The organism is Streptomyces sp. NPDC007971, from assembly GCF_042958635.1.
GTDB lineage: Bacteria > Actinomycetota > Actinomycetes > Streptomycetales > Streptomycetaceae > Streptomyces.
In genome coordinates this window covers 225,808-339,405 of the sequence record NZ_JBIBJK010000007.1, presented here as the reverse complement: position 1 = coordinate 339,405, position 113,598 = coordinate 225,808, and the positions used below count along the sequence as shown (strand labels likewise).

Here is a 113,598-nt window from a genome sequence, read left to right as displayed (position 1 = left end):
ATGCGCCCGCTCCCCCACAGGTCGGCGGCGCGCAGGCCGAGGCCGACCAGGACGGCGGCGTCGGTCAGGTAGGCGCCGACGCGGTCGAGGTAGACGCCGCCGAGCGAGTACTGCTGCTTCCAGCGGGCGATCTCGCCGTCGACGCAGTCCAGGAGCAGGTACAGCTGGGTGGCGACGACGCCGAGCACGGCGCCCGCGATCCCCGGCACGAGCAGAGCCGGGGCCGCGAGCACGCCGCAGACGGTCATCAGGTACGTGAGCTGGTTGGGCGTGACCCTGGTGTTCACCAGGTAGCGGTCGACGCGCAGGGACACCTCGCGCATGTAGAGGCGTCCCGCCCAGTGCTCACCGCTGCGCCGGTCCTTCACCCCTGCGGGGTGGACGACCGGACGGAGTTCAGCTACCGATGGCCTTGACATAGTCGGCGTAGATGTCCTTGATCTGGTTCGTCTTGAGGTCGAGGTGTTCGAGGATCGTGTAGCGGCCGGGTCTGGTCTCCGGGGCGAACTCCACGGCGCGGACGAACTCGTCCACCGTGAAGCCGATCTCCTCCGGAAGCACCGGAAGCCCGTGCCGGCGCAGTACCTCCGCCTGGTACGCCGCTTCCTCGTGCGCGCCGCGCAGGTACATCGCGAAGGCGGCACCGAGCCCGCACTGCTCGCCATGGCTGGCGGCACGCTTGGGGAAGAGCAGGTCGAAGGCGTGGTTGATCTCGTGACAGGAGCCCGAGGCGGGCCGCGAGTCACCCGAGATCGACATCGCGATACCGGTGAGGACCAGCGCCTCGGCGAGCACCTGGAGGAACTCGTTCTCGCCGATGCCGCCGGGGTGCCGGAGCACCGCTTCGCCGGCCTGGCGGGCCATGGCGGCGGCGAGGCCGTCGATCTTCTCACCGTTGACGCGGTGGGACAGCTCCCAGTCCGCGATCGAGTTGATGTTGGAGATCGCGTCGCCGATGCCGGCCCGCACGAAGCGCGCCGGTGCCTCGCGGATCACGTCCAGGTCGATGACGACCGCGATCGGGTTCGGCACACCGTAGGAGCCGCGCCCGGCGTCGTTGTCGAGGGTGGCGACCGGCGAGCACAGGCCGTCGTGCGCGAGATTCGTCGGCACGGCGACCAGGGGCAGACCGACCCGGGCCGCGGCGAACTTCGCGCAGTCGATGATCTTGCCGCCGCCGAGGCCGACGACCGCGTCGTAGTGGCCGGCCTTTATGTCGCCGGCCAGCCGCACGGCGTCGTCGAGGGTGCCGCCGCCCACCTCGTACCAGGTGGCGCCGGGCAGCGAAGGGGCGACGCGCTCGCGCAGCTTCGCGCCGGAGCCGCCGCTGACGGCGACGGCGAGCCGGCCGGACTGGGAGATGCGCTCGTCGGCGAGCACGCCCGCCAGGTCGTCGAGGGCACCCGGGCGGATGTCCACGACGACCGGCGACGGGATGAGCCGGGTCAGTACTGGCACGCGATCTCCCGGCCCTTGGCGAGGTCGTCGTGGTTGTCGATCTCGACCCACTTGACGTCGCCGATCGGGGCCACGTCGATCCGGAAGCCGCGGTTGACCAGCTCCTGGTAGCCGTGCTCGTAGAACTGCTGCGGGTCGGTCTCCCAGACCGCCTTGAGCGCGTCGGCGAGCTCGGGGGCCGCATCGCCCTCGATGAGGGTGACGCCGATGTACTCACCGGTCGCCTCGGCGGGGTCCATCAGCTTGGTGATCTTCGTCATGCCCTTGCCGGGGTCGACGACGACCTTCATCTCCTCGTCCGCGAGGGACTTCACGGTGTCGAGGGCGAGAATGATCTTCTTGCCCTCGCCACGGGCGGCCAGCAGCGTCTTCTCGACGGACACCGGGTGGACGGTGTCGCCGTTGGCGAGGATCACGCCGTCCTTGAGGGCGTCACGGCCGCACCACAGGGAGTAGGCGTTGTTCCACTCCTCGGCCTTGTCGTTGTCGATGAGGGTGATCTTGAGGCCGTACTTGGCCTCCAGGGCCGCCTTGCGCTCGTACACGGCCTCCTTGCGGTAGCCGACGATGACCGCGACCTCCGTCAGGCCGATCTCGGCGAAATTGCCGAGTGTGAGGTCGAGCACCGTGATCGAGTCCTCTATGCCGGCAGGGCCCACCGGCACCAGAGCCTTCGGAAGGCTGTCGGTGTAGGGGCGCAGACGCCGTCCGGCGCCGGCCGCCAGCACGAGGCCGATCATGCGGGTTCTCCTTCGTCGTGTACGGCGGGCGCCCCAGCGGACACCCAGAAGCGGATGCTCTCGACGAGCACCACCAGGGCGACGGCCACGGCGACAACCGTGAGCGCGACCTTGAACTGCGATGCGGAGAGCAGCGCGGCCAGCACGGTGACCAGCAGCGTCCGCCCTTCCTGTCCCCCGATGGCACGCACCAGCCAGGCCGGCGGCGCTCCGGCGTTGCCGCGGATGCGGTACACCGTGTCGTAGTGATGGTAGGCGACGGCGGCCACCAGGCCGAAAGCCGCAGGAAGTGCACCGTTTACCCCGGCTTTACTGGCGAGGGCCAGGACGGTGCCGTACTCGGCGGCCCGGAACAGCGGCGGCACCAGCCAGTCGAGGGCGCCCTTGAGGGGGCGGGCGACGGCAAAGGCCGAGGTGACGACGTACACGACGGCGCCGATGACCGGCAGCACCCCGCCGGGGGCGGAGAGCGCGGAGCAGCCCACGACCACGGCACCGCCCAGCAGCGCGACGGCGGGGACGGCAAGGCCCGGCAGGCCCCGCTTGACCACACGCGTCAGGTTCTCGGCGAGCGGGCCCGAGTCGGCGAGGTCCGCCAGCGCCCGCGCCGCCCGGTCGGTCCGCTTCGCCCTGCGGGTCAGCGACCGCAGCACCCGGCCCGCCGTGGTGTAGGTGGCGGCGACGGCGCAGCCGGCGAGCAGCACGATGAGGGTGATGCGCGGGGTGGTGGCCGCGGTGAGGACGGCGATCATCGCCCACCGCTCGCCGATGGGCAGGACTATCATCCGGCGCACCCAGACCGTCCAGCCGACGCTGTCCAGCTTGTCGGACAGGGCCGCGGTGGGGCTGGTGTTCGCGGTGGCGTCGTGGTTGGCCTCGTTGAAGGAGAAGTCGACCACATGCCGGCAGGTCTGCAGGATCATCGCGCCGAGGGCGAGGGCCCACACGTCGTCGCCGCCGCGGGCCGCGCCGAGGGCGAGCCCCGCGTAGTAGGCGTACTCCTTGGCCCGGTCGAAGGTGGCGTCGAGCCAGGCGCCGAGCGTGGAGTACTTCAGGGCGTAGCGGGCGAGCTGGCCGTCGGTGCAGTCCAGGACGAAGGAGGCGATCAGCAGCACGCCTGCGGCGATGAAGCCGCCCCGGGTGCCCGTCGCCGCGCAGCCCGCCGCGATCAGGGCGGTGAGCAGGGAGGCGGTGGTGACCTGGTTGGGGGTCAGGCCCCGGCGGGCGCACCAGCGGGCGATGTAGCGCGAGTACGGGCTGATGAAGAAGGTGGTGAAGAAGCCGTCGCGGGACTTCACGGCGGACTTCAGGCGTATGGCCTCCTCGTCGACGGCGGCGACGGCCTGCCGGGCCTCGTTGCGGGCCTGCGGGTCGGCCGGGACGGCGGCGACCAGGCTGCCCAGCTCGGGCCGGTGGATCGCGCTGCCGTCGGTGTCGAGGGTGGTGACGACGCGGTCGGCGAGGCTGTCGACGGCGAGGGCCGCGCCCGGGCCGGCGGAGGCCTCGCGGGCCAGGGTGCGGGTCAGCGCCTGGCGGGCGGCCGGCTGGGCGGTGACGGCGCCGGGCACGGCGGCGAGGTCGAAACGCGGGTCGGTGAGGCCGAGCCGCAGTGCGTGCAGGTGGCCGACGAAGCGGGCGTCGACCAGGGCCACACGGCGGTCGGCGGGGACGGCCGCGAGCAGGGTCTCCGCGTCGGTGGCGTCGGTGGCCGCGTGCACGTCGAAGCCGAGGGACCGCAGATCGCTCTCAAGGGACGATCCGGGGACCGGCTGACCGGTGACGATGGCGGTCGGCAACCGAACTCACTCCCTGGGTACCGGCGCGTCGGCGCCGGTCATTAGCGTGGTGGGGCGCCCCTGACCTGCGGCACCCGGGCGGCATGTCGGCAGAGGGTATCCGATGGGCACGAGCCCGCGTTCACCGGGCGTTCACGGCCCGGACCACGGGGGCTGCCCCGGCCTTTGCCGCGATCATCATCGGTGATCCGGGGGCCGCCCCACAAACTTTGGGCGCAGACCCGGGCATCCCCCGGCATCACGGACACGCCGCCGGTCGGCATAGGGTGGGCGCCCATGACGTGGCTGATCACCGGCGGAGCCGGATACATCGGGGCACATGTGGCACGGGCCATGACCGGCGCAGGAGAGAGCGTCGTGGCGCTGGACGACCTGTCGGCCGCCGTGCCCGAGCGGCTGCCGGCCGAGGTTCCGCTCGTCGCGGGCTCGACCCTGGACGGGGACCTGCTCAAGCGGGTCTTCGTGGAGTACGGAGTGACGGGTGTCGTGCACCTGGCGGCCCGCAAGCAGGTCGCGGAGTCGGTGGCCGAGCCCACCCGCTACTACCGGGAGAACGTGGGCGGCCTGGCCACCCTGCTGGACGCGGTCGCGGAGGCGGGGATCGGCCGCCTGCTGTTCTCCTCGTCGGCCGCGGTGTACGGCAACCCGGACGTGGAGCTGATCACCGAGGACACCCCCTGCGCGCCGGTGAATCCGTACGGCGAGACCAAGCTGGCCGGTGAGTGGCTGGTGCGGGCGGCGGGCCACACGCACGGGATCTCGACGGCGTGCCTGCGCTACTTCAACGTGGCGGGCGCGGCGGCGCCGGAACTCGCGGACACGGGTGTGTTCAACATCGTGCCGATGGTCTTCGACCGGCTCACCCGCGGCGAGGCCCCGCGGATCTTCGGCGACGACTATCCGACCCCGGACGGCACCGCTGTCCGCGACTACATCCATGTGGCCGACCTCGCCGAGGCGCATCTGGCGGCCGCGCGCCGGCTCGCCGAAGGCGACTCCGCTGCCGGAACCGGCGGCGGAGTCCGGGGCGACCTCACGCTGAACATCGGCCGCGGCGAGGGCGTCTCCGTGCGCGAGCTGATCACGGTCATCGGGGACGTCACCGGCGACCGGCGGACACCGGTGGTAGAGGGGCGCCGGCCGGGGGACGCGCCACGTGCGGTGGCCTCGGCCGAGCGGGCCGCCGAAGCCCTCGGCTGGCGGGCCCGGCGCGGGGTGCGAGAGATGGTCGGCTCGGCCTGGCAGGGCTGGCAGCTGCACCACGGGAAGTAGGTCGTGCGATGCCCTGACCAGCGCTTCGTTTCCGCAGGTCAGGGCACATGACAACGGTGTTCAGTGCCGCGTTGCCCGATACCCCCCACCCGTAGTTGACTGTGAGCCCGGACAGAACGCAGACAGAACGCAGACAGAACACGGAAAGGGCGGTTTCCATGGGGGCAGGGCACGACCACGGGCATGCGCACACCCATGCGCCCCCCACGGGAACGGCAGCAGCCGCGTACCGCGGCAGGCTGCGGGTCGCGCTGGGCATCACGCTCACGGTCATGGTGGTCGAGATCATCGGTGGTCTCGTCGCGGACTCGCTCGCCCTGATCGCCGACGCGGCGCACATGGCCACCGACGCGGTGGGCCTCGGTATGGCGCTGCTCGCCATCCACTTCGCCAACCGCCCGCCGAGCACCAACCGCACCTTCGGCTACGCGCGCGCCGAGATCCTCGCCGCACTGGCCAACTGTCTGCTGCTGCTCTGCGTCGGCGGCTACGTGGTCTACGAGGCCGTTCAGCGGTTCGTCACGCCCGCGGACACCCGGGGCGGCCTGATGATCGTCTTCGGTCTGATCGGTCTGGTCGCCAACAGCATCTCGCTCTTCCTGCTGATGCGCGGGCAGAAGGAGAGCCTGAACGTGCGCGGCGCCTTCCTGGAGGTGGCGGCGGACGCGCTGGGCTCGGTGGCGGTGCTGATCTCGGCCACGGTGATCCTGACCACGGGCTGGCAGGCCGCCGACCCCGTCGCCTCGCTGGTCATCGGCGTGATGATCGTCCCGAGGACGCTGAAGCTCCTGCGCGAGACGCTGGACGTGCTGCTGGAGGCGGCGCCGAAGAACGTCGACATGGGGGAGGTACGGGCGCACATCCTGGCCCTGGACGGCGTGGAGGACGTGCACGACCTGCACGCCTGGACCATCACCTCGGGCATGCCCGTGCTGTCCGCGCACGTGGTGGTCACCACGGAGGTGCTGAACGCCATCGGCCACGAGAAGATGCTGCACGAGCTGCAGGGCTGCCTGGGCGACCACTTCGACGTGGAGCACTGCACCTTCCAGCTGGAGCCGGGCGGGCACGCGGAGCACGAAGCACGTCTGTGTCATTAACCGTACGCACGTTTGTCCGAAGCTTTGGGGCGGTTCCCGGCCAGGGGCGCCGGGCACGATGATCTACCGGGTCCCATTCCAGCTCCACCCCGGGCAGGACATGCCAAACGTGCCGGGAAGTGCCGGGAGTGCCGGATTCGTACGGCAGACTTGGGGTGCGAAGAACGAGGCTAAGGATGGGTATGCCGATCACACCTGCCACCGAGACGCACAGCTCGTCGAACGGCGCCGCAGAGGCGATTTTGCTGGAACTGGTCGACGAGAAGGGCGTGACGATCGGCACCGCGGAGAAGCTCGCCGCGCATCAGGCGCCGGGACAGCTGCACCGGGCGTTCTCGGTCTTCCTCTTCGACGAGCAGGGCCGGCTCCTGCTCCAGCAGCGGGCGCTCGGCAAGTACCACTCCCCCGGCGTGTGGTCCAACACCTGCTGCGGCCACCCCTACCCCGGCGAGGCACCCTTCGCGGCGGCCGCCCGGCGGACGTACGAGGAGCTGGGCGTGTCGCCGTCGCTGCTGGCGGAGGCGGGCACGGTCCGCTACAACCATCCGGACCCGGCCTCGGGCCTGGTCGAGCAGGAGTACAACCACCTGTTCGTCGGCCTGGTGCAGGCCCCGCTCGCGCCGGACCCGGGGGAGGTCGAATCGACCGCGTACGTGACGGCGGCCGAGTTGGCGCAGCGGCACGCCCGGGACCCGTTCTCGGCGTGGTTCATGACCGTGCTGGACGCGGCACGTCCGGCGATCAGGGAGCTGACCGGCGAGTCCGCGGGCTGGTAGGCCCGGGGTGCGCCCTCTGCCTGCTCCCTACCTGCTCTCTGCGAGAGGCGCACGAGCCGCCGACTCCCCGCGAGAGGAGCACGAACCGCCGGCTCCTGGCGAGTGGAGCACGGGCTCCCCGCGAGAGGAGCACGAACCGCCGGCTCCCTGCGACGGGGGCGCGGGCTGCCTGCGCTCTACGACAGGAACATGGGCTTGAGGGGCAGGGCGGCCCAGATCACCTTGCCTCCACCGGCCGTGTGTTCCACGTCGACCGCCCCGCCCGCCTCCCTGGCCACCTCACGGACCAGGAGCAGGCCCCGGCCGCCGGTCTGGCCGTGGTCGGCCTCCAGAGCAGTCGGGCGGTAGGGGTGGTTGTCCTCCACCGACACACGCACCCACTCGGCACCGACGGCCACCTCCACGGCGAGCATCGGCGACAGCAGCGCCGCGTGCCTGACCGCGTTCGTGACCAGCTCGGAGACGATCAGCAGCAGGCCGTGGACCAGCTCGTCGGAGACCGGTACCCCCTGGCGCAGCAGCAGGTCCCGCACCGCGTGCCGGGCCTGCGGGACCGAGGCGTCCACGGCAGGCGCCGTGAACCGCCAGACTCCCTCGTAGGGCAGTGGATCGGGCAGCCGCTCGGCGCCCCCCGCTGGGCGCGGGCCGTCCCCGCGCCCGTGGTTGTCCATCGTCCGGTCGCCACCCTCGCGCTCGATTGTCACCACACGTCGAGTGTTGGTAACGATGCGCTCCGCACCGCGAGACTGAACACAAGTCAGCGCTTATCGAGCGCTTCTGACCGCGTGCGTATGACAAGGGCAGTTGTAGGACCGCTCCTGCCCCTCTGACGCCGCTTCACGAACTATTCGTGTTGTGGGAAAACCCCTGGGGCACCCGGCGGTTTCGATGTGTGACGCCGCCGCGCAGGCGTGACCTGCCGTCGGAGGGCTCATCCGGCCGCCGGGGGCGCGACCGGCAGCCGACGGTGGCGCGTCCGGCTGTCACAGGGCGCGACCGGCAGCCAACAGTGGCACGTCCGGCTGCCACACCGCAGGAACGCGTCCCGCCGCCTCGGGGCGCGACCAGCCGCCACGGGGGGGGCGACCTGCTCCCGCGGGGCCGCAGTTGCCGGACCCGACGGCCCGCCTGCCCCGGCAGGGCCGCCCCGATAGCATCCAGCGCATGGACCCCCAGCTCTCCCACCACGTCGCCGACTCCGTCGCCACGGTCGTCATCCGCCATCCGGCCAAGCGCAACGCCATGACGGCCGCCATGTGGCGGGCCCTGCCACCGCTGCTGGACGAGCTGGCGGGCGACCCCCGGGTACGGGCGCTCGTCCTGACCGGCGAGGGCACGACCTTCTGTGCGGGGGCGGACATCTCCACCCTCCGGGGGTCGTCCGCCGAGGCGCAGGGGCTGGCCGTCGCGGCGGAGGAGGCCCTCGCCGCGTTCCCGAAGCCGACGCTCGCCGCGGTACGCGGCCACTGTGTCGGCGGCGGGTCCCAGCTCGCGGCGGCCTGCGATCTGCGGCTGGCGGAGGAGGGCGCGCTGTTCGGGGTCACACCGGCGAAGCTCGGGATCGTGTATCCGGCCTCCTCCACGCGGCGGCTGGTGTCGCTGGTGGGGCCGGCGAGCGCCAAGTACCTGCTGTTCACGGCCGAGTTGATCGATGCCGGCCGGGCCCTGCGCACCGGGCTGGTGGACGAGGTGCTGCCCGAGGGCGAGCTGGACAAGCGGGTCGCCGAGCTGGCCCGGATCCTGGTGTCCCGTTCCCAGCTGACCCAGGCCGCCGCGAAGGAGTTCGCGAACGGCCGCACCGACCGGGACGCCCACTGGACCAAGCAGGCGCGCGGCAGCGGCGACACCGCCGAGGGGGTCGCCGCCTTCCTGGAGCGCAGGCAGCCGCGCTTCACCTGGAACGTGACTACGTCAGACTGAAGCGGCTCTTCCCGCGCAACTCCTCGACCAGGTGTGCGGGCGCCTTCTGCGGGGAGCCGGCGTCGTACGGCGGCTGCGGGTCGTACTCGGTCAGCAGCTGGACGGCCTGGGCGTGTTCGTCGCCCGCGATCCTGCCGACCAGGGTGAGAGCCATGTCGATGCCGGAGGAGACACCGGCGGCGGTGACGTACTTGCCGTCGGTGACGACCCGCTCGCCCGTCGGTTCGGCGCCGAACTGCTCCAGCACGTGCAGGGCGGCCCAGTGGCTGGTGGCCCGCCGGCCCTCCAGCAGGCCGGCGGCGGCGAGCAGCAGGGAGCCCGAGCAGACCGAGGTCGTCCAGGTGGTCGTCGTGTCGACGGCGCGCAGCCAGTCGAGCAGGGCCGGGTTCTCCAGCTGCTCGGTGGTGCCGGGGCCGCCGGCGACCACGACGATGTCGGGGCTCGTCACCTCGTCGAGTGCCTTGTCCGCGGTGACGGCCAGGAAGCCCGTGTCGGCGCGGACGGGGCCGGGCCGCTCGGCGACGAAGTCCATCCGGACGTCCGGGAGCCTGCTGAGGATCTCGTAGGGCCCCACGGCGTCCAGGGCGGTGAAGCGGTCGTAGACAACCATGGCGATGTACATGCGGATCCCTTTCGGTGGTTCGGATGCCGTTGCGGAGTGCGGCTCGGGGGGCGGGTGGTGTTGCGGGGTGCGGCTCGGGGGGCAGGGACCGTCCCGGGGTGCGGGCCGTTCAGTGGGCAGGGACGGTCCCGGGGTACGGGCGGTTCAGTTGGCGGGGGCCGGGTGGAAGCGTCTGCGGTACTCCGCGGGCGGGGTGCCCAGCGCCTTGAGGAAGGCCCGCCGCATGGCCTCGGAGGTGCCGTAGCCGCTCACGCGGGAGATCTCCTCGATGCCGTCGGACGTCTCCTCCAGGAGCCGGCGGGCGTGTTCCAGGCGGACCCGGTCGACGTAGCGGCCGGGCGTCATGCCCGTCTCCTCGCGGAAGGCGCGGGCGAAGTGGCGCGGCGAGAGCCGGGCGCGGCCGGCGAGCGACTCCACGCTCAGGTCGCCCTCGGGGTGCTCGGTGATCCACTGCTGTACCTCCCGCAGGGGCTCGCGCTGCGCGGTCTGGGCGGCCAGCTGGGCGCTGAACTGCGCCTGGTTGCCGGGGCGGCGCAGGAAGACCACCAGGTGCCGGGCGACGTCGAGCGCGACGCCCCGGTCCAGGTCCTCCTCGACCAGGGCCAGGGCCAGGTCGATACCGGACGTCACGCCCGCCGAGGTGGAGACCTCGCCGTCGCGTACGTAGATCGGCTCGGGGTCCACCTCCACCGCCGGGTGGTCGCGGGCGAGCTTGTCGCAGTAGGACCAGTGGGTCGTCGCCCGGCGGCCGTCGAGCAGCCCCGCGGCGGCCAGCAGGACCGCTCCGGTGCACACGGAGACGAGGCGCCGCGCCCGCGGTCCGTGCGTACGCAGCCATGCGGTCAGCCCCGGATCGGGGCTACGGGTGCCCAGGCCGCCGGGGACCAGCAGGGTGTGCGGGTCGGACGCCTGCGTGAGCGCCTCGTCCGGTACGAGGGTCAGCCCGCTGGAGGTGCGCACAGGGCCGCCGTCCAGGGAGGCCGTGCGGATGCGGTACGTCCCGGGGGTGTGCTGCTCGGCACCGGCGAACACCTCCAGGGGCCCGGTGACGTCGAGGCTCTGGACGCCGTCGAAGAGGACGAAGAGGAGCGTTCGCTGCGGCATGTCTTCGATTCTTCGGCGGTCGGGGCATGGCCGCAATGACGAGTTTCCCACCTTTTCTGCCATGGGCCGTGGCCGCACCGGACGGACCTGCGGCCGCGCGGCGTGCCGTGCGGTGTGCGACGCCGTGTGCCGCCGCTCCGTGTGCCGCTTGGTGTGCAACGCCGTGTGCGGTGCCGTGTGCGGTGCCGCATCCGGTACGGTGTGCGCGCTTCGTGCGGCACGGCGGATTGCCGGGGCGCCCTGATCCCCCGTTGTCGGTGTCACCTGCCACAATTGCCGCGCAACCTCAGTGGAGAAGGCGGTACGGGATCGTGACGACACCCCTCGTAGGGTCCATCGAAGGCAGGATCGCCGAGGAACTCGGCGTACGGGAGCGGCAGGTGAAGGCCGCGGTGGAGCTGCTCGACGGCGGTTCGACGGTGCCCTTCATCGCCCGCTACCGCAAGGAAGCGACCGAGATGCTCGACGACGCGCAGCTGCGCACGCTCGAGGAGCGGCTGCGCTATCTGCGGGAGCTGGAAGAGCGGCGGACCGCGATCCTGGAGTCGGTGCGCGAGCAGGGCAAGCTCACCGAGGAGCTGGAGGCGCAGATCCGGGGCGCCGAGACCAAGGCCCGGCTGGAGGACATCTATCTGCCCTACAAGCCCAAGCGGCGGACCAAGGCGCAGATCGCGCGCGAGGCCGGGCTGGAGCCGCTGGCCGAGGGCCTGCTGGGCGACCCGGCCGTGGAACCGATCGCCGCCGCCGCCGCGTTCGTCGACGCCGACAAGGGTGTCGCCGACCCGCAGGCCGCGCTGGAGGGCGCCCGCGCCATCCTCACCGAGCGGTTCTCGGAGGACGCCGACCTGATCGGCGAGGTGCGCGAGCGGATGTGGGTGCGCGGGCGGCTGGCCGCCAAGGTGCGGGACGGCAAGGAGGAGGCGGGCGCCAAGTTCGCCGACTACTTCGACTTCGCCGAGCCGTTCACCGAGCTGCCCTCGCACCGGATCCTCGCGATGCTGCGCGGCGAGAAGGAGGAGGTCCTGGACCTCGTCCTGGAGCCGGAGGAGCCCACGGAGGGCCCCTCCTCGTACGAAGGAATCATCGCCGGGAAGTTCGGCATCGCCGATCGCGGCCGCCCCGCCGACAAGTGGCTCAAGGACACGGTCCGCTGGGCCTGGCGCACCCGGATCCTGGTGCACCTCGGCATCGACCTGCGCCTTCGCCTGCGCACGGCCGCCGAGGACGAGGCGGTCGACGTGTTCGCGGCGAACCTGCGGGACCTGCTGCTGGCCGCCCCGGCCGGCACGCGCGCCACCCTGGGCCTGGACCCCGGCTTCCGTACGGGTGTGAAGGTCGCGGTGGTCGACGCCACCGGCAAGGCCGTCGCCACGGACGTGATCTACCCGCACGTCCCGGCCAACAAGTGGGACGAGGCGATCGCCAAGCTCGCCCGGCTCGCGAAGGAGCACGCCGTCGACCTGGTCGCCATCGGCAACGGCACGGCCTCCCGCGAGACCGACAAGCTCGCCGGTGAACTCATCGCCAAGCACCCGGAGTTGAAGCTCACCAAGGTGATGGTGTCCGAGGCGGGCGCCTCCGTGTACTCGGCGTCGCAGTACGCCTCGCAGGAGCTGCCCGGCATGGACGTGTCGCTGCGCGGCGCGGTCTCCATCGCCCGTCGGCTGCAGGACCCGCTGGCCGAGCTGGTGAAGATCGACCCGAAGTCGATCGGTGTCGGTCAGTACCAGCACGACCTGTCCGAGGTGAAGCTGTCCCGCTCGCTGGACGCGGTCGTCGAGGACTGTGTGAACGGCGTCGGCGTGGACGTCAACACCGCCTCCGTGCCGCTGCTGTCGCGAGTGTCGGGCATCTCGTCCGGTCTCGCCGAGAACATCGTGGCGCACCGCGACGCGAACGGGCCGTTCAGCTCGCGCTCCGAGCTGAAGAAGGTGGCGCGGCTCGGCCCGAAGGCGTACGAGCAGTGCGCGGGCTTCCTGCGGATCCGGGGCGGTGACGACCCGCTGGACGCCTCCAGCGTGCACCCGGAGGCGTACCCGGTGGTGCGGCGCATGGTGAAGACGACGGGGCAGGAGGTCGCCTCCCTGGTCGGCAACACCGGGGTGCTGCGCTCGCTGCGGCCGGCGGACTTCGTGGACGACACGTTCGGACTGCCGACGGTCACGGACATCCTGAAGGAGCTGGAGAAGCCGGGGCGTGACCCGCGTCCGGCTTTCAAGACGGCCACCTTCAAGGAGGGCGTGGAGAAGATCTCCGACCTGTCGTCCGGGATGGTCCTGGAGGGTGTCGTCACGAACGTGGCGGCCTTCGGCGCGTTCGTGGACGTCGGCGTCCACCAGGACGGCCTCGTCCACGTCTCCGCCATGTCGAAGACGTTCGTGAAGGACCCGCGGGACGTGGTGAAGCCGGGTGACATCGTCAAGGTGAAGGTCCTCGACGTGGACATCCCGCGCAAGCGGATCGCGCTGACGCTGCGGCTGGACGACGAGGCCGCGCCGCAGGGGCAGGGGCAGGGCGGCAGGCAGCAGCGCGGTGGCGGCGGCCGGCCGCCGCAGCAGCGGCAGGGCGGTCAGGGTCAGCGGCAGGGCCAGGCCCAGGGCCAGCGGCAGCAACGCGCTGGGGATCGTGGCGGCCGTCAGTCGCCGGCCCCCGCCAACAGCGCGATGGCGGACGCTCTGCGCCGGGCGGGTCTGCTGAATCCGAAGAACGGGCGAGGCTGAGCCAGTGGGGGGCGGGCGAGGCACGCAACACGCCTCGCCCGCCCCCCACAGCCCCACCCCTACAGCCCCGCCCTACGACTCATCACAAGGTGTCGTCAGGCGGAGGCGGTCCCTGGGTGTTCGGCGAGGATGCGGTCCAGGTCCCGCAGGTGTCCCGCAGGTCCTTGCCGATGGACGAGCGGACCTTTCTGACCATGACGGGAGCGGCCGGCCGGCAGAGGGGGCCCGAATCGCCCCGGACCCGGATGGGGGCCAGGGTTCCTCGTGGGTGCGCGTCGAACGAGTAGGTGACGTGCATCGGCATCGGCCCCGCCACGGACACCGTGTCCAGCACCCTCGGCGGGTCGTACGCGGTGACACGCAGGACGTGGTCGATGCGCGGGACCCTCAGCCGTTCCAGCCAGGATTGCGTCCGCTGGCGCCGAGCGCCCGGTGCAGGGCCGGGGCGTCGTCCGGCACGGGCACGGGAGCCCCGTACGACCCGTTGCTCCGGGCCCGCTCGGCGACCTGCTCGACCACACCGAGCGCAACCTGTCCGGCGTCCTCGCTGACCCCGAAGGACTGACCGGTGGCGCGGGCCAGGTCCCAGCCGTGCAGGACCAGTTCCTGGAGCGTGATCGAGGCGGCGAAGTCGGCCGGCATCTCCCCCGGGCCGAACTCGGTGGTCCCTTCGTACGCGGCGCCCTCGGACCACGCCACCGCGGCGAGGCTCGCGCAGTCGGCCAGATCCTGCGGCGACACGGCCGAGCCGGCACCGGCAGCCGGCTGGGCCTCCTTGCGGGCGGCTCGCGCCGCCGACTGCAGCGTGAGGCCGAGGTGGTCGACGAGTTCGGCGACGGTGAACTTCTCGCAGGGGGTGCGGCCCTGGAGCTGTTCGTCCTGGATGTGGGCGGCGATCAGGGCGACGGCGTCGGCGCACTCGCGGATGGCGGGCTGGAGCGTGCTGTGCGCTGTGTTCATGGTTTCTCTCCCTGGTGATCGGGCCGGCGCGGTTGCGCTCAGGCGGTGAAGAGGAGGGCGGGTTCGCCGGTCTCGGCGTAGCTCTTGAGCCGGACGAACGTCGTCGCCCCGCCGTAGGTGAAGTCGCGGTGCACGTCGTCGACGGCCGGGAAGCCGCTGCGCGGGAAGCGCAGGGTGATGCCGCCCTCGGGGCGGGCCGGCAGTTCGTGGGTCTGCTCGGTGCCGGTCCACGGTCCGTTCGGACCGGCGAGGACGAGCCGCCTTTCCGGCCCCGCCTCGGTGACCCGCAGGCGCCACGGCTCCGGGACGCCGGGGAACGCCGGCTCGTGCAGACCGTCGACGCCCTCGGCCGCGGTGGCCGTCGTGGTGGTGAACCAGCCGCGCATCCCCTCGGTCGTCGAGATCGCCGTGTAGACGGTGTCCGGTTCGGCCTCCACGGCCAGGTGCATCGCGGTCTCGGGCATGTGTGCTCCTTCCGCCCTTCTCATTTTAGCCACTACTAAAATGACTCAGAAGGACGGCACATTCAAGTGGCGACTAAAATGACCTCATGGATGCGGTACGGGTGGTCGCCGAGCCCCGGCGGCGCGAGATCCTGCGACTGGTGTGGGACACGGAGCTGTCCGCGGGCGAGATAGCCGAGCGGTTCGACGTCACCTTCGGGGCGGTCTCCCAGCACCTCAAGGTGCTCAGGGACTCCGGCCTGGTCACGCTGCGCCAGGACGGCAAGAAGCGCTTCTACCGCGCCGACCGCGAGGCCCTCGGGCCACTGGCCGCGTATCTGCAGTCCATGTGGGCCGCCAAGCTGGACACGCTCGCCGAACTGGCTCAGGCGGCGGAGCGATCCGAAGGGACGGGCTCGTGAGCAACAACGCGGTCACTCTGGAGCGGCGCATCGCGGCGCGCCCCGAGACGGTGTTCTCCTTCTTCACCGACCGGGAGAAGTGGCTGTCCTGGATGGGCCGGGACGGCGAGTTCAGCTTCGAGCCCGGCGGCGCCTACCGGACGAACGTCAACGGGGACCACGTGGCCGAGGGCCGCTTCGTCGAGATCGACCCGCCCAAGCGCATCGTCTTCACCTGGGGCTGGATCGAGGACGACATGCCGGTGCCTCCCGGTTCCTCGACGGTCGAGATCACCCTGGAGCCGGTGCCCGAGGGCACCCTGCTGCGGCTGGTCCACCGGGACCTGCCCTCGCCCGAGGCGGGTGCCGCGCACGAGGAGGGCTGGACGCACTACGTCGAGCGGCTCGCCGTGGTGGCGGCGGGCGGCGATCCCGGGCCCGACGCCTGGATGTGAGCCTGCATCACACGTAGCCCTTCCGCTGGACGACGCCGAGCGCGAAGGCGCCCAGGGGGACGTTGAGCCAGAAGGTGAGCAGCCGGTAGACCAGGACGGCCGAGGTGGCGGGGCCCGCGGGCACACCGAGCGCGGTCAGGCCGGCGATGAGTCCGGCCTCGAGCGCGCCGAGGCCGCCGGGGACGGGAGCGGCGTTGGCGAGCAGCCGGGCCGCCATGTAGGCGGCGCCCACCTGGACGAAGGGAAGGTCGCCGCCGAGCGCGTGGACGCTCAGGGCGAGGCCCACGACCTGGACGAGGGGCAGGCCGAGCGCGCCCACGGTGCCGACGGCGATCTTCACGGGGTCGGTGGCGATGCCCTTGACGGTCGACCCGGCCGAGCCGAGGAACGGCCACACCTTCTCGTGCAGGAAGCGCCTGCCCGGCGGGGTGAGGCCGATGAGTCCCCCGGCGGCGAGCACGAGCGCGACGACGGGAAGCGCGTACCGGCCGACGGGCGCGTCCAGGTGCACTCCGCCGCGGTGCCCTCCGGCCCAGGCGAGGAACACCGCGGCGACCAGGGTGTTGGAGACGGCTCCGGCCAGGCTCTGCAGTCCGACGGAGGCCGTGGCCGCGCCGGTCTCGATACCTCGCCGAGCAGCGGGTCGGTCAGGTCCTCGGCCGGCAGCGCCGACAGCCGGCGGGCGTCCTGCCCGACGGTCACCAGGAGGGCACCCTCCGCGTCCACCGGGTAGGCGATCACGGGCTCGTCGACCCGGGCGCCGGTGCGGGCGGCGAAGACCAGCATGAGCAGTTCGTGTTCGACGGCGCCGAGCGGTGTCTGCGCCCCGGGGTCGTCCGGACGGCGCAGCAGGGTACGCCGGGCCAGCCGGCGGAACAGGTCGCGGCCCTGGTCCTCGGCGGCGACGGCGCGTACGGCCAGCCGCGCGGCGGCGGTGGTCTCGGCGCGGTAGAGGATGCCCTCGCCGGGAAGCTGCTCCTGCGCGGGCAGCTCGTGCAGAGCGGCCAGCGGGATGCCGCAGGCGGCCAGTGCATCGGCGACCGCCCGGCCCGGCGGGCGGTCCGGCGGGCCGCCCGCCGCGAGCAGGACCGCGGAGCCGGCCGCGCCGCCCGCGGCCAGCGCGGCGACGGTCTCCAGGGGCACGAGAGCGGCGGCCACGGCGCTCACCACCGCGCACGCGGCGGTCAGGGACCACAGCGCCCGCCGCCACGGCCGCGCGAGCCAGGGCCCCGCGGCGACCACGGCAGCGGCGCACGCGGCCAGGTACACCGCGGACGGCCAGCCCGCCCGGACCAGTCCGCCCCGACCGGCCAGCACCGCGGGCCACAGCTCCGGTCTGCCGCGGGCCAGCGCCAGCCGGGTGAGCGCCCAGGCGGTCGCCGCGCCCAGCGCCGCCGCGGGCAGGATCCTGAGCAGCACGTCGATCCGCCGGCGCACGACGAGGACGACCACGGCCGCGACGGGCGCCGCCAGGGCGACGGCCTGCACCGTGCCGACCAGGCCGTCGCGCAGGCCGGGCGGCAGCGCGTTCGCCGCGGTGAGCAGCCCCTGCTGCGCCCCGCGGGCGAACTCACGGGTGACGACCGCCACCAGCACCGCCAGCCCGAGCAGTACCAGGGACACCAGCAGCCGTGAGAGATCGGCGGCCCGGCGCACATCGCGCGGCGGGGGCGCGTCGATCACCGGCGCCGCCCGGCCGTCCGCTCTGCCGACGATGTCGGGGGACAGGATCATGTCGCGGTGCCCGGTCACCTCCGGCCACCGGCGGGGAGGCGAGGACGTCCCATGCGCTCACTTCCCTGGGGATGTCGTCCGGCCGGCCCGGACACCCGTCCTCATCGTCCCACCGCGTGGCGGGCCCGGCGTGCGTCGTACGACCGTGCTGCCGGCGACGCGGCGCCGTCACTCGGAGGGCCGGCCGGAGCCGCTCATCCGGGCGCGGTTCTCCTCAAGGAGTTCCTGCACCCTGTGCTCGACCTCCTCGGGGTCGACCCCCAGGGCGCGGCCCATGTGGATCGACCACACCTCCGAGCGCACGTTGGTCTCGAAGTCCAGTCGGCACGTACGTTCTCGCGGGCGGCCTGGCGGTTCTGGCTCACCATCACGAAGGTGGACAGGAAGATCGCCTCCAGGCTGACGATCATGGTGAGCAGTCCGAAAGGGAACGGGTCCCAGACCGCCTCCTGGCCGAACACGCCCTCCTTGCACACGATCCAGACCGTGAACCACAGGCCGTGCAGATAGACGAACAGCATGGTCCCGGCGAAGGCGGTGATCGCGTCCGCGATCTTGTCCTCGGTCCCGTGCAGTTGCGCGAGCACGTCCTGCTCACGCAGCAGCCGCAGAGCCGGACCACCCCGACGGCCCGGACGACCCGGACCGCTCACCGCACCGCTCATGGCCACTCCTCGACCGACCGTCCAGGGGGACAGCCGTGAGCCTACGTGGCGGGCGGGCCGGATCCCGGGTGCGCCACGGCGTCCCGTCAGCGCTCCGTGACCTTGCCCGCCGCGACCTCCAGACGGCGGGTCACCCGGACCGCGTCGAGCATCCGCCGGTCGTGGGTGACCAGGAGCAGTGTGCCCTCGTAGGAGTCCAGGGCGGACTCCAGCTGTTCGATGGCGGGCAGGTCGAGGTGGTTGGTCGGCTCGTCGAGGACGAGGAGGTTGACACCCCGGCCCTGGAGCAGCGCCAGCGCGGCCCGGGTGCGTTCGCCCGGCGAGAGGGTCGCGGCCGGGCGCCGCACGTGGTCCGCCTTCAGGCCGAACTTGGCGAGCAGGGTGCGGACCTCTACCGGCTCCGTGTCCGGGACGGCCGCGCAGAAGGCGTCCAGCAGCCCCTCCGGCCCGTGGAACAGCTTGCGGGCCTGGTCGACCTCGCCGACCAGGACACCCGAACCCAGCGCGGCGTGCCCGGCGTCCAGCGGGACGCGGCCGAGGAGCGCGCCCAGCAGGGTCGACTTGCCCGCGCCGTTGGCTCCGGTCACCGCGACCCGGTCCGCCCAGTCGATCTGCAACGACGCCGGGCCGAGGGTGAAGTCCCCGCGCCGTACCTCCGCGTCGCGCAGCGTCGCGACCACCGCGCCCGAGCGCGGGGCCGCCGCGATCTCCATGCGCAGTTCCCACTCCTTGCGCGGCTCCTCGACCACCTCCAGCCGCTCGATCATGCGCTGGGTCTGGCGGGCCTTGGCGGCCTGCTTCTCGCTGGCCTCGCTGCGGAACTTGCGGCCGATCTTGTCGTTGTCGTTGCCCGACTTGCGCCGGGCGTTCTTCACTCCCTTGTCCATCCAGGAGCGCTGCATCTGCGCACGGTCCTGGAGGGCGGACCTCTTGTCGGCGTACTCCTCGTAGTCCTCGCGGGCGTGCCGGCGGGCGACGTCCCGCTCCTCCAGGTAGGCCTCGTAGCCGCCGCCGTAGAGGTTGATCTGCCGCTGGGCGAGGTCGAGTTCGAGGACCTTGGTGACCGTGCGGGTCAGGAACTCGCGGTCGTGGCTGACGACGACCGTGCCCGCGCGCAGGCCGGCGACGAAGCGTTCGAGGCGCTCCAGGCCGTCCAGGTCCAGGTCGTTGGTGGGCTCGTCCAGGAGAAAGACGTCGTAGCGGGACAGGAGGAGCGAGGCGAGGCCCGCACGCGCCGCCTGGCCGCCGGAGAGGGAGGTCATCGGCTGGTCCAGGTCCACGGCCAGGCCCAGGGAGTCGGCGACCTCCTCCGCGCGCTCGTCCAGGTCGGCGCCGCCGAGGTTCAGCCAGCGTTCCAGGCTCAGTGCGTAGGCGTCGTCGGCGCCGGGCGCGCCGTCGACCAGCGCCTGTGTGGCCTCGTCCATCACGCGCTGCGCCTCGGCGACGCCGGTGCGGCGGGCCAGGAACGCCCGGACGGTCTCCCCCGGACGGCGCTCGGGCTCCTGGGGCAGATGCCCGACGGTCGCGGCCGGCGGGGAGAGCCGCAGCTCGCCCTCGTCGGGCGGGGTCAGCCCGGCGAGCAGGCGCAGCAGCGAGGACTTGCCCGCGCCGTTGGCGCCGACCAGCCCGATCACGTCACCGGGCGCGACGACCAGGTCGAGTCCGGTGAACAGGGAGCGGTCGCCGTGGCCGGCGGCGAGGTTCTTGGCGACGAGGGTGGCAGTCATCAGGACGCCGATCCTAGTGCTCCGCGCACCCGCCGCTCATTCGGGTCCGCCTCGGCGCACCGGCTCCGCCAGCACGCTCCCCGAGGTCCGGGCCACGACGAACGCCTCCCCCTTGACCGCTCTCGGGTCCAGCGGGATGCGGTGCCGGCCGGGTTCCAGGATGCCGTCGAAGACCTCCCGGGTGTGGGTCCGGTAGAGCCGGTCCAGACGGTAGGCGGTGACCTGCACCCGGCACGGCGAGGTCACCTCGATGTCCGCCTCCCCGTCGGCGGCCACCAGCTCGGTCAGCCGGCGCTGCCCGAGCGGGCTGCGGTCCAGGGCGTGCTCGATCTGCGCGACGAGCAGCGGCACTATGGGGGCCAGGCCGTCCACACAGGCGACCTCGACCCCGGCCAGCGCGAACGCCTCCCGTACGGCGGCCCGTTCGCCCTCGCCGATGGCTCGCCCGAAGGCGACGGCGCCGTAACCGCGCAGTTCCTCGGCGGGGACGCCACGGGCGTCCTGGGTGATGTCGGCGCCAATGCCGATGGTGCGCAGCGCGGCGGCGAGCTTGGCGAGGACGGCGACGCGGGCACCGATCAGCAGCACCCGGCGGCGGGGGGCGGGCGGGGCCTCGGTGTCCTCGATCAGGGCGGCGAGGGCGGCGCGGTAGTCGGGGCCGTGGAAGCGGAAGGGGCCTATGCCGTGGTAGCCGTTGAGTTCCAGGTCGGCGTGTTCGCCGGTCTGCCAGGCGAAGTCCCGCCAGATGTAGTCGTCGCCGTCCTGCTCGATGACGGCGGTGACCGCGCCACAGGCCAGGTCCGCGCACTCGGGGCAGCCGTAGATCACGAAGCGGCCGTCCGGGAGCGGCGGCCGCGCCTGCAGGAGCAGGCTGCGCACATGTGCGGTGAAGATGGCGGGCGGGATGTCGGAGGCGAGCGGGGAGACCGCGTCCAGATCGGAGAGCTGGAACAGCAGGGGGCGGCCGTCGACGATGAAGTCCACGAAGTCGCGGTGGACCTGGTAGCCGCCGTCGGCGAGGACACCGCCGGCGCGGGTCGCCGGTGCCAGGCCGAAGGTCGCGTATGCGGCAGACATGTTGTGAGTATCCCCACATCGGGACGGATGTGAGCGCGGCATGACATATTCGGTTAGCGTCCTGGCGTGAAGCATCAGTCGGAAGACGCGGTGATCGTGGTCGGTGGCGGGGTCGTCGGGCTGACGACGGCCGTGGTCCTGGCCGAGTCCGGGCAGCAGGTGCGGGTGTGGGCGCGGGAGGCCGCCGAACACACCACCTCGGCGGTCGCCGGCGGACTGTGGTGGCCGTACCGGATCGAGCCCGAGCCCCTCGTCGGCGCATGGGCGCTGGAATCCCTCGCGGTGTACGAGGAGTTGGCGGCCCGCCCGCAGGAGTCGGGCGTACGCCTGGTCGAGGGTGTACACGAAGGGACCCGGCTGGACGAGCTGGGTGCGTGGGCGGACCGGGTGGCGGGGCTGCGGGAGGTGCCCGCGGGCCTGGAGGCGCGGCTGCCGGTGATCGACATGCCCGTCCATCTGGCGTGGCTGCGGAAGCGGTTCGCGCGGGCCGGGGGCACGATCGAAGAGCGCGAGGTGTCGGATCTGGCCGCCGTCCCGGCCGGTGTGGTCGTCAACTGCACCGGACTGGGGGCGCGTTCGCTGGTGCCGGACCCGGCGGTGCATCCGGTGCGCGGCCAGCTGGTCGTCGTGGAGAATCCCGGGATCACCTCGTGGTACACCTCCGCGAAGCACTCCGACGACACCTCCACCTACTTCATCCCGCAGCCGGACCGACTGCTGCTGGGCGGTACGGCGCAGGACGGCGCCTGGTCGCTGGAGCCGGATCCCGCCACGGCCGTGGCGATCGTCGCGCGGTGCGCGGCCGTCCGGCCGGAGATCGCCGGGGCACGGGTGCTGGGGCACCGGGTGGGACTCAGACCCGCCCGTCCCGCCGTCCGGCTGGAACGGCAGTGCCTGCCGGACGGCCGCGTACTGGTGCACAACTACGGGCACGGCGGGGCCGGGATCACGGTGGCCTGGGGCTGTGCCCGTGAGGCGGCCGGGCTGACCCGCCCGGCCGCCTGAGCGGTCAGCCCGCCGGGAGGTGCAGGACGGTGCGCGGTGCGCGGACGCCGTCCAGGACCTGTGCCGCGGGAGCGGCGGGCGCGCTGCCTGCCGTGGCCCGGGCGAACGCCGCGGCTCCGCCGACCAGCGGGATCCTGGCCGTCGTACGGGACAGGTCCAGGGTGAGAGTCGGCTTGGTGGACGGCGGGTCGATGAGGTCCTTGTCCGTGCCGGCCACGATCAGCGCCAGGCGGTGGCCCTTGGGGACGACGTGGTCGGTCGGCGCCAGGGACAGGGTCATCGTGTACGCCCGGCCCGGGGTGAGCGGGACGCCGTGGTCGAGCGAGGCGTGGTGGCCGAGGTCGGCCCAGCCGCGGCTGAGCACGGTGTCGCCGACGGCGCTGGTCTTCGCCGTGGTCTTCTTGAAGCAGGCACTGTCCCCGGCCGTGCTCTCGCCCCAGCAGCTGCGGTCGGTGAGGGTGGTGATGCCCTCGCCGCTGTCGGCGTAGTCGCGGATGGTGTCCGGTCCGACGTCCACCAGGACGGCGGACAGATGGGCCGAGGTGGTGGTCGGTGTGGCGGTCACGGTCACCGTGGAGGAGCCGGACAGGCGCAGGTCGTGGGTCAGGGGCGCGGTGAGGAATCCGGCCTTCTCCGGGGTGGGGGCGGTGAGGTGGGCCGCCCAGTCGGTCTCGCTCAGTTTCGGGTCGTCGGTGAAGGTCTCGGTGCCGGTGGCCGGGCCGAGGCCGAGGGTGCCGACGCCGGGGGTGGTGCCGGGGGCCGGGCGGAGCGTCGTGGTCTGTGTGCCGTGCGGCGGCCAGAGCGTGGAGGTGACCCACTGGTCGGGGTGGCGTTCGATGTCGGCCATCGGCTCGCGGTCGATGCCGTTGTCGTAGCCGAGGAGTTCGTGGTCGAACCAGCGGTGCAGGGTGTCGACCCAGGCGCCGCGCCGGTAGTCGAAGGGGTCGACGTGCCCGGTCTGGGAGAGCCAGATCTTGCGCTGCACGCCGTGCTTGGCGAGGGCGTCCCACCACTGGCCGAAGTTCTTGGTGCGCACGTTGAGGTCCTGCATGCCGTGGACCAGGAAGACGCTGGCCCGCACCTTGGCCGCGTCCTTGACGTAGTTCCGCTCGGTCCACAGCGGGGTCCAGTCTCCGCTGCGCGGGCTGCCGTCGGCCAGCTTCTTGTGCACGGCCGCGCAGTGGGCCGCGGCGTCGCCGCTCTCGACGTAGCCGGCCAGTTCGTCGGGGCCGCCGTCGTACAGCGGGGCGCCCTGGGCGAAGTAGTAGTCGTACCAGGAGGAGATGCCGCTGATCGGGACGATGGTCTTCAGGCCCTTGACGCCGGTGGCTGCGACGCCGTTGGCGATGGTGGCGTCCCAGCTCTTGCCGATCATTCCGGTACTGCCGTTGGTCCAGGTCGCCTTGACGGTCTTGGTGCCGGTGCGGGTCGAGTACGCCTTGGCGCGGCCGTTCAGCCAGTCGACGACCGCTTTGGCGGACTGGATGTCGGAGCGGCCGCCGACGTCGACGCAGCCGTCTGAGCGGTTGGTACCGGCCAGGTCGACGCCGACGAAGGCGTAGCCGCGGGGCACGAAGTAGTTGTCGTAGAACAACGGCATCTGGACCACGCGGCCGTGTGCGTCGTACGTCTTGAGCTGGCTCTCGTTGCCACGTCCGCAGCACGAGTAGTAGGGGCTGGCGTCCATGACGACCGGCACCTTGCGGCCCTGGCGGGCGGGTTCGGCGGGCCGGACGATGTCGGCGGCGACGCGGTCCGTCTTCCCGTCGCCGTTGCCGTCGAGGCCGGTGTCCACCCAGACCGCCTCGCGGACGGCGTGGGCGTACGAGTAGACCGGCTTGCTCTCGCGGGGCGCGGCCTGCGTGGCCTGCGCGGCGGACGGGACGAGGAAGGCGGCCGTCAGGACGGTGACGGCCACGGTCGCGAGCGCTCTCCAGATCGTGAAGCGCGTGCGCATCGGTGTGCTTTTCGGCATGCGCGGACGGTACTCCGGTCAACTCCCGTGCAGAAGAGGACACAAGGGGTCTCGGGTGGCACGTGACGGCTGAATGGCGATCGTGTGACAGCAGGCGCCATGGACAGGTCAGTGGCCACAGGGACTGAATAGGCTCCGAACAGACTTCCTGTCCCGACGACTTGGAGCTGACGTGCACCGCAGAATCATCGCGCCGGGGGCACTCGCGGCCGCCACCCTCCTGCTGGCGATCCCGGCATCGGCCGCGAGCTACACCCCCGGCGCGCCGGGCATCGGCGACCCCTACTACCCGTCCTACGGCAACGGCGGTTACGACGTCTCGCACTACGACCTGAGGCTGCGGTACCAGCCGAAGACGGACGAGCTGCAGGGCACGGCGACCGTGCTGGCGAGGACCACGCAGGACCTGTCCAGCTTCGACCTGGACTTCCTGCTGGACGTGAGCGAGGTGCGGGTCAACGGCACCAAGGCATCCTTCACCACGTCCGACCAGCACGAACTGGTGATCACACCGAAGACGCCGCTCGCCAAGGGCACGCCGATCACCGTCGTCGTCCGCTACCGCGGTGTGCCGTCGACGAAGAGCGCCTACGGTTTCAACGCCTGGCACCGCACGCCCGACGGCGCGGTGGCCGCCGACGAGCCCGAGGCCGCCTGGTGGTGGTTCCCGAGCAACGACCACCCGAGCGACAAGGCGACCTACGACGTGTCGGTGGCCGTCCCGGACGGCACCCAGGCGATCTCCAACGGCACGCTGCAGTCGAGCGGTTCGAAGCTGGGCTGGACCACCTACAGCTGGCGCCAGAACAAGCCGCAGGCGACCTATCTGGCCACGCTCGCTGTCGGCAAGTTCGACATCACCACCAACACCTCCGAGGGCGGGGTGCCGGTCGTCAACGCCTACAGCCGGGACCTCGGCGACAACGACGGGGCCGCGCGGGCGAGCGTGGAGCGCACCGGCGAGGTCGTGGACTGGCTGAGCGGCTATTTCGGGCCGTATCCGTTCAGCTCGGCGGGCGGCTATGTGCCGAACACCACCACCGGGTACGCGCTGGAGACCCAGGGGCGTGTCTACTACAGCCCGAAGCAGTTCGCGAAGGGCACCAACACCTCGGTGGTCGTGCACGAGCTGGCCCACCAGTGGTACGGCGACGACGTGTCGGTGAAGGGCTGGAAGGACATCTGGCTCAACGAGGGCTTCGCCACGTACGCGCAGTGGCTGTGGTCGGAGCACGAGGGCGAGGGCACGCCGCAGGAGCTCGCCGACTACGTGTACGCCTCGCACCCGGCGGACGACTCGTTCTGGACGGTCAAGCCCGGCGACCCGGGCCCGGACGACCAGTTCGACGGCGCGGTCTACGACCGGGGCGCCGCCGCCATCCAGGCGCTGCGCAACGAGGTCGGCGACGACGCGTTCTTCCGCATCCTGAAGGGCTGGCCGCAGGCGCACGCGTACGGCAACGCCTCCGTGGCCGACTTCGAGAAGTACGCCGAGCAGGTCTCCGGCAAGCCGCTGGCCGCGCTGTTCGACACCTGGCTGTTCCAGCCGTCGAAGCCGGCCCTGTCCGCGGCGCGCTCCCTGGCGAAGCCGGGGACGGCCGTCGCCCGGCCGAAGTCCTGGCAGAAGATCAAGGCCACGCACGCCGCCCACGGGCACTGACCCTCACGGATTCGGCCCGGCCGCCCCTTTCAGGAGGTCGTCCCGGCCCACCGCGTCCGCGCGGTCGGCCGGGACGGTGCACGCGTAGGCCCCGGCGACGGCGCCGAAGCGGGCGCACCGCTGTGGGGGTTCACCGGCCAGGCGGCCGTAGAGGAACGCGGCCGCGAAGGCGTCGCCGGCGCCGTTGGAGTCGACCACCGGCGCGGGCGGGGCCGCGGCCGGTATGCGGGTCGTCTCGCCGTCGGCCAGCAGATACGCGCCCTCGGCTCCGGCGGTCGCGACCACGGTCCTCGCCCGGCCCCGCTCGGCGATGCGCCGCATGGTCCGCTCGGGGTCGGGCAGCGCGGCAGCGGAGAGGAAGACCACGTCGGCCGCGAGGGCGAACGGCTCGTGGTACGGGTTCTCACCGTCCCAGTCGTGCAGGTCCGTGGAGAGGGGCACGCCGGTCGCGGCCAGCATCGGCAGGGCGTGGGCACAGGGCTGGGTGATGGTGACGTGGATGTGCCGGCCGGCCGCGGCCAGCGCGCGCAGGGTCTCCTCTGGGAAGCGGTCGTCGGGGTGGCCGCGGCTGGTGTCGTAGAGGGACAGCCGCCGGCCGTCCGGGGCGACCAGGTTGACCGCGCGCCGGGTCCCGGCGGGCTGCGGGAGTGCGGTCAGGGCGATGCCCCGCTCCCGGTGCAGGGCGCGGACGAGGTCGCCCTCGGGGTCGTCGCCGAGCAGGTCCAGGTGGTGGGTGCGCAGGCCGAGCGCGGCCAGGCCCAGGGCGACGAAGTCGCCGGTCTGCCCGGCGCGGGTGCGGATCCCGGAGTCGATCATGTAGCTGTCGGCGTACGGGAGCGGCAGCTCGGGGACCCGGACGATCGTGTCCACCCCGGCTCCGCCCAGCACCAGGACGTCGATCGGCTCTGCCTGGGGTGTCATCCCCCGCCCTCCCCGTGGTCGTACACCGTCACCGCGATCCCGCGCTCGACCAGCCGCTCGGTGATGAGCGGCTCTATACGGGACCAGGTGCCGCCCGCCAGGCCGCAGCCTATGCGGGGCATGTGCACGGACGCACCGAGTTCGATCACTTGGCCGGCGAGGCGGCCCAGGGCGGCGTCGATCGCCTCGTAGCGGACGGGGACGCCCTTGCTGCCTCTCCGTATGCCGCGCTGGCCGACCATGTTGGCCACCCACACGTACGGATCGACCTTGACGAGCTGGACCGCGCCCAGGCCGAAGTCGTTCTTCGCGCGGCCGCGGTGCCAGGCGCGGTACGCCGCCTCCGGCTCCGGCCAGCGGCGCGAGAGCGCCAGGACGAAGCCCTTCCCCCAGCCCCCGATGTCGTTGCAGACGTGGGCGATCACCTTGGCGCCCTTGACCGACGGAACGGTGGCGTCACCCCGGACATACATGATCCCCGACATGACGCCACCGTAGGCGATGCCACTGACAGTGGCGCTGAGCTGCTGCTTCGTCAGCAGCTGCTTCGTCAGTTGTTACTGCGAGCTGTTACTGCGAGCTGTTACTGCGTCAGCCGCGACAGTTCCTCGTCGGCCGTGCGGGCCACCCGGCGGCGGACGCCGAACCAGCCGGCGACCAGCAGCACGGCGAGCACCGGGATGAGCAGCAGCGTCTTGCGGCCGACGTCCGGGTCGTTCCACATCATGCCGAGGCAGACCAGCAGGAAGGTGATGGTGGCGATCTCCGTGACCGGGCTGCCCTTGAGGCGGAAGTGCGGCCGGGTGGCCAGGCCCGCGCGGGCCCGCCGGACGAAGATCATGTGGCAGAGCATGATGATCACCCAGGTGCTGATGATGCCGAGCGAGGCGATGTTCAGCACGATCTCGAAGGCCTGACTGGGCATCAGGTAGTTCAGGCCGACGCCGAGCACGCAGACGGCGCAGGTCAGCAGGATGCCGCCGTAGGGGACCTGGCTGCGGTTCATGCGCGCGGTGAACTTCGGGGCGGAGCCCGCCATGGCCATCGAGCGCAGGATGCGGCCGGTGGAGTACAGGCCCGAGTTCAGCGAGGACATCGCGGCGGTCAGCACGACCAGGTTCATCACGTCGCCGGCCGCCGGGACGCCGATCTTCGACAGGACCGTCACGAACGGGCTCTGGTCGGCGGAGTACACCGAGCCGGGCAGCAGCAGGGCGAGCAGCACGACCGAGCCGACGTAGAACAGGCCCACGCGCCACATGATCGAGTTCACCGCACGCGGAACGACCTTCTCCGGCTCGGCGGTCTCGCCGGCGGCGACGCCGACCAGCTCCAGGGCGGCGTACGCGAAGATCACGCCCTGCATGACGAGGACGACCGGCATGACGCCGTGCGGGAAGACGCCGCCGTGGTCGCTGATCACGCTCAGACCGGGGGTGTGGCCGCCGACCTTGTGCTGGGTGGCGAGCAGGAAGATGCCGATCAGCATGAAGCCGACGATGGTGGCGACCTTGATGATCGCGAACCAGAACTCCATCTCGCCGAAGATCTTCACCGAGATCAGGTTCACGGCGAGGACCACCGCGAGGGCGATCAGCGCCAGCACCCACTGCGGGATGGTCGTGAACATGCTCCAGTAGTGCGTGTAGAGCGCGATCGCGGTGATGTCGGCGATGCCGGTGGTCGACCAGTTCAGGAAGTACATCCAGCCGGCGACGTAGGCGCCCTTCTCACCGAGGAACTCCCGCGCGTACGACACGAAGGAACCGGAGGACGGCCGGTACAGGACCAGCTCGCCCAAAGCCCGCACGACGAAGAAGGCGAAGACGCCGCAGACCAGGTAGGCCAGGGCGAGCGCCGGGCCGGCGTTGTGCAGCCGGCCACCGGCGCCCAGGAGGAGGCCGGTGCCGATGGCGCCGCCGATGGCGATCATGTTGACGTGGCGGGCCTTGAGGTCCTTGCTGTAACCGGCGTCGCCCGCGTCGGCGGGGGTCCGGGCCTCCTGGGCATGGGCAACGGCCTGTGCCGAATCCACGGTTTCCTTGCTCACGGGTCGTTCCACTTCCTGGTGCGCCCGGACCTCGTGGGCCCAGGATTCCGTACATTTCGGCCCACACCACCCTGGTGGGTTGTGGCACAGACCAAGACAGCAGTTTTCCAGGAAGATCGCGTTCCATGCGATGACCCAGGTCACACAGCGGCGTTTGTCACAAAGTCCCAACGGACGGCAAAGCGTTGACAGAGTGGGCCTTTACTCCTTCACCGGCACTACAGCCGTCCGTTGATTACCGTTCTTTCGGGACCATCGATTCCACCGTTCGAAAATTCAATGTAAATCCGAATATTTTCGGAATTGCGCACGACTGATTCCCCTGGTCAGGGGGCTCCCCAAAGGAGAGGCAAAGGGTTTCCGTACCGACCTCTCAGGTATTCATGCCGCGTACATAAACCGTCGGGACCCGGTCTTTTGCGCAGCCCTAATTTCGCCTTCATGCGCAGACCGAGATTTGCCGGGAAAACGCTGGTCGTGACCGCCGCACTCGCCCTCGCGGCGACGGCTGCGGGGGTCACCTACGCCGAGGGTGGTTTCGGGAACACTCCGCTCGGCGAGAAAGTCGTGGGCAAGCAGGCGGACGGGTCGTACCTGACGCACAACAACCAGTTCGTCACGCCCGCCGGCGATGTCATCAAGGAGAACGGCCGCCCGTTCGGGCTGGCCCTCGCCCCCGACGGGAAGACGGCCGCCAGCCTGAACACGGGCGGCGCCACCACGGGCGTCGTCACCGTCTTCGACCTGGTCGGGCACAAGGTGCTCCAGCAGGTGGGCAGCGGAAAGATCTCCGACGGGGGCATCGTCTACTCCCCCGACGGCAAGCACCTGTGGGCCGCACAGCCCGCCGACCTGATCCGTTACGACGTCGCGGCGGACGGCACCCTGTCCCACCCGGTCACCGTCAAGCTGCCGGGGGCCGGTGGACGCCAGGCCGTGCCGGCGGGCCTCGCCTTCGCCCCGAACGGCACCGATCTGCTGGTGACGCTGAGCGGCAACAACACCCTCGGCGTCGTCGACACGACCACGAACACGGTCGCCCAGCAGATCGCGGTCGGGAACGTGCCCCACAGCGTCGTGGTGATCGACGGCAAGGCGTACGTGAGCAACCAGGGCGGCCGTCCCGCCCGGCCGGGCGACCGGACCGACGACTCCTACGGCACCGCCGTCGTCACCGACAACGACGACGCCGTCCCCTCCACGGGCTCCGTGTCCGAGGTCGACCTGGCCTCCGGGCAGCAGGTCAGGACCTTCGCGGTGGGCCTGGAACCCAGTGCGCTGCTGGCGGTGGGCAGGACGCTCGTCGTCGCCAACACCGACGACGACTCGGTGACCAGCATCGACACCGCCCGGCAGCAGCTGGGCCGCACCTTCGCGGCCAACCCCGCGCCCGGGGGCCCGTTCGGCGCGCAGCCCAACGGCCTGGCCCTGCTGGACGCCACACACCTCGCCGTGAGCCTGGGCCGCGACAACGCTGTCGCCGTCTACCAGTACAAGGACGCCTACACACAGCCCGCCTTCGAGGGCCTGATCCCGACCGGGTCCTTCCCCACCGGTCTGGCCGAGGACGACCGGCTCGGCCGACTGGTGGTGGCCAGCGAGCAGGGCATCGGCTCCGTCGGGGCGAGCGGCACGGTCAATCAGGGCTCCGGCACGAACCCCGCGACCTCGCACCTGGGCTACAACTTCGTCGGCACCGTGCAGACGGTCGCGCCCCCGACCGCACGGGAGATGCGGAAGTACACCCAGCAGGTGTTCAGGAACAACCAGTGGTACGGGCTGCAGCAGCGCAACCGGGCCGGAAGCGGCAGGGCCGCCCCGGTGGCCGTGCCGCTGCACGTCGGCAACCCGTCGAAGATCAAGCACGTGTTCCTGATCGTCAAGGAGAACCGCACCTACGACCAGGTCCTCGGCGACGACCCGCGCGGCAACGGCGACGCAAGCCTGACCCAGTTCGGCAAGAAGGTCACGCCGAACGTCCACGCGCTGGCCGGAGCCTTCCCGCTGATCGACAACCTGTACTCGGACGGAACCAACTCCGCCGAGGGCCACCACTGGCTGAACCAGGCGTTCGTCAACAACTACCTGCAGCAGATGTACGGCAACTACACCCGGTCGTACCAGACCGGTGACCCGCTGAGCGACGTGAAGTCCGGCTGGATCTGGGACAACGCCCTCAAGCACGGCAGGTCCGTCACCAACTGGGGCGAGCAGATGGACCGTTACGTCGACGCGAGCGGCAACGGCACGGCCGCGGGCAGCTGGCCCAAGTGGTACCACGACTCCCAGGTGATGGAGGGGAAGGCGACCGGGCCGCTGAACTACCCGGTCGGCTCCTACCAGCCGAAGACGGACATCCCCTCGCTGGCGAAGATCACCCAGCCGAACTTCCCGAACTTCGACCTGAACATCCCCGACCAGTACCGGGCGGACCTGTTCAAGCCGGTCTTCGACAAGTACGAGAAGGACGGCAACCTCCCCGCCCTCAACATGATGTGGCTGATGGACGACCACACCTCGGGCACCGCGCCGGGCGCCATCACGCCGTCCGCGCAGGTGGCCGACAACGACCTGGCGCTCGGCCGCGTCGTGGACACCATCTCGCACAGCAAGGACTGGAAGAGCACCGCGGTCTTCGTCCTGGAGGACGACTCGCAGAACGGCGTCGACCACGTCGACGGCCACCGCAACCCGACCCTCGTGATCAGCCCGTACGCGGCCCGGGGCAAGGTGGTGCACAGCTACTACAGCCAGCTGAACGTCATGCGGACCATCGAGCAGATCCTCGGCCTGCCGCCGATGAACCAGCAGGACATGGCGGCCGAGCCGATGTTCGACGCGTTCACCGACCGGCCGGACTTCACGCCGTACAGCCATCTGCCCAACGAGATCCCGCTGACCACGACGAACCCGCAGCCCTCGCAGACCACCGGCGCGGTGGCCAGGGCCTGGGCCGAGTGGTCGGCCAAGCAGGACTTCAAGACCGAGGACATGGTGAACATGGCCCAGGAGAACCGGGACATCTGGTACTCCTCGAACAACTTCACCAAGCCCTACCCGGGTGACAAGAAGGTGCTCCTGCCCGGCCAGGTGCCGGGCGGGAACGCGGCGCCGACTCCCGACGAGGACGACTGACGGTCCTCGGCGCCATCCCGCGGGGCCGGTCCGCCCGGGCCGGCCCCGTATGCGTGCGGCTGTTGCCGTGGAGGTGTCACAGCAGTGGTGGGACAGCGATACTGCTGCACATGACGAGGGACGCCACCACCGGCACCGAGGAGCACACGCTCACCACCGGCACCGGGGAGCACACGCTCACCATCGACGAGCTGGCCGCCCGGGCGGGCCTCACGGTCCGCACCGTCCGCTTCTACGGCAGCAAGGGGCTTTTGCCGCCGCCCGCGATCGGTCCGCGCCGGGTGGGTCACTACGGGCCGGGGCACGTGGCGCGGCTGGCTCTCATCGAGGAACTGCAGCAGCAGGGCATGACGCTCGCGGCGATCGAGCGGTACCTGGAGCAGCTGCCGCCGGACCTCAGCCCGCACGACCTGGCCATCCACCGCGCGGTGGTCGCCTCCTGGGCGCCGGACGCGCTGGAGACGGTGTCGCGGCGGGAACTCGAACGTCGGGTGGGACGGGCGACGGCCCCCGAGGACATCGAGCGTCTTGCGGCGATGGGCGTCGTCCTGGAGACGCAGAGCGCCGAGGGCGAAGAGGACACCTTCCGCGTCGACTCCGGGCTGCTGCGGCTCGGTGTCCGGCTCCTGGACGCACCGCTGTCGCAGGAGGCGATCCTCGCGGCGCGCAAGGTGCTCATCGAGCACTCGCGCGCCGCGGCCCACGAGCTGGCTCAGCTCTTCCGCGGCGAGGTGGCCGAGCGTGACGCCCAGGACGTGAAGTCCCTGTCGGCGCACATGCACCCCCTGGTGGTGCAGGCCCTGCTGACGACCTTCCAGCGGTCGCTGCGGGAAGAGCTGAGCGAGTGGCTCAAAGGGTCAGGAACGGGCTGAGTCGCCGAACGGCTCGCCCCGCTCCGCCTTCTCCACCAGCAGTGCGGGCGGGGTGAAGCGGTCGCCGTAGCGCCCGGCGAGTTCACGCGCGCGGGCCACGAATCCGGACAGGCCCCCTTCGTAGCCGTTGATGTACTGGAGCACACCGCCGGTCCAGCCGGGGAAGCCGATGCCGAAGATCGAGCCGATGTTGGCGTCGGCGACGGAGGTCAGGACGCCCTCTTCGAGGAGCCGTACGGTGTCGAGCGCCTCGGAGAAGAGCATCCGCTCCTGCATGTCCCGGAACGGGATCTCGTGCCCCGGCTTCGTGAAGTGCTCGCGCAGGCCTGGCCACAGACCAGCCCGCTTGCCGTCCTCCGTGTACTCGTAGAAGCCCGCGCCGCCGCTGCGGCCGGGGCGGCCGAATTCGTCGACCATGCGGTCGATGACCGCCTCCGCCGGGTGCGCGTTCCAGGTGCCGCCCGCCTCCTCGACGGCCTTCCTGGACTCGTTGCGGATCTTGCGCGGGAGGGTCAGGGTCAGCTCGTCCATCAGGGAGAGCACCTTGGCCGGGTAGCCGGCCTGGGCCGCGGCCTGTTCCACGGAGGCGGGCTCGATGCCCTCGCCGACCATGGCGACGCCCTCGTTGATGAAGTGGCCGATGACCCGGGAGGTGAAGAAGCCGCGCGAGTCGTTGACGACGATCGGCGTCTTGTTGATCTGCCGGACGAGGTCGAAGGCGCGCGCGAGGGCCTCGTCGCCGGTCCGCTCGCCCTTGATGATCTCCACCAGCGGCATCTTGTCGACCGGCGAGAAGAAGTGCAGTCCGATGAAGTCGCCCTGGCGCTGCACGCCCTCGGCGAGGGCGGTGATGGGCAGCGTGGAGGTGTTGGAGCACAGCAGCGCGTCCGGCGCGACGACGGACTCGATCTCCTGGAAGACCTTGTGCTTGAGCGCCGTGTCCTCGAAGACGGCCTCGATCACCGCGTCGCAGCCCGCGAGGTCCGCGGCCTCGGCGGTGGGGGTGATGCGGGCGAGCAGGGCGTCCGCCTTCTCCTGGCTGGTGCGGCCCTTGGCGACGGCCTTGGCGCACAGCTTCTCGGAGTAGCCCTTGCCCTTGGCGGCCGCCTCCGGGGAGACGTCCTTGAGGACGACGTCGATGCCCGCGCGGGCGCACGAGTAGGCGATGCCCGCGCCCATCATGCCGGCGCCGAGGACGGCGACCTTGCGGACCGGGCGGGGTTCGATGCCCTGGGGGCGGTTGGCGCCGGAGTTGACGGCCTGCAGGTCGAAGAAGAACGCCTGGATCATGTTCTTCGAGGTCTGACCGGCGGCCAGTTCCACGAAGTAGCGGGCCTCGATGACCTGGGCGTTCTCGAAGTCGACCTGGGAGCCCTCGACGGCCGCGGCGAGGATGTTGCGCGGCGCCGGGTAGGGCGCGCCGCCCGTCTGCTTGCGCAGGGTGGCCGGGAAGGCGGGCAGGTTGGCGGCGAACTTGGGGTTGGCGGGCGTACCGCCGGGGATCCTGTAGCCCGGCTTGTCCCAGGGCTGCTGCGACTCGGGGTTGGCGTCGATGAACGCGCGCGCCTTGGCCAGCATCTCCTCCGGCGTGGCGGCGACCTCGTGGACGAGGCCGTTCTCCTGGGCCCGTCGTGCGTTGTACTGCTGGCCCTGGAGGAGCACCTTCAGGAGGGCGTCGGCGATGCCCAGCAGGCGTACGGTGCGCACGACGCCGCCTCCGCCGGGGAGCAGACCGAGGGTGACCTCGGGGCAGCCGATCTTGGTGCCGGAGGTGTCGAGGGCGACCCGGTGGTGGCAGGCGAGGGCCAGTTCGAAGCCGCCGCCCAGGGCCGCGCCGTTGATCGCGGCGACGACGGGCTTGCCGAGGGTCTCGATGCGGCGCAGGTTGCGCTTGATGGCGAGGCCGCCGTCGAAGAGGTCCTGGGCGGTCTGCGGGGTGACCCGGATCAGGTCGCGCAGGTCGCCGCCCGCGAAGAAGGTCTTCTTGGCGGAGGTGAAGATGATGCCGCGGACGGAGTCCTGCTCGGCCTCCAGCCGGTCGGTGATCGCGGCGAGGGAGTCGCGGAACGCCTGGTTCATGGTGTTCGCGGACTGGTCTGGGTCGTCCAGGACGAGGGTGACGACACCGGTGTCGTCCTGCTCCCAGCGGATGGTGGTGCTCTCGGTCATGACAGTCGTCTCCGTTGAAGTCACTGAAGTCTCTTGGTTCCGCGGGGAGTTCAGATGCGCTCGACGATGGTGGCGATGCCCATGCCGCCGCCCACGCAGAGGGTGGCCAGGCCGTACCGCTTGTCCTGGCGCTCCAGTTCGTCCACGAGCGAGCCGAGGATCATCGCGCCGGTCGCGCCGAGCGGGTGGCCGAGCGCGATGGCGCCGCCGTTGACGTTGACCTTGTCCAGGCTGAGGCCCATGTCCTTCACGAAGCGCAGCACGACCGCCGCGAACGCCTCGTTGATCTCGACCAGGTCGATGTCGTCGATGGTCAGCCCCGCCTTGGCGAGCGCCTTGCGGGTGGCGGGGGCGGGCCCGGTGAGCATGATGGTGGGCTCGGAGCCGGAGACGGCGGCGGAGACGATCCGCGCGCGGGGGGTCAGGCCGTAGCGCTCGCCGACCTCCTGGGAGCCGATCGCGACCAGCGAGGCGCCGTCCACGATGCCGGAGGAGTTGCCCGCGTGGTGGACGTGGTCGATCTTCTCCACCCAGTGGTACTTCTGCAGCGCGACGGCGTCGAAGCCGCCCAGCTCGCCGATGTCCGCGAACGACGGCTTGAGCTTCGCGAGGGAGTCCGCGGTGGTGCCGGGACGCATGTGCTCGTCGTGGTCCAGGACGACCAGGCCGCTGCGGTCCTTGACCGGGACCACGGAGCGCTCGAAGCGGCCCTCCTTCGCGGCGGTGGCGGCGCGCTCCTGCGACAGGGCCGCGTACTCGTCGACGTCGCGCCGGGAGAAGCCCTCGATGGTGGCGATGAGGTCGGCGCCGATGCCCTGCGGGACGAAGTTGACGGCCAGGTTGGTCATCGGGTCGTTGAACCAGGCGCCGCCGTCCGAGGCCATCGGCACACGCGACATCGACTCCACGCCGCCCGCCAGCACCAGGTCCTCCCAGCCCGAGCGGACCTTCATGGCGGCCAGGTTGACGGCCTCCAGACCCGAGGCACAGAAGCGGTTCTCCTGGACACCCGCGACCGTGTCGGGCAGGCCGGCGGCGATCGCGGCGATCCGGGCGATGTCGGATCCCTGGTCGCCGACCGGGCCGACGACGCCGAGGACGATGTCGTCGATCGCGGCCGGATCCAGACCCGGGAAGCGGCCCTGGATCTCGTGGATCAGGCCGACGACCAGGTCGATGGGCTTCGTGGCGTGCAGGGCGCCGTTCGCCTTGCCGCGGCCGCGCGGGGTGCGGATCGCGTCGTACACGTACGCTTCGGTGCTCACTTCAGTGCCTTTCGGGAGGGTGGGCCGAGCGGAGGTCGGTCGCCGAGGGCGGGGGTCGTCGGCCGGGCGGAGTCAGTCGCCCTCTGTGACGAGGTCGTCGTTCACGAGGTCAGGTATGCCCCAGTCCCGCCCCACCGCCCCGGTGTCGGCGCCGGGCAGGGCCGGGCCGGTGCGGACGGTGGTGGGGGTCGCGGAGAAGCGGGGGGCGGGGGCCGGCTGGGTGATGCCGCCGTGGTCGGTGAAGGTGCCGCGGGCGGCCAGGTGCGGGTGGTGCGGGGCCTCGCGCAGGGAGAGGACGGGGGCCACGCAGGCGTCGGAGCCCTCGAAGACGGCCGTCCACTCGTCCCGGGTGCGGGACTTGAAGCGGGCGGCGACGTGCTCGCGCAGTTCGCCCCAGCGGGTCCAGTCCTTGCGGGCCGGGGCCAGGGCCTCCAGGCCGAGCCGGTGCAGGAACTCCTCGTAGAACCGTGCCTCCAGGGCGCCGACCGCCATGTACCCGCCGTCGGCGGTTTCGTAGGTGCCGTAGTACGGGCAGCCACCGTCCAGGAGGTTGGCGCCGCGCCGGTCCTGCCAGCCGCCGGCGGACAACATGCCGTGGATCATCGCGGACAGGTGCGCGGTGCCGTCCACGATGGCCGCGTCCACGACCTGTCCGGCGCCCGTGTCGCGCGCGTGGTGCAGGGCGGCGAGAACGCCGACGACCAGGTAGAGGGAGCCGCCCGCGTAGTCGCCGAGGAGGTTGGCGGGGACGGCCGGGGGCTCGTCCGGGCGGCCGATCATGCCGAGGGTGCCGGTGAGGGCGATGTACGCCACGTCGTGCCCGGCGCGGTCGGCGAGCGGTCCCTCCTGGCCCCAGCCGGTCATCCGGCCGTAGACCAGCCGGGGGTTGCGGGCGTGGCAGTCGGCGGGGCCGACGCCGAGCCGCTCGGCCACCCCGGGGCGGTAGCCCTCGATGAGGATGTCGGCCCGCTCGGCGAGGTCCAGGACGCGCGCGGGGCCGTCCGGTGCCTTGAGGTCGACGACGACCGAGCGCTTGTTGCGGTTCGTCACGTCGTGCGCGGGATCGATGCCGAGGCCGGGGCCGCCCGGACGGTCCACCCGGACGACGTCGGCGCCCAGGTCGGCCAGGAGCATGGCGGCGAACGGGCCCGGCCCGATGCCGGCCAGCTCCACCACGCGTACGCCGCTGAGCGGGCCGTGCCCCGACGTCCTCGGCGTCCCTGCCGTCGTCATGCGGTCCTGCCCCCAAGCCCATGTGACACAACTGATGTAACACCAGTGATGCTAAGAACACGTTCCACCGGACACAAGACCTGAACGAGCAAGCGCTTAGCCAAGTGCCCGGCAGACCGCCGAGGTCGCGTCGGCGGTCCGCACTGTTCACGCTAGCCTCAGCCACCGACAGCGGCGCGTGCTGCACGACCAAGGGGTGTCATGAGCAGGCTGAAAAGGACGGATCGTCCCTACGACATCGTGCTCTTCGGAGCCACCGGCTTCGTCGGCACACTGACGGCGGAGTACCTGGCGGCACGTGCCCCCGAGGGGCTGCGCTGGGCGATCGCGGGCCGTGACGAACGCAGGCTGGAGCGACTGCGCGAGCGGCTGCCCGGCGGCTCCGGCATCGGAGCGCTGCGGGCCGACGTGCGGGAGCCGGCCACCGTGCGCGCGCTCGCTCACCACGCGCGCGTGGTGGCCACGACGGTGGGACCGTACGTCACCTACGGCGAAGAGCTGGTCGCCGCCTGCGCGGACGCCGGAGCCGACTACCTCGATCTCACCGGTGAGCCGGAGTTCGTCGACCTGATGTACGTACGCCACGACGCACGCGCGCGTGAGACGGGCGCCCGGCTGGTGCACGCCTGCGGCTTCGACTCCGTACCGCACGACTTGGGCGTGTACTTCACGGTCCGGCAGCTGCCCGAGGGGGTCCCGCTGACCGTGGACGGGTTCGTGACCGCCGACGCGACCTTCTCCGGCGGCACGCTGGCGTCGGCGCTGAACCAGATCGCACGCGGCCGGCAGATGGCAGCCGCGGCCCGCGACCGCGGCCGGCACGAACCGCGGCTGCTGGGGCGCCACGTGGCCGCACCGGCGGGCCCGCCGCGGTACGCGCCGGAGGTCGGCGCCTGGGCACTGCCCCTGCCCACCATCGACCCGCAGATCGTGCGCCGCTCGGCGCGAGCCCTTCAGCGCTACGGCCCCGAATTCCGCTACCGGCACTACGCGGCGGTCAGGCATCTTCCGGTCGCCGCAGGCGGTGTCGCCGCGCTCGGCGCTCTCGCTGCCGCCGCCCAGCTGCCGCCCGCCCGGCGCTGGCTGTCGGACCGGCTCAAGCCCGGGGACGGGCCGGGACCGGAGAAGCGGGCGAAGAGCTGGTTCAAGGTGCGCTTCGTCGGCGAGGGCGGCGGACGGCGCGTGTTCACCGAGGTCGCGGGCGGCGACCCGGGCTACGGCGAGACGGCGAAGATGTTCGCCGAGGCGGCCCTCGCCCTGGCCTTCGACGACCTGCCGCCGACCACCGGGCAGGTCACCACGGCCACCGCGATGGGCGACGCGCTGACCGAACGGCTGCGCGCGGCGGGCATCACCTTCCGGGTGGCGGCCGGACGGTAGACCTCGCAAAGAAACGCCGCCGACCCGCCTTCCTCTTCGTGTGCCCCTCGGCCGTTTGAGGCTTTTCGCGCCCACAGTGCCGTACCACCCGCTCCCACGCGTCCAGAAGTTTCACTGGGTTTTTCAATGAGACGCTGGAAGCACAGGCAGAAGGAGGCGGAACAGAAGTGAAGTTCGTGCTGGAAGTGACCGTGGACGAGGGCGCCTCGGCGGCGGACCGAGCCGGCGAGCTGGGGCGGATCCTGCGCTACTGGGGTGGCAATCTCCACCACTACGCCCTCGAACCGGGCGACGGCTCGGCCGTCTACGACTCGTCGTATCAGGAGGTCGGCGCCTGGCGCATCGCGGCCTCCTGAAGCGCCCGCCGGCACAGCGCGTCCGCCCGGCGCGTGGTCTCGGGCAGCCGGTACAGGGGCGTCAGCGCCAGGGTGTGCGCGAGGGCGTTGTCGAGGCTCACCCGGTGACCGACGGAGACGAACACCGGTTTGACGCCGTCCCGGGTGCGCAGCGCGCTGCCGACCTGCTCGGTCCCCGCGACGAGCGCAGCGGCGCTGCCCCGCCGGGGACCCGGGTCGTCGTAGGTGAAGGTGAACGGGTTCTTGGCGACGCCGATGGTCGGCAGGCCGGTGAGTACGCCGAGGTGACTGGCGAGGCCGAAGCGGCGCGGGTGGGCGAGGCCGTAGCCGTCGCAGACCACCACTCCGGGCGGGCAGGGCAGGGCGTCCAGCGCGGCCCGCACGGTCGGGATCTCGCGAAAGGCGAGCAGTCCCGGAACGTAGGGGAACGAGATCCGGCCGACGGCGGTCGTCTGCGCGACCACTTCCAGGGTGGCCGCGTCCAGGACGACGGCCGCCGCGGCGACCAGGTCGCGGTCGTCGTCGTAGGCGACGTCGACCCCCGTCACACGGCCCGTGCCAGGCGGCGGCCCCGGTTCGTCGAGCACCACCTGCCCCCGCAGCCGGTCCTGTTCGGCGCGGGCCTCGTCCTCGGTCGCGGGCCAGCCGGCGGGTACTCCAACGGTCGTCATGGTGTCACCGACTGTACGGCCCGCACCGGGCCCGGCGGGCGCCGGGGGTAGGCTCGTGATCATGTTCGTACTGGAACTGACCTACACCGCCCCGCTCGACGCCGTGGACGCCGTCCTGCCCGCCCATGTGACCTGGCTGGACGAGCAGTACGAGAAGGGCTTCTTCCTTGCCTCCGGGCGCAAGAACCCCCGCGACGGCGGGGTGATCCTGGCCGTCGCGGAGGACCGCGCCCGGATCGAGGAGATCGCCGCGGGCGATCCGTTCGTGGCCGCGGGCGTGTGCGAGTACCGCATCACGGAGTTCGTCGCCACGAAGACCGCCCCCGAGCTGGCACGCCACCGGCAGACGCTGGGCTGAGCCGGACGCCGGCTCTTCTCGGCGGCCGGCTCCTGTCTGCGCTCAGTTCTTCTCGGCTTCAGGTCTGCTCGGCCTTCAGCTGCTCTCGGTGCTCAGCTCCACTGGGCGCTCAGCTCTTCTTGGCGCCCTGCTCCTCTCGGCGCTCAGCTCTTCTTCGCGTTCAGCTCTTCTTCGCGTTCAGCGCGCGTTGCAGCTGTGCCTTGTTCATGTCCGAACGGCCTTCGATGCCGCGCTGCCTGGCCTCGTTGTACAGCTGGTCGTAGGTCGGACCCTGGGATCCCTTGCCGGACCGCCGGCCGCCGCGCCTGCCGGACGACATGTCCTCGGTCGAGCTGCGGCTCGCGGTCCGGGACTCGCCGGAGCGGGCGCGTTCCTTGTTGACCGTCCGCGCGGCGATCTCCTCGGCGCGCTTCGCGCTCTCGCCCCGCTCCAGCGCACTCTCCTTGATGTGCTCGTACTGACGTTCCCGCTTGGGACTGGAACCGCGAGGCATGACCACTCCTCTCCTCGTTCCGCTGGGGCACGGGCCCGAGTACCCGCGATCCGGCCCCTTACGTCAGCGCTCCAGCCGGGCCACCCGGCCCTTCTCCCCGGCCGCCCAGCAGCTCAGGTCGGGGGTGCAGTCCACCGTGTCGTAGGAACCGGTGTCGATGGTGCGCCAGGTGCGGCCGGCGTCGGTGGTCAGGTCGGTGCCGGTGGGGCCGACGGCGAGTGCGGCGCCACGGGTGTACGGGAGCCAGGCGGCGCCGGAGCGGTAGGCGGGCGGTGGGGTGGCGGCCGGGCGCCAGGTGCGGCCCCCGTCGGCGGTGACCGCGGCGGCCTGCGGCGAGGACTGGTCGGGGCGGTAGTCGCCGCCGACCGCGAGGCCATGGGTGCGGTCGCGGAAGGCGAGCGCGAAGACGCCCCTGGCCGCATCGCCCGCCGGGACGGGCGTGTCGGACGCCGTCCAGGTCAGTCCGCGGTCGGCGGAGTGCAGCACGCGCGCGTGGGCGCCGCCGCCGGTGGCCAGCCAGACGTCCTTCGGCCCGGAGGTGACCAGGCACTGACCGCTGGCGGCGAAGCCCGCCTCGCCGTCCAGCGCGGCCGGCATGCCGTCGGCCGGCAGCACCCGCCAGGTGCGGCCGCCGTCGCGGGTGGACAGGATGCGGAACCTGCCGTCCACGGGGTCGCTCATGGCCAGGCCGTGACGGCGGTCGAAGAAGGTGAGGCAGTCGTAGAAGGCCTTCGGATCGGTATTGCGGAAGGACTCGGTCCAGGTCGCACCGCCGTCGTCGGTGCGGTAGACGCGCGACGCCTCGCCCTCGCCGATGGCCAGCACCACCGCGCGCCGCGCGTCGAACGCCTCGACGTCCCGGAACTCCAGGCCGGCCGCACCGGGCGGGGAGACGTTCCGCCAGCTCGCCCCGCCGTCGGTGGTGCGCAGCACGGTGCCCGCCGTGCCGGCCAGCCAGGCGGTGTCCCGGTCGACGGCGGCCAGGCCGCGGAAACGCACCTGCGGGGTACCGGTGTTCTTCTCGGCCCAGTGCACGGCTCCTCGGCCGAGCAGTCCTGCCTCTCCTCGGCCGAGCGGCCGTGCCCCTCCTTGTCCGAGCGGCTCTGCCTCGGCGGCCGGGACCGTCAGCGCGGCCAGCGCCGCCCCGCACGCCACCCCCGCCGCCACCAGCCGGCCCCGTCCCCTGCGTCGCGTGCTCCCCAAACGCTTCATGGCGGGCGAAGCTAGCCCACCGGCCCGCCGCCGTCCAGGGGATCTCTTTGGCCGAAAGTCACGCATGGGCACGGTGACCGAGGTCACTCGTTGCCGGTGTGCACGCATCGGCCGATTCCGTCGTCTCTTCCATTGCCAGGCCTGACACGCCCGGAAGTACGTCCCGCCGTCATGAGGGAGCAAGGCCTTGTCCACCGTCATCGAGCAGCCCGTAGAGGCCCGCCTCGTCGCCGCCGCGCCGCGCATGCCTAGCATTCCCGCCACGCTGCGCTACGACCGCAACGACCCGTTCGCCGTCCGGATGACGTTCCCGGCCCCGGCCACCCTGGAGGGCGTCGAGGTCTGCTGGACCTTCTCCCGCGAACTCCTCGCGGCCGGGCTGCACGGTGCGGAGGGGGTCGGCGACGTCCGGGTGCGGCCGTACGGCTACGACCGCACGGTACTGGAGTTCCACGCGCCCGAGGGCACCGCCATCGTGCACGTGCGTTCCGGCGAGATCCGCCGGTTCCTGGAGGCGACCGGCGACCTGGTGCCCGTCGGCCGCGAGCACCTCCAGCTGGACCTCGACCACGGTCTGGCCGAGCTGATGCGGGACGCCTGCTGACGTACTACCCGCGGGTGAGCAGCGCGTTCAGCTCCCCGTAGTCGAACCCGTCGGCGAGCGCCCCGTACGTCCCCTCCCGCAGCAGCTCCCGCGCGGCGCGGCGGACCAGGGCGTGAGTCGCCTGGGCGAGGCCCGCGCCCGCGCTGATCCGGGCGACACCGAGGGCGGCCAGTTCGGCGACCGACGGCGCCCCGGGGCCGACCATCACGTTGAGCGGCCCGTCGACGCCCGCGACGAGCGCCTTGACCGTCTGCGGGTCGACGGCCCCGGGCACGAAGATCCCGTCGGCGCCCGCGGCCCGGAAGGCGGCGGCCCGCTCCAGGGTGAGGTCCACTCCCCCGGCGCCGCGCAGGAAGGTGTCGATCCGGGCGTTGACGAACAGCGGCACGCCCGCTCTGTCGGCGGCCGCACGGGCCGCGGCGATCCGCTCGGCCTGCTCGGCGACCGGCCGCAGCGGCTCACCGCCCGCCTCGTGGCGGGCATCCTCGATGTTGACGCCGACCGCACCCGCGGCGAGCACCGCGTCGACCGTTTCGGCGACCCCGGCTGCATCGTCGGCGTAGCCGCTCTCGATGTCGGCGGTGACGGGGACCCCCACGGCGGCCACGATGCGGGCGACGGCAGCCAGCGCGCGGTCACGGCCCAGCCGGTCGCCGTCGGCCGCGCCGAGCGCCCAGGCGAGCCCGGCGCTGGTGGTGGCGACGGCGGCAGCCCCCGCCTCGGCGACGACGGCGGCACTCACCGGGTCCCAGGCGTTCGGGAGGACGAGCGGGCGGCCGGGCACGTGCAGTGCGCGCAGGGCGAGGGCGTGCTCGCGGAGCGAGAGCGGGTGTCGAGGCGTCATGCGGGCAAGTCAAACAGCGTCGGCGCGGCGGGGGCTGGCAGAAAAACGACAGGGACGGGGGCGGACGGGGGCGACGCCGTTCCAGCCGATGCGCGGCACCACTCCAACCAACGCACGGCACCACTCCAACCAACGCATGGCACCACTCCGGCCGACGCACGGCACCACTCCGGCCGACGGACACACGTGGATCCGGCCGGCACACACGTGGATCCAGCCGATGGACACGTGGATCCAGCCTCCGCGCACAGGCGGTTCAAGCCGCCGCGCACGGCCAGATCAGGCCGACGGACACCTGCGGTCCAAGCTGCCGCGCAGATGCAGATCGAGCCGACGGACACGCCGGATCAAGCCGACGGACGCACACGGATTTAATCGCGTTGACAGCTCTCCCGGCCCGTTCGTACGGTGTACGAGGTCCTGTTGCCGTCGATTGGAGAAGGACGTTGCTCGTCTGAGGTCCTGAGACACCGCGTTCACACCGGTGAGGTGTGCGTGGCGTTCCGACCTCGGCGTCCGAGCAGCCCTTCGGCACAGGCCTTTTTCGTGCCCCAGGCCCTTCGGTTTCCGCCTCGCGGTGTCTCTGCATGCGCTCACCCAGACCGCACCCAGCCACTGCGAGGCCTTTATGTCTACTTCCCTGACCTGCACGTCCCTGTCCTTCTCCTGGCCCGACGGCACCTCCGTCCTCGACGGCCTCGACACCGCGTTCGGCCCCGGCCGGACCGGGCTCGTCGGCGTCAACGGATCGGGGAAATCAACGCTTCTCAAGCTGCTCGCCGGCGAACTCTCGCCGGCCGACGGCACCGTCAAGGTGACCGGCGAGGTCGGTTACCTCCCGCAGAACGTCACGCTCGACACCGCGCTCCGCGTCGACGAGGCCCTCGGCATCGCCGCCCGGCGGGCAGCCCTGCACGCCATCGAGGCGGGCGACGTCGCCGAGGAGCACTTCGAGACGGTCGGCGACGACTGGGACGTCGAGGAGCGTGCCCTCGTCACCCTCGGCGAACTCGGCCTCGGCCACATCGGCCTGGACCGCACCGTCGGCGAGGTGTCCGGCGGCGAGTCGGTCCTGCTGCGCCTGGCCGCACTGCTGCTGCGCCGCCCGGACGTCCTGCTCCTGGACGAGCCCACCAACAACCTGGACCTGTACGCGCGCCGACGGCTGTACGCGGCCGTCGCCTCCTGGCCGGGTGTGCTGGTGGTCGTCAGCCACGACCGTGAACTCCTCGACCTGGTGGACCAGATCGCGGAACTGCGCTCCGGCGAGATCACCTGGTACGGCGGCAACTTCTCCGCCTACGAGGAGGCTCTGGCCGTGGAACAGGAGGCGGCCGAGCGGACGGTGCGGGTGGCCGAGGCGGACATGCGCAAGCAGAAGCGCGAACTCGCCGACGCCCAGGTCAAGCTGGCCCGGCGCAAGCGCTACGGCCAGAAGATGTGGGACAGCAAACGCGAACCGAAGATCGTCATGGGCGCACGCAAACGCGCCGCCCAGGAGTCCGCGGGCAAGCACCGCATCATGCACGAGGAGAAACTCGCCGAGGCCAGGGAGCGTCTCGACGAGGCGGTGGAGGCGGTACGCGACGACGACGAGATCCGCGTCGATCTGCCGTACACCGCCGTCCCACCCGGCCGGCAGGTGCTCACCCTGGAGAACCTGGAGATGGCCTACGGGGCGCGCGTCGAGGGGATCCTCGACCTGCGCGGCCCGGAGCGGATCGCCCTCGTCGGCCGCAACGGCGCCGGAAAGACGACTCTGCTGCGGACCGTCGCCGGGGAACTGGCGCCGGTGGCCGGCGAGGCGCGGGCGCACGTCCCGCTGCGGTTCCTGCCGCAGCGCCTGGACGTGCTGGACGACGAGTTGACGGTCGCCGGGAACGTGGCGCGGTTCGCTCCCGACGCCACCAACAACCGGATCCGGGCGCGCCTGGCCCGCTTCCTGTTCCGGGGCGCGCGGGCCGACCAGCGGGCCGGGACGCTGTCCGGCGGCGAGCGGTTCCGTGCGGCCCTCGCCGCGCTGATGCTCGCCGAGCCCGCACCCCAGCTGCTCCTGCTGGACGAGCCGACCAACAACCTCGACATGGCCAGCGTCCGGCAGCTGACCTCGGCCCTGGAGTCGTACGAGGGCACGCTGCTCGTGGCCAGCCACGACCTGCCGTTCCTGGAGTCGATCGGGATCACGCGGTGGCTGCTGATGGAGGGGGGAGAACTGAGGGAGATCACGCCGGAGGATGTCGGGCATCCCGCCCGGCATTGACGGTCCGCCCGATCCCGGACGTCGTCCGCCGCACCGACCAGGTCGCCGTCCCCGTCGCCCGCCGCACACACCGCACCACGGCCTCGTCGCCCGCCGCACACACCCCACCACGGCCGGCGCGGCGAGCGGGCGGGGCGGCGGCGAGCGGGCGGGGCGGCGGCTGCGAGGTGATCTTCGAGGAGACCCCGCGGCAGCCGTTCACCGGCCGCTGTTCCGTCGCCGCGGAGCGTCTCAGGAGGGCCACAGCCCGGCACCCGGGGTTTTCTGCGGGCCGGGCCGCCCTGCATGATGGCGGACCGGTGCCCTGTCATGGCGCCGGAACCGCACCGCCGATAGGAAAGGCCCCCCGTGCCCAGCAAGAAGGCGCTCGTCCGCCGCCCCAGCCCCCGTCTCGCCGAAGGTCTGGTGACGCACATCGAGCGGGAGAAGGTCGACGTGGAGCTGGCCGTCGCGCAGTGGGAGGCGTACGTCGAGGCGCTCGACACGCACGGCTGGGAGACGATCGAGGTCGACCCGGAGGACGACTGCCCGGACTCGGTGTTCGTCGAGGACACCGTCGTCATGTACAGGAACGTGGCGCTGATCACCCGGCCCGGCGCGGAGTCCCGGCGGGAGGAGACCGCCGGTGTCGAGGAGGCGGTGGCCCGGCTCGGCTGCTCGGTGAACTGGATATGGGAGCCGGGCACCCTGGACGGCGGTGACGTCCTGAAGGTCGGCGACACCATCTACGTGGGCCGGGGCGGGCGCACCAACGCGGCCGGCGTGCAGCAGCTGCGCGCCGCCTTCGAGCCGCTCGGCGCGCGCGTGGTGCCCGTCCCCGTGAGCAAGGTGCTGCACCTGAAGTCGGCGGTGACCGCCCTGCCGGACGGGACGGTCGTCGGGCACATCCCGAAGGTGGACCGGCCGTCGCTGTTCCCGGGCTTCCTGTCCGTGCCCGAGGAGTCCGGCGCGCACGTGGTGCTGCTCGGTGGCCACAAGGTGCTCATGGCGGCGAGCGCCCCGAAGACGGCGGAGCTGCTGACCGATCTCGGCCATGAGGTGGTCACCGTGGACATCAGCGAGTTCGAGAAGCTCGAAGGCTGTGTGACCTGTCTCTCGGTGCGGCTGCGGGAGCTGTACGCCTGACAGGTGATCCAGTCGCTCCGGCGGCCCCGGGACCTGCGGGTCCCGGGGCCGTCGGGCATGCCCTCGAAATGCCGTGCGAGGGTGCTGATCAGCGATCTTTACAGCGAACTTAACCTACGGCTTCGTAACCTACGGCTTCGTAGCCTACGATCTCGTAGGTTTCCGGCACCGCTCGCCGGAACCTTGCGTGTCTCTCCCCCTTTGTTCGGCGTTCCCCCTGGAGTTCCCGTGACGATCACCTCCCCTCATCTCGGCAGCCCGTCCGTGTGGACCGATGCGCGGCTGCTGCACGCGCTGGAGGAAGTGGTCGAGCAGGAACTGAACCGGCATCTGCAGGTCGCCAAGGACTGGATGCCGCACGAGTACGTGCCCTGGAGCGACGCCCGCAACTTCCCCGGCCTGTTCGAGGACGGCGAGGCCTGGGGCAAGGAACAGTCCAAGGTGACGGAGGTCGGCCGGATCGCCCTCGTCGTCAACCTCCTGACGGAGGACAACCTCCCCAGCTACCACCACGAGATCGCCTCGCTCTTCGGCCGCGACGGCGCCTGGGGCACCTGGGTGCACCGCTGGACGGCCGAGGAAGGCCGGCACGGCATCGTGATGCGCGACTACCTGCTCGCCTCGCGCGCGGTGGACCCGGACAAGCTGGAGCAGTTCCGGATGGCGCACATGAGCGAGGGCTTCGAGTCCGACAACCGGCACTCGATGCTGCACTCGGTCGCCTACGTCGCCTTCCAGGAGCTGGCGACCCGGATCTCGCACCGCAACACCGGCCACCAGTCCGGCGACCCGGTCTGCGACCGCATGCTGGCCCGCATCGCGACCGACGAGAACCTGCACATGATCTTCTACCGCAACCTCCTGAAGGCCGCCTTCGAACTCGCACCCGACCTGACCATGCAGGCGGTCCGGGACGTCGTGGTCAACTTCCGCATGCCCGGGCACGGCATTCCCGGCTTCGAGCGCGCCGCGGCCCAGATCGCGATCGGTGAGGTCTACAACCTCCGCATCCACCACGACGACGTCATCCAGCCCGTGCTGCGCTTCCTGAAGATCATGGAGATCGACGGCCTCGGCCCGGAGGGCCGCCAGGCGCAGGAGGAACTCGGCCTCTTCATGGGCGGCCTGGACGCCGAGGCCCTGAAGTTCGACGAGAAGCTGGCCGCCCGCAAGGCGCGAATGGCGGCCCGGGCCGGAGCCTGAGCCGATGCCTGGACGGTGCCCGAGCCGAAGCCTGGACGGAGCCTGAGCCGAAGCCCTGCGGGAGCCTGAGCCCGAGCACTGCCGGAACGGTTGGCGCAAAGCCGTGCCGGAGCGGTGAACGCAAGCCCGGACGGAGCCTGACCCGGAGCCCTGCCGGACGGTGAGCCCGGCCGGCGGGCCGATGGCCCGGCTCACCCCGCCCACGGAGGTGACCGACCCGATGCGATTCCGCACGCGCGCGTGCGGAATCAGCGGTGCGGGCTGTCGGTGGCCTGCGGCATCATGCCCGCATGCGTGATCACACAAGGGCCGAGCAGGCGGCAGGCTTTCTGCTGCGCCTGGTCGACGACGAGACCGCCGGGCGGATCCGGGAGCGGACGGGGCTTCCCGGACCCGAGGATCCGCAGGTGGTCCGGCGGCGGCTGGAGCGCGCATGGGCGTGGGGGAACCTGCTGCCCGCCTCCGTGGTGCTGTGGATCCTGCAGGAGGACGACCCGGACCTCAACGCGATGGTGTGGCAGTTCATCACCACCGACGCCGGCCTGCGGCGGGCCGTCGCCCGGGGTGTGCCCTTCGGCTCCGGACGCACCGCGCCCGTCCCGGTCCACGCCACCCTGCGCGGCGAGGAGCCCGCGATACCGTCGAGTTACGTCCGGCTCGGGCTGACCGGCGCCCTGCGCGCCGCCCGGTCCATGGGCGCGGCACGCGCGGCGGCATCGATGGTCCTCGCCTCGGACGACTGGACGGCCGTGGCCGCGGCCGACGCAGAGGGCCCGCTGCCCGGCTACGCCCGCTGGGCCCTGGCCGTACGCCCCGACTGCCCGCCGGCCCTGCGCGCGCAGTTCGGTTCGCATCCCAAGTTCGCGCACCGCGTGCGCGGGGCCGGAGTGCTCGACGGCCCGGCCGACTATGCGAGGGCGCACGGCTCCGCCGCCCACGTGCTCCAGGTGCTGTCCATGGGCTGGTTGCTGTTCCCGGCACGGGCCCGGGAGGCCGAGGACGCCCTGCGGCCGCTCGTGCACGAACACCTGGGGGACCGTGTGGAGGCCTGGGCGGTTCTGGCCCAGCTCATGGACACCTTCCACGGCACCGCACCTGAGCTGATCACCACCGCAGGCGCCATCGCCTGAGCAGGTCGAGGGGGGCGGGGCGGCTGGATTCGAACCAGCGTGTCCCAGTTTTGGAGACCGGTGCGTCTGCCTCTGCGCTACGGCCCCGCCCTTGCCCCCGAGCGTAATGCCTTGGCCCGCTGTCAGTGCGGGCTGGTACCAAGGAGGCACGGGGGAATCAGCGCACGAGGGACGGCAGTACGGGGGACGGCACATGGCGTACGGAGAGCGGGGGCGGTCGCGTGCCCCGGTGGTGGACCTCGCCGACCGCAGGGCGATCGAGCAGTACCGCCCGGCCGACCCGGCCGTGGTCGAGGAGGCTCGGCGGCTCAAGGAGGCCGCGCTGCTGGACTTCGGCCTCACCCAGTCGGCGGTGGCCTCCTGGCTGTACAGCAAGTGCCGGCACCAGATCCCGACGACCGCCGTGGACACGGCCGCCGTGGTCGCCTCCGGCGACGGCTCCTGCCTGCTGCTGTACAACCCCGGCTTCTTCGTCCGGCTGGGCCTGGACGGTGTGAAGTTCGTGCTGTTCCACGAGGCACGGCACCTGGTGCACCGCCATCTGTTCGCCGACGACGAGCTGCGCGCCGACCCGGTGTTCGCGCTGGCCGCCGAGGTCGCGATCAACCACGTGGCGCTGGTCCGCCTCGACCGGGAGGAGCTCCCGCTCCTGGACGGCCGGCCCACCGGCATCGACCCCCGCGCGGTGTACGACAGCTACGTGGAGGACCTGACGGCGCACTCCCTGGAACCGGTGCCGTACGAGCGGTTCGTCGAGACGGACCTGCAGGTCTACGGCGAGCTGAAGCGGATGTGCCGGCCCCCGGTCCCGGAGCCGCTCTGCGCGCATCTGGTGGACGGTCTCGTCCCCGCCGACCAGGAGACCGTCGACGCGATCACCTCCTCCGCGCTGCTCAACTCCCTGCTGGCGGCCCGCCGCGGCCACACGGGCGCGGAGCGCGAGCTGCTGGACCTGATGGGCCGTACCGAGGACGGATCGCCGCGGGCCGCCCGGATCTGGGGAAAGCTGGGTGCCGGCATGCTGCGCGGAAAGACCACGCGCACGCTGACCGTCGACTGGTGGCAGCGCTGGCTCGTGGACGTACTGGGCTCGAAACTCCGCGAGGGCGAGCGGCTCGTGTACCCCAAGAAGCGGGGCGCGCTGCTGGCGGCTCTCGGCCAGGACCCGATGCTGGCCCGGCGCGGCCCGGTGCGGGAGAAGGTACTGGTGATCGCCTACGACACCTCGGGCTCGATGCCGCAGCACGTGGTCCAGTGGCTCACCGAACTCGTCGGCCGCATCGACGGGGTGGAGGCGCACTGGCTGTCCTTCGACGCGGTGGTGATGCCGTTCCGGCCGGGCGAGCGCGTGTACGGCGGGGGTGGCACGAGCTTCCAGGCGGTCGCGGACCACGTCGAGGGCCGCACCGAGGTGAACGGCCGCCGGCTGGACGCCGTCCCCGACGCCGTCGTGGTCCTCACCGACGGGTACGCCCCGCCGATCACGCCCGCCGAGCCGGAGAAGTGGATCTGGCTGATCACCGAGGGCGGCGACGAATGGCCCGAGCGGCACCGACCCGCGATGGACTGCCATCGCGTCACCACAGGATCGCGGTAGACGGAAGATGACCACACACACCGAGACGACCACGACCTCCCGGCTGGAGTCGTTCATCGACGCGATGATCGACATGGGGCAGACCGGTCAGGTCTTCGGCGAGCACGGCATCGGCAAGACGGCGACGTTCTTCGCGCATCTGGCCCGCGCCCACCCGGACACCTCCCTGGTGTACGTCCCGGCGGCGAACCTGACGCCGGACGACCTGCTCGTGAACGCGCCCGTGCGCGATCCGCACACCGGTGAACTGGTGCTGCGCCAGCTGGTGATGAACCAGCTCACGCCGGGCCGGCCGTTCGTGCTGCTCATCGACGACTCACTGCAGGCGGGCGACACGATCCAGTCGCAGCTGATGCAGATCGCCTGCAACTGGACCCTGGGCGAGCACGATCTGCGTTCCCTCGGCTGCGTGGGCGTGTTCCTCACGGACAACGAGTCGCTGTCCGAGACGTCGGCCCGCCGCGGCGACCTTGCGCTGCTCGACCGGATGGTGACCCTGCGGATCACGGCGAACGACACCTCCTGGCGACGGCACCTGGCCGCCAAGTACCGCCCGTGGGACCTGGGAGCGGTGTTCACTCTGTGGGCGTCGCTCTCCCCCGTCCTGCGCGCACTGCTGTCCCCGCGCACCCTGGACCACATCCTGGCGAACGCCCGGGAGGGCTTCCCGCTGCGCTGGGGCCTGCCCCTGCTCGACGGCGAACGGCTGCGGCTGGCCGAGCCGGGCCCGGACGGCAGGCCCGGGCAGAACCGTACGGCCGAGATCCTCGACCGGATCGCCGAGGCCGTCGGCGTCGCCAACCCGGCGACGATCGCGGATCCGGTCCGGCAGGTCGTCCGGGCCGCGCTGCGCAACCGCTGGACCGTCCTGCTCCAGGGCCCGCCGGGGTGCGGCAAGACGGAGGCCGTGCGGGAGACCCTGCGCGAAGGTCTGGGCCGCGAGCCGCTGTACTTCTCGCTGCCCGTGACCAACGTCGAGGACCTGTGCGCGCCGGTCCCGTCCCCCGACGGCACGCTCGACAATCTGCTGGCGGTGAAGTTCACCGGCCCGGAGCCGAAGGCGATCGTCTGGGACGAGTACAACCGGCCCAAGGACAGGGCCGCGTTCGCCAAGCTGATGGAGATCACCCAGGAGTGGTCACTGGCGGGGCGGCGGATCGAGAACCTGCGCGCCCAGATAGCCGTACAGAACCCGCCGTACCACCTGGGCCGCAAGCTGCTGGTGTCCCGGAACAACATCGCCCAGGCGACCCGCTTCACCGCCTCGCTCACCGTGGAGCCCGAGGACGTCCCGGCCAACGAGTGGCTGCTCGCCCGCTACGGCTCCGACGCGGAGACGGTGCTGGAGTGGTGGAAGCACGACATCGACGACGAAGGCCGCGCCTGGATCACCAAGCGCACCCTGGAACGGCTCATCAAGCTGCACCGGCGTGGACTGCCGCTGGAGATGGGCACGGTCTACCTCGGCGACGGCGAGTACGCGCCCGTGCCGCTCACCGCCCTGATCGACCGCCTCAACGGCCGCCCGGTCACGGGACTGCGCGAGCTCGCCCGCGACGTGGCCGCCTGGGAGGCACGCCTGCGCCGGGCTACGGAGCACTCGGCCGAGGGCGGTGACGACAGCGACACCGTCCACCAGGTCCTCGCCAACGCGGAGCTTTCCCAGCTGAAGAAGCACCGGGGGGCGGTCGCCCGTCTGGTACGTCTGCTTCCGGCCAAGCTGCGGGCGACCTATCTGGTGGGCGCGTCGGAGAAACAGCAGCGGTTCTGGACGGAGGTGTTCACGACGATGTGAGGGGACCGAGAGCCGGCGCGGCCGGTGCTGCGGCGGCCGTACGGACCACCGCGGCGGGCGGACCGCGCGCGTTCCGGGACGGCCACACCGTCGCGCCGCAACGGCACGGAGCGACGACCGGACACCGGCGCATCACAACACCAGGGACGACGGCCGACCACCAGCGCATCACAACAACCAGGAACGACGGCCGAGTACCGGCGCATCACAACAACCCTGAGCGAGCGACGCCCGTCGGCCGCACCCTCCTCACCCCTCGTCCGGCGGCGCCGTGCGGTGCACGCTGCGGACCGCCGCCATGTCCGGCGGGACCGGGAGAGCGGGGATGTGGGTGCTGAGAGCGGCCAGGCGGTGCTTGATGCTGGCGGCGATACCGGTGCCCAGGCGGTAGCGGGTGGCGGTGCGGGCGTGGGCCGCGTGGTCGAGGAGGCGGTGGGCCTCACGGCTGCGCATGCCGGTGTGGGCGAGGACGAGATGGCCCAGTCGGTGCTCGGCCCGGGTAAGAGCCCGGCCGATGGCGTCGGCGGCGGCGAGGTCGATGTGGTTGTCCTCGGCCGCGAGGACCGCGGCGGCCCGGACCCGGCCGAGGTCGAGCAGGGTGACCCCGGCCGCCGCGGCTGCCGTGACCAACCGGACGACGGCTCGCGGGCCGATGCCGTTGCTGGCCACGGACAGCCGGGCGAGCCGGCCGTGCGGCGCGCGTTCCAGTGCCTCGGCGAGCCGGAGGGCACCGCCGTCGCCCAGCCGGGCGGCGGAGACGTACAGTTCGTCGACCGCGCCCGCGGCGAGTACGGCGGCCAGGGCCCGAGCGCCCGCCTCGCCCAGCGGATTGCCGCCCACGAAGAGCCGCTCGATCCGCCGCCCACCCTGCTCGGCCGTGAGCAGCGCGTCGGCGAGGACGGCGGTGCCCGCCGGGTCCAGGCCGGTCTGGACGAGGTCGAGGGTGCGCAACGACCGGGCGGACTCCAGGAGTTCCGCCGCCGCGTGCCCGGCGGCGCCGCCCAGCGGGTTGCGTTTGAGCCAGACACCGGTGACGACCTGCGGGGAGGCCCGCAACTGGTCGGCGATCCGGCAGGCACCGGCTGCGGTGATGCCGTTGCAGCCGAGGTAGAGCGTCTCGACGTCCGCGCCCGCCCCCGCCACGGCCTCGGCTCCGGCGTCGCCGAGCGCGTCCGTGCCGAGCAGCAGATGCCGCACCGGCGAGGGCCCCGCGGCCAGGGCTCCGGCGATCAGTGCCGCTCCCTCGGCGCCGACGCCCTGCTTGCACAGGTCCAGCCGTCCGTCCGGCAGGGCGGTACCGGCCGTGAAGTCCAGCCGTTCCCCCGCCGGATGCCCGGAGCGCAGCCAGTCCAGCAGCGGGGCGAGGTCGGCCAGGGGGCGCGGTTCGACCTCGGGCACCCCGGCGAACGGGGGCGTCCGCCCGCTCGTCTCCTCACTCACCACGCCGCCTCCTGGTAGTCCTTCAGGAACACGCCCGACACCGGGTCACCGGCCTCGCCGCGCACGATGGGGTCGTAGACCCGGGCCGCGCCGTCCACCACGTCGAGCGGGGTCCGGAAGCCCGCGTCCGCCATCCGGGCCTTCTTCGGCGCCGGGTTCTCGTCGGTGATCCATCCCGTGTCGACGGCGCACATGTGAACGCCCTGTTCGGCGAGTTCGGCGGCGCTGGTGCGGGTGAGCATGTTCAGCGCGGCCTTGGCCATGTTGGTGTGGGGGTGTCCGGCCATCTTGTTGCGGACGGCGAAACGGCCCTCCACGGCGCTCACGTTGACGACGTAGCGACGCGGGTGCGGCGAGGCGAGCAGGAGCGGCAGCAGCCGGTCGCACAGCAGGGCGGGGGCGAGCGCGTTGACGAGCTGGGTCTCCAGAACCTCGGCCGGATCGAGCGCGCCGAGCCGTGCCGACCAGGAGTTCTCGGGGGCCGGGTCCGGCAGCAGCCCGGCCTCGTCGGCCTCCCGCAGCGCGACCGGGAGAGCTGCTGCCGAGCCCGGCAGAAGCCCGATCGGGGTGAATCCGGGGGCCTGGCGTACGCCCGGGGGCAGCGTGCCGTGCTCGCCGGCGGCGAGCAGCGCATACGACTCGGGCGGCCTCCGGACCGTCTGGGCGGCGTTGTTGACCAGAATGTCCAGCGGCCGGTCCTGCTGTCCGAGGTCCTCGCACAGGCCGAGCACCTGGCGCGGATCGCGCAGGTCGACGGCGAGAACGGTGAGCCGGTCCAGCCAGCGCGCGCTGCCCGGTGCGGCTCGGAAACGGCGCACGGTGTCGTGCGGGAAGCGCGAGGTGACGAGCAGCTCCGCGCCGTCGCGGAGCATCATCAGCGCGAGCTGGAAGCCGATCTTGACCCGGCCGCCGGTGAGCAGCACGCGGCGGCCGGTCAGGTCGGTGCTCAGGGCCCGGCGGGCGGTGTTGTCGGACGCGCAGCGGGGGCAGAGCCGGTGGTAGAAGGTGTCGACCTGCCGATACGACGACTTGCAGACGTAGCAGGGGCGCGGCTTGTGGAAGACTCCGCCCGCGCCCCGCTCGGTCAGGGGTGCGTCCTCGCGCCGGTCCGGGGAGCCGGTGGCGGTCGCGGACATCGTTGCCGCGTCGGCGGCCGCGACCTCGGCTCCGCGCGCCTTGCGGCGCCCGAGCCGCCCGTCGCGGGCGAAGGACGCGGCGACCTGCTCGGCCCGCAGCCGTACCGGGTCGTCGACAGGCAGTGCCCGGAGCTTGCCCACCACCCGGTGGAAGTCCGCCAGCTCCGCCTCGGTGACGGTGTCGCCCGTCGCCTCGCTCATCCGTCCCGCCCCGCCCCTGTCCGTCGGTACCACAGTGGTCCCGACCGGATTCGAACCGGCGTGACCGCCCTGAGAAGGCGGCGAGTCTGCCTCTGCTCTACGGGACCCCGAGGCGCGCCCGGACGACCGGATTCGAACCGGTGTGACCCGCATGCCATGCGGGTGCGCCTGCCTCTGCGCTACGTCCGGACGCGTCCCCGGATCCTAGCCCCCGTGGCCGGAGCGGGTGTCAGTGGGACGTCCGCCGCAGAGCGAGCCGTTCCTTCTCGGAGAGGCCGCCCCAGACACCGAAACGCTCGTCGTTGTCGAGCGCGTAGTCGAGGCAGGCGGAGCGCATCTCGCACATGCCGCAGATGCGCTTCGCCTCGCGCACCGAGCTTCCGGGCTCGGGGAAGAAGAAGTCCGCCCCGGTCTGCGCGCACAGGGCCTGAGCCTGCCAGGCGGTGTCGGCCGGGGTGATGGTTTCGATGTGCATGGTCAGGATCGTGCCGCGCGGCGAAAAACGTTCGATCAACGTCGGCTCAACGCCGCGGCCGGAGCCCTGGACCGCCCCGATCATGCTCCACCGGGACGCGCCACCGCACGGCGGCGCGCGGCAGCAGGACGGAAACCCGGAGAATCCTGCGGGTCACCCAGGGTGACAGAGGGCATCGGCCCGGCGCACGGCGGCGCTCCGGCAGCGATTGTCAGTGGGCGGTGCAAGACTCGGCAGTGCAGCGGACAGGACCCGGCTCACGGGCCGCTTTCAAGGAGGGCGAAGATGCTCACCACCCGTTTCGTCGACGGCGCTCCCAACTGGATCGACGTCGGCACCCCCGACATGGAGGGCGCCCAGGCCTTCTACGGCGGCCTGTTCGGCTGGCGGTTCCAGTCGGCGGGGCCGGACGCCGGCGGCTACGGCTTCTTCCAGCTCGACGGCAGGACCGTCGCCGGCGGTATGCAGACCGGCCCGGAGCAGGGTCCGCCGGCCTGGACGGTGTACTTCCAGAGCGCGGACGCACAGGCCACCGCCAAGGCGGCCGAACAGGCGCACGGCAGCGTGCTGTTCCAGCCCATGGACGTGATGGGCCAGGGACACATGGCGGTCCTCGCCGACCAGGCCGGCGTGCCGTTCGGGATCTGGCAGCCCGGACAGACCAAGGGCGTGGACGCGGCGAACGAACCGGGTGCGCTGTGCTGGGTCGAGCTGTACACGCCGGACATCGCGGCTGCCGCCGCGTTCTACCACCAGGTCCTCCGACTGGAGACCTCGGGAGTGCCGTTCCCGGGCGGCACGTACACCTGTATCAATCCGGGCGGTGCCGGGGAGGACGCGATGTTCGGCGGGATGGTCCCGCTGGCCGACGACCCGACGGAAGCGGAGGCCGGCCCCTACTGGCTGCCGTACTTCGAGGTCGAGGACACGGACGCCGTGGTCGAGAAGGCGCAGCAGCTGGGCGGCACGGTGCGTATGCCGGCGACGACCCTGGAGGGTGTCGGCCGTATGGCCAAGTTCGCGGACCCGTACGGCGTCCGCTTCGCGGTGATCAAGAGCGAGCCGCCGCAGGGCTGAGGCCGCAGGGCGACTTCACGGCCATGACGGGGCTGCCGCCGGAGCGGAGCGGACACATGGCCGGCGGCACACGGCCCGGACGGCATTCGGCCCGGACGGGCACGCCGCCCAGGCGGACACGCGGCCCCGGTACGCGCCGGGCGGCATGGGGACGTAGCAAAGAGACGTAGGGCTCGTAGGGCACACGCGACCGCATGGCACGAATGCTGGCGTGGCACGGGAGGAATGCGCACCGCAGGCGGCCGGTGCAGCACAGGCGGTCGTGCAGCACAGGCGGTCGTGCAGCACAGGCGGTCGTGCTGCACAGCCGGAGCGCGCCCCTAGGCGGACACGCGGCGTATCAGCGTGGTCGGCAGGATCACGCCGGACGCCGTCGCGTCCGCCCCCTGCTGACCGCCCCCGTCACTCCCGCGGCCCCCGTCACTCGCGCCCCTCCCGCCGGACCGGTGGGGCCGGTCGGCCCGGCCGTCCAGCAGAAGGCGGGCCATCAGCCGGCCCATCTCCTCGATGTCCTGACGGACCGTGGTGAGCGGCGGATCGGTCTGTTCGGCGACGGGCAGGACGTCGTCGAAGCCGATCACGGCCACGTCGTCGGGCACGCGCCGCCCGCTCTCGCGCAGCACGCGCAGAGCACCGAGCGCGGTGAGGTCGTTTGCGGCGAACACCGCGTCGACGTCCGGGCAGCGATCGAGGAGTTCGCGCATGGCGCGCTCGCCGCCGCCCGGGGTGAAGTCGCTCTCCACGACGAACCTCGGGTCGGCGTCGCCGACGACGTCCCGGTAGCCGTCGAGCCGGTCCACCGCCGAGGTCTGGTCCAGCGCGCCGGTGATGTGCGCGATCCGGGTCCGGCCGAGGCCGACGAGATGGCGTACCGCCTCACGGGCGCCGCCCCGGTTGTCGCTGTCCACGTAGACGGGGCCGGGGACGCCGTCGCTCCAGTCGGGACGGCCGCCGAACACCGTGGGTACGCCCGCGTTCCTGATCAAGCCGGGCAGCGGATCGTCGAGGTGCAGGGAGAAGACGAGCGCTCCGTCGACATGACCGCCGGCCAGGTAGCGGGCCACGCGCGTGTGGTCCGCGCGGCCCTCCGTCAGCAGCAGCACGAGTTGGTTGTCATGAGCCGTCAACTCCTTGCTGATGCCGCGCAGTTGCAGAGCGAAGAACGGGTCGGCGAAGACCCGGGCCTCCGGCTCGGCGATGACGACGGCGACGGCGTCGTGCCGCTTGGTGACCAGGCTGCGCGCCGCCTGGTTGGGCACGTAGCCGAGTTCCTCGACCGCCTCGCGGACCCGAGCGGCGAGGGGCTCCCTGACGCCGTCCCCGCCGTTGACCACCCGCGACACGGTGGCGCGGGACACGCCTGCCCGCGCTGCGACGGCCTCCAGCGTGGGGCGCGACTCTGCCTCGCTCACTTCGGAACTCCTCATCGGCGGCTGGCGATCGGATCAGGATAACCGCGGTACGGTCCGGCCGTCGGGCCGGGAAACAGGGTGCCTCCGCCGTCCCCGGGCCGTGCCGTCCACCGGATGCGGCACGCGCCCTCGCCGAGGCCCCTCGTCCGAGGGCGGGTTGCCCGAGGGCGGGTTGTCCACAGGCCGGTTGTCCACAGGCCCGGCCCGATGCCGGTGGCGTGGGCCATGCTGTGATCGGTGGCGGAAGAAGCGCCATGGACCATGGGGAGGCACGGTGTTCAGGGGGATCGACGACGTCGACTGGGCGTCGATGAGCCATGCGTACACGCAGTCGGCGACCGATGTGCCGGATTTGCTGCGGGGGTTGGCGTCGCACGACCCGGTGCGCCGGGAGGTCGCGCTCGACGGGATGTACGGGGCGGTGCACCACCAGGGGGATGTGTACGACAGCACGGTCGCCTGCATCCCTTTCCTGTTCGAGCTGATCGGGAATCCTGCGTTCGCCGACCGGGGAGCCGTGGTCGGGCTGCTGTGCAGCATCGCGCACACCGCGGACGCCGTCGAGGAAGCGTACGCAGGCGACGAGGACGACGAGGATTTCACCGGGTTCGACGAGGACGACGAGGAGGAGTGGCTGCGGCACTCCTTCGCGGCGCGTGTCATGGTCCGCGAGCGGGCCGGGGCGTTCCTGCCCCTGCTCGGCGATCCGGATCCGGAGGTGCGGGCCGCCGTGGCGGACGCCCTGGCACGGCTTCATCCGGATCCGGCAGGGGTGTTCGGCGCGCTGTGCGACCGTATGCCCGCCGAGACGGACCCCGGGACCGCCCGGTCCCTGGCGTGCGCCCTGGGCACGCTGGCCGAGCGGTACCCGGTCGAGCTGGGCACCGAGGCGGCGCGGGTGCTGCAGGACGTCGTGTCCGGGACCCCCGATCCCCGGCTGCGGATGACGGCACTGACCCGGCTGGCACGCTGCGCGCCCGGCGAACTGCCCCCGGACACCGCGGACATCGCGCTGCACGTGATGCGGCTCGCCCACGAGGCGGACGAGCTGGGCCCGCCGCCTGCCCCGCCCGAGCGACCGCACACGGACACGCTGATCTCCCATGTGCGCGAGCTGCATGCGGAGCACCGGCGCAGCCTCGACCTGGACGACGCGGCGGACCTGCTCGAAGAGCTGGACACGGAGTTGCGCGACCGCGTCGACCTGCGCTGCGCCCTCCTCGTCGGCCAGTTGGGCAGCTCCGGCCCGCGCCGGCGCAGGCACGCGGTCGACATGGCGGGACGGCTGCTGTCCGGATGGCGGGCTCCGGACGACGAGCCGCTGCAGGCACTGGCCCGGCTGCTCACCGACGACGATCTGCGCGTGCAGAAGGCGGTGCTGTCGGAGCTGCGCTATCTGGCACCGGCGGCCCACCGCGTGTCCGAGGAGGTGATCGCCTACCTCCAGACCTGGGAGCACCGGCCGTGGGAGGCCGACACGCCGTTTGCCTCGCTGGCCGTCGGCATGGCCTTCGAGGTGCTGGCCCTTCAGGGCGACGACCGGGTCGTGCCGGCTCTCGCACGCATCCTGGAGGCGGTGGAGATCCCCGGACAACTGGCCCGCTGGATCAGGGCGTTCGGACCGGAGGGGGCGGCTCCGCTCGGCCCCGTGCTCCACAACCGCCTGGCGGGGCTCGACAACCGGACACCCTCCTCGGACCAGGGTCGCCTCATCGACGCCCTGGGGGCGCTGCAAGACCCCGGATCGGTGCCCTTGCTCACCCACGTCCTCGCGGAGGCCGAGCAGGTCTGCACGACGAAGGACGTCTTGCGCGCCCTCTCCGCATTCGGCCCCGGGGCGGCGGCCGAAGCCCTGCCGGTGGTGGGGCAGTTGTGGGAGGGCGTCAGCGTTGCCGACGAGCACCGCATCCATGTCGCCCACGCCCTGTGGGCGCTGACCGGCGACACGGAGGCCGTGCTCCCGGCCGTGCGCGCGAGCCTGCGGTCGCGGATGTGGAGTGAGCGGTCCGCGGCCCTCGACCTGATCTCGTCCCTCGGCCGTTCCGGCGCCGCACTCGCACCCGGGTTGCGCGAGATGATCGGCACAGGCCACACGCCCGCCAAGGCGGCCATCGGCCTGTGGCAGGTCACCGGAGAGGCCGAGGAGACGGTGCCCGTGATCGTGACCGAGTGGTCGGCCACTGCGGGCCAACGCCCCGGCATGGCCGCCTGCCTGGCCGCCATGGGACCGGCGGCCAGGCCGGCTCTGCCGCTGATACGCGCGGAGCTGGCCTCACCCCGCCGCCACACCAACGACGACTCCACGGGCAACATGCGCTACGACGTCGCCGCGGACGTGGCCCTCCAGACGGACTGCCGACGGGTGCTGGCCGGCTTCGGCGAGCACACGGACACCCCGGTGCGCTAGAGCGCGGACCGTCAGGACGTCTCCTCCCGCCGCGCCCGGCTCGGCTGGACCCGTTTCGGCTCGCCCGGCATCTTCGGGTACTCCGGCGGGTACGGCAGATCACCCAGGCCGTGATCGTGTTCGTCCCGGCGGGCCAGTTCCAGGAGGGCGTCCAGGGAGAAGGCGTGGTCGTCCATGTCGGCGTGGACGTCGCCGAGTTCGGCGAAGCGGGCCGGCATGGTGGCGAGGTCGAAGTCGCCGGGGCGGGCCACGCCGACCTCCTCCCAGCGCAGGGGTGCCGAGACGGGGGCGTGCGGGCGGGGGCGTACGGAGTAGGCGGAGGCGATGGTGCGGTCGCGGGCGGTCTGGTTGTAGTCGACGAAGATGCGCTCGCCGCGCTCCTCCTTCCACCACTTGATGGTCACCTGGTCGGGCATCCGGCGCTCCATCTCCCGGCCGACCGCGATCGCGGCGCGCCGCACCTGCGTGAAGGTCCAGCGCGGCTCGATGGGTACGAAGACATGCAGTCCGCGGCCGCCGGAGGTCTTGGGCCAGCCGCGCAGACCGCCGAACTCGTCGAGGACGGAGCGCAGTTCATGGGCGGCGCGCACGGCGTCGTCGTAGTCGGTGCCGGGCTGCGGGTCGAGGTCGATACGGAGTTCGTCGGGGTGGTCGACGTGGGTGCGGCGGACCGGCCAGGGGTGGAAGGTGAGGGTGCCGTACTGGGCGGCCCACACCACGGCGGCCTCCTCGGTGGGGCACATCTCGTCGGCGCTGCGGCCGCTGGGGAAGGTGATGTGGGCGGTGGGGATCCAGTCGGGCATGCCCTTGGGGGCACGCTTCTGGTAGAACCACTCGCCGTCGACGCCGTCGGGGTAGCGCTGGAGGGTGGTGGGGCGGTCGCGCAGGGCGCGCAGGATGCCGGGGCCGACGGAGGCGTAGTACCGGGCGAGGTCCAGCTTGGTGAATCCGCGCTCGGGGAAGAAGACCTTGTTCGGGCTGGACAGCCGTACGGTCCGGCCGGCCACGTCCAGTTCCACCGCATCACCCATGCGGCCACGGTAGGCGCCGGGGACATACCACGCATACCGGGCGGCGAGGGGTGTGTGCGAGCAGAATCTGAGGCATGGACCTGCCGGTGATGCCGCCCGTGAAGCCGATGCTCGCCAAGTCGGTGGCGAAGATCCCCCCGGGCATGCACTACGAGGCGAAGTGGGACGGGTTCCGGGCGATCGTGTTCCGCGACGGGGCCGAGCTGGAGGTGGGCAGCCGCACCGGGAAGCCGCTGACCAGGTACTTTCCGGAGCTTGTGACGGCGTTCGGGGAGCGGGTGCCCGAGCGGTGCGTGCTGGACGGGGAGATCGTGATCGCACGGGAGGGGCGGCTGGACTTCGATGCGCTGACCGAGCGGATCCATCCGGCTCACTCACGGGTGCGGATGCTGGCCGAGAGGACCCCGGCGTCCTTCGTCGCCTTCGATCTGCTGGCGCTGGACGACGAGTCCCTGCTCGACGTGGAGCTGACCGGCCGGCGGGCGCTGCTGGAGCGGGCGCTGTCCGGTGTGAGCGCTCCGGTGCATCTGGCGCCGGCGACCACGGACGTGGACGTGGCGTACCGGTGGTTCGAGCAGTACGAGGGTGCCGGTCTGGACGGGGTTGTCGCCAAGCCGCTCACTCTGCGGTATCTGCAGGACGAGCGAGCCATGTTCAAGATCAAGCACGAGCGGACGGCGGATGTCGTCGTGGCGGGCTACCGCCTGCACAAGAGCGGGCCGGTGGTGGGGTCGCTGCTGCTGGGTCTGTACGACGACCGGGGAGCCCTCCAGCACGTGGGGGTGTCGGCCGCCTTCTCCATGAAGCGTCGCGCCGAGCTGGTCGAGGAGCTGGAACCGCTGCGCCTGGACGATGTGAGCGGGCATCCGTGGGCGGCCTGGGGGCAGGAGGCGGCCCACGAGACGGCCCGGCTGCCGGGGGCGCCCAGCCGCTGGTCGGGCAAGAAGGACCTGTCCTGGGTGCCGCTGAGGCCGGAGCGGGTGGCGGAGGTGGCGTACGACCACATGGAGAACGGCGCCCGTTTCCGGCACACCGCCCGCTTCCGCCGGTGGCGTCCGGACCGCACCCCCGACAGCTGCACCTATGCCCAGCTGGAGGAGCCGGTGCGCTACGACCTCGCGGAGATCCTGGGGCAGGGCGACCGCCCGCCGGGGTAACCCGGTGCGCCCGTTCGGCCCACTGAACGCGCACGACCGGTACTGACCGGGTATGGCCTGCCGTGACCCGATGAGCACACAATCGACAGATACGAACGGGGTGACAACGGTGGGCATGGGGCACAGGGCGCGCAGGAGACGCGCCGCACTGTCGGCGGCACTGGTCGCCGTCACACTGACGGCCTCCCTGACGGCCGGCTGCACACGGCACCGCCCGCCCGACGACGCCCGCACCCCGCACAGACCCACTGCGCCGACCAGCCCGGACACGCTCGCGTCCGCGGCGGGTTCACCGCTCGCCGTGAAGATCGACAACGTGTCCGCGGCCCGCCCGCAGACGGGACTCGGCGCGGCGGACATCGTGTATGCGGAGCAGGTCGAGGGCGGACTGAGCCGTCTGATGGCGGTGTACGCCGGCAGCCTTCCGAAGGCGGTCGGGCCGGTGCGCAGCGCCCGCGAGTCCGACCTGGAACTGCTGCGCCAGTTCGACGAGCCGACCCTCGCCTTCTCGGGGGCCCAGCGCGCGCTGCTGCCGCTGATCCGGCAGGCGCCCCTGCACGCCGAGTCGCCCGACGAGGCCGCCGACGCCTACTACCGCGCCCCCGGCAGAGCAGCACCCCACAACCTCTATCTGCGCCCCGCCCGGCTGCTGGCCACCGCGCCGGGCAGGGGCGCGCTGACCACCGGATTCCACTACGGCCCGGCGCCCTCTGGCGGCACGCCCGAGACCTCACGGACCGTGCGCTATCCGGCGGCGCGCTTCACCTTCACCTGGTCCGCGCAGCGTGGTGGCTGGCTGGTCTCGATGGACGGCACGCCCACGACGACGACCGACGGCGGGCGGCCCGCGCCGCCGACGGTGGTCGTGCAGTACGTGAAGGTCCGCTCCTCCGGGTACCACGACGTGCTCGGCAACCGTACGCCGTACACGGAGACGGTCGGTTCGGGGAAGGCCGAGGTACTGCGGGACGGGCGCTCCTTCGACGCCACCTGGTCGCGGCCGTCCGCGGCCGGCGGCACGGTGTTCACGGCGGCGGACGGCGGCCGGATGAACTTCGCCGAGGGCCAGGTGTGGGTGGTGTTCGCCGCGGCCTCCTCCTGACCGCGGCCGCGGGCTCAGCCCTGCTGGGCCGCGAGCGGCTCCGCCGGGTGGCGCAGTCCCTCGGCCGCGTCCGCGACCCGGCGGATCAGGTCGAAGAAGACGGTCTGCTCCTCGGCGGAGAGCGGGGCGAGGAAGACCTGGTTCATCCGGGCCGTGCGCACGGTCAGCTTCCGGTGGGTGCGCAGCCCGTCGTCGGTGAGGCGGAGCAGAAAGCGGCGGCCGTCCTGCGGGTCGCGCACCTTGCGCAGCAGCCCCCGCCGGCCGAGGCGGCTGATGACCTCGGCGATGGTCGACCGGTCCAGGCCCACTCGCTCCCCCACGGTCCGCTGGTCGAGGCCCGGCTCGGCGACGAGCGCGTTCATGACGGCGAACTGCGGCGAGGTGATCTCTTCCGAGACCATGGTGTTCCACAGCAGGTAGTGCGCCTGCTGAAGCCGCCGGGCCAGGTGCCCGGGATGAGTGGCGAGGTCCACCGCGGCCATGTGCACTCCCCTGGTCAATTCGTAGGTGCACTGAACGATAGCGTCCCGCTCCTCCGCCTGTCCGCCTCCCGAAACCGGCGAACGACAAGGCCTTGACTGCTTCTGCATCCGGTGGCAGCGTGAAGAGCACCTCGCCCAAATACTCAGTGCACTGATTAATTGCAGAGAGGGGCTTCACGGATGGACAAGGTGGTCGCCACTGCCCCGGAGGCGGTGGCGGATGTGCCGGACGGCGCGTCCGTCGCGGTCGGCGGCTTCGGACTGAGCGGTGTGCCGAACATGCTGATCCAGGCGCTGTACGAGCGCGGCACGGCCGGTCTCGGCGTGGTCTCGAACAACTGCGGCGCGATGGAGTCCGGCCTCGCCGTGCTGCTGGCGGCGGGCCGCATCGCCCGGGTGACCGGCTCCTACATCGGCGCGAACAAGGAGTTCGCCCGCCAGTACCTGGCCGGTGAGCTGGAGGTGGAGCTGATCCCGCAGGGCACGCTGGCCGAGCGGCTGCGCGCGGGCGGAGCCGGAATCCCCGCGTTCTACACCCCCGCAGGCGTGGGCACCCAGATCGCCGAAGGCGGGCTGCCGTGGCGCTACGACGGCGAGGGCGGTGTCGCGCTCGCCTCGCCGCCGAAGGAGGTGCGGGAGTTCGACGGCGCGCCGTACGTCCTGGAGCGGGGCATCCGCACCGACTTCGCGCTGGTCCGCGCTGCCAAGGGCGACCGGCACGGCAATCTGGTCTTCAGCAGGTCCTCCCGGAACTTCAACCCGCTTGCGGCCATGGCGGGGCGGGTGACCGTCGCCGAGGTGGAACAGCTGGTCGAACCGGGCGAGATCGATCCGGACGCGGTGCACCTGCCGGGCGTCTTCGTGCAGCGTGTGGTGGTGCTGACCCCCGAGCAGGCCGCGGACAAGAGGGTCGAACAGCGGACGGTGAGGACCTGATGGCCCTGACTCGCGAGGAGATGGCCGCCCGCGCGGCCCTCGAACTGCAGGACGGCCAGTACGTCAACCTGGGCATCGGGTTGCCGACGCTGATCCCGAACCATCTGCCGCCGGGCGTCGAGGTGGTCCTGGAGTCGGAGAACGGCATCCTCGGCACCGGCCCGTACCCCACCGAGGACGAGGTCGACCCGGACCTGATCAACGCCGGCAAGGAGACGGTGACGGTCCTGCCGGGCGCCTCCTTCTTCGACTCCGCGCTGAGCTTCGCGATGATCCGGGGCGGCCACATCGACGTGGCCGTGCTCGGCGCGATGCAGGTGTCCGAGGGCGGTGACCTGGCCAACTGGGCGGTCCCGGGCAAGCTGGTCACCGGGATCGGCGGCGCGATGGACCTGGTGCACGGCGCCCGTCGGGTCGTCGTCGTGATGACGCACACGGCCAAGGACGGTTCTCCGAAGATCGTGGAGCAGTGCACGCTGCCGCTCACGGGCAGGGCGTGCGTGAACCGGATCATCACGGATCTGGCCGTGCTGGACGTCACGGAAAAGGGGCTCCTCCTGGTGGAGACGGCGCCGGGTGTGAGCGTCGAGGACGTCGTCGTCAGGACCGACGCCGCACTGACCGTCGGGGAGAACGTGCCGTGAACCCCCTCCACGTCCTCGACGCCGTCCGGACCCCGATCGAGCACTGGGACGCCGTCCAAACCCCGATCGACCGCTACGACGGCGCACGGTCCCCGGTCCGGCCGGACGGCCTCGGTGCACGGTCCCCGGTCCGGCCGGGCAGCTTCGGCGCACGGTCCCCGGTCCGGCCGGACGGCGTCGGTGCACGGTCCCCCGTCCGGCCGGGCAGCCTCGGCGCCCGCTCCCTGCGCGCACCCCTCGCCCACACCACCCCCGCACCGGGCCCGGCGCGCGTCGTGGACACCCACCCCGGCCACGCCGACGGCAGCGGCGTGACCACCCACCGCATCGGCGCGGGCCAGGGCCTCGCCCCGGTCCCCGAACGTCAGGAAGCGTCAGGTAGCTCCATGGCTCCCACCCAGCAGGACATAGACCAGGAGATCGCGGCCGAGCACGCCGCGTACGAGAAGCGGACGGCCGGCGGCGCCCCCGTCGAGCACCACCCCCGCCGCGACTACGCCCCCTACCGCTCCTCGCTGCTGCGCCGCCCCCGCCGGCCTCCGGTCGCCATCGACACCGCCCAGGACCCCGAGGCGGTGGAGCTGTACTCCCCCGCCTTCGGGGAGCGCGACATCACCGAGACCGACAACGACCTCACCCGTCGGCACACCGGCGCGCCCATCGGCGAGCGGATCACCGTGTCCGGACGGTTGTCGGACCGCGCCGGACGTCCCGTCCGCGGCCAGCTGATCGAGATCTGGCAGGCCAACTCGGCGGGCCGCTACGCCCACCAGCGCGAACAGCACGACGCTCCGCTGGACCCCAACTTCACCGGCGTCGGCCGCACCCTCACGGACGGCGAGGGCCGCTACCGCTTCACCACCATCCGGCCGGGCCCCTACCCCTGGCGCAACCACGTCAACGCCTGGCGCCCGGCGCACATCCACTTCTCGGTCTTCGGCACGGCGTTCGCCCAGCGGCTGGTGACGCAGATGTACTTCCCGAGCGACCCGCTCTTCCCGTACGACCCGATCCTGCAGTCCGTGACGGACGACGCCGCCCGGCAGCGGCTGGTCGCGGCCTACGACCACGGCCTGTCGGTTCCGGAGTTCTCCCTCGGCTACCGCTGGGACATCGTGCTGGACGGCCCCGCCGCCACCTGGGCCGAGGAAGGACGCTGACCCGGGCCATGACGAAGACCGACACCGGCAGCCCCGAGAGCGTGCCGCCCACCCCGTCCCACACGGTCGGCCCCTTCTACGGGTACGCGCTGCCGTTCCGCGGCGGCGAGGAGATCGCGCCCCTGGCCCACCCCGGCACGATCACCGTGCACGGCCACGTCCTCGACGGCGAGGGCGGGCCCCTGCCGGACGCGTTCGTGGAACTGTGGGGCCCGGCCCCCGACGGCACGGTCCCGCAGGCGGACGGCTCGATGCGGCGGGACCCGGCCACCGGTGGCCATCTCGGCCGCAACGGCGTGGAGTTCACCGGCTGGGGCCGCATCCCGACCGACGCCGGCGGCCACTGGTACGCGCGGACCCTGCGGCCCGGCGCACGCGGGCGCAGCGCCCCGTACCTGAGTGTGTGCGTCTTCGCCCGTGGCCTGCTCGTGCACCTGTTCACCCGGATCTATCTGCCGGGCGACGGGACGGCACTCGCCGCCGACCCGCTGCTCGCCCGGGTGGGCGAACGGCGCGACACGCTGATCGCCCGCGACGAGGGCAACGGCACCTACCGTTTCGACATCCGCCTTCAGGGCGAAGGCGAGACGGTCTTCCTGGAGTTCCAGTGACATCTACGTCTCCCCCGTACGCCGACACCGGTCTGCTCGCCCCCGAGTGGGCCCTGTCCGCCGCCGCCTCCGAGACCGGCGACCACGCGTATCTGCGGGCGCTGCTCGACGCGGAGGCCGCGCTGACCCGGGCGCAGGCCGGGCTGGGGCTCGTCCCGGACGGGGCCGCGGCGGCGGTGACCGAGGCGGCCGACCCGGCGGGATTCGGCATCCGTTCCCTGGCGGCACGCACCCCGGCCGGCGGCAACCCGGTCATCCCGCTGGTCGCCGATCTGACGGCGGCGGTCGGCGAGGAGTACGGCCCCTACGTCCACCGGGGCGCGACCAGCCAGGACATCATGGACACGGCCACGATGCTGGTCGCGGCCCGTGCCCTGGCACCGGTCCTCGCCGACCTGGGCCGCACCGAGCGGGCCCTGGCCGGGCTCGCCTCCGAGCACCGCGACACGCCGATGCCGGGGCGGACGCTCACCCAGCACGCCGTACCGACGACGTTCGGACTCAAGGCGGCCGGCTGGCGCGCGCTGGTCCTGGACGCACGCGACCGCATCACCCGGGTGCGGGACACACTGCCCGTCCAACTCGGCGGCGCGGCCGGCACCCTGGCGGCGTTCCAGGCGTACGGCGCAGGGGACCCGGCCGATCTGACGCAGGCGTACGCCCGTGAAGCGGGGCTCGCCGCACCGGCGTTGCCCTGGCACACGCTCCGCACACCCGTCGCCGACCTGGCCGGCTGCCTGGCCTTTGCGGCGGGGGCGCTGGGCAAGCTCGCCGCGGACGTGCTGACCCTGTCGCGCACCGAGATCGGCGAGCTGGCCGAGGGCAGCGGCGGCGGTTCGTCGGCCATGCCGCACAAGGCCAACCCGGTGCGGTCCACGCTCCTCGCGGCCGCCGCCCGGCGCGCGCCGCAGCTCGCGGCGACCCTGTACGGCTGCCTGGCCGCCGAGGACGAACGGCCGGCCGGTGCCTGGCACGCCGAGTGGGAGCCGTTGCGCGACCTGCTCCGGCTGGTGGGCGGGGCGTCCGCCCACGCGGCCGCTCTGGCCGAGGGGCTGCGCGTGCATCCGGCCGCGATGCGCCAGAACCTCGACGCGACCGGGGGCCTGATCGTCTCGGAACGGATCTCGGCGGCACTCGCCCCCGCTCTCGGACGTGCACGGTCGAAGGAGCTGCTGGCCCAACTCGCCCGCCGCGCCCACGAGGAGAACCGTCCCCTGCGGGAACTCCTCGCGGAGCTGGACGAGTCGAAGGACGCCGACCTCGACGAACTCACCGACCCGGCCCACTACACCGGCTTCGCCGGTTTCCTCACCGACCGTGCCCTGGAGCGACGTTGACCGTGCACCTCCTCAACCACCTGGCGCAGGGCCCGGCTTCCGCTCCCCCGCTGCTGCTCGGGCCCTCGCTCGGCACCTCGTACGCCCTGTGGGACGCGGTGGCGCCCGAGCTGTCGGTCACCCACCGGGTGGTGCGCTGGGACCTGCCCGGGCACGGCGGCTCCCCGGCGGACCTGATCGGGCCCGGGGCGACCGTCGGCGATCTCGCCGCGCTGGTGCTGGAGCTCGCCGACGCGCTCGGCATCGAGCGGTTCGCCTACGCGGGCGTGTCCCTGGGCGGCGCGGTCGGCCTGCATCTGGCCCTGCACCACCCCGAGCGGCTCGGCTCCCTCGCGGTCATCTGCTCGTCCTCCCACTTCGGCGGCAGCGCACCGTGGCGGGAGCGTGCCGCACGGGTACGCCGGGACGGCATCGAGTGGCTGGCTCAGAGCGCCGACGCACGCTGGTTCACGCCCGGCTTCACCGTGCCGCGGCTGGTCCGGGACCACCGGGAGGCCGCCCCGGAGGCGTACGCCGCCTGCTGTGACGCACTGGCCTCGTTCGACCTGCGCGACCGGCTCGCCGGCATCTCCGTACCCACCCTGCTCGTGGCGGGCCGGCAGGATCCGGCGACGCCACCGGCTCATCTGCGGGAGATCGCGGACGCGGTGCCCGGGGCCGCCCTCGTGGAGCTGCCGGAAGCTTCCCACCTCGCGCCCGCGCAGTGCCCTGACGCCGTCCTGTCCGCCCTGCGCACGCAGCTGAACGGGGCCCCCGCGAGCGGGATGGCGGTGCGGCGGGAGGTGCTCGGCGAGGCGCACGTGGACCGGGCACAGGCCCGGCAGACCCCGTTCACCGCCCGGTTCCAGGACTTCGTCTCCCGCTGTGCCTGGGGGGAGATCTGGACCGATCCGACGCTCTCGCGCCGCGAGCGGAGCATGATCACGCTGACGGCTCTGGTCGCGCAGGGGCACCACGACGAACTGGCGATGCACGTCCGGGCGGCGCGGCGCAATGGGCTGACGCCCCAGGAGATCGGGGCGGTGCTGCTGCAGACCGCCGTGTACTGCGGGGTGCCCGCGGCCAACTCGGCGTTCGCCACGGCTCAGCGGGTGCTCGCCGAGGAGGAGACGGCGGAGCCGGACGAGTCCCGCTGAGGCACAGGGGTGCCCGGCCAGAGGCGGGCGAGCCCCACCGTGGCCCCGTGGGATGCACCGGTCGCGGACGAGTCCCCCTGCGGCACAGGGGGTTCGCCGCAGGGGGGCGAGTCCGTCCCGCTGAAGCCCGTGGCGTGCACCGGAAGCGGGCGAGTCCCGCTGGGGTATGCCGTGCGCCGGGGACGGCACGCCGATCCGCCGCCGGCCGCACACGATCAACCGCGCACCGTCTGCAGCCGGCGCAGAGCCGTACTCCCTACCGCAGTCCCCGGCCCGTCTCCAGTACGTCGCGCGCCTGTGTCACCAGCCCGTCCGCCCCGCACGAGCGGGCGAGTGCCAGGCCCCGGTTGAGTTCGGCGACCGAGCGGGCCGCGATGCCGTACTCGACGCGGGCGGCCGCGTGTTCGTACTGGCAGGGCGAGGCTTCCAGATAGGCGACGGCCTGGGCGGCGAGGCGTACCGCGCTCTGCCCGGTCTCCAGGGCCGCGGCACAGCGCAGAGCCTCGCCGATGGCGGTGTCCGTGCCGAACCGCTCGGCCTGGCGTCGGGCCTCACCGACGAGCTGGGCGGCGCGCGCCGGGTCCCGTGGGGCCAGGGCCCGGGCGAGGTCGACCATCCAGGGGACCATCACCGGGTTGTGATGACCGCGTACGGCCGCCGCCTTTCCCGCCGCTTCCAGTTCGTCGACCGCGTCGTCGATGCGGCCGACGGCGAGCAGCAGCCTGCCGCGCACGGAGCGCGGGTCGGGCAGCACGATCGTGGAGGGGTACGGCGGTGCGAACCCGTACTGTTCGGCGAGCGACCACGCCTCGTCGACCTGGCCACGGGCGAGCAGCGTGTCGACGAGATTGCAGGTGGCGGTCCAGTGCAGGGGCAGCCTGCGGCCCACGCGCTCGGCCAGGCGCAGTCCCTCGCGCAGGGACGCCTCCGCCTCCCTGAGCCGGCCTCGCCTGCGGTGCCCGACACCGACGTAGGCATGGGCCAGGGCGAGGTGGCCGCCGCCCCACCGGGCGCTCTCGTAGGTGCGCAGGGCTTCGGTGTACAGCGCCTCGGCGCGGTCGAGCCGGTCGGCGTAGGCATACGCGTTGGCCAGCATCAGCAGGAGTTCGATGCCCCACTCGGTGTCGGTCCAGCCGAGCCCCGGTGCCAGGCGGCCGTTGACGAGCGCCCGGTCGCACAGCTCGGCGACCTCCTCGGCGCTCTCGCCGTGGGTCATGGCGTCGAAGCCGCGCAGGATCAGCAGCGCACGCTCGGCGTTGTCCCGGCCGGTGCAGTTCCGGGCGAGTTCGGCGAGGCGCTCGGAGCGTCCCGGTGAGGTCGACTCGCCCGCGTAGATGCCCTCCCACATGTACTGCACCGCCTGCAGCCGCATTCGGGCGGGGCCGGGTTCGTGGCGGGCCGCCTCGGCCTCGACGGTACGGACGGCCTCCTCCAGCTGGTCGTTGTGGAGCAGCGCCTGGGAGAGACGGAAGACGGCGTCGACGCGCTCGGTACCGTCGAGGCCGGGCATGGCGAGCGCGTTCTGCAGGTGGTCGATGGTGGTGGCGGGCGCGGTCAGCAGCGTGGCGCAGCCCAGTTCGTACAGGACACGCGCCTGCACCTCGGGCTCGGGCGGTTCGAGCAGGGCGCGTTCCAGACAGCGGCGGGCCGCGTCGGGCGCGCCGACGGCCAGGTGCTCGCGGGCGGCCTCGCGCAGCTGCTCGACGAGTTCCTCGTCGTCGTCCGGGTGGACCTTCAGCAGATGCCGGGAGGCCGCGGCGGCGCCGTGTCCGGTCTCGGTGAGGATCTGCGCGGCGACACCGTGCATCGCGGTGCACACGCCGGGCGGGATGGAGTTGTAGACGGCGGTCGCGATCAGCGGGTGGACGAACTCCAGTTCGCCGTCGTCCGTCTCGGCGCCGGCCGCCGGGTCGGGTTCGGTGAGGATGCGGGCGGTGCGGAGCAGGTCGGCGCAGCGCTCGGCGATGTCGGTGTCCATGGAGGCGAGCCGCGCGACCAGGTCGACGGAGATGCCGGTGCCGAGGATGGCGGCGGCCCAGGCGAAGCGGGTGGCCTCGATGCCGAGTCCCTTGAGGCGGTCGACCAGGCCGCCGCCGCGGGCGGAGCGGTTCAGGGCGCGCAGTTCGCCCGCCCGGGCCTCGACGGGTTCGACCTCGCTGTCCTGCACCTTGGCGAGAAGCTCGACGGTGTCGTACGGGTTGCCGCCGGTGACGGCCCAGACCTCGCGGCAGAACGGGTCGTCGGCGTGCCGGCCGACCGTGGCGCGGGTGATGCCGGCGGCCGCCTCCGGGGTGAGGGCGTTCAGGTTGTTGACCGGGCGGCCCGCGGCGGCGGCCACCGCGTCGAGGTGGCGGGCGCTGTCGCCGCTCACGTCGCCCGGGCGGCGGGCGACCACGACCAGCACGGACAGATCGTCCAGACGCTCCGCGAACGCGGCGAGCCAGCGCAGGGTCTCCTGGTCGGCCCAGTGCGCGTCGTCGACGAGCAGCACCAGCGGCCACTCGCGGCGGGCGAGCCGGCGCACGGCCGCCACGAGTCCGTCGCAGACGTACTGGGGGTCGGCGCTGCCCTCTCCCGGGTCCACTATGCCGAGAGCGGGACCGGCGATGTCGTACCAGTCGCCGAGGTATTCGCGGGCCTCCTCCGGCAGGAGGGAGACCAGCGCGGGCTGGAGCAGCTGGCGCACCACGTTGAACGGGACCGACCGCAGGGTCTCGCCGCCGCGCGCGGACCACACGGTGCAGCCGCGGCGCTCGGCGATGCGGCGCGTCTCGACCAGCAGTGCGGTCTTGCCCAGCCCGGCCTCGCCGCGGAAGACCAGCAGGCTTCCCGCCGACGACTGGTCGGAGCACAGGACGTCCAGCGCCTGTGTGACGGTGGCGATCTCCGCGTCCCGCTCCCACAGGGAAGCCGAGCCGACCGTCGGCGGCCGTCCCTCCGTCATCCCGATACCTCCCCAGGTCGCCCGAATGACGTACAGACCACGAGCGTAGCCGTCCGGTGGGATGTGTGGTGGCGGGTCCGGGCAGGTGTGGCCCCGCCGGGTGAAAGTGGGTGCGGGCAGGCGACGCACACCCGGCCGGACCAGCCGGTGTACAGCGGACGATCCGTCAACAGGGCCTGGAATGAAGCTGATTTTCGAAGACCGCAGGGACAACGGCGACGACGGCGACGACCGTGCCTCGCGCGGCCGTGCGGCCGCCCGCACACCGATGGTGCGGGCGGTGGCGGCGGGGTCGGTGGGCAACTTCGTCGAGTGGTACGAGTTCGGCGTCTACGGCTATCTGGCCACGGTGCTCGCCGACCGCTTCTTCACCCCTGCGGGCAGGGGCGCGGCCGAGGCACTGGTCTACACGTACGCCTCCTTCGCACTGGCGTTCTTCTTCCGGCCGCTCGGAGCGGCCCTGTTCGGCAGACTGGGCGACCGGATCGGGCGACGGCCGGTGCTGCTCGTGGTGATCGCGCTGATGACGGCCGCGACGACACTGATCGGCGTCCTGCCGACGTACGCCACGGCCGGTGCCCTGGCCCCCTGGCTGCTGACGTTCCTGAGGGTTCTTCAGGGGCTGTCGGCCGGGGGTGAGTTCGGCGGGGCGGTGGCTCTGCTGACGGAGTTCGCCCCGCCGGGCCGGCGCGGCCTGTACGGCGCCTGGCAGTCGTTCACGGTGGCACTGGGCCTGCTGGGCGGGGCGGGGGTCGCGGCGGCGACGGCCGCCCTGCTGTCCGATCCCCAACTCGCCCATTGGGGATGGCGGTTGCCGTTTCTGCTGGCCCTGCCCCTGGGTCTGGTGGCGCTCTGGCTGCGGGTGGGCCTTGCGGAGACGCCGGAGTTCCGGGAGCGGGAACGGGCGGCAGATCCTCCCGGTGGCGCCGGACCGTCCGCGGCGGCGGTCCTGCTGGGCGCCGCGCGGGTGACGGGCTGGTCGGCGGCCGGATACACGTTCCTGGTCGTCCTGCCCTCGTACCTGCAGGCCACCCTGCACGCGGACGTCCGGCAGGCGCTGCTCGCCACCGTGCCCGCCAACGCCGGGTTCGCCGCGGCGATCCTGCCGGCGGGGCTGCTCAGCGACCGGGTCGGGCGACGGCCGGTGATGCTGACGGGGGCCTTGCTGGTGATCGCGTTCGCGGTGCCGCTGTTCGACCTCCTCCAGGACCCGGGGACCACGACCGCCGTCAAGGGCCTGGCGACGGGGGCCGCGGGCGTGGTGATCGGGCTGATGGCGGGGCCCGGACCCGCGCTGCTGGCCGAGATGTTCCCGACGCGGGTGCGCTGGACGGGTCTCGGGCTGGCCTACTCCCTGTCCAACGCGGTGTTCTCCGGGTGCGCGGGGCTGATCATCACGGAGGCCGTGCGCCGGACCGGGAACGTGGACGTGCCCGCTTACTACGCCGCGGCGGCGTGCGCGGTGAGTGCTCTCGCCCTCCTGAAACGGCCATCCTGTGAGAGGAGCTGACGACCGGTGCGAGTGATCGGCCTGATGTCGGGGACGTCGTACGACGCGGTGGACGCGGCCGCCGCGGAGCTGCGCCTGGACGGCGACACGCTGGTGCTGAAGCCGCTGGGGATGGTGAGCGCGCCGTACGACGGTGAGCTGCGCGAGGCGCTCGCATCGGCGCTGCCGCCGGCCGCCGTGCCGCTCGCCGAGGTGTGCCGGCTCGACACCCGGATCGGGCAGGCGTTCGCCGCCGCTGCGGTGCGGGCGAACAGCGAACTGTGCGGCGGGCGGGCCGAGCTGGTCGCCTCGCACGGTCAGACGGTCTTCCACTGGGCCGACGGGGACGGCCGGGTGCACGGCACCCTTCAGCTGGGGCAGCCCGCGTGGATCGCCGAGGCGACCGGGCTGCCGGTGGTCGCCGACCTGCGGGCCCGGGACGTCGCCGCGGGCGGCCAGGGCGCCCCGCTGGTGAGTCTGGTCGACCTGCTGTGGCTGCGCGGCAGGCCGGGTACACCGGTCGCGCTGAACATCGGCGGCATCGCCAACCTGACCGCGCCCGACGGCACGGCCTTCGACACCGGGCCGGGCTGCGCACTGCTGGACGCGGCGGCCCGGCAGTTCAGCGGAGGGCGCCTGGCCTACGACGCCGAGGGTGCGCTGGCCGCGCGCGGCCGACCGCACCGTCCCCTGCTGGACCGGCTGCTCGCGGAGCCGTACTACGCGCTGGCCGCGCCCAAGACGACCGGCAAGGAGCTGTTCCACGCCGGGTACCTGCGGGCGGCCGGGCTGGACGGTCTGGGGGCGCAGGACGTGCTGGCGACGCTCACCGCGCTGACGGCCCGGACGGTCGCCGACGGGGTCCGGTCCGTCGGCGCGACCGAGGTGATCGCCTCCGGCGGAGGCACCCGCAACCCGGTGCTCATGGGCGAGCTGCGGCACCTGCTCGCCGGGGTCGCGCTGAGCACCTCGGACGACCTGGGCCTGCCCGCCGCCGCGAAGGAGGCCTACGCCTTCGCCGTCCTCGGCTTCCTCACCGTCCACGGCCTGCCCGGCACCGATCCCCGCAGCACGGGCGCCCGGCACCCGAGCGTGCTGGGGTCGGTGACACCGGGCCGCGACGGGCTGCGCCTGCCGCCACCGGCACGAGGAGGGCCGGTACGGCTGACGGTGGAGGCATGAGGCGGACGCGGCCCGGCGGCAGGCACGGTCGGACGGCGGGCACCCGTGAGCCGACGGTACAGACGGACGGCGGGCACCCGTGAGCAGCGGGCGCGGTAGGACGGCGGCGGCACGCGGGACGCCCTCGCGGCCACCGTTCGGGGCCTGCCGGACCGCCGGCACGAAAAATCCGGGGTGAAATACGCCGGTCCGCGCCCTTGGCATCGGTTCTTCTCATCCCCCTTTCACCGATGCCTCATACGGTATGGGCATGACGCAGGTGACTCCTCCCGGGTGGTACCCCGACCCCGGGCAGACGAATGACGGTCCGCCCACCGAGCGCTGGTGGGACGGCAGGGCCTGGACGGACCAGACCCGCCTCGTCGGGACCGCCGCCACGTGGGGTTCCCCGGCGCAGCAGCCTGCCGGCGGCACGCAGCCGGCTCCGCCGGGGTACGGCGCCCAACCGGGTCATCCGTGGTATCCCGTCCCGCCCCCGCCCGCGCCCCGGCACGGTCTGCGCACGGCCATAGCCGTCGCGGCGGCGGCCGCGGTCCTGGTGAGCATCGGGGTCGGCGTGTACGCCCTCACCAAGAACGACGGCGGCAACGGCGGCAGCGACCGCGCAGGGTCCCGGCAGGGACAGGGCGGGCAGAACGGCGGGCAGGACGGGCCCGGCGGCGGATCCGGAGGGCCCGGCGGGTCCGGCGGCTCGGGCGGGCCCGGTGGGTCCGGTGGTCCGGGTGAGTCGCCGTCCCCGGGGCAGCCCGGCGCGCCCAAGGTCAAGGGCGGGGGCACGGTGCAGGATCCGCTGAACGGGATCAGCCTGCCCGTGCCGCAGGGGTGGACCGGGCAGACGATCAGTCTCGGCGCGCAGGTGACCTCCGACCACTCCTACCAGTGCCCCGGGGACAGCGGCCAGACGTGCACCGCGGGCGGCGCCTACACGGCGCCCGCCCGCGGACTCCGCCTCAAGGGCACGACTGCCGAACAGGTCGCCAAGGAGGACATCGCGGCCAACGCCAAGGCGTCCTACGGCGGTACCACCTACGGCAGCATCACCTCGCACCAGGTGCTGGCCTCCCAGGCGGTGACGGTGGCCGGGCAGAAGGGCTACATGGTGCGCTGGAAGGCGGTCACCAGCAAGGGCGCCGACGGCTACGTCGAGTCGGTCGCCTTCCCCTCCCCCAACGACGCCCGGCAGATGGTCGTGGTGCGCTTCGGCGTGGACGTCGGGCAGAAGCTCTCCGTCGTCGACGAGATCCTGAAGGGGATCAAGGTCTCCTCCGGCAGCGGGAACGGCCAGGACGTCTGAGACAGAGGTCGGCCGGGTGGGGCACCCCTCCGCTCAAGAGGTACCCCACCCGGCCGGGGGGTGCGCGCCGCTCCCGTCCCCACGGTGCGGCGCGGGCAGGCCGCCGTTCGTCATCCCGTGAACGGTGGCCTGAGTCCTAGGTCAGTCCGAGTGCGGGCAGCACCGTGGCCTCCACGAAACGGACGAGATAGTCGGCGTCGGCGTTCTGTCCGCTCAACACCGGGCGGACGCGCAGCACGCCGAACATCATGGCGGGGACGTACTCCAACGCGGGATGACCGGCGGGCACCTCGCCCCGCCGCACACCGCGCTCCAGCATCTCCTCAAGCGTGGCGATCTCGGGGAGGAGTATCGCCTCGCGCAGCGCCTGCGCGAGTTCGTGGTCGGCCGTGACCGCGTGGCCGAGGGCCTGCATGAGCCGGGCGTCCTTGTCGGACCACTCGCCCGCCGCGCGCGCGGCCCGGCGCAGGTCCTCGGCGAGCGAGCCGGTGTCGATGCCGGCGAAGCGCACCTTGCGGTTGGCGCGCAGAGCCGCCGCGACGAACTGGGGCTTGGTCTTCCACTGCCGGTAGAGCGTGGACTTGCTGCACCGGGTGCTGGCGGCGACGCCCTCCATGGTCAAGGAGTCGTAGCCGCACTCGCGGATCTGCTCCAGCACGGCGTCGAAGAACTCCCGCTCACGCTCGGGCGTGATCTTGGAGCGGCGCGAGGCGGCGACCGTCTCCGGTCCGTCCGCGGCCTGCGACGTCATGCGCTGTTTCTCCTCACTCACGTAGGGCCCGCTGCGGCTGCCCCACCAGGGCTGCCGCAGAGCCTGTCTCCAGTGTGTCGCACATCAATCGATACGCAAGTGTACCGGTACTCAATCGTATCGGTACACTGGCGTATCGGTACGGCAACGTATCGATGGGTCCCGGGCCACGGTCCGGGGCCCCGGCACGCACCACCACACGCACGACCGTCAGTGAAGGGGCCGGGGGATGAATGCCCGAACCGAGCCTGCAGAAGCGGAGCCGGACGCGATAGCGCAGGCCACAGCACCGGCGCAGGCGACAGCGCGTCCGCCGCTCCTGCGTGAGTTCCTGCTCGTCGCAGGGCTCTTCCTCGTCTACAAGGTCGGGCGGCAGCTGGCCACCGGCCACACCCCTCAGGCCTTCCGCAACGCCCACCACGTGTGGAACCTCGAACGGGCCGTGCACCTTCCCGACGAGAAGACCGTGCAGGCCGCACTGCTGCACGGGGACACCCTCGTCCACCTGGCGAACACCTACTACGCGACGGTCCACTTCCCGGCCACTCTGGCCTTCCTGGTGTGGCTGTACCTCAGGCGGCCCGCGCACTATGTGTGGGCACGCCGGGTCCTGGCCGTGGTCACCACCGCCGCCCTGGTCCTGCCGTTCGCGTTCCCGCTGGCCCCTCCGCGGATGCTGACCGGCACCGGCCTGGTCGACACCGCCCGGGTCTACGGCCCCTCCGTCTACGGCCCGCCCTCCAGCGACCACCTCTCCAACCAGTTCGCGGCGATGCCGTCGCTGCACTTCGGCTGGGCCCTGATGGTGGCCATCGGGCTGATGGCGGCCACCCGCTCCCGGTGGCGCCGGCTGTGGCTGCTGCACCCGCTGGTCACCCTGCTGGTGATCGTGGGCACGGCGAACCACTACTGGCTCGACGCGATCGTGGCGACCGCCATGCTCGGCGCCGCCCTGGCCGTCGTCCCCCCGCCGCGGCACACGTCCAGTACGGCGGTACGCGGTGCGCCACGGCTTGTTCCGCAGGAGACCGTGCTGGCGGGAGCGGGCCGATGAGCGCCGCAGCCCTGCTCGCCGTCGGTCTGTCGCTGATCTCGGCCGTCGCCTACGCCGCGGCCGCCGTGGCCCAGGAGCGACTCGCCTCCCGCAGCCCCGGCGCGGGCCTGGTGCGGCTGCTCGGCACCGGCGCCTGGTGGTCGGCGGTCGGCCTGAACGCGGCCGCCGCGCTGCTGCACGTCGTGTCCCTCAAGTACGGCCCGCTGACCCTGGTCCAGCCGCTCGGCGCGCTCACCCTCGTCGCGGCGGTGCCGCTCGGGGCACGGGCGGCCGGGCGGCGGGTCAGCACGGCGGAGTGGCGCGGTACGGCGTTCACGCTGTTCGGGCTCGGCGCCCTGCTGGTCACGGCGTCGGGACCGGCACCGCAGCGGGTGCTGAGCCTGACCGAGGCGCTGGCGGTCGCCGGCACGACCGCCGCCCTGATCGGCCTGCTCTCCCGGCCGGGTGCCCGGCCGGGGCTCAGGCACGCGACCGCCTCCGGCTTCGCCTCAGGTGTCGCCTCGGCGCTCACCCAGACGGTGACGGTGGCGGCCACGGACCGGCCGGGCCCGGCGCTGAGCGTGGAGGTGATCGTGGTCACCCTGCTCGTCGCCGCGTTCGCCACCGGCGGGCTGCTGCTGTCGCAGACGGCCTACCGCGGGGGCCTGGGCGCGCCGCTGGCCGTGGTCACCCTGGCCAACCCGCTGGCCGCCGCGGTCATCGGGCTGACGCTGCTCGGTCAGGGCCTGCGGGGCGGTGCGGACGGGGTGCTCCTGGCGATGGCCGGGGCGGCCCTGGCCGCCTGGGGTGTGGTCCTGCTGACCCGGGCGGCCCCCGGTCCCGCACCGGAGCGGGGCGAGCACGGCGGACACGACCGTCACGAGGAGCACGTCGCGCAAGACGGCCACGACGAGCATCCGGTCGCAGCGGTCCTGGCCCTCGAACCCGGGACGGCGACCGCGGAACCGGCGCTGGCGCCCCGCAGGCCGGAGCAGCCCGGGCATCTCACTGCGCTCTGAGCGCCACAGGAGGCAGAAGGACGGCGGCCGGTGCACGCGGATGGTCCGCATGCACCGGCCGCCGTCGCCGTGTCCCCGTGGGACGTGCTCAGCCGAGGCCCCGGGAGTCCTGCTTGAGGGCGGTGTCGACGGTCAGGGCCGTCGCCACCACGAGGCTCAGCAGCGGCTCGGGCAGCTGGTAGTGGATCTGCAGGACGTAGTTGTCCGCAGTCGTGAACAGCGTCTTGGCGAGGCCTTCCCAGGTCTTGGTGATCCGGGCGACCTCGTTGTCCGCGTGGTCGACGATCGCGAAGTTCCAGGCCCGCCAGTTCTCCGCCTTGATCGCGCCGACCTGCTGGCCGTTGGCGTTCATCGCGAAGTTGATCTTCCCGATCATGTTCTGCTGGACGATCTCGCCGACCGGCGAGCCGTCCGGACGGGTCACGACGACCCGGGACTTGAAGATCTTCGCGGGCCGGGTCAGCACCAGAAGCGGCTGGCCGTAGGCGTCGCGGATCTCCAGCTTGTGCGTCATGAACTGGTCGAGGCTGGAGACGAAGCGCAGGATCTTCTTCAGCGCGCTCTGGCCGACCTCGACGACCGAGCCGATCTCGCGGCCGTTCTGATCCATGACCTTGTACTCGTTGGTCAGCTCGATCAGCTTGGCCTTCTGGTTCACCACCAGGACGGGCTCGGTGAACAGGGAGCCGCCACCGGGACCGCCGCCCGCGACGCCCGCCTGCTGCTGCACCTGGCGCTGCACCCTGGCGTCGGCAGCCTGCTGCTGCGGCATGGGTGCGCCCTGCTGCTGCGGGATGTGGGCGGCGGGCTGCTGGACGGCGGCCTGCTGCTGCGGAACCTGCCCGGCGGACTGCTGAGCCGGGTTCGTGTGCTCGGTCCACTGCGCCCCGTCCCAGTAACGGAGCGTCTGGGCAGCCCCGTGCGGGTCGGGATACCAGCCTGCAGGAGTGTTCGATTGCGTGGTCACCGGGGCACACTACCCTGTTGTGACCGGTACCTGACCAGTCCGTCCGGAGCGGTGTTCATCGCCCGTTCACCCCGTGATGATCGCGGGGTCGCTGAGACCCGACCGGCCGTTCTCGACGTGGCCGGCGAAGCCGCGCAGGAAGGCCGGGTCGGCCTCCCAGGTGACCGTGAGGTCGTACCAGCGCTTGCTCGCCGCGAGGCTGACGGTGCGCTTCACCGTGGCCCCCGACCACACGGTCACGGTGACGGGCCTGCCGCCGTAGCCGTTCACCAGCTTCAGCTTCGCCGAGGCGGAGCCCTTGTTGGTGAAGGTGAGTTCGACGTCGTCCCCGACGTGCCGGGCGACGATCTCGGGTCCCGCGGTCTTGTTGTTGCCCTTGAACAGGCGCAGGAAGCCGTTCGGGCCGTGCACGGCGAGGTCGTACGAGCCGCCCGAGTAGACCGAGTTCCAGGTGTCGGTGAGGGTCTTGCCGGCCTCGGTGGTGTAGGTCCAGGGGCCGTCCGTGCGGTTGCCGGAGGTCACGAGGAAGGCGGCACCCGCCTGGGCGCCCGAGGCGAAGCCGAGGGTGAACTTCCCGGCCGCCGCGTCCACCGAGCCGTCCACCGCGGGAGCGTACTTGAGGGGGCGGGTGGGACGGCTGCCGTGCTCCTGCTTGGGCAGGGCCGGGTTCGCGGGCGGGGTGGGCACGTAGTCGGGGTGCCGGTCGTGGTCCGGGGGCTGGTAGCCGGCGGTGGACGGGAGCGTGACCGGCGCGGCGTCCTTGCGGGAGAAGTCGAAGGCGGCGCTCAGGTCGCCGCAGACCGCCCGGCGCCAGGGCGAGATGTTCGGCTCCTCGACGCCGAAGCGGCGCTCGATGAACCGGATGATCGAGGTGTGGTCGAGGGTCTCGGAGCAGACGTAACCGCCCTTGCTCCAGGGCGATACGACCAGCATCGGCACGCGCTGGCCGAGCCCGTAGGGGCCGGCGGGGTGCCCCGCGCCGCCCTTGAACAGGTCGAGTGCGGGGTCCACGGTCGACTTGCCCTGGGCGGCGGAGCCCGGCGGGAAGGGCGGGATCACGTGGTCGAAGAAGCCGTCGTTCTCGTCGTAGGTGATGAACAGCGCGGTCTTGCCCCACACCTCGGGGTTGGAGGTGAGCGCGTCCAGGACCTGGGAGACGTACCAGGCGCCGTAGTTGGCGGGCCAGTTGGGGTGCTCGGTGAAGGCCTCGGGGGCGACGATCCAGGAGACCTGGGGCAGCTTGCCCGCCTTGACGTCCGCCTTGAGCTGGTCGAAGAAGCCCTCGCCCTTGCGCGCGTCGGTGCCGGTGCGGGCCTTGTCGTAGAGCGGGTCGCCGGGCTTGGCGCCGCGGTACTGGTTGAAGTAGAGCAGCGAGTTGTCGCCGTAGTTGCCGCGGTAGGCGTCCTGGATCCAGCCCCAGGAGCCGTTCGCGTCGAGGCCGTCGCCGACGTCCTGGTAGATCTTCCAGGAGACGCCGGCCTGCTCCAGGCGCTCCGGGTACGTCGTCCAGGAGTAGCCCGCCTCGTCGTTGCCGAGGACCGGGCCGCCGCCCTTGCCGTCGTTGCCGGTGTACCCCGTCCACATGTAGTAGCGGTTGGGGTCGGTGGAGCCGATGAACGAGCAGTGGTAGGCGTCGCAGATGGTGAAGGCGTCGGCGAGCGCGTAGTGGAACGGTATGTCCTCGCGCGTCAGGTACGCCATCGTCGTGGACGACTTGGCGGGCACCCACTTGTCGTACTTGCCGCCGTTGAACGCGGCGTGTCCGTCGTTCCAGCCGTGCGGGAGGTCCTGGATGAAGGCGAGTCCCAGGTCGTCCGCGTCCGGGTGGAAGGGAAGGATGTCCTTGGTGCCGTCGGACTGCTTCCAGACCGACTTGCCGTTCTGCGTCACCGGACGCGGGTCACCGAAGCCCCGCACGCCGCGGAGCGAGCCGAAGTAGTGGTCGAAGGACCGGTTCTCCTGCATCAGGACGACGATGTGCTCGACGTCCTCGACCGAACCCGTGCGGTGATGGGCGGGCAGTGCGGCCGCGCGCTGGATGCTGCTGGACAGCGCGGTGAACGCCGTCGTGGCGCCCGCGAGTTGGAGGAAGCGCCGCCGGTTGACATCGGGCATGGGTGAGGGTCCTCTCGTCCTGACGTATCCGAGGGTGCTCGGATGACGGAATCTGCGCGCTGCGAGTGTTCCAAGAGCAGCAAACGTCAGGGAAGGGTCTGGTGGCGCCCATGTGAAAGTCGTGGGTCCGACAGGAACCGAAACTGGTGCGGCTTTTGCCTCTTCTTTTTCCCGGCCCCGGACATGGGGCCGGGAGCGGTTGCGGACCGCTGCCGTCTGCTTCCCCGGGAGTTCGCCGCCGCTTCACCGTCCGGAGTGCACCCCAGTTCGGAGAAGTCGCCATATGGCGGTATCGAAGGGGCGAAGAACTGTAATATCCCGCGCACATGACGTCCGCCGGGCCGTTCCCGGCGGTGCGGGAGGGGGCGGAATTCCATGATCAGAAAATGCGGGTGGACCCTCGGGGTCATATTGCTCGCCGGCGGTTGCGGCAGTGCTTCGCACCACGGATCGAGTACGGCGCAGTCGCCGTCGGCGGACGTCTCCGGGTCCGCCTCCGACACCCCCTCGGCGACACCGGACGTCACCACGTCCGCACCCGAGGAGACCCCCACGACCGAGGAACCCGTCGAGGAGAGCTCCACCCCGCAGAGCGCGAGCACCGAGGCCCCGCAGACGTCGAGCGAGGACGACACCAGCGGTGACGACGAGCAGCAGACCGGCGACGGGGACCTGGACTGCGGCAGCCTCGCCGGCAGTGGCACCTTCACCGACCCGCTGCAACTCGGCACCGTGGACGGCCCCGTGACCGCGCGGAACTGTCCGGCGCTGACCTCCGGCTCCCCGTTCAACGTCCGCTACTTCTCGTTCACGCTCTCCGGCACACCGGGCTCGAACGCCCACGCGGGAGCGTCCTTCGTCCTGACGCAGAGCGCGCTCGGCCCGGTGTATCCGGCGATCGTCCAGCCGAGCGGCTGGGTCCTCAAGAACAGCCTGGGATCCGGTTACTGGACCGGAACGGAGCCCGACTTCACGGGCCGCTACCAGCAGATCCAGGATCTGGCCCCGGGTACCTACATCCTCCGCACGGAGAAACTCGACTCCCCCCTGCACTCCCTGTCGACGCCTCCCTACGACGTCGTGGTCGACCCCGGAGACTGAGCGCGCACCCGGAGACACAAGGCACACAGAAATTCACTTCTGTTCATTTCCGACTGAATAGGAATGAGCCGCCCTTTGAAGCGCATTGTCCCTTAAACTTTCCTGCATCACGCCGGGAAGCGCGCCGGGGGGCGCGGGGGGAGCTGGTGCCGGTGCGCCTGAGACCGTTGCGCGCGACCCTCTTGTGGTGCGCCGCCTTGCTGCTTCCGCCCTGCCTGTCCGCAGCGCCTTCGTACGCCGCGGACAGGGCCGCGCCCTATGTCGAACTGACACCGGATTCCGGGCAGGTGGAGCCGGGCGGCAGCCCGCTGGCCCTGGACGCCACGTTCCACAACACACTGGACACCGACATCACGAACAGCTTCATCGTCGCCGTCGGGATCCGGCTCGCGCCGCCGGCGGCACGGCTGAGCCCGGCCCAGGTCGTCGTGGAGTGGTTCGACGCCGGCCCGTCCGTCTGGCGGCCGGTGAAGCTGACACCGGGCGAGACCGCGCTCAGCGGATACCTCAGCACCGAGGCCGGGCTGCCGTCCGTGAGTTCGCTCCCCGCGGGTGACTCCGCACGCATCCCGCTGCGCGTCTCGCTGGCCTCCGGGGTGCCGGCGCCGGCCACCCTCCAGTTCGTCGCGCAGGGTCTGATCCAGCCCACGGCCGCGTCCGCCCCGGCGACCCTGATGGACGGCAAGGCCTCCTGCACCGTGGTCGACGAGGGGACCGGGACCACACCGGCACCCGACTCCGCCCCGGCGACGGCCCCCAACTCGGCTACGCCGGGTCTGCACCAGGACACTCCGATGAGCGATACGGCGACACCGGACGACTCCACCTCGACCGGGCCCTCCTCGTCTCCCCCCTCCGCCGCCGCCCCCGGGCCAGGCGACGGGGCAGGCGACAGGCCCACGGACTCCGCAGCATCCGCACCGATCGTGGCGGCCGGCGTGGCCGCCCTCGTGTTCGCCGCCGGTGTCACCCTCGTGATGATCCGCCGAGGCCGCCGCGGCCGGCACTGAGCCCGCCCGCGATCGAGCCCGGACACCGCCACGAGCGAGCGCACCGACGGCCCGTCCGCACAGGAGGAACTCATGCACCACCGCACGGGCCAGGACGTCCTGCGCGACGTGGTCCGCCGTGTCGCTCCGGCCGAACTGGACAAGCTGGACGAGACCTGCCGGGTGTACCTCGTCCGGCCCCACCCTCCGCAGCGCCTGCACCGGCCGGCCGGGGATCCGCTGGGCATCGGCGTCGAGTCGGCGGTGCTGCTGCCGCTGCTGGTGTCGGTGGTCTCGCAGGTGCTCGCCGATCTCGCCTCGGGGCGCATACGGGCGGGCGGCACCCGGCTGACACGCTGGTGGCAGCACCGGCGCGGGGCCGCCGCCGAGGGCAGACGAGCCGCGCTGACCTCCGCCGTCCCCGAACTGTCCGAGGTGACGCGCCAGGAACTCACCGAATGGGCCACGGCCCAGGGCCGGGCGGTCGGTCTGTCCGCGGCCCAGTCCGACATCTGCGCCCAGGTCATAGTCGTGGCCGTGGTGCGCGGGAGTACGGCGCCCGAGAGCGGTCAGGCCGCGGCAGCGCAGGGCAGCGTGGCAACCGGCCCGCCGCCGGGCTCCGCACCGGCACCGACTCAGGTCCCGATCCCGGCTCCGATCCCCACACCGACACCGACACCGGCCTCGATCCCGGCACCGGCACCGGTCCCCGGTCCGGCACCGACTCCAGCTCCGCCTCCGGCCTCGATCCCAGCACCGACTCCGGCTCCGATCCCAGCACCGGCAGGCCCGTCGGCACCGGCAACCCCACCGGCGTCGGTAACGGCCCCGGCATCGCCGTATCCAGCGGCCCCGGAGCCCGGGCACCATGCCGATGTCGGCCCGCGCGCGGCGGCAGCCGCAGGCCGGGACGACGACGCGAGGGCGACTCCCCGGCCGGAGACCAGCGCCGCACCGACGACCGCCACCCCCTAGCCCTCGTGAGCGCCACGCCGGGACCCCTCGGCCCGTCCTCCTCCACCGGCACCGCAGTTGCCCCGGCCCCGGTCGAGCGGCCCGACACGGCCCGCGCGCTGGTCTCCAGCCCGCTGCCGCTGCCGACCACCACCCGTCTGGTCCTGCTGGTCCTGGTGGCGGGCGCCGGCGCCTCGTTCGCCACCTGGTGGTGGTTGGTGCTGGGCCGGGCCAACTGGCCGAAGGCCCAGCTCGCCTGTCTGCCCACGGCGGACGCCGCGCCCCAGGAGGTTCTCGACCGGTTCACGGGCTGCGTCGACGACGTACGGCTGACGCAGTCGGCGGTGGTCGTGTGCGGGCCGCTCGCCCTGCTCGCCCTCGCCGTGCTCTGCCTGACCGCCGGACGGCGGCTGAATCTGTGGCGCCACCGGGCCACGCCGGACCACTCCTCACCGCTCGCGCTGCGCCTGGCCGCCGTGACGCCCGAAGGCCCGGGGCCCCGGCCGGAACTGTGGGTGCGCGGCCGGCGCGTCGGGCTGCGCGCGCGTGCCGCGGGCACGGCGCGCCGACCGCGGATCGTGGCCGACTCGCATGTCTTCAGCCTGCCCGAGCACCGTGTGGACGCGATCTTCCGGCATGAACTGGCCCATCTGCGGCTGCGGGACGTGGGCCGGGTGCGGCTGGCGGTCACGGCGTGGTGGCTCCTGCTGCTCGGGGTCACGCTGCCGATGGGGGTCGCGCTGGTCCGCGACCCCGGGCTGCTGGGCGTCGGTCTGCTGGTGCGGATGGGGATCGTCCTGGTGGTCGTGTTCCTCACCCTGCGTGCCGTGCTGCGGGTGCGGGAGCACGACGCCGACCTCGCCGCGTCGGCGGATCCGCGCGCGCCCCGCGGCGCCACCGCCGCCCATCTCGGGTCGGCCCTTCCCCCGGGCCGCGCCGAACGCCTCGTACGGCCCCTGGGGCTGGCCACGCACCCCGCGCCCGCGGCCCGTCTGGCCGTGCTCGCCGATCCGGCGCGGACCTGGGGTCTGTCGTCCGCCGAATGCCTCACCACCGGGATCGGCGCGGGCCTGGTCTTCACCGACCTCACCCTGCTGGTGGCCGCCCTGATGCCCGGTCACACCCAACTGGCATACGCACTGGGCGGGTTGCTGACCGGCTGGATCGTGGCCGGGGTGGTGACCGTGGCGTGGTGGCGGGCCGTGGCCGTCGGGCACCGTGACGCGTCCGCCCGGCGTGCGGCGCCGGCCGGGGCCGCGCTCGGTCTCGGGGTGTTCCTGGGCAGCCAGCTGGCCGGGCGGGCGGCGGGTGACTGGATACGGGACACCGGCACGGTGGACGGGCTGGCGACGGCGCTCTCCCTGACCCACGTGCCACGTGGGCAGGCCCTGGCCCTGGGAGCGGTGCTCATGGCCGGCGGGGCGCTGTTCGCCCTGTGGACCACCTCTCTCGCCCGTGCCCTCGGGGCCACGGTGGAGGGTCCCCGGTCGGGGCCCGTCTGCGCGGCCGCGGTCGGGCTGGCCGGTCTCCTGCTGGCCGTACCGCTGGGCAGCTGGTTCCTGTTCGCCCGGCTGACGGCGGCCCGGGCCGCCCCCGGCATCCGGTGGGCCGTCCTCGACACGCCCTGGTGGGTGGCGGGGATGGCGACGAGCATCGGCGGCGCGCTGGTGCCGCTGGTGGCCGCCCGCAGGCCGCGGCTCCCGAAGCCGCACGGTGCCGAACGGAACCGGCAACTGGCCCTGCTGGCCACGGCCACGGTCCTGGTCGCTTCCGGGGCCGGATGGGCGGCGTACGGGCACGGTCCGGCCGGGAGCCCGACCGCGCACCTGTCCGGCCCGACGGTGTCCGCGGACCCGAACCACCCGCCGACCGAACCGGACACAGCGGTCCCGAAGGACCCGCCGACCGGGACGGACGGAACAAATGAAACGGACGGAACGGAAGGGACGACCGACGGAGCGGACGGTGCGAACGGGATGGACAGGGCGGACACAGCAGATCCGACGGACCCGCCGAGCACACCGGGCGCCGCCGTCCCCGGTGGCGCGGACCGGACCGTCCCCCTGGACCAACTGCCCGTGCTTCCGCCCGTGGAGCAGCGCACGGGCGCCCTGCGGGCGAACACCGCCCTCGTCTGCCGGGCGCTGACCCTCGGCGGAGCCACCGTGTGGACCGACCCCGTGCGCCGGGCCGACCTGGCCGGGCTGCTCGGCGGGCTCGACGACAGGGTGCTGCGGGCCGCCTCCGCCGTCCTGCTGCGCGACCCGAGGGGGCCGGTGGACGCACACGCCCTGACCGCCTCCGTCCTGCGCTGCGACCTCTACTCCCGCTACGGCCGCTGACCGGTCGCGTACGCGGATCCGCCCACCGTGCGAGGAGGCACCCGTGAGACCGAGTACCGTCCTGCCGTCCGCCGCCGGCCGACGCCGGCCGGTCCTCGCACCGGCTGTGGCGGCCGTGCTGGCGGCCACGTCCCTCGTCGCCTGCGGCCGGCAGCAGTCGGACACCGTCGAGCCGACGCGGGCGCCCTCCACGCAGCCTCCCGCCACGGCGGACTCCCCCGCCGCCGCGGCCCTGTCCGCGGCACTGCTCACCACGGCCCAGTTACCGGCCGGCTATGTGAAGACCGTGCTGCGCAACGACCCGCCGACCCGCTCCGACCGTCCCGGATGCCTCTCCTCGCTCAACGGGCTGGAGACCTCCCGCAGCAGCCGCCCCGGCTCCGTCGAGGCCAGGGTCACCTTCGCCCAGAGCAGGAGCGGCCCGTTCCTGCAGCAGGTGCTGCGCCGGCTGCCCGGCACACAGGCACGGCAGGACCTGGACCGTGCGGCGCGTACGCTCTCCGGCTGCGCCGGGTTCTCCCTCGGCTGGAAGGACGGCGGGACGGGTACCGAGCAGGTGGTGCCGCACGGTCCGGCGGGGATCGGGGACGCGTCGTGGCACGCCACGGTCACCGCGACCACCGGCACGTTCACCGTCCGGGAAACCCTGGTCCTGGTGGTCGTGGGACGCACCCTCGTCGTGCTCAGCGACGCGGGGAGCCCCACGGCACCGGACCGCTCCCGCACCCTGGCGCTGGCCCGCACCGCCGCCTCCCGGATCCCCTGACCGGCGAGCCGTTCGGTCACCGGGGCCGGCTCAGGGCGTCAGATACGCCTCCACCTCGCTGAACTGCCCGGCCGGCCAGCCCGTGTTGGCGCTGACGGTCAGGCGGAGGTGGCGCAGGCTGGTGCCGTCGGGCAGGGGGACGGTGGCCGTGTTGCCGTCGGCCGGGTCGAAGCGGTAGCCCTGGGGTCCGGCCACGGTCGAGTAGGCCGAGCCGTCGGTGCTGCCGAGCACGGTGATGGTCTGGGTGCGGGCGCCCCAGGCCGAGGACGGCGGCAGCTTGAGCACCAGACGGCGGACCGCGTAGGCGGAGCCGAGGTCGACCGTCCAGGACTGCGGGAAGGCGTTGTTGCTGGATTCCCAGTACGTGTTCGCATCGCCGTCGACCGCCTTGCCGGGCGTGTAGACGTCCTGCGAGCCGGTCGCGGTGGCCGGGCGTCCCCTGGCAAGGTCGCGGTTCGGGTCGGGGTCGGGGTTGCCCTGGCCGGGCTGGGGCCAGGTGGAGCAGTCCGACCAGATGCCGGACCAGCCGGAGTTGCCGCCGCCGTCGGTGAGCGCGAAGGAGCCGGAGCCTGCCGGGTAGGGGCAGTTGTAGAGGCCGGCGGCGCCGACGCCCGTGGCCGTGACGTTGCGGAAGGCGGCCGCGCCCTGCGCCTCGGCCTGGACCACGACCGTCCCCGTGTTCCGCACGGTCGCACCGGTCACGTTGACGTTCCGCACCGGGTACCCCTGTCCGCCGCCGGAGACGAACTCGAAGGCGCTGTAAGGGCTGTCGGTGATCGTCGTGTCGGTGATGTTCACCGTCGCGTTGATCGCGCTGTCGTAGGAGTCGACGCGCAGCGCGCCCATCGGGTGGTTCCAGTTGGGGTTCATCGCGCCGGTGCGCACGAGCGTGTTGCCGTCGACGGTGATGGTGCCGGACAGCGGGGAGAAGGGGTCGAGGAACTTCTGGTTGGAGATCGCGATGCCACTGCCGAGGGCGTTGGTGTCGGAGACCAGGTTGTTGCGGACCGCGATGTCCGTGCCGCCGTAGATCGCGATGCCGTTGGCGAGGTTGGGCTGCGAGATGGTGTTGTTCTCGAAGCTGGAGCCGGTGTCCGGGGAGTACAGCGACCACATGGCGAGCGCGTCGTCGCCCTGGTTGCGCAGGAAGTTGTTGCTGACCCGGACGCCCTTGGCGGAGCCGTTGAGGTTGAGGCCGTCGGCGGTGGTGTCGAGGATGCGGTTGTTCTCGACCACCAGGTTGTCGTTGTTGCCCATCAGCCACAGCCCGACCTTCATGTGCTGGATCCACATGCCGGAGACGGACGAGTTCGGGCCGAGGGAGCCGTTGACGAAGTTGTCCGGGCTGGAGTCGACGCGCTCGGTGACCTCGCCCATGACCGCGAAGTCCTTGAGGTGCACGTTGCCCGAGGAACTGGACTGGTCGACGAACCGGGAGGCGTGTACGACCGAGTACCAGCTGCCCGCGCCCTGCAGGGTCACGTTCTGCACACCGCTGAGCGAGGAGGTGATCCGGTAGTCGCCGGGCGGAATCCACACCACGCCGCCCTGGGCCGCCGCGATGGCGTCCCGGAAGGCCCGGGTGGAGTCGCCGTTCCCGCTGGGGTCGGCGCCCTTGGACACGACCGACACCGATCCGGCGGGCTGGGAGGCGGCCCCCGCGACCTGCTCGAAGTCGGCTACGTCGACGGTCACCTGGGTGCCCGTCGACTCGAAGGCGATCCTGTCGCCGGCCTGGACGTTCTGCCCGAGCAGCAGCCGGGCGTCGTCGAAGAAGTGGTGGGTCTTCGCGCCGGGGATCCAGCCGGTGTCGATGTAGGAGTACGTGGAGGTCACCGGGAGCGACTGGGCGAGCCTGGTGCCGTTGACGTAGACGGCGAGCGAGCCGGACTGGCCGTCCGGGACGCTGTAGGCGACGTTCACCGCGTTGGACGCGCGCGGCACGGTGAACTCCACCCGCTGCCCCGAGGTGAGCCGTACGGCCTGCCGTCCGGAGGCCTCGGAGGCCAGGGTGCCCTGGGTGTAGTCGGGTCCGATCCTCGTGCCGGTGGTGCTCGCCGACTCGGCCTCGGCCGAGGTGAAGGGGAGCGAGGCGCCGGCGGCCGCGTGGGCGGTGGGGGCCACGGCGACGAGCATCCCGGCGGCGAGGGCGACCACCGCCCCAACGGCTGGCATGCGCCTGACATGTTCAGGGGTGCTGGTGTACATGTGCCTGATCCCTTCGTGGTGGGGGTGCAGGGGATGGCAAGTGGTGCGGGTGCGGCTCAGGCGCGCAGCCAGGCCGCCGTGTCCTGCGGCAGCCGGCCCGCGTCGTCCAGCGGGCCGCTGCTGAGCAGGAGCCGGGAGTGTGCGGGCAGTTCGGCGGGGGCGGCGGCGAGGTTCACGACGCACCGCGTGCCCTGCGCACGGGAGAAGGCGAGCACGCCCTCGGGGGCGGACAGCCAGGTCAGGGGGGCCTCGCCGAAGACCGGGCGGGTGGCGATCGCCTTGCGGTAGAGGGCGAGCACGGAGCGCGGGTCCTGCTGCTGGAGGTCGACTGCGTACGACGTCCAGCCGACCGGCTGCGGCAGCCACGGCTCCTCGCGCGAACCGAATCCCGCGTGCGGCGCGTCGGCCGCCCAGGGCAGCGGCACCCGGCAGCCGTCGCGGCCCGGGTCGGCACCGCCCGACCGGTGGTACATCGGGTCCTGGATGCGGTCCGCCGGGATCTCGGCCTCCGGCAGCCCCAGCTCCTCCCCCTGGTACAGGTACACCGCCCCGGGCAGCGCCAGCGACAGCAGCGCCGCGGCCCGGGCCCGGCGGGTGCCGAGCACCCGGTCCGACGGGGTGCCGAAGGCCTTGGTGGCGAAGTCGAAGCCGGTGTCCTCGCGGCCGTAGCGGGTGACCGTACGCGTCACGTCGTGGTTGCACAGCACCCAGGTGGCCGGGGCGCCGACGGGGGCGTGCTCGGCGAGGGTGGTGTCGATGGAGGTGCGCAGCCGTCCGGCGTCCCAGGGGCACGACAGGAAGGCGAAGTTGAAGGCGGTGTGGAGTTCGTCGGGGCGCAGGTAGCGGGCGAAGCGCTCGGCGTCGGGGAGCCAGACCTCGCCGACGAACACGCCGTCGTAGGCGTCGGCGAGGGACCGCCAGGAGCGGTAGATGCCGTGGAGTTCGTCGCGGTCGACGAAGGGGTGCGGGTCCGGGTGCGTGGCGAGGTCGGGCAGGCCCGGGTCCTTGGCGAGCAGGGCCGCGGAGTCGATGCGGACGCCGGCGACGCCGCGCTCGAACCAGAACTGCAGGATGTCCTCGTGTTCCTGGCGGACGGCCGGGTGGGCCCAGTTGAGGTCGGGCTGCTCGGGGGTGAACAGGTGCAGGTACCAGTCGCCGTCGGGCAGCCGGGTCCACACCGGTTCGGTGGAGCCGACGAACTGCGAGGGCCAGTCGTTGGGCGGGAGTTCGCCGTGCGTGCCGCGTCCGGGCCGGAAGTGGAACAGCTCGCGCTCCGGGCTGCCGGGCTGAGCCGCGAGGGCGGCCCGGAACCAGGGGTGCTGGTCGGAGACGTGGTTGGGCACGATGTCGACGATCGTGCGGATGCCCAGCTCGCGCGCCTCGGCGATGAGCTTCTCGGCCTCGGCGAGCGTGCCGAACGCCGGGTCGATGGCGCGGTAGTCGGCGACGTCGTAGCCGCCGTCCTTCAGGGGCGACACGTACCAGGGGCTGAACCACAGGGCGTCCACGCCGAGTTCGGCGAGGTACGGCAGTCTCGCCCGGACCCCCGCGAGGTCGCCGGTGCCGTCGCCGTCACCGTCGGCGAAGCTGCGGATGTACACCTGGTAGATGACGGCCGAGCGCCACCAGTCACGGTCCTTGGGGGCATGGGTGGGCTGTCCCACGGGGCGTGCCTTTCTGTAGACGGGGCGGCTGCGTCAGCCCTTGGTGCTGCCCGCGCCGATCCCGGCGATGATGTGCCGCTGGAAGACCAGGAACAGCGCCACCATCGGGATGCTGGCGATCACCATCGCGGCGAGGAGCACGGTGAGCTGGATGTTCTGCGACAGCTGGACCAGGGCGACGCTGATGGGCTGTCTGCCGGTGTCGGAGAAGACCATCAGCGGCCACAGGAAGTCCTGCCACACCGCGACCAGCGCGAAGATCGACACCACGCCGAGGACAGGCCGGGACATGGGCAGGACGACCGACCACAGGATGCGCAGTCTGCCGGCGCCGTCGATCTCGGCGGCCTCCAGGACGTCTCGGGGCAGCTGGTCGAAGAACCGCTTGAGCAGGTACAGGTTGAAGGCGTTGGCGACCGCCGGCAGCCAGATGCCGAGGGGGTCGTTGAGCAGGCTGGTGTGGATCAGCGGGAGGTCGGCGACCGTCAGGTACTTGGGGACGACCAGCGCCTGGGCCGGGACCATCAGGGTGGCGAGGATGCCGCCGAGGACCACCTTGCCGAAGGCGGGCCTGAGCCTGGACAGGGCGTAGGCGGCGGCCGTGCAGAACACCAGCTGGAACGCCCAGGCGCCGGCCGCCTGCACCACCGTGTTCCACAGGTGCCGCGGCAGTTCCATCAGGGACCAGGCATCGGTGTAGCCGCCGAGGTGCCAGTGTTCGGGTACGAGCGTCGGGGGCGTCCGGGCCACCTCGTCCGGGGACTTCATCGCACCGGTCACCATCCAGTAGACCGGGAAGAGGAAGGCGAGCGCGAAGAGCAGGACGACACCGGTGAACACGGTCCAGTAGACGGCTCTGCCGCGCGGGCGGGCGAGGGCCGCCGGGGAGATCAGCGTCCGGGTGCTCATGCGTCCCCCTCGGACCGGGTGAGCCGCAGATAGACGGCGGAGAAGGCGCCGAGCAGGACGAGGAGCATGACGCTGAGCGCGCAGGCGCCGCCGAAGTCGTTGTAGAGGAAGGCGTACTTGTAGATGAGGTAGAGGACGGTGACCGTCGCGTTCTCCGGTCCGCCGCCCGTGATGACGAACGGCTCGGTGAACACCTGCATCGTGGCGATGATCTGCAGGAGCATCAGCATCAGGATGACGAACCGGGTCTGCGGGACCGTCACGTGACGGATGCGCTGGAGCAGGTTCGCGCCGTCGAGTTCGGCGGCTTCGTACAGTTCACCGGGGATGGACTGCAGGGCTGCGAGGTAGATGAGGACGGTGCCGCCCATGTTGGCCCAGGTGGCCACGATCACCAGGGAGACGAGTGCGGTGCCGGTGCCGTTGGACCAGTTCGAGGTGGGCAGGTGCAACGAGCGCAGCGTCTCGTTGGCGAGGCCGGCCCCCGGGTCGTAGAACCATTTCCACAGCAGGGCGCTGACCACCGGCGGGATCATCACCGGCAGGTAGACCACGACCCGGAAGAACGCCTTCGCGTGCCGCAGTTCGTTCAGGACCAGGGCGAGGACGAAAGGGACGGCGAACCCGATCAGCAGGGCCAGCAGGGTGAAGGTGAGGGTGTTGCGCCAGGCCGCGGTGAACTCGGGGTCGTGCCAGACGCGGGTGAAGTTGGCGGTGCCGACCCACTGGGGCGAGGAGCCGGGCGTGTACTTCTGGAAGGCGATGACCACCGCGCGGATCGCCGGGTACCAGGAGAACAGCGCGAAGCAGATCAGTGCGCCGAGGAGGAAGGCGTAGGCGCGGGCCTGGTCGGCCGGACGGCGCCGTCCCCGGTCCCCTGCCGGGGGCGGCGCCTGGACCGGGTGGGCGGCGATCTGCTCGGCCGGGCGGCGCTCGGCCGTCTTCGTCATGGCGGTCAGCTCCGGGCCAGAATGCTGTCGATCTTGCCGGACGCGTCCTTCAGCAGCCGGTCGATGTCCGCGTCCTTCTGGGTGAGGACGGCGGAGACGACGCCGTCGAGGACGGAGTAGATCTGCTGGGCGTCAGGCGGCTCGATCTTCATCCGCAGTTGCTGGTTGCCGGCGAGGAAGGCCCGGTAGTTCTCCACCGGGACATTGGCGTTGGCCTTCTTGGCCTGCTGGTCCCTGGCGTCGGCGGCGCCGGTGAACAGGCGCGGCTCGGGCAGGCCCACGGGCGCGTCGTTCTTCCTGGCGCGGGCGTAGTCGCCGAGGAAGCCGGATCCGGGGGTGAGGAACATGTGGTCGAGCCACTTCAGGCCGGCGCGGATCTGGGCGGGCGTGTCCTTCTTGTTGAACATGTAGCCGTCGCCGCCGATGAGGGTGCCCTGGCCGCCGGGCATGGGGGCCAGGGCGAGGTCCTTGTAGTTGCCGCCCTTCTCCTTGACCAGGATCGGGATGTTGTCGGGGGCGGAGAGGTACATGCCGAGCCTGCCCGAACCCATCATCTGCTGCACGTCGTTGATGACGAGGAGCTGCTTGCTGCCCATGGAGTCGTCGGTCCACCGCAGGTCGTGCAGGTTCTGCAGGACGGCACGGCCCTGCGGGGTGTCGACGGTGGCCTTCCTGCCGTCGGCACCGACCACGTCGCCGCCCTGTGAGTACAGCTCGGCGGTGAAGTGCCAGCCGCCCTGGTTCTGTGCGCTGTAGTCGGCGTATCCCACGGTGCCGCCTCCGAGCGCGGCGATCCTCTTGGCGTCGGCGCGGACCTCGTCCCAGGTCGCCGGGGGCTTGTCGGGGTCGAGTCCGGCCTTCTCGAAGAGCCTCCGGTTGTAGAGCAGCCCCATGCTGTACCCGGTGCGGGGTATGCCGTAGACCTTGCCGTCCACGGTGTAGATGTCCCGCAGCTGCTTCTGGATGGTGCCGTAGCTCTTCAGTTCCCTCAGGTACGGGGTGAGGTCGGCGGCCTGGTTGATGTCGACCACGTGCCGGGCGTCGGTGAAGTACGTGTAGAAGACGTCCTCCATCTGCCCGCCGGCGAGCTTGGCGTCGAAGGTCTTGGGGTCCTGGCAGGGGAAGGCGTCGTGCGCGACGACGTCGATGTCCGGGTTCCGCTTCTCGAACGAGGCGATGTCCTGCTCGAAGAACCTCCGGTCCACCTTGGCGCTGCGGGGCGGCTCGCAGTTGACGGTGATGCGGGTCTTGCCGCTCGCCGTGCCGTCGTCGCCCGACCCGCAGGCGGCTGTGGCGAGGGCGAGGGAGGAACAGACGCCGATCGTGGCGAAGGTACGGCGGAACCCGGTGCTTCTCATCGGTGGACCCCTCAAGGCAGGAGCGGTGGGCGCCGCACACTCAAGCACCGACGACATCGTGACGCAAGATGTCGCGCAGAATCTGAAATTGTTCGACAGTCCATTGGATCTACTGGATCCCGCCCCGGCGTCGGCCGGCTCCCGCCCCCGCCCTCAGTCGCGCGGAGCTTGCGCGGTGGAGCCGCGGACCACCAGCTCGGGCTCGAACAGCAACTCCTCGGCAGGTACGGCGGTGCCGGCGATCTGGGCGTTCAGCAGCTCCACGGCCGCCCGGCCCATGGCCTCGATGGGCTGGCGGACGGTGGTCAGCGGGGGTTCGGTGCAGTTCATGAAGGCCGAGTCGTCGTAGCCGACGACCGAGATCCGACCGGGGACGTCGAGTCCCTTGCGGCGGGCGGCGCGGACGGCGCCCAGGGCGAGGGGGTCGCTGGCGCAGATGATGCCGGTGACACCCCGGTCGATCAGCCGGGAGGCGGCCGCGTGACCGCCTTCGAGGGAGAAGATGGCCCGGGCGACGAACTCGTCGGGCAGGTCGCCGGCGAGGGCGCGCGCCGCGGCCAGTTTGCGCGCCGAGGGGACGTGGTCGCCGGGGCCGAGGACCAGGCCGATGCGCTCGTGGCCGAGGGAGGCGAGGTGCCGCCAGGCCTGCTCGACGGCGACGGCGTCGTCGCAGGACACCCCGGGGAAGCCGAGGTGCTCGATGGCCGCGTTGACCAGCACCACCGGGATGTTGCGGTCGGCGAGCAGCCGGTAGTGGTCGTGCGGCGCGTCCGCCTGCGCGTACAGGCCGCCGGCGAAGACCACACCGGAGACCTGCTGCTGGAGCAGCAGCTCCACGTAGTCCGCCTCCGAGACCCCGCCCTTGGTCTGGGTGCACAGCACCGGGGTGAGCCCGAGCTGGGCGAGCGCGCCCCCGATGACCTCGGCGAAGGCCGGGAAGATCGGGTTCTGCAGCTCCGGCAGGACCAGGCCGACGAGGCGGGCGCGTTCGCCGCGCAGCTGGGTGGGACGCTCATAGCCAAGGACGTCGAGGGCGGACAGCACCGCCTGCCGGGTGGCTTCGGAGACTCCGGGCTTGCCGTTGAGCACCCGGCTGACCGTGGCCTCGCTGACCCCTACCTTCTTCGCCACTTCCGCAAGTCGTCGCGTCATGAGCGCAAGAATAGCGCAAGAAGCGCAAGCGGCTTGCGTAGTCGGGTCAGGCGTCGGCGCGGACGGAAGGGGGGTTTCCGGCCCGGCCCCGTCGGCGACCTGAACGCCGACGGAGCCGGGTCAGTCCTCGGGTGCCGGGACGACCGTCAGATGGGCGCCCGTGCCGCGCGGACGGCGCGGCCGGCGCGCGGCCGCGACCGGGCGGCGGGCGTCACGCAGGACCATGGTCAGGCGCGTGCAGCCGGCCCCCTGCAGGGTGGGGGTCGTCTCGTCGACGATCCGGCACTCGGTCGGGCCCCGGCGCGGGTCGGGGTGGAGCAGCAGCCGCACCGCCCCGTCGAGCCGGGTCGCCGCCTCGCCGACGGCGCGGATCCAGTGCGGCAGACCCTGCCGGTAGGCGGCCTCCATGATCGGGTCCTGGGCCACCTCCCGGCGGATCGCCTGGAGTTCGTGGTCGTGGGGGCAGCGCTCCAGGGCGGTCCTGAGGTGGGCCAGCATCGGCAGGCACCAGCCCGGCTCGTGCTCGCCGAGGACGTCGCGGGCGTCCGGGTGGAACAGGACGAACCGCAGGAAGTTGTCCCCGGGCATGGCCGTGGGATGAGGCCGCACACCGCGGAACAGTGTCTCGAACGCACCGTTGGCCATCACCACGTTCCAGCGGTGGTCGACGACCAGGGACGGGAAGGAAACGGCCTCCAGAAGTGCGGCGTAGTCATGGAGATACGCCTGGGCCTCGCAGCCCTCGGGGACGGGCCGCGGCGCCTGCCACTGCCCTCCTGCCTGATGTGCCATCGGGAGGTCACCCCTCTTGCCTCTGCGGCCTTCACGCGGCGAAGCGATCCTGCTGCCCAGGCGAGAGTCATGTCAACTATCGTGGCATTCCACGCCGGTTGACGGCTGAAATTCGCCACAGTTGTGGCGAGACCTGGATGTGAGTTCGAAGCACCGGATACTCTCCGGGAAGTTGCCCACCGCTGTGAGAAGCACACGGACACCCCTGAAGCCCTCGAGAGACGTAGGAGTTCTGTCGGTGACGGATGGCTACGAGGATCCGGGCGCCACGGAGACCGCTCAGCTGTCGGCCGTAGTCGCCCGCGTCACCGGGCTCGCCGACCGGCTCGGCGTGCCGCACTCCGAGGTCTTCGACGTCAGGCGGCTCTCCGTCGCCTGTGGGGTCCCGGAACCGGTGCTCAAGGCGCTGCTCAGCGGCCGCCCCGCGGGCGAACCTGACGTCCAAGCGCGTTTCCTGCAGCGCCTGGACCTGCTGCGCCGCACCCGGCTGAAACCGAACGGGCGCAAGTACACCCAGCAGGAGATCGCCGACGGCGCCGGCATGTCCCGGCAGCAGGCCGGGGCGCTGATCAACGGCGACCGGCGGCCCACCATGGAGCACTGCGACGCACTCCAGAGGTTCTTCCGGGTGCACGCCGGTTTCCTCACGGCGGAGGACCCCGAGGCGCTGGCGGGTGCGCTGCAGCGCACCGAGCAGGAGCTGCTGCAGAAGCTCGCCGACCGGGAGCGGGCCGCGGCCGCGGCCGCGGACGATCCTCTGGAGCGGCTGCTGCAGGACCACGGGGTGCGCGGAATCGCCTGGCGGGCCGCGCAACTGCCCACGGACCAGCACCGGGACAAGGTCGCGGAGTGGCTCGACATGCTCCTGGAGAGCGTCAAGCGGCCCGAGTCGTGAGCCGGGAGAGAACTGTGGGCATCGGCAGGGACATGCGGCGGCTGTGCACCGAACTGGTCGGGGAACTCGCCCTGCCCGGTCCGGTTCCGCCGCACGAGCTGTACCGAGCGCTGTGCGACGCGATGAGCCGCCGCCGCGGCCGCCCCGTGCACTTCCGCACGGCGGTCTTCCCGCCCGGCACGGCCAGCGGGCTGTGGCTGGACATGACCGACCGCGATCTGGTCGTCGTCGAGGAACGCACCGCGCCCGACCACCAGTTGGTGATCCTCGGCCACGAGCTGTGGCACATGCAGGCCGGGCACTGCGGTCACCTCGCCGACGGGCCGGGGGTCGGTGTCGCCACGCGTCTGCTCAGCGAGGACTGCGACCCGGGGGCGCTGGCGGCCGCGGTGCTCCGGGTCGCCGCCCGCACCCGCTTCGACCAGTCCGAGGAGCGCGAGGCGGAGGCCTTCGGGCTGCTGCTCGCCAGCAAGTGCCGCACCCGGCTGGCCGGTTCGTCCCTGCGCGGCCCGGTCCAGCGGGACGACGTGGCGGGCCGCATCGAGGCGTCCCTGGGGTATCTGGGTCCGCAGGGCTGAGGGATCCGCGCTGGCGAGCCGCCCGGCATTCATCCGGCATTGTCAGTGGCAAAGGGCAAGCTGTTACGTGCGCCGCAGGGCGCGTGACCGTGACGCCGAACCGGGGAGAGCCGACCGATGCCCACCGCCGTACTGACCGACCGCGAACGCACGGCCGTGCAGGCCTACCTCCGGCTGCTGCACACCGTGCGCGCAGCTCTCGACGGGCCACCCGACGGCGGCCGTCCCGTCGTCGTGCCGCCCGCCGTGCTCGCGGAGGCGGAGGGCGCACTGGCGCAGGCGGGACTCGCCGGTAACGAGGAGGAGTTCTTCCGGCTGCTGCGCCACTGGTGCCCCGAGGCGTGAGCGGATTCCCGGTGGCCGTTCCGCGCGACCGCTCAGCGGTGCGGGACGGTCACCGCCGTCAGCACCAGCCCGTCCTGTGCCAGCCAGCGGCCCTCGAACCCGCTCAGGCGGGTACCGCCCACCAGCGGGCCGGGGACCAGGAGACGGGCGTGGAAGCGGCCCCGCGTGCCGGCGCCCGGTGCGGGGAACAGCTCGATGTCGGCCTCGGAGAAGTCGAGCCAGGCACGGGTGAGGGGGAACCACGCCTTGTACACGGATTCCTTGGCGCTGAACAGCAGCCGGTCCCAGTGCACGGCGGGCCGTTCGGCGCACAGATCGCGGTGCCGGTCCTGCTCGGAGGGCAGCGCGATGGCCTCGAAGACGCCGTCCGGCACCGGTCCGTGGGGCTCGGCGTCGATGCCGAGGGAGGCCAGGTCGGCGGCGCGGACCAGGGCGGCGGCGCGGTAGCCGTCGCAGTGGGTCATGGTGCCGGCCAGCCCTTCGGGCCAGATCGGGGCGCCGCGCTCACCGGTCAGGACGGGCTGGGGCGGGACTCCGAGCTTCTCCATGGCGCGCCGGGCGCAGACCCGCACGGAGGTGAACTCACGCCGGCGCTTGTCCACCGCCCGCGCCACGAGCTGCTGTTCCTCCGGGTACAGGGGAGAGTCCTGGGCCTCCTCATCCCCGAGCACTTCCACGGCCACCACCGACTCCGGGAGCAGCTCCTCGATCACCGGATCCGACCTCCATCGGCAGAATGCGGCGCAGCTGTCCCGGGGGCACCGGGCGCTTGCGCCATTCGCGGGGGTATCCCACGGACACCTCTTCGAAACGGACGCCCTCGTGCCAGGTGGTCCGCGGGATGTGCAGATGGCCGTAGACCATGGTCCGCACGCGGAACCGCCGGTGCCAGTCGGCGGTCAGCTCGGTGCCGCACCACATCGCGAACTCCGGGTGCCACAGCACGTCCGTGGGATGCCGGTCCAGCGGATAGTGGTTCGCAAGGACGGTGGGCAGGTCCTCGGGCAGCTCGGCGAGCCTGCGCTCCGTCTCGGCGACCCGGGCGCGGCACCAGGCCTCGCGGGTCGGGTAGGGATCGGGGTGCAGCAGGAACTCGTCGTTGCAGATGACGCCCGTCTTCTCGGCGTAGGCCAGGCCCTGCGCCTTGGTGACGCAGCCGGGCGGCAGGAACGAGTAGTCGTACAGCAGGAACAGCGGGGCGACGACGACCGGGCCGCCGGGGCCCTCCCACACCGGGTACGGGTCCTCGGGCGTGGTCACGCCCAGCTCGCGGCAGACGTCGACGAGGTGTTCGTAGCGTTCCACGCCGCGCAGGGTGACCGGGTCCTTCGGGTGGGTCCACAGCTCGTGGTTGCCCGGTACCCACAGGACCTTGCGGAAGCGCTCCGCGAGGGTGTCGAGGGTCCAGCGGACGTCGTCCACGGTCTCCGCGATGTCCCCGGCGACGATCAGCCAGTCGTCCTCCGTGTGGGGGTGCATCTGCTCCACCAGCTCACGGTTCTCCGGATAGCCGATGTGCAGGTCGCTGATGGCCAGCAGCTGCGCGGCCCCGGCCGTCGACTCCACCCCTCGCCCCTTCCGATCATGCGGTCCACACCACGACAACACATTCACCGGCCGGAACACAAGGGGATTCGGGCGTGGCGCACTTGGACAGCCCGGCGAAATCCGTAACCTGCGCGTTGCACGCGCGTCCACTTGAAAGCCGTATGATCGCCCCAACGCCGACGCCCCTAACCTCCCTTGTCACAGGGCCGTTTGGTGTCCCTTCCCTTCCTCCTGCCCGGGCACGGGCCGCTGAGCCCTGCCCGCATTCCCCGAAGGCGGCCTGCATGCCCTCTCGCGTACGCGTCTGGCTCAACCGCACGTACGCGGAGAACGTGTTCTTCATGGATCAGCTGCGCAGGAATCCCAGCGACCGGGCGGTCGAGATCCATGCCACGCACGGCGACGCCGACTCCCCCGTGCTGGCCGCGGCCGACACCGCCGACCTGGAGCCGGAGGGCCTGTCCCCGGCGGCGTACGTCGAGTACGCCCTGGACCAGTGCGCGCGGCGCGGCATCGACGTGTTCGTGCCCCGGCTGCACCAGAGGGCCGTCGTGGCGCACCGTGCGGAGTTCGCGGCGGCGGGTACGGCGCTGCTGGCGCCGACGCCCGAGGCGGTGGCCGTGTTCGAGGACAAGGCGACGGCGTACGAGGCGGTCCGCTCGGTCGGTGTAGCGGTGCCGCCGTGGTGGCGGGTGCGTACGGCGGACGAACTCGTCGCGGCGGTCGAGGAGTTGGAGGCCGCCGGGCACAGGGCGTGTTTCAAGCCTGCGGCCGGCGCGGGCGGGGTCGGGTTCCGTGTGATCACCCGCACTCCCTTGTCGCTGATGCACTTGAACGGCTTCCCCGGCCCGTACGTCCAGCTGGACCTGGTGGTCGAGGCGCTGCAGCGGGCCGGGGAACCGGTGGACTGGCTGGTGATGCCCCGCCTGGAGCAGCCGGAGGTGTCCGTGGACTGCCTGACCGGGCCGGACAACCACATCCGGCTGGCCGTGGGCCGCACCAAGAACGGCCGCCGCCGGGGCTTCACCCTGCACGAGCAGTGGCTGGAACCCGCCCGGCTGATCGCGGAGGGCTTCGGACTGCACTACCTGTCGAACATCCAGTTCCGGATGCTCGGCGACCGCCCGGTGCTCCTCGACGTCAACACGAGGCCCGCCGGCGGCCTGCACCAGCTGTCGCTCTGCGGGGTGAACGCCCCCTGGGCGGCGGTGCAGTTGGCGCTGGGCGAGGACCCGGGGGTGATCGAGCCGCCGTTCCTGGGGCAGGACTACGCGGTGGTGTCGGGGCCGCGGCCGCTGCTGCCCGCTGCGCTTCCGCGGCAGCGGGTGGAGGAGGCCGAGGTGCTGCTGCCGGCGGTGCCGGCGCCCGTGCAGGCGCCTGTACAGGCCGCTTCGGCCGGTGCCGCTGCGGTGCTGCCGCTCTAGGCTGCCGGCCGGCCGCGGGTCTGTCCGTGGTGGCTCGCGCAGTTCCCCGCGCCCCTTTGGGGGGCACTTCGGACCACCGGTATGGACCAATTCCGTCGGGACTCCTTGACAGGTGGATTGGTCCATACCAACTTGGTTGGCGCATCTCTTCCGCACTCCCCTGTACTCCCAACACCCCCATCCCCACAGGGAGATCGCGTGCGCCACATACTCGGGCGTCCCAGACGCCGGATTCTCGCTCTGCTCGGGTCCGCCGCCCTCGCGGCCGGCGGGGCCGTCGCGCTGCCCGGCACGGCCCAGGCGGCCAACATCCTGACCAACCCCGGCTTCGAGTCGGGCGGCGTCTCCCCCTGGAGCTGCACCGGCAACCTCGGCTCGGTCGTCTCCTCCCCCGTGCACGGCGGCTCCCAGGCCCTGCAGGGTGCGGTGTCCTCCAGCGACGACGCGCAGTGCAGCCAGCAGGTCGCGGTCCAGCCGAACACCACGTACACCCTCAGCGGCTGGGTCCGCGGCTCGTACGTCTACCTCGGCGTGGACGGCGGCGCCTCCACCTGGACCACGTCCCCGTCGGCCTACAGCCGGCTGCAGGTCTCCTTCACCACCGGAGCCTCGCAGACCAGCGCCACCATCTACGTCCACGGCTGGTACGCGCAGGGTTCGTACTACGCCGACGACATCAGCCTGGACGGCCCGGGCGGCCCAGGCGGCGGGGACACCCAGGCGCCGACCGCGCCCGGCGGGCTCGCCTCGACGGGCACGTCCTCGTCGAGCGTGTCGCTGAAGTGGAACGCCTCGACGGACAACGTGGGCGTGACGGCGTACGACATCTACAACGGCTCCAGCCGGATCCTCAGCGTCTCCGGCACGTCGGCCACGGTCGGCGGGCTGTCGCCGAGCACGTCGTACACCTTCACCGTGAAGGCGCGGGACGCGGCCGGGAACGTGTCGGCGGCCTCCGGCCCCGTCACCGTCACCACGGACGCGGGCGGCGGTGGCGGCGGCGGTGGCGGCAGCGGGTTCAAGCAGGCGGCGCCGTATCTGTACGAGGGCTGGGGCGATCCGCCGAGCCCGTCCACGGTGATGAGCGCGACGGGCGCCAAGTGGTTCACGATGGCGTTCGTGCTGGACTCGGGCGGCTGCACGCCCGCCTGGGACGGCAGCCGGGCGCTGACCGGCGGGGTCGACCAGAACGCCGTCAACCAGATCCGCTCGGCGGGCGGTGACATCGTCCCCTCGTTCGGCGGCTGGCAGGGCAGCAAACTCGGCGCCAACTGCTCCTCGTCGAGCGCGCTGGCCGGAGCGATACAGAAGGTGATCGACGCCTACTCGCTCAAGGCGATCGACATGGACATCGAGAACACGGACGAGTTCGAGAACGAGGCCGTCCAGGCGAAGATCCTCACCGCGCTGAAGACGGTCAAGGCGAACAACCCGGGCCTGAAGACCATCGTCACCTTCGGCACCGCGACCACCGGCCCGACCTACTACGGCAACCGGCTCATCGAGCAGGCGAAGTCGCTCGGTGCCGACATCGACGTCTTCACCATCATGCCGTTCGACTTCGGCGGCGGCTCGGACATGTACGGCAACACGGTGGCCGCGGCCGAGGGCCTGAAGGCGAAGCTGAAGTCGACGTTCGGCTGGGACGACGCGACCGCCTACTCCCACATCGGCATCTCCGGCATGAACGGCCTGTCCGACCAGCAGGAGACGACCACCCCGGCGATCTGGACCCAGATCCGTGACTGGGCCAACAGCCACCACATCGCCCGGCTCGCCTTCTGGTCGGTCAACCGGGACCGGCCCTGCCCGGGCGGCGGAGTCGCCGAGAACTGCTCCGGCATCAGCCAGAACAACTGGCAGTTCACCTCGATCACGGCCGGCTTCACCGGCTGAGCACGGCACCAAGACGACGACCGTCCCCCCGGCTTCCGGGCCGGGGGGATTTTTTTTCCGCCCGGGGTGTATCAGAGGGCGCCCCGCCCGCTCTCACTATCAGGAACAAGGAACAACGGGGGAAGCACCACCACGGGGAAGCACCACCACGGGGGAAGCACCAGCCGGGGGAAGCACTAGGGGAAACAAACCGGCGGGGGATGCACAACGGGGGCACGGGGGCCGCGGGGCACGGGGGCCGCGGGGGCACGGGGGATCGGGTCGGCCGGTCGCGATCACGGGGAGCGACCGGCCGGCCCGATGTGCGTCTCCCGGCGCCGGAACACAGCGCGCGCCGGCACCGGTGGGACGCTGCCCGTCAGAAGCGACCCACCCCCGGCGAAGCCGCCCGTCGAACCGCGCACCTGGCCGAGATCGCCGTACGGCGTGTCCCGCAGGGCGACGCGGTCGTGGTGACTGCCGCTCAGCCCGCCTCGGCGCGACGCAGGCGCAGGGTCAGGATCTGGAAGGCCGCCGGAGCTCACTTCAGGTATCCGAGGCCAGGATGGACGGCCGTGTACCCCTCGACCAGACGCCGGGCCACGTTGACCGAATCGACGAGCGGATGCAGCGCGAACGCCTTCACGGCCGTGGCGCGCGAACCGGACGCGGCGGCGGCGAGCACCTCGCGCTCGACCGCCTTGACCGCGCAGACCAGACCGGTGGCATGGCCGGGCAGCGGGGCGACGGCGACCGGGTGGGCGCCGTTGGCGTCGACCAGGCAGGGCACCTCGATGACCGCGTCCGTGTCCAGGACCGACAGGGTGCCCCGGTTGCGCACGTTGAGGATCAGGGTCGTGCGTTCGTCCCGGGCGATGGCCCGCATCAGGGCGAGGGCGACCTTCTCGTAGCCGCCGGAGAGGTCGTCGGCCTCGCGTTCGCCGGCGCCGGCGGTCTCCCGGTTCTCGGCCATGTAGGTCGCCTCGCGCTCGGCGCGGGTGCGGTCCCAGAGGTCCAGGGCCGGGACGTCGGCGCGCCCGGCCTCCTCGTAGAACCGTGCCTGCTGGTCGCGCAGGAAGGCACCCCGGGTCTTCTCGGCCTCCTGATAGGCGTGTACGGCCTCGCGGTTGAAGTAGTAGTAGTGCAGGTACTCGTTGGGGATCGCGCCGAGGGACTGCAGCCAGTCGGCCCCGAAGAGCTTGCCCTCCTCGAACGAGCCGAGCAGGCCGGGGTCGGCGAGCAGGCGCGGGAGTTCGTCGCGTCCGGCGATGTGCAGGCCGCGCACCCAGCCGAGGTGGTTGAGGCCGACGTAGTCGATCCACGCCTCCTTCGGGTTCGCGCCGAGCGTCCGGGCGATCCGGCGACCGAGGCCGACCGGCGAGTCGCAGATGCCGATGACGCGGTCGCCCAGGTGGCGGGACATGGCCTCGGTGACCAGGCCTGCGGGGTTGGTGAAGTTGATGACCCAGGCGTCGGGGGCGAGGCGGGCCGTCCGCCGGGCGATGTCGACCGCGACCGGGACCGTGCGCAGACCGTAGGCGATCCCGCCGGCGCCGACCGTCTCCTGGCCGAGGACGCCTTGCGCGAGTGCCACCCGCTCGTCGTCCGCCCTGCCCTCCAGGCCGCCCACGCGGATCGCGGAGAAGACGAAGTCGGCGCCGCGCAGGGCCTCGTCGAGGTCGGTGGTGGCTCTCACGCGGGGGGCGCCGTCCACGGCCGACGCCTGTTCGGCCAGCACCCGCACGACGGCGTGCAGGCGGCTGTCGTCCAGGTCGTGCAGCACGACCTCCGTGACCCGTCCCTCGCCACGGTCCGCCAGCAGCGCCCCGTACACGAGCGGCACCCGGAACCCGCCGCCGCCCAGAATCGTCAGCTTCACGCCTGCACCTCTCCTGCCGGGACCACCTCGACGCCCGCCTCCTGAAGCGAGGAGCCGGCCGCCGGGTCGACCATCTCGTTCGTCACCATCACGTCCAGGTCCCCGGGACCGCGGACCTGCGCCCTTCCCACCGGCTCCTCGGGTGACCACCGGGCTCCTCGGTGACCAGCGGGCTGCCGGTGACCGCCGGGCCGCCGACGAACAGCAGGATGCCGGTGACCAGCGGGTTGCCGGTGGCTTCGGCGAAGGGCTGGTCGCCCGCGTCCGCGACCGCGCCACCGTGCACCCGGGTGAGCGGGCCGTCCACCGGCAGTTCGACGAGGTCGTCCCGCCTGACCGTGGCGGGGCTCACGCCCCGTTGCCCGGAGAGGTCGGTGTCGGCCGCCGGGCCGCCGGAGCGCAGGACCCGCAGGACGAGGTGGTGTCGTCGTTCCACCAGCACACCATGAACACTACTCGTCCTCCTCCTTCAGCCTCATGCGCAGTTCCGCCCGGACACCGGCCAGGTTCTGGCACGCAGCACCCGACGCGCGGCACCCAGCACCCAGCACCCGACGCCCGGATGCGGCGCCCGGCGCCCGGAAGAGCGTCGGGGGCCTCGCCGTAGCGGTCGTCCGGCGGTGGTTCCCCGCACCACTGGGCGGCCATCGAGTCAACGCCGGGTCTTCAGGGATGCTTCATCCGAGAGTTCCGGGGCCACGGAATTCTGCACCGCGTGAGCGAGCGAAGACCTGCCGGGCCCGCGGGCGCCGGACTGCCTGACAACGGTGTCACCAGGCCTCACCGCCGTCCGGCGTACGGCGGTGACGTCCACGAGACGATGCAGGACCGCCCGTTCGGCACGGGCGGCACGGGCGGCACGGTCCTGTCCGGCCCCCCTCCGGAGCCGGCCCTGTACGACCACCGGGGGTTCGCGGTCCCGGTCAGCATCCGCTGCTACCGGCACGAGGGGATCGTCGTCTCCAACCACCAGTCCGTCCGCGGTCTGAGCCGGCTGGCGGCCACCTGGGAGCTGACCCTGGCCGACGGCCGGACCCTGACCGGTCCGGCCGGGCTGCCCGATCTGCAGCCGGGCGAGACGGCCGCCGTGCCCCTGCCCTTCGCACTGCCCCCGGACGGCGGTGAGGCCTGGCTGACGCTGCGGGTGACCACCACCGAGGACGAGCCGTGGGCGCCGCGCGGCACACCGGTGTGCACGCCGCGGCTGCGGCTACGGGCGCCCGTCGCGCCCGTGATGCCTGTCGCGCCCGTCGCGCCCGTGGTGCGCATCGACGCCGCGCTGCGGGTGCCCGGCACGGCGTCGCCCGGCCCCGGCGCCTCCTCCGGGCGCCGTACCCCGGCGGACTTCCACCGCCGCGGCCGGACCCTGCGCGTTGTGTGACCCCGCCCCACCCGTCACCTCACCCTTCCCGGAGCACACGTGTGTACGTCGCATGACCACAGCCAGGGCGAGGCCGCGCAGGCCGGCGCCGGACGACGCAGTTTCCTGCGCGCCACGGCGCTGCTCGGTGCCGCCGCCACCGCCGGGGTCGCGCTTCCGGCCGCGGCCGAGGCGGCTCCCGCGGGCACCTGGCGGCCCGACACCGACAGCCGCCGCTTCACGCTCGCCGTGATGCCCGACACCCAGTACCTCTTCGACGGGCCTAGCATCAACCCCGCGCCCGTCGAGGCGTCCCTGCGCTATCTGCTGGAGCGCGGCAGGGACGAGAACATCGTCTTCCTGTCCCACCTCGGCGACCTCACCCAGAACGGCGCGCAGGAGGAATTCGACGCCATCGGCAAGGCGTTCGGAATCCTCGACCGGCGAGGCGTCGGCTACAGCGTCCTGGCCGGCAACCACGACGTACGGTCGTCGACGGACGACCAGCGCGGTCCGACGCCGTACCTGGACGCCTTCGGTCCGCAGCGCTTTGGGCACAGGCCGACCTTCGGGGGCTCCTCCCCGGACGGCTACAACACGTACCACCTGTTCCGGGCGGCCGGGCGCGAGTGGATGGTACTGGCGCTGGACTGGCGGCTGTCGGCGCAGGGATACGCCTGGGCGAAGGACGTCCTCGCGCGGCACCCGAGGACGCCGGTCGTCCTCACCACGCACGAGCTGGTCGTCGAGGACGACTCCCTGTCCGCGTACGGGCAGCAGCTGTGGGACGGTCTGATCGAGGAGCACGACCAGATCTTCCTGACCCTGAACGGCCACTACTGGCCGGCGGGCCGCGCGGTCCGCAAGAACGCGGCGGGCAACGAGGTCCACCTGCACCTGACGAACTACCAGAACCGCTACTTCGGCGGCGCGGCGATGATCCGCCTCTACCGCTTCGACCTGGACCGCGGCGTCATCGACGTCGAGACGGTCTCCCCATGGATCCTGGGCCGCGCCGCCGGTGGCCTCAACGAGCTGGAGCGGCAGGAGATCGAGCTGAGCGGGGACGCGGACCGCTTCTCGGTCGGCATCGACTTCGCCGGCCGCTTCTCCCGCTTCGACCCGGTGCCGGCCCGCCCGGCACGGCCCGCGTCGAAGATGCTGGTCCCGGGCACGATGGCGTACTGGCGCTTCGACGGCCACGACAGCGGTACGGCGGTGACCGGCACCGTCCGGGACCTGTCCGGGCACGGCAACGACCTCACCGTGGTCACCGTCGGCGAATCCGCCCTGACCTGGTCGGCCGACCACCACCCGGACCAGCCCGGACACGGCAGCCTGGAGTTCCAGGGGTACAAGTCCCCGTTGCGGGGCGCTTATCTGCGCACGGTGGACGGGGCCCCGCTCAACTCGGCCACGTTCAGGAGCGGTTACACCATCGAGGTGTTCTACCGCCTGCCCGCCGACTGGGACGCCGCCCACCACGCCTGGTCCGGCCTCGTCGGCCGCAGCGGCCGCAACGGCTCGGCCGGCCCGGTCACGGACGACCCCGACGAACCGCTCGCCACGCTGTCCGTCTCCGACGGACCGGGTCCGCAGTGGGCCGCCCGTCCGCTCGGCCGGCAGCAGCTCGCCACCAACTGGGGCGACGAGACCGCCCGCGAGCAGTGGTGGCACCTGGCCGTGGTCAACGACGGACGGCACACGACGATGTACGTCCAGGGCTGCCCCGTGGCCCGCAACCCGCACGCCCCCGCCGTCGGGATCGCCACGGCCGGGCTGCCCTGGCTGCTCGGCGGCTACGAGTACGCGGGGAAGATCGACCAGATTCTGCACGGACGGCTCGGCGACGTCCGGATCGTGTCCCGGGCGCTGCCCGTCACCTCCTTCATGACCCACTGACCCCCATCGGGAGGACGACCATGACCGAGCAGCAACTGCCCGTCTGGGCCGACCCGGCGGTCTCCCCCGCCGACCTGGACGCCCAGGGCGTCTCACGACGCCGGCTCCTGCGCCGCGCCGGCCTGTTCGGCGCCGCGTTCGCCCTGGGCGGGGCGGCCTCGCCGGCCGCAGCCACCGGCCGGGGCCCCGGCGGCGAGGACCCGCACCTCGCCTACCTGGTCGGCGACCACCACGTCCACTCCGTCTACAGCCACGACGCCAAGTACACGTTCTCCCAGCAGGCCCGGGCCGCCGCCCGGTACGGCCTGGACTGGATGGTGTTCAACGAGCACTCCAACTTCGGGCACGCCCGCTACGGCGCGCAGCTGGAGCACCAGGAGATCCTGAAGGCGCGCGCCGAGAACCCGCGCCAGCTGATCTTCCAGGGCCTGGAGTGGTACATCCCGGCCGCCGAGCACTGCACGGTCTTCGCTGCACCCGGCCCGCACGAGGTCGACCTGCTCACCCGGTTCGAGCTGGCCTACGACGGCAAGCTGCTCGGCTACGACAAGGGCGGCGCCGCCGACGCGGACACCTCCCGCAACGAGGCCCACGCCGTCAGGGCCATCCAGTGGCTGGCCGAGCAGCGCCGCAGCGGCTACGTCGACGACGTCCTCGTCCTCGCCAACCATCCGCTGCGCCTCGGCATCGACTCCCCGCACGAGATGCGCAACTGGCGTGACGCGGCCCCCGAGATCATGATCGGCATGGAGGGAGCGCCGGGCGCCCAGGGCGCCGCGATCCCGGGCTGGGGCGGTCCCGCCTCGATCCGCGGCGAGTACCAGAACAGCCCGTCCGCACAGTCCTGGGCGGGCTACCCGAAGGAGGCCTACCTCACCTACGGCGGCTTCGACTGGGCGACCGCGACCGTCGGGGGCCTGTGGGACTCGATGCTCGCCGAGGGCAGGCCGTTCTCGATCACCACCAACTCCGACAACCACCGCACCGTCTTCGACACCTGGAAGAACGGCGACTGGCAGCCCGGCCAGAACTTCGACGACACCGGCAGGCTGCCCGACCCGGTCGACACCGGATCCCCGCAGCCCGGCAGCGACTTCTGGCCCGGCGAGTTCAGCCGGACCCACGTCGGCGTGACCCGCTACGGCCACCGCGCCGTGATGGCGGGCCTGCGCGCCGGCCGTGTCTGGCTCGACCACGGGCATCTGCTGGACGGGCTCGACGTGCGGGTGAAGGGGGAGCGCGACCGGGGCCGGGGCATCACGCTCGGCGGGCGGCTGCGCGTCGGCAGGGGCGAGCGGATCACGCTGTACGTGACGGTGACGACCGCCTCGCGGACCAACCCCCGTGGAATCCTGCCCCGGTTGGCGCACGTGGACGTGATCCGGGGAGCGGTGCGCGGCCCGGGCAGCGACCGGGACACCTGGCAGGCACCGGACACCCGGGTCGTGCACACGGTCGACGTGTCCGGGCGCAACGGGACGTACACCCTGCGCATTCCGCTGACCGCCGGCGAGGAGTCCTTCTACGTGCGGCTGCGCGGCAGCGACGGCAACCGGCACGGCGCCGGCCTCCTGGGCGCGTCCGTCGACCCGCACGGACCGGTCCCCCACGAGCCCGGAAACGGTGACCCGTGGGCCGATACGTGGTTCTATTCGAACCCCATTTTCGTCGATGTGGCAGGAGTCCGATGAAGCGTCATCTCCTCACCCTCAGCGCCTTATTGGGTGCTCTCGCGCTCGGTGCGCCGAGCGCCTTCGCCGCCGACGGCCCCCGCTGGGCGCCCGCCGGGACCTCGTACACCGACACCCTCGGCGGCGGACAGGGACTGGCGAGCCGGGCGGACGGGTCGCTGCTGCACCGCGGGCTGCTGGACATCCCGCTGGACCTCAGGATCAAGGGCTGGAACCACGTCGGCGACCCGGACATCGCGCGCGGCTATGTCTTCGACGCCTACCAGGGCGCCGACACGGCCGGCTCGAAGCTGTACGCGGTCACCACGCCGTCCGGGAAGCGCTACGACTACGTGCATCCCCTGGACGCGGGCGAGAAGGTGAACAACTCCTTCGCCACCGTCTCGCCCGACGGCCAGTGGCTGGTGTCGGGCGAGTGGGGCGACCAGAACCGGCTCCAGGTGTTCCCCGCGCCCCTGCTCAACCCGGCCACGCCGGCCACCGGCGGATCGCTGGCGCAGGCCGGGCAGATCAGCCTGGACAAGCCGGTGCGGGACATCCAGGGCTGTGACTTCGTCACCGCCACCCGGCTGGTGTGCGCCTCGGACGATGCCTCCGGCACGCTCTTCCCGCAGAGCCGGCCGCTCCTCCAGGTCGACCTGGAGCACACGCTGGACGGCCGGCCCGTCACCGGCAGGGTGACGAGCCTGTTCGGTGTTCCGCAGAAGAGCGTGTGCTCCGGCACGTTCGAGGCGGAGGGCGTCGACTACGACCCGGGCAGTGGCACGCTGCGGGCCGAGGTGATCTCGCCGGGCGTGTGCGCGGTCGCGACGACCGTGTACGCCTACCGGCAGCAGTAGGCATATCCGCGCAGAAACGGTACGGCCGGTGCAGGACGGCGGCGGGCTTCCCGCCGCCGTCCCTCTGCACCGGCCGCCCGATCAGCAGTTCCCGGCGTCCGCCTTGCCGTCGAACCGGTCGCCGAGCCACTTCACCACGTCACCGACCGCCTGGGCGTCAGCGGTGAGGTGATCGCCCACGTACGGGGTCCAGCGGGTGCTGATGCCGGCCCCGCAGTAGGCGCGGCGGGTGGCATGCGCGGTGCCGGCGGGGATCACCTCGTCCAGCATCCCGCGGTACTGGTACACCGGGAAGCCGATCTCGTAGCGGGCGCCGGACCCGGGGGTGCCCACCCCGGCGCCGAGCCTGTTGGCTTCGACCGCGTCGCCCCAGGTGGTGCCGTCCGGGCCGGGCAGGGCGTAGATCTGGTCGAGCGTCAGCCCGTCCTTGGTCAGCTGCTCGATCCGCGTGAGCGGGAAACGGCCGACGGTGCCGAGCGCGCACAGCGACTCGGCGTCCTTGACGGCCTTGCGGCCGGTGTCGTCGAGGAGGTCGTCGAACGGCAGTTGCGGGTGCGTGACGGACAGACCGATGAACGCGTCCACCAGGAACCCGGCGAAGAACTGCCCGTCGAGGTTGCTCGCCACCTGCTCAAGGTCGGCGGGGATCCCGCCCGAGGCCGCACCGACGACCGTGAGCTCGGGGGCGTAGGAGCGGGCGAGCTGGGCCGCCCACAGGCTGCCGGAGCCGCCCTCCGAGTAGCCCCAGATCCCGACCCGTGCCTCGGGACTCACGCCGGTGCCGGGCACCCGGGAGGCCGCGCGGGCCATGTCGAGGGCGGCGTGACCGGCCTCGGGCCCGGAGGCGTAGGGGTGGACCTCGCCGTCCAGGTAGCCCTGGCCGTCCGTCGCGGCGACGGCGTAACCGGCGTTGAGCAGCGAGGCGATGTTCGGGCCCTCGTAGGCGTCCTGGTACTGGCCCGCAAGCTGTTTGGAGAACGCGCACTGCGGCCCGATGCCGAGAGTGCCCGGCACGAACGCGACCAGCGGCCGCTCGCCCGGCCCGGTCCACGGTTTCTGCGGCACGACGACGGTGCCGGCGGCCAGGACGCGCCGGCCCTGCCCGTCGGTGGAGCCGTACTGCACCTTCCAGGCGTTCAGCGGGGGGCCGCCGACCACCATGGGCAGCGAGTCGACCCGGCGGCAGGCGACGACGTCGCCCGGTGCGGCGGTGGCGTGGTCCGAAGGGCGGTAGATGTCGGCGTCCGCGGCGGAGC

95 protein-coding genes, 3 tRNA genes and 1 pseudogene (2 of these 99 cut by a window edge) are annotated in these 113,598 nt (G+C 72.2%); 50 read left to right on the top strand and 49 right to left on the bottom strand.

Features of this window, described 5'->3' with window-relative positions; translation table 11 throughout:
- The 4 genes in view from ACFZCP_RS17395 to ACFZCP_RS17380 are tightly spaced (each overlapping or abutting the next) and all read right to left on the bottom strand, a layout consistent with a single transcriptional unit that may run on beyond the window.
- Positions 1 to 419 carry the 5' portion of a CDP-alcohol phosphatidyltransferase family protein gene (locus ACFZCP_RS17395; protein ID WP_391427861.1) on the bottom strand. Its footprint begins 361 nt before the window's first position, so 419 of the gene's 780 nt are visible here — the first part of the coding sequence; its start codon is at positions 417 to 419; its stop codon lies off the left edge, out of view.
- Positions 397 to 1,458, bottom strand: a complete 1,062-nt coding sequence (locus ACFZCP_RS17390; protein WP_362682412.1) for an iron-containing alcohol dehydrogenase family protein — start codon at positions 1,456 to 1,458, stop codon at positions 397 to 399. Before ACFZCP_RS17390 ends, ACFZCP_RS17395 begins: the two co-directional genes overlap by 23 nt.
- A complete protein-coding gene (locus ACFZCP_RS17385) occupies positions 1,446 to 2,198 on the bottom strand; it encodes a sugar phosphate nucleotidyltransferase (RefSeq protein ID WP_391427860.1) in 753 nt (250 codons plus the stop codon). Before ACFZCP_RS17385 ends, ACFZCP_RS17390 begins: the two co-directional genes overlap by 13 nt.
- The gene (locus ACFZCP_RS17380; RefSeq protein WP_391427859.1) at positions 2,195 to 3,994 is read right to left on the bottom strand and encodes a DUF5941 domain-containing protein; all 1,800 of its coding nucleotides are present in this window, start codon (positions 3,992 to 3,994) and stop codon (positions 2,195 to 2,197) included. Before ACFZCP_RS17380 ends, ACFZCP_RS17385 begins: the two co-directional genes overlap by 4 nt.
- Before the next feature lie 276 nt (positions 3,995 to 4,270).
- Between ACFZCP_RS17380 and galE the strand changes: the two genes are divergently transcribed.
- The 3 genes from galE (at position 4,271) to idi (ending at position 7,142) form a co-directional block, all read left to right on the top strand.
- A complete protein-coding gene (gene galE / locus ACFZCP_RS17375; protein WP_391427857.1) occupies positions 4,271 to 5,266 on the top strand; it encodes a UDP-glucose 4-epimerase GalE in 996 nt (331 codons plus the stop codon).
- Positions 5,267 to 5,424: 158 nt separating this feature from the next.
- On the top strand, positions 5,425 to 6,366 hold the full coding sequence (locus ACFZCP_RS17370) for a cation diffusion facilitator family transporter (protein ID WP_391427856.1): 942 nt from the start codon (positions 5,425 to 5,427) through the stop codon (positions 6,364 to 6,366).
- 182 nt (positions 6,367 to 6,548) lie between these two features.
- Entirely contained in the window at positions 6,549 to 7,142 is a 594-nt protein-coding gene (gene idi, locus ACFZCP_RS17365; RefSeq protein WP_391427855.1) for an isopentenyl-diphosphate Delta-isomerase, read from the top strand.
- 176 nt (positions 7,143 to 7,318) lie between these two features.
- On the opposite strand, the gene ACFZCP_RS17360 is transcribed toward idi, so the two are convergent.
- The gene (locus tag ACFZCP_RS17360; protein WP_391427953.1) at positions 7,319 to 7,813 is read right to left on the bottom strand and encodes an ATP-binding protein; all 495 of its coding nucleotides are present in this window, start codon (positions 7,811 to 7,813) and stop codon (positions 7,319 to 7,321) included.
- A gap of 493 nt (positions 7,814 to 8,306) precedes the next feature.
- On the opposite strand from ACFZCP_RS17360, the gene ACFZCP_RS17355 reads away from it, so the two are divergent.
- Positions 8,307 to 9,062, top strand: a complete 756-nt coding sequence (locus ACFZCP_RS17355) for an enoyl-CoA hydratase-related protein (protein WP_391427854.1) — start codon at positions 8,307 to 8,309, stop codon at positions 9,060 to 9,062.
- Here the strand turns inward: ACFZCP_RS17355 and ACFZCP_RS17350 are convergent.
- Together ACFZCP_RS17350 and ACFZCP_RS17345 are read right to left on the bottom strand one after the other, a co-directional pair.
- Complete coding sequence (locus ACFZCP_RS17350) at positions 9,049 to 9,684, bottom strand: DJ-1/PfpI family protein (protein WP_391427853.1); 636 nt, start codon at positions 9,682 to 9,684, stop codon at positions 9,049 to 9,051. The two genes, ACFZCP_RS17355 and ACFZCP_RS17350, sit on opposite strands and share 14 nt — an antisense overlap.
- A 144-nt stretch (positions 9,685 to 9,828) precedes the next feature.
- The gene (locus ACFZCP_RS17345; protein WP_391427852.1) at positions 9,829 to 10,788 is read right to left on the bottom strand and encodes a DJ-1/PfpI family protein; all 960 of its coding nucleotides are present in this window, start codon (positions 10,786 to 10,788) and stop codon (positions 9,829 to 9,831) included.
- A 311-nt stretch (positions 10,789 to 11,099) separates the two neighbouring features.
- Between ACFZCP_RS17345 and ACFZCP_RS17340 the strand changes: the two genes are divergently transcribed.
- On the top strand, positions 11,100 to 13,508 hold the full coding sequence (locus tag ACFZCP_RS17340) for a helix-hairpin-helix domain-containing protein (RefSeq protein WP_391427850.1): 2,409 nt from the start codon (positions 11,100 to 11,102) through the stop codon (positions 13,506 to 13,508).
- A gap of 387 nt (positions 13,509 to 13,895) precedes the next feature.
- Here the strand turns inward: ACFZCP_RS17340 and ACFZCP_RS17335 are convergent, their stop codons facing one another.
- Both ACFZCP_RS17335 and ACFZCP_RS17330 read right to left on the bottom strand, forming a co-directional pair.
- On the bottom strand, positions 13,896 to 14,468 hold the full coding sequence (locus ACFZCP_RS17335; protein WP_391427849.1) for a TIGR03086 family metal-binding protein: 573 nt from the start codon (positions 14,466 to 14,468) through the stop codon (positions 13,896 to 13,898).
- 38 nt (positions 14,469 to 14,506) lie between these two features.
- A complete protein-coding gene (locus tag ACFZCP_RS17330; protein WP_391427848.1) occupies positions 14,507 to 14,932 on the bottom strand; it encodes an SRPBCC domain-containing protein in 426 nt (141 codons plus the stop codon).
- Positions 14,933 to 15,018: 86 nt separating this feature from the next.
- Here ACFZCP_RS17330 and ACFZCP_RS17325 point away from each other — a divergent pair, with 86 nt between their 5' ends.
- Together ACFZCP_RS17325 and ACFZCP_RS17320 are read left to right on the top strand one after the other, a co-directional pair.
- Positions 15,019 to 15,333 (top strand): metalloregulator ArsR/SmtB family transcription factor, encoded by a 315-nt coding sequence (locus tag ACFZCP_RS17325; RefSeq protein ID WP_362682448.1) that lies wholly within the window; start codon positions 15,019 to 15,021, stop codon positions 15,331 to 15,333.
- Complete coding sequence (locus ACFZCP_RS17320) at positions 15,330 to 15,767, top strand: SRPBCC domain-containing protein (RefSeq protein ID WP_391427847.1); 438 nt, start codon at positions 15,330 to 15,332, stop codon at positions 15,765 to 15,767. The genes ACFZCP_RS17325 and ACFZCP_RS17320 overlap by 4 nt, the downstream gene beginning before the upstream one ends.
- A gap of 7 nt (positions 15,768 to 15,774) precedes the next feature.
- On the opposite strand, the gene ACFZCP_RS17315 is transcribed toward ACFZCP_RS17320, so the two are convergent.
- The 4 genes from ACFZCP_RS17315 to ACFZCP_RS17300 form a co-directional block, all read right to left on the bottom strand.
- Positions 15,775 to 16,944, bottom strand: a complete 1,170-nt coding sequence (locus ACFZCP_RS17315) for a flippase-like domain-containing protein (RefSeq protein WP_391427952.1) — start codon at positions 16,942 to 16,944, stop codon at positions 15,775 to 15,777.
- Positions 16,945 to 17,695: 751 nt separating this feature from the next.
- Positions 17,696 to 18,166, bottom strand: a complete 471-nt coding sequence (locus ACFZCP_RS17310) for a DUF1003 domain-containing protein (protein WP_391427846.1) — start codon at positions 18,164 to 18,166, stop codon at positions 17,696 to 17,698.
- Positions 18,167 to 18,252: 86 nt separating this feature from the next.
- Entirely contained in the window at positions 18,253 to 19,893 is a 1,641-nt protein-coding gene (locus ACFZCP_RS17305) for an ATP-binding cassette domain-containing protein (RefSeq protein ID WP_391427845.1), read from the bottom strand.
- A gap of 36 nt (positions 19,894 to 19,929) precedes the next feature.
- Positions 19,930 to 20,970, bottom strand: a complete 1,041-nt coding sequence (locus ACFZCP_RS17300; RefSeq protein WP_391427844.1) for an oxidoreductase — start codon at positions 20,968 to 20,970, stop codon at positions 19,930 to 19,932.
- 90 nt (positions 20,971 to 21,060) lie between these two features.
- Here ACFZCP_RS17300 and ACFZCP_RS17295 point away from each other — a divergent pair, with 90 nt between their 5' ends.
- Positions 21,061 to 21,975, top strand: a complete 915-nt coding sequence (locus tag ACFZCP_RS17295) for an FAD-dependent oxidoreductase (protein ID WP_391427951.1) — start codon at positions 21,061 to 21,063, stop codon at positions 21,973 to 21,975.
- Between the two features lie 4 nt (positions 21,976 to 21,979).
- On the opposite strand, the gene ACFZCP_RS17290 is transcribed toward ACFZCP_RS17295, so the two are convergent.
- Positions 21,980 to 23,950 (bottom strand): Xaa-Pro dipeptidyl-peptidase, encoded by a 1,971-nt coding sequence (locus tag ACFZCP_RS17290; protein WP_391427843.1) that lies wholly within the window; start codon positions 23,948 to 23,950, stop codon positions 21,980 to 21,982.
- A gap of 172 nt (positions 23,951 to 24,122) precedes the next feature.
- On the opposite strand from ACFZCP_RS17290, the gene ACFZCP_RS17285 reads away from it, so the two are divergent.
- Positions 24,123 to 25,610, top strand: a complete 1,488-nt coding sequence (locus ACFZCP_RS17285) for a M1 family aminopeptidase (protein ID WP_391427842.1) — start codon at positions 24,123 to 24,125, stop codon at positions 25,608 to 25,610.
- Between the two features lie 3 nt (positions 25,611 to 25,613).
- On the opposite strand, the gene ACFZCP_RS17280 is transcribed toward ACFZCP_RS17285, so the two are convergent.
- The 3 genes from ACFZCP_RS17280 to ACFZCP_RS17270 all read right to left on the bottom strand — a co-directional run bounded on the left by ACFZCP_RS17280 (position 25,614) and on the right by ACFZCP_RS17270 (position 28,581).
- Positions 25,614 to 26,531, bottom strand: a complete 918-nt coding sequence (locus ACFZCP_RS17280; protein WP_391427841.1) for a PfkB family carbohydrate kinase — start codon at positions 26,529 to 26,531, stop codon at positions 25,614 to 25,616.
- On the bottom strand, positions 26,528 to 27,016 hold the full coding sequence (locus ACFZCP_RS17275; protein WP_391427840.1) for a macro domain-containing protein: 489 nt from the start codon (positions 27,014 to 27,016) through the stop codon (positions 26,528 to 26,530). The genes ACFZCP_RS17280 and ACFZCP_RS17275 overlap by 4 nt, the downstream gene beginning before the upstream one ends.
- A gap of 98 nt (positions 27,017 to 27,114) precedes the next feature.
- Entirely contained in the window at positions 27,115 to 28,581 is a 1,467-nt protein-coding gene (locus tag ACFZCP_RS17270; RefSeq protein WP_391427839.1) for an amino acid permease, read from the bottom strand.
- Between the two features lie 477 nt (positions 28,582 to 29,058).
- On the opposite strand from ACFZCP_RS17270, the gene ACFZCP_RS17265 reads away from it, so the two are divergent.
- Together ACFZCP_RS17265 and ACFZCP_RS17260 are read left to right on the top strand one after the other, a co-directional pair.
- Entirely contained in the window at positions 29,059 to 31,716 is a 2,658-nt protein-coding gene (locus ACFZCP_RS17265; RefSeq protein WP_391427838.1) for an alkaline phosphatase family protein, read from the top strand.
- 110 nt (positions 31,717 to 31,826) lie between these two features.
- Entirely contained in the window at positions 31,827 to 32,588 is a 762-nt protein-coding gene (locus tag ACFZCP_RS17260; RefSeq protein ID WP_391427836.1) for a MerR family transcriptional regulator, read from the top strand.
- Here ACFZCP_RS17260 and ACFZCP_RS17255 read toward each other — a convergent pair.
- The 3 genes from ACFZCP_RS17255 to ACFZCP_RS17245 form a co-directional block, all read right to left on the bottom strand.
- Positions 32,574 to 34,757, bottom strand: coding sequence for a 3-hydroxyacyl-CoA dehydrogenase NAD-binding domain-containing protein (locus ACFZCP_RS17255; RefSeq protein ID WP_391427835.1), 2,184 nt, complete (start codon positions 34,755 to 34,757; stop codon positions 32,574 to 32,576). The two genes, ACFZCP_RS17260 and ACFZCP_RS17255, sit on opposite strands and share 15 nt — an antisense overlap.
- A gap of 50 nt (positions 34,758 to 34,807) precedes the next feature.
- Entirely contained in the window at positions 34,808 to 36,022 is a 1,215-nt protein-coding gene (locus ACFZCP_RS17250; RefSeq protein WP_391427834.1) for an acetyl-CoA C-acetyltransferase, read from the bottom strand.
- A gap of 72 nt (positions 36,023 to 36,094) precedes the next feature.
- A complete protein-coding gene (locus ACFZCP_RS17245) occupies positions 36,095 to 37,255 on the bottom strand; it encodes a CoA transferase (protein WP_391427833.1) in 1,161 nt (386 codons plus the stop codon).
- A 201-nt stretch (positions 37,256 to 37,456) separates the two neighbouring features.
- Here ACFZCP_RS17245 and ACFZCP_RS17240 point away from each other — a divergent pair, with 201 nt between their 5' ends.
- Positions 37,457 to 38,635: a saccharopine dehydrogenase NADP-binding domain-containing protein gene (locus tag ACFZCP_RS17240; protein WP_391427832.1), complete on the top strand. Its 1,179-nt coding sequence runs from the start codon at positions 37,457 to 37,459 to the stop codon at positions 38,633 to 38,635.
- Between the two features lie 167 nt (positions 38,636 to 38,802).
- A complete protein-coding gene (locus ACFZCP_RS17235) occupies positions 38,803 to 38,991 on the top strand; it encodes a hypothetical protein (RefSeq protein ID WP_362682498.1) in 189 nt (62 codons plus the stop codon).
- Here the strand turns inward: ACFZCP_RS17235 and ACFZCP_RS17230 are convergent.
- Positions 38,955 to 39,662: an endonuclease V gene (locus ACFZCP_RS17230; protein ID WP_391427831.1), complete on the bottom strand. Its 708-nt coding sequence runs from the start codon at positions 39,660 to 39,662 to the stop codon at positions 38,955 to 38,957. The two genes, ACFZCP_RS17235 and ACFZCP_RS17230, sit on opposite strands and share 37 nt — an antisense overlap.
- 61 nt (positions 39,663 to 39,723) lie before the next feature.
- Here ACFZCP_RS17230 and ACFZCP_RS17225 point away from each other — a divergent pair, with 61 nt between their 5' ends.
- On the top strand, positions 39,724 to 40,020 hold the full coding sequence (locus ACFZCP_RS17225; protein WP_362682504.1) for a YciI family protein: 297 nt from the start codon (positions 39,724 to 39,726) through the stop codon (positions 40,018 to 40,020).
- A gap of 160 nt (positions 40,021 to 40,180) precedes the next feature.
- Here the strand turns inward: ACFZCP_RS17225 and ACFZCP_RS17220 are convergent, their stop codons facing one another.
- Together ACFZCP_RS17220 and ACFZCP_RS17215 are read right to left on the bottom strand one after the other, a co-directional pair.
- Complete coding sequence (locus ACFZCP_RS17220) at positions 40,181 to 40,513, bottom strand: plasmid stabilization protein (protein ID WP_391427830.1); 333 nt, start codon at positions 40,511 to 40,513, stop codon at positions 40,181 to 40,183.
- 63 nt (positions 40,514 to 40,576) lie between these two features.
- On the bottom strand, positions 40,577 to 41,725 hold the full coding sequence (locus ACFZCP_RS17215; protein WP_391427829.1) for a WD40/YVTN/BNR-like repeat-containing protein: 1,149 nt from the start codon (positions 41,723 to 41,725) through the stop codon (positions 40,577 to 40,579).
- Between the two features lie 187 nt (positions 41,726 to 41,912).
- Here ACFZCP_RS17215 and ACFZCP_RS17210 point away from each other — a divergent pair, with 187 nt between their 5' ends.
- On the top strand, positions 41,913 to 42,329 hold the full coding sequence (locus tag ACFZCP_RS17210; RefSeq protein ID WP_391427828.1) for an SsgA family sporulation/cell division regulator: 417 nt from the start codon (positions 41,913 to 41,915) through the stop codon (positions 42,327 to 42,329).
- A gap of 4 nt (positions 42,330 to 42,333) precedes the next feature.
- Here ACFZCP_RS17210 and ACFZCP_RS17205 read toward each other — a convergent pair whose 3' ends face one another.
- Positions 42,334 to 43,173, bottom strand: a complete 840-nt coding sequence (locus tag ACFZCP_RS17205; RefSeq protein ID WP_391427826.1) for an isocitrate lyase/phosphoenolpyruvate mutase family protein — start codon at positions 43,171 to 43,173, stop codon at positions 42,334 to 42,336.
- Between the two features lie 628 nt (positions 43,174 to 43,801).
- On the opposite strand from ACFZCP_RS17205, the gene ACFZCP_RS17200 reads away from it, so the two are divergent.
- From ACFZCP_RS17200 to ACFZCP_RS17185, 4 genes are all read left to right on the top strand, one after another.
- Positions 43,802 to 45,433, top strand: a complete 1,632-nt coding sequence (locus tag ACFZCP_RS17200; protein ID WP_391427825.1) for an ATP-binding cassette domain-containing protein — start codon at positions 43,802 to 43,804, stop codon at positions 45,431 to 45,433.
- A 348-nt stretch (positions 45,434 to 45,781) separates the two neighbouring features.
- A complete protein-coding gene (gene ddaH, locus ACFZCP_RS17195; protein ID WP_391427824.1) occupies positions 45,782 to 46,558 on the top strand; it encodes a dimethylargininase in 777 nt (258 codons plus the stop codon).
- 228 nt (positions 46,559 to 46,786) lie between these two features.
- Complete coding sequence (locus ACFZCP_RS17190) at positions 46,787 to 47,761, top strand: acyl-ACP desaturase (RefSeq protein ID WP_391427822.1); 975 nt, start codon at positions 46,787 to 46,789, stop codon at positions 47,759 to 47,761.
- A gap of 290 nt (positions 47,762 to 48,051) precedes the next feature.
- Positions 48,052 to 48,891 (top strand): hypothetical protein, encoded by an 840-nt coding sequence (locus tag ACFZCP_RS17185; RefSeq protein WP_391427821.1) that lies wholly within the window; start codon positions 48,052 to 48,054, stop codon positions 48,889 to 48,891.
- A gap of 13 nt (positions 48,892 to 48,904) precedes the next feature.
- Here ACFZCP_RS17185 and ACFZCP_RS17180 read toward each other — a convergent pair.
- A tRNA-Trp gene (locus ACFZCP_RS17180) sits at positions 48,905 to 48,980 on the bottom strand.
- 104 nt (positions 48,981 to 49,084) lie between these two features.
- On the opposite strand from ACFZCP_RS17180, the gene ACFZCP_RS17175 reads away from it, so the two are divergent.
- Together ACFZCP_RS17175 and ACFZCP_RS17170 are read left to right on the top strand one after the other, a co-directional pair.
- Positions 49,085 to 50,488, top strand: coding sequence for a hypothetical protein (locus ACFZCP_RS17175; RefSeq protein ID WP_391427820.1), 1,404 nt, complete (start codon positions 49,085 to 49,087; stop codon positions 50,486 to 50,488).
- Positions 50,489 to 50,495: 7 nt separating this feature from the next.
- A complete protein-coding gene (locus ACFZCP_RS17170; protein ID WP_391427818.1) occupies positions 50,496 to 52,283 on the top strand; it encodes an AAA family ATPase in 1,788 nt (595 codons plus the stop codon).
- Positions 52,284 to 52,532: 249 nt separating this feature from the next.
- On the opposite strand, the gene ACFZCP_RS17165 is transcribed toward ACFZCP_RS17170, so the two are convergent.
- From ACFZCP_RS17165 to ACFZCP_RS17145, 5 genes are all read right to left on the bottom strand, one after another.
- Entirely contained in the window at positions 52,533 to 53,723 is a 1,191-nt protein-coding gene (locus ACFZCP_RS17165) for a ribonuclease inhibitor (protein ID WP_391427817.1), read from the bottom strand.
- Positions 53,720 to 55,060 carry an SDR family oxidoreductase gene (locus ACFZCP_RS17160; RefSeq protein WP_391427816.1) on the bottom strand — a complete coding sequence of 447 codons (1,341 nt, stop codon included), beginning with the start codon at positions 55,058 to 55,060 and terminating at the stop codon, positions 53,720 to 53,722. Before ACFZCP_RS17160 ends, ACFZCP_RS17165 begins: the two co-directional genes overlap by 4 nt.
- 35 nt (positions 55,061 to 55,095) lie before the next feature.
- Positions 55,096 to 55,167: transfer RNA gene (locus ACFZCP_RS17155), tRNA-Glu, on the bottom strand.
- 10 nt (positions 55,168 to 55,177) lie between these two features.
- A tRNA-Ala gene (locus tag ACFZCP_RS17150) sits at positions 55,178 to 55,249 on the bottom strand.
- A 40-nt stretch (positions 55,250 to 55,289) separates the two neighbouring features.
- On the bottom strand, positions 55,290 to 55,535 hold the full coding sequence (locus ACFZCP_RS17145) for a WhiB family transcriptional regulator (RefSeq protein ID WP_362683281.1): 246 nt from the start codon (positions 55,533 to 55,535) through the stop codon (positions 55,290 to 55,292).
- Between the two features lie 285 nt (positions 55,536 to 55,820).
- On the opposite strand from ACFZCP_RS17145, the gene ACFZCP_RS17140 reads away from it, so the two are divergent.
- Positions 55,821 to 56,612, top strand: a complete 792-nt coding sequence (locus tag ACFZCP_RS17140; RefSeq protein WP_362682536.1) for a VOC family protein — start codon at positions 55,821 to 55,823, stop codon at positions 56,610 to 56,612.
- 320 nt (positions 56,613 to 56,932) lie between these two features.
- On the opposite strand, the gene ACFZCP_RS17135 is transcribed toward ACFZCP_RS17140, so the two are convergent.
- The gene (locus ACFZCP_RS17135) at positions 56,933 to 58,039 is read right to left on the bottom strand and encodes a substrate-binding domain-containing protein (RefSeq protein WP_391427815.1); all 1,107 of its coding nucleotides are present in this window, start codon (positions 58,037 to 58,039) and stop codon (positions 56,933 to 56,935) included.
- A 259-nt stretch (positions 58,040 to 58,298) separates the two neighbouring features.
- On the opposite strand from ACFZCP_RS17135, the gene ACFZCP_RS17130 reads away from it, so the two are divergent.
- Positions 58,299 to 60,431 (top strand): HEAT repeat domain-containing protein, encoded by a 2,133-nt coding sequence (locus ACFZCP_RS17130; protein ID WP_391427814.1) that lies wholly within the window; start codon positions 58,299 to 58,301, stop codon positions 60,429 to 60,431.
- An 11-nt stretch (positions 60,432 to 60,442) separates the two neighbouring features.
- On the opposite strand, the gene ligD is transcribed toward ACFZCP_RS17130, so the two are convergent.
- Positions 60,443 to 61,462, bottom strand: coding sequence for a non-homologous end-joining DNA ligase (gene ligD, locus ACFZCP_RS17125; protein ID WP_391427813.1), 1,020 nt, complete (start codon positions 61,460 to 61,462; stop codon positions 60,443 to 60,445).
- Positions 61,463 to 61,536: 74 nt separating this feature from the next.
- On the opposite strand from ligD, the gene ACFZCP_RS17120 reads away from it, so the two are divergent.
- Both ACFZCP_RS17120 and ACFZCP_RS17115 read left to right on the top strand, forming a co-directional pair.
- The gene (locus tag ACFZCP_RS17120; protein ID WP_391427812.1) at positions 61,537 to 62,619 is read left to right on the top strand and encodes an ATP-dependent DNA ligase; all 1,083 of its coding nucleotides are present in this window, start codon (positions 61,537 to 61,539) and stop codon (positions 62,617 to 62,619) included.
- Positions 62,620 to 62,734: 115 nt separating this feature from the next.
- Positions 62,735 to 63,721 carry a DUF3048 domain-containing protein gene (locus ACFZCP_RS17115; protein WP_391427811.1) on the top strand — a complete coding sequence of 329 codons (987 nt, stop codon included), beginning with the start codon at positions 62,735 to 62,737 and terminating at the stop codon, positions 63,719 to 63,721.
- Between the two features lie 14 nt (positions 63,722 to 63,735).
- On the opposite strand, the gene ACFZCP_RS17110 is transcribed toward ACFZCP_RS17115, so the two are convergent.
- Positions 63,736 to 64,203: a MarR family transcriptional regulator gene (locus tag ACFZCP_RS17110; protein ID WP_391427810.1), complete on the bottom strand. Its 468-nt coding sequence runs from the start codon at positions 64,201 to 64,203 to the stop codon at positions 63,736 to 63,738.
- Positions 64,204 to 64,383: 180 nt separating this feature from the next.
- Between ACFZCP_RS17110 and ACFZCP_RS17105 the strand changes: the two genes are divergently transcribed.
- The 6 genes from ACFZCP_RS17105 (at position 64,384) to pcaD (ending at position 70,027) form a co-directional block, all read left to right on the top strand.
- Entirely contained in the window at positions 64,384 to 65,139 is a 756-nt protein-coding gene (locus ACFZCP_RS17105) for a 3-oxoacid CoA-transferase subunit A (protein WP_391427809.1), read from the top strand.
- Complete coding sequence (locus tag ACFZCP_RS17100; RefSeq protein WP_391427808.1) at positions 65,139 to 65,783, top strand: 3-oxoacid CoA-transferase subunit B; 645 nt, start codon at positions 65,139 to 65,141, stop codon at positions 65,781 to 65,783. The genes ACFZCP_RS17105 and ACFZCP_RS17100 overlap by 1 nt, the downstream gene beginning before the upstream one ends.
- Positions 65,784 to 66,169: 386 nt before the next feature.
- Entirely contained in the window at positions 66,170 to 66,943 is a 774-nt protein-coding gene (pcaH, locus tag ACFZCP_RS17095) for a protocatechuate 3,4-dioxygenase subunit beta (protein ID WP_391427949.1), read from the top strand.
- A gap of 8 nt (positions 66,944 to 66,951) precedes the next feature.
- The gene (gene pcaG / locus ACFZCP_RS17090; RefSeq protein WP_391427807.1) at positions 66,952 to 67,554 is read left to right on the top strand and encodes a protocatechuate 3,4-dioxygenase subunit alpha; all 603 of its coding nucleotides are present in this window, start codon (positions 66,952 to 66,954) and stop codon (positions 67,552 to 67,554) included.
- Positions 67,551 to 68,891: a 3-carboxy-cis,cis-muconate cycloisomerase gene (pcaB, locus tag ACFZCP_RS17085; protein ID WP_391427806.1), complete on the top strand. Its 1,341-nt coding sequence runs from the start codon at positions 67,551 to 67,553 to the stop codon at positions 68,889 to 68,891. The genes pcaG and pcaB overlap by 4 nt, the downstream gene beginning before the upstream one ends.
- Positions 68,888 to 70,027: a 3-oxoadipate enol-lactonase gene (gene pcaD, locus ACFZCP_RS17080; protein ID WP_391427805.1), complete on the top strand. Its 1,140-nt coding sequence runs from the start codon at positions 68,888 to 68,890 to the stop codon at positions 70,025 to 70,027. The genes pcaB and pcaD overlap by 4 nt, the downstream gene beginning before the upstream one ends.
- A 256-nt stretch (positions 70,028 to 70,283) precedes the next feature.
- On the opposite strand, the gene ACFZCP_RS17075 is transcribed toward pcaD, so the two are convergent.
- Positions 70,284 to 72,971, bottom strand: a complete 2,688-nt coding sequence (locus tag ACFZCP_RS17075; protein WP_391427804.1) for an AAA family ATPase — start codon at positions 72,969 to 72,971, stop codon at positions 70,284 to 70,286.
- A gap of 268 nt (positions 72,972 to 73,239) precedes the next feature.
- Between ACFZCP_RS17075 and ACFZCP_RS17070 the strand changes: the two genes are divergently transcribed.
- The 3 genes from ACFZCP_RS17070 (at position 73,240) to ACFZCP_RS17060 (ending at position 76,936) form a co-directional block, all read left to right on the top strand.
- Complete coding sequence (locus tag ACFZCP_RS17070; RefSeq protein ID WP_391427948.1) at positions 73,240 to 74,481, top strand: MFS transporter; 1,242 nt, start codon at positions 73,240 to 73,242, stop codon at positions 74,479 to 74,481.
- 6 nt (positions 74,482 to 74,487) lie between these two features.
- Positions 74,488 to 75,642: an anhydro-N-acetylmuramic acid kinase gene (locus tag ACFZCP_RS17065; protein ID WP_391427803.1), complete on the top strand. Its 1,155-nt coding sequence runs from the start codon at positions 74,488 to 74,490 to the stop codon at positions 75,640 to 75,642.
- 250 nt (positions 75,643 to 75,892) lie between these two features.
- Positions 75,893 to 76,936: a DUF2510 domain-containing protein gene (locus ACFZCP_RS17060; RefSeq protein ID WP_391427802.1), complete on the top strand. Its 1,044-nt coding sequence runs from the start codon at positions 75,893 to 75,895 to the stop codon at positions 76,934 to 76,936.
- Between the two features lie 136 nt (positions 76,937 to 77,072).
- Here the strand turns inward: ACFZCP_RS17060 and ACFZCP_RS17055 are convergent, their stop codons facing one another.
- Complete coding sequence (locus tag ACFZCP_RS17055; protein ID WP_391427801.1) at positions 77,073 to 77,687, bottom strand: TetR/AcrR family transcriptional regulator C-terminal ligand-binding domain-containing protein; 615 nt, start codon at positions 77,685 to 77,687, stop codon at positions 77,073 to 77,075.
- Positions 77,688 to 77,916: 229 nt separating this feature from the next.
- Between ACFZCP_RS17055 and ACFZCP_RS17050 the strand changes: the two genes are divergently transcribed.
- Together ACFZCP_RS17050 and ACFZCP_RS17045 are read left to right on the top strand one after the other, a co-directional pair.
- Complete coding sequence (locus ACFZCP_RS17050) at positions 77,917 to 78,741, top strand: phosphatase PAP2 family protein (RefSeq protein ID WP_391427800.1); 825 nt, start codon at positions 77,917 to 77,919, stop codon at positions 78,739 to 78,741.
- Entirely contained in the window at positions 78,738 to 79,739 is a 1,002-nt protein-coding gene (locus ACFZCP_RS17045) for a hypothetical protein (protein ID WP_391427799.1), read from the top strand. Before ACFZCP_RS17050 ends, ACFZCP_RS17045 begins: the two co-directional genes overlap by 4 nt.
- Positions 79,740 to 79,827: 88 nt before the next feature.
- Here the strand turns inward: ACFZCP_RS17045 and ACFZCP_RS17040 are convergent, their stop codons facing one another.
- On the bottom strand, positions 79,828 to 80,706 hold the full coding sequence (locus ACFZCP_RS17040; RefSeq protein ID WP_362682590.1) for a phospholipid scramblase-related protein: 879 nt from the start codon (positions 80,704 to 80,706) through the stop codon (positions 79,828 to 79,830).
- Between the two features lie 66 nt (positions 80,707 to 80,772).
- Entirely contained in the window at positions 80,773 to 82,821 is a 2,049-nt protein-coding gene (locus tag ACFZCP_RS17035; protein ID WP_391427798.1) for a phosphocholine-specific phospholipase C, read from the bottom strand.
- A 375-nt stretch (positions 82,822 to 83,196) separates the two neighbouring features.
- On the opposite strand from ACFZCP_RS17035, the gene ACFZCP_RS17030 reads away from it, so the two are divergent.
- From ACFZCP_RS17030 to ACFZCP_RS17010, 5 genes are all read left to right on the top strand, one after another.
- Positions 83,197 to 83,922 carry a hypothetical protein gene (locus tag ACFZCP_RS17030; protein WP_391427797.1) on the top strand — a complete coding sequence of 242 codons (726 nt, stop codon included), beginning with the start codon at positions 83,197 to 83,199 and terminating at the stop codon, positions 83,920 to 83,922.
- Between the two features lie 197 nt (positions 83,923 to 84,119).
- A complete protein-coding gene (locus ACFZCP_RS17025; RefSeq protein WP_391427796.1) occupies positions 84,120 to 84,932 on the top strand; it encodes a hypothetical protein in 813 nt (270 codons plus the stop codon).
- Between the two features lie 72 nt (positions 84,933 to 85,004).
- Positions 85,005 to 85,886: a hypothetical protein gene (locus ACFZCP_RS17020; RefSeq protein ID WP_391427795.1), complete on the top strand. Its 882-nt coding sequence runs from the start codon at positions 85,005 to 85,007 to the stop codon at positions 85,884 to 85,886.
- 5 nt (positions 85,887 to 85,891) lie between these two features.
- Complete coding sequence (locus ACFZCP_RS17015) at positions 85,892 to 88,207, top strand: M48 family metalloprotease (RefSeq protein WP_391427794.1); 2,316 nt, start codon at positions 85,892 to 85,894, stop codon at positions 88,205 to 88,207.
- A 43-nt stretch (positions 88,208 to 88,250) separates the two neighbouring features.
- On the top strand, positions 88,251 to 88,973 hold the full coding sequence (locus tag ACFZCP_RS17010) for a hypothetical protein (protein ID WP_391427793.1): 723 nt from the start codon (positions 88,251 to 88,253) through the stop codon (positions 88,971 to 88,973).
- A 30-nt stretch (positions 88,974 to 89,003) separates the two neighbouring features.
- On the opposite strand, the gene ACFZCP_RS17005 is transcribed toward ACFZCP_RS17010, so the two are convergent.
- The 7 genes from ACFZCP_RS17005 to ACFZCP_RS16975 form a co-directional block, all read right to left on the bottom strand.
- Entirely contained in the window at positions 89,004 to 91,181 is a 2,178-nt protein-coding gene (locus ACFZCP_RS17005) for a discoidin domain-containing protein (RefSeq protein WP_391427792.1), read from the bottom strand.
- A gap of 56 nt (positions 91,182 to 91,237) precedes the next feature.
- A complete protein-coding gene (locus tag ACFZCP_RS17000; RefSeq protein ID WP_391427791.1) occupies positions 91,238 to 92,845 on the bottom strand; it encodes an alpha-amylase family glycosyl hydrolase in 1,608 nt (535 codons plus the stop codon).
- Between the two features lie 33 nt (positions 92,846 to 92,878).
- Entirely contained in the window at positions 92,879 to 93,754 is an 876-nt protein-coding gene (locus ACFZCP_RS16995) for an ABC transporter permease subunit (RefSeq protein ID WP_391427790.1), read from the bottom strand.
- Positions 93,751 to 94,704 carry a sugar ABC transporter permease gene (locus ACFZCP_RS16990; RefSeq protein ID WP_362682620.1) on the bottom strand — a complete coding sequence of 318 codons (954 nt, stop codon included), beginning with the start codon at positions 94,702 to 94,704 and terminating at the stop codon, positions 93,751 to 93,753. Before ACFZCP_RS16990 ends, ACFZCP_RS16995 begins: the two co-directional genes overlap by 4 nt.
- Before the next feature lie 5 nt (positions 94,705 to 94,709).
- Positions 94,710 to 96,062 carry an extracellular solute-binding protein gene (locus ACFZCP_RS16985; protein WP_391427789.1) on the bottom strand — a complete coding sequence of 451 codons (1,353 nt, stop codon included), beginning with the start codon at positions 96,060 to 96,062 and terminating at the stop codon, positions 94,710 to 94,712.
- A 153-nt stretch (positions 96,063 to 96,215) separates the two neighbouring features.
- Positions 96,216 to 97,214 (bottom strand): LacI family DNA-binding transcriptional regulator, encoded by a 999-nt coding sequence (locus ACFZCP_RS16980; protein WP_362682626.1) that lies wholly within the window; start codon positions 97,212 to 97,214, stop codon positions 96,216 to 96,218.
- A 120-nt stretch (positions 97,215 to 97,334) separates the two neighbouring features.
- The gene (locus ACFZCP_RS16975) at positions 97,335 to 98,006 is read right to left on the bottom strand and encodes a hypothetical protein (RefSeq protein ID WP_391427787.1); all 672 of its coding nucleotides are present in this window, start codon (positions 98,004 to 98,006) and stop codon (positions 97,335 to 97,337) included.
- A 238-nt stretch (positions 98,007 to 98,244) separates the two neighbouring features.
- On the opposite strand from ACFZCP_RS16975, the gene ACFZCP_RS16970 reads away from it, so the two are divergent.
- From ACFZCP_RS16970 to ACFZCP_RS16960, 3 genes are all read left to right on the top strand, one after another.
- Entirely contained in the window at positions 98,245 to 98,901 is a 657-nt protein-coding gene (locus ACFZCP_RS16970; RefSeq protein ID WP_362682632.1) for a helix-turn-helix transcriptional regulator, read from the top strand.
- Between the two features lie 32 nt (positions 98,902 to 98,933).
- Positions 98,934 to 99,479, top strand: a complete 546-nt coding sequence (locus ACFZCP_RS16965; protein ID WP_362683287.1) for a toxin-antitoxin system, toxin component — start codon at positions 98,934 to 98,936, stop codon at positions 99,477 to 99,479.
- A 117-nt stretch (positions 99,480 to 99,596) separates the two neighbouring features.
- Positions 99,597 to 99,824, top strand: coding sequence for a hypothetical protein (locus tag ACFZCP_RS16960; protein WP_362682635.1), 228 nt, complete (start codon positions 99,597 to 99,599; stop codon positions 99,822 to 99,824).
- 32 nt (positions 99,825 to 99,856) lie between these two features.
- Here ACFZCP_RS16960 and ACFZCP_RS16955 read toward each other — a convergent pair whose 3' ends face one another.
- Together ACFZCP_RS16955 and ACFZCP_RS16950 are read right to left on the bottom strand one after the other, a co-directional pair.
- On the bottom strand, positions 99,857 to 100,537 hold the full coding sequence (locus ACFZCP_RS16955; protein ID WP_362682638.1) for a 4'-phosphopantetheinyl transferase superfamily protein: 681 nt from the start codon (positions 100,535 to 100,537) through the stop codon (positions 99,857 to 99,859).
- Positions 100,482 to 101,390, bottom strand: a complete 909-nt coding sequence (locus ACFZCP_RS16950; protein ID WP_391427786.1) for a metallophosphoesterase — start codon at positions 101,388 to 101,390, stop codon at positions 100,482 to 100,484. The genes ACFZCP_RS16955 and ACFZCP_RS16950 overlap by 56 nt, the downstream gene beginning before the upstream one ends.
- A 266-nt stretch (positions 101,391 to 101,656) precedes the next feature.
- On the opposite strand from ACFZCP_RS16950, the gene ACFZCP_RS16945 reads away from it, so the two are divergent.
- Both ACFZCP_RS16945 and ACFZCP_RS16940 read left to right on the top strand, forming a co-directional pair.
- Positions 101,657 to 102,796 (top strand): ATP-grasp domain-containing protein, encoded by a 1,140-nt coding sequence (locus ACFZCP_RS16945; RefSeq protein ID WP_391427785.1) that lies wholly within the window; start codon positions 101,657 to 101,659, stop codon positions 102,794 to 102,796.
- Positions 102,797 to 102,994: 198 nt separating this feature from the next.
- Positions 102,995 to 104,692: a carbohydrate binding domain-containing protein gene (locus ACFZCP_RS16940; RefSeq protein ID WP_391427784.1), complete on the top strand. Its 1,698-nt coding sequence runs from the start codon at positions 102,995 to 102,997 to the stop codon at positions 104,690 to 104,692.
- 520 nt (positions 104,693 to 105,212) lie between these two features.
- Here the strand turns inward: ACFZCP_RS16940 and ACFZCP_RS16935 are convergent.
- Complete coding sequence (locus ACFZCP_RS16935) at positions 105,213 to 106,550, bottom strand: 6-phospho-beta-glucosidase (RefSeq protein ID WP_391427783.1); 1,338 nt, start codon at positions 106,548 to 106,550, stop codon at positions 105,213 to 105,215.
- Positions 106,551 to 106,638: 88 nt separating this feature from the next.
- Positions 106,639 to 106,986 carry a DeoR family transcriptional regulator gene (locus ACFZCP_RS16930; RefSeq protein ID WP_391427782.1) on the bottom strand — a complete coding sequence of 116 codons (348 nt, stop codon included), beginning with the start codon at positions 106,984 to 106,986 and terminating at the stop codon, positions 106,639 to 106,641.
- Positions 106,987 to 107,160: 174 nt separating this feature from the next.
- On the opposite strand from ACFZCP_RS16930, the pseudogene ACFZCP_RS16925 reads away from it, so the two are divergent.
- The 4 genes and pseudogenes from ACFZCP_RS16925 to ACFZCP_RS16910 form a co-directional block, all read left to right on the top strand.
- Positions 107,161 to 107,778, top strand: a pseudogene (locus ACFZCP_RS16925) (beta-galactosidase domain 4-containing protein); the annotation flags it as partial.
- A 192-nt stretch (positions 107,779 to 107,970) separates the two neighbouring features.
- Entirely contained in the window at positions 107,971 to 109,812 is a 1,842-nt protein-coding gene (locus ACFZCP_RS16920; RefSeq protein WP_391427781.1) for a LamG-like jellyroll fold domain-containing protein, read from the top strand.
- A 20-nt stretch (positions 109,813 to 109,832) separates the two neighbouring features.
- The gene (locus ACFZCP_RS16915) at positions 109,833 to 111,503 is read left to right on the top strand and encodes a histidinol-phosphatase (RefSeq protein ID WP_391427780.1); all 1,671 of its coding nucleotides are present in this window, start codon (positions 109,833 to 109,835) and stop codon (positions 111,501 to 111,503) included.
- Positions 111,500 to 112,342 (top strand): hypothetical protein, encoded by an 843-nt coding sequence (locus tag ACFZCP_RS16910; protein ID WP_391427779.1) that lies wholly within the window; start codon positions 111,500 to 111,502, stop codon positions 112,340 to 112,342. The genes ACFZCP_RS16915 and ACFZCP_RS16910 overlap by 4 nt, the downstream gene beginning before the upstream one ends.
- Before the next feature lie 81 nt (positions 112,343 to 112,423).
- On the opposite strand, the gene ACFZCP_RS16905 is transcribed toward ACFZCP_RS16910, so the two are convergent.
- Positions 112,424 to 113,598 carry the 3' portion of a lipase family protein gene (locus ACFZCP_RS16905; RefSeq protein WP_391427777.1) on the bottom strand. 127 nt of this gene lie beyond the right edge of the window, so only the last 1,175 of its 1,302 coding nucleotides appear in the window; the start codon falls outside the window, past its right edge; it ends in the stop codon at positions 112,424 to 112,426.

What these genes read in the sequence shown, in the direction of transcription:
- ACFZCP_RS16945 (WP_391427785.1), top strand. Translation starts at nt 101,657, where the DNA reads ATGCCCTCTCGCGTACGCGTCTGGCTCAACCGCACGTACGCGGAGAAC.
- ACFZCP_RS16915 (WP_391427780.1), top strand. Translation starts at nt 109,833, where the DNA reads ATGACCGAGCAGCAACTGCCCGTCTGGGCCGACCCGGCGGTCTCCCCC.
- ACFZCP_RS17215 (WP_391427829.1), bottom strand. Translation starts at nt 41,725, where the DNA reads ATGAAGCGTTTGGGGAGCACGCGACGCAGGGGACGGGGCCGGCTGGTG.
- ACFZCP_RS17350 (WP_391427853.1), bottom strand. Translation starts at nt 9,684, where the DNA reads ATGTACATCGCCATGGTTGTCTACGACCGCTTCACCGCCCTGGACGCC.
- ACFZCP_RS16975 (WP_391427787.1), bottom strand. Translation starts at nt 98,006, where the DNA reads ATGGCACATCAGGCAGGAGGGCAGTGGCAGGCGCCGCGGCCCGTCCCC.
- ACFZCP_RS17120 (WP_391427812.1), top strand. Translation starts at nt 61,537, where the DNA reads ATGGACCTGCCGGTGATGCCGCCCGTGAAGCCGATGCTCGCCAAGTCG.
- ACFZCP_RS17070 (WP_391427948.1), top strand. Translation starts at nt 73,240, where the DNA reads ATGGTGCGGGCGGTGGCGGCGGGGTCGGTGGGCAACTTCGTCGAGTGG.
- ACFZCP_RS17360 (WP_391427953.1), bottom strand. Translation starts at nt 7,813, where the DNA reads ATGGACAACCACGGGCGCGGGGACGGCCCGCGCCCAGCGGGGGGCGCC.
- ACFZCP_RS17050 (WP_391427800.1), top strand. Translation starts at nt 77,917, where the DNA reads ATGAATGCCCGAACCGAGCCTGCAGAAGCGGAGCCGGACGCGATAGCG.
- pcaH (WP_391427949.1), top strand. Translation starts at nt 66,170, where the DNA reads ATGGCTCCCACCCAGCAGGACATAGACCAGGAGATCGCGGCCGAGCAC.
- ACFZCP_RS16980 (WP_362682626.1), bottom strand. Translation starts at nt 97,214, where the DNA reads ATGACGCGACGACTTGCGGAAGTGGCGAAGAAGGTAGGGGTCAGCGAG.
- pcaG (WP_391427807.1), top strand. Translation starts at nt 66,952, where the DNA reads ATGACGAAGACCGACACCGGCAGCCCCGAGAGCGTGCCGCCCACCCCG.
- ACFZCP_RS16985 (WP_391427789.1), bottom strand. Translation starts at nt 96,062, where the DNA reads ATGAGAAGCACCGGGTTCCGCCGTACCTTCGCCACGATCGGCGTCTGT.
- ACFZCP_RS17185 (WP_391427821.1), top strand. Translation starts at nt 48,052, where the DNA reads ATGCGTGATCACACAAGGGCCGAGCAGGCGGCAGGCTTTCTGCTGCGC.
- ACFZCP_RS17035 (WP_391427798.1), bottom strand. Translation starts at nt 82,821, where the DNA reads ATGCCCGATGTCAACCGGCGGCGCTTCCTCCAACTCGCGGGCGCCACG.
- ACFZCP_RS17275 (WP_391427840.1), bottom strand. Translation starts at nt 27,016, where the DNA reads ATGTCGGGGATCATGTATGTCCGGGGTGACGCCACCGTTCCGTCGGTC.
- ACFZCP_RS17060 (WP_391427802.1), top strand. Translation starts at nt 75,893, where the DNA reads ATGACGCAGGTGACTCCTCCCGGGTGGTACCCCGACCCCGGGCAGACG.
- ACFZCP_RS17175 (WP_391427820.1), top strand. Translation starts at nt 49,085, where the DNA reads ATGGCGTACGGAGAGCGGGGGCGGTCGCGTGCCCCGGTGGTGGACCTC.
- ACFZCP_RS17385 (WP_391427860.1), bottom strand. Translation starts at nt 2,198, where the DNA reads ATGATCGGCCTCGTGCTGGCGGCCGGCGCCGGACGGCGTCTGCGCCCC.
- ACFZCP_RS17280 (WP_391427841.1), bottom strand. Translation starts at nt 26,531, where the DNA reads ATGACACCCCAGGCAGAGCCGATCGACGTCCTGGTGCTGGGCGGAGCC.
- ACFZCP_RS16960 (WP_362682635.1), top strand. Translation starts at nt 99,597, where the DNA reads ATGCCCACCGCCGTACTGACCGACCGCGAACGCACGGCCGTGCAGGCC.
- ACFZCP_RS17170 (WP_391427818.1), top strand. Translation starts at nt 50,496, where the DNA reads ATGACCACACACACCGAGACGACCACGACCTCCCGGCTGGAGTCGTTC.
- ACFZCP_RS17055 (WP_391427801.1), bottom strand. Translation starts at nt 77,687, where the DNA reads ATGACGTCGCAGGCCGCGGACGGACCGGAGACGGTCGCCGCCTCGCGC.
- ACFZCP_RS16965 (WP_362683287.1), top strand. Translation starts at nt 98,934, where the DNA reads ATGCGGCGGCTGTGCACCGAACTGGTCGGGGAACTCGCCCTGCCCGGT.
- ACFZCP_RS17330 (WP_391427848.1), bottom strand. Translation starts at nt 14,932, where the DNA reads ATGCCCGAGACCGCGATGCACCTGGCCGTGGAGGCCGAACCGGACACC.
- ACFZCP_RS17145 (WP_362683281.1), bottom strand. Translation starts at nt 55,535, where the DNA reads ATGCACATCGAAACCATCACCCCGGCCGACACCGCCTGGCAGGCTCAG.
- ACFZCP_RS16995 (WP_391427790.1), bottom strand. Translation starts at nt 93,754, where the DNA reads ATGAGCACCCGGACGCTGATCTCCCCGGCGGCCCTCGCCCGCCCGCGC.
- ACFZCP_RS17005 (WP_391427792.1), bottom strand. Translation starts at nt 91,181, where the DNA reads ATGTACACCAGCACCCCTGAACATGTCAGGCGCATGCCAGCCGTTGGG.
- ACFZCP_RS17225 (WP_362682504.1), top strand. Translation starts at nt 39,724, where the DNA reads ATGTTCGTACTGGAACTGACCTACACCGCCCCGCTCGACGCCGTGGAC.
- ACFZCP_RS17220 (WP_391427830.1), bottom strand. Translation starts at nt 40,513, where the DNA reads ATGCCTCGCGGTTCCAGTCCCAAGCGGGAACGTCAGTACGAGCACATC.
- ACFZCP_RS17205 (WP_391427826.1), bottom strand. Translation starts at nt 43,173, where the DNA reads ATGACGCCTCGACACCCGCTCTCGCTCCGCGAGCACGCCCTCGCCCTG.
- ACFZCP_RS17105 (WP_391427809.1), top strand. Translation starts at nt 64,384, where the DNA reads ATGGACAAGGTGGTCGCCACTGCCCCGGAGGCGGTGGCGGATGTGCCG.
- ACFZCP_RS17045 (WP_391427799.1), top strand. Translation starts at nt 78,738, where the DNA reads ATGAGCGCCGCAGCCCTGCTCGCCGTCGGTCTGTCGCTGATCTCGGCC.
- ACFZCP_RS17300 (WP_391427844.1), bottom strand. Translation starts at nt 20,970, where the DNA reads ATGTCTGCCGCATACGCGACCTTCGGCCTGGCACCGGCGACCCGCGCC.
- ACFZCP_RS17030 (WP_391427797.1), top strand. Translation starts at nt 83,197, where the DNA reads ATGATCAGAAAATGCGGGTGGACCCTCGGGGTCATATTGCTCGCCGGC.
- ACFZCP_RS17140 (WP_362682536.1), top strand. Translation starts at nt 55,821, where the DNA reads ATGCTCACCACCCGTTTCGTCGACGGCGCTCCCAACTGGATCGACGTC.
- ACFZCP_RS17335 (WP_391427849.1), bottom strand. Translation starts at nt 14,468, where the DNA reads ATGAACACAGCGCACAGCACGCTCCAGCCCGCCATCCGCGAGTGCGCC.
- ACFZCP_RS17020 (WP_391427795.1), top strand. Translation starts at nt 85,005, where the DNA reads ATGCACCACCGCACGGGCCAGGACGTCCTGCGCGACGTGGTCCGCCGT.
- ACFZCP_RS17115 (WP_391427811.1), top strand. Translation starts at nt 62,735, where the DNA reads ATGGGGCACAGGGCGCGCAGGAGACGCGCCGCACTGTCGGCGGCACTG.
- ACFZCP_RS17305 (WP_391427845.1), bottom strand. Translation starts at nt 19,893, where the DNA reads ATGACTGCCACCCTCGTCGCCAAGAACCTCGCCGCCGGCCACGGCGAC.
- ACFZCP_RS17135 (WP_391427815.1), bottom strand. Translation starts at nt 58,039, where the DNA reads ATGAGGAGTTCCGAAGTGAGCGAGGCAGAGTCGCGCCCCACGCTGGAG.
- ACFZCP_RS17370 (WP_391427856.1), top strand. Translation starts at nt 5,425, where the DNA reads ATGGGGGCAGGGCACGACCACGGGCATGCGCACACCCATGCGCCCCCC.
- ACFZCP_RS17200 (WP_391427825.1), top strand. Translation starts at nt 43,802, where the DNA reads ATGTCTACTTCCCTGACCTGCACGTCCCTGTCCTTCTCCTGGCCCGAC.
- ACFZCP_RS17240 (WP_391427832.1), top strand. Translation starts at nt 37,457, where the DNA reads ATGAGCAGGCTGAAAAGGACGGATCGTCCCTACGACATCGTGCTCTTC.
- ACFZCP_RS17260 (WP_391427836.1), top strand. Translation starts at nt 31,827, where the DNA reads ATGACGAGGGACGCCACCACCGGCACCGAGGAGCACACGCTCACCACC.
- ACFZCP_RS17230 (WP_391427831.1), bottom strand. Translation starts at nt 39,662, where the DNA reads ATGACGACCGTTGGAGTACCCGCCGGCTGGCCCGCGACCGAGGACGAG.
- ACFZCP_RS17100 (WP_391427808.1), top strand. Translation starts at nt 65,139, where the DNA reads ATGGCCCTGACTCGCGAGGAGATGGCCGCCCGCGCGGCCCTCGAACTG.
- galE (WP_391427857.1), top strand. Translation starts at nt 4,271, where the DNA reads ATGACGTGGCTGATCACCGGCGGAGCCGGATACATCGGGGCACATGTG.
- ACFZCP_RS17310 (WP_391427846.1), bottom strand. Translation starts at nt 18,166, where the DNA reads ATGAGCGGTGCGGTGAGCGGTCCGGGTCGTCCGGGCCGTCGGGGTGGT.
- ACFZCP_RS17325 (WP_362682448.1), top strand. Translation starts at nt 15,019, where the DNA reads ATGGATGCGGTACGGGTGGTCGCCGAGCCCCGGCGGCGCGAGATCCTG.
- ACFZCP_RS17290 (WP_391427843.1), bottom strand. Translation starts at nt 23,950, where the DNA reads ATGCCGAAAAGCACACCGATGCGCACGCGCTTCACGATCTGGAGAGCG.
- ACFZCP_RS16910 (WP_391427779.1), top strand. Translation starts at nt 111,500, where the DNA reads ATGAAGCGTCATCTCCTCACCCTCAGCGCCTTATTGGGTGCTCTCGCG.
- ligD (WP_391427813.1), bottom strand. Translation starts at nt 61,462, where the DNA reads ATGGGTGATGCGGTGGAACTGGACGTGGCCGGCCGGACCGTACGGCTG.
- ACFZCP_RS17075 (WP_391427804.1), bottom strand. Translation starts at nt 72,971, where the DNA reads ATGACGGAGGGACGGCCGCCGACGGTCGGCTCGGCTTCCCTGTGGGAG.
- idi (WP_391427855.1), top strand. Translation starts at nt 6,549, where the DNA reads ATGCCGATCACACCTGCCACCGAGACGCACAGCTCGTCGAACGGCGCC.
- ACFZCP_RS16990 (WP_362682620.1), bottom strand. Translation starts at nt 94,704, where the DNA reads ATGACGAAGACGGCCGAGCGCCGCCCGGCCGAGCAGATCGCCGCCCAC.
- ACFZCP_RS17355 (WP_391427854.1), top strand. Translation starts at nt 8,307, where the DNA reads ATGGACCCCCAGCTCTCCCACCACGTCGCCGACTCCGTCGCCACGGTC.
- ACFZCP_RS17345 (WP_391427852.1), bottom strand. Translation starts at nt 10,788, where the DNA reads ATGCCGCAGCGAACGCTCCTCTTCGTCCTCTTCGACGGCGTCCAGAGC.
- ACFZCP_RS17160 (WP_391427816.1), bottom strand. Translation starts at nt 55,060, where the DNA reads ATGAGCGAGGCGACGGGCGACACCGTCACCGAGGCGGAGCTGGCGGAC.
- ACFZCP_RS17245 (WP_391427833.1), bottom strand. Translation starts at nt 37,255, where the DNA reads ATGACGACGGCAGGGACGCCGAGGACGTCGGGGCACGGCCCGCTCAGC.
- ACFZCP_RS17255 (WP_391427835.1), bottom strand. Translation starts at nt 34,757, where the DNA reads ATGACCGAGAGCACCACCATCCGCTGGGAGCAGGACGACACCGGTGTC.
- ACFZCP_RS17110 (WP_391427810.1), bottom strand. Translation starts at nt 64,203, where the DNA reads ATGGCCGCGGTGGACCTCGCCACTCATCCCGGGCACCTGGCCCGGCGG.